Source organism: Pontibacter anaerobius, from assembly GCF_026241195.1.
Classification (GTDB): domain Bacteria; phylum Bacteroidota; class Bacteroidia; order Cytophagales; family Hymenobacteraceae; genus Pontibacter; species Pontibacter anaerobius.
This window is the reverse complement of sequence record NZ_JAPFQO010000010.1, coordinates 115344-230686: the sequence shown is the minus strand read 5'-3', so window position 1 is coordinate 230686 and position 115343 is coordinate 115344. Positions and strand designations below refer to the sequence as shown.

General features: G+C 50.8%; 107 protein-coding genes, 1 tRNA gene and 1 pseudogene (2 of these 109 cut by a window edge). 49 read left to right on the top strand and 60 right to left on the bottom strand.

Translation table 11 applies throughout. The annotated features are described in order from the left end of the window. Positions 1-960, top strand: partial view of a M61 family metallopeptidase gene (locus OO017_RS15855; RefSeq protein WP_266053632.1) — the 3' portion only. It extends 756 nt beyond the left edge of the window; only the last 960 of its 1716 coding nucleotides appear in the window; the start codon falls outside the window, past its left edge; the stop codon is at positions 958-960. A gap of 88 nt (positions 961-1048) precedes the next feature. Here OO017_RS15855 and OO017_RS15850 read toward each other — a convergent pair whose 3' ends face one another. From OO017_RS15850 to OO017_RS15820, 7 genes are all read right to left on the bottom strand, one after another. After that, positions 1049-2287, bottom strand: a complete 1239-nt coding sequence (locus OO017_RS15850; protein WP_266053630.1) for an NAD(P)/FAD-dependent oxidoreductase — start codon at positions 2285-2287, stop codon at positions 1049-1051. Between the two features lie 130 nt (positions 2288-2417). Then, the gene (locus OO017_RS15845) at positions 2418-2618 is read right to left on the bottom strand and encodes a hypothetical protein (RefSeq protein WP_266053628.1); all 201 of its coding nucleotides are present in this window, start codon (positions 2616-2618) and stop codon (positions 2418-2420) included. A 186-nt stretch (positions 2619-2804) separates the two neighbouring features. Beyond that, positions 2805-3728 (bottom strand): PfkB family carbohydrate kinase, encoded by a 924-nt coding sequence (locus tag OO017_RS15840; protein ID WP_266053626.1) that lies wholly within the window; start codon positions 3726-3728, stop codon positions 2805-2807. Between the two features lie 92 nt (positions 3729-3820). Beyond that, a tRNA-His gene (locus OO017_RS15835) sits at positions 3821-3897 on the bottom strand. Positions 3898-4235: 338 nt separating this feature from the next. Next, complete coding sequence (locus OO017_RS15830; protein ID WP_266053624.1) at positions 4236-4604, bottom strand: DUF6980 family protein; 369 nt, start codon at positions 4602-4604, stop codon at positions 4236-4238. 2 nt (positions 4605-4606) lie between these two features. Next, complete coding sequence (locus OO017_RS15825) at positions 4607-5941, bottom strand: dihydroorotase (RefSeq protein ID WP_266053622.1); 1335 nt, start codon at positions 5939-5941, stop codon at positions 4607-4609. Positions 5942-6044: 103 nt separating this feature from the next. Further along, positions 6045-7271 carry a serpin family protein gene (locus OO017_RS15820; RefSeq protein WP_266053620.1) on the bottom strand — a complete coding sequence of 409 codons (1227 nt, stop codon included), beginning with the start codon at positions 7269-7271 and terminating at the stop codon, positions 6045-6047. Positions 7272-7448: 177 nt separating this feature from the next. Here OO017_RS15820 and OO017_RS15815 point away from each other — a divergent pair, with 177 nt between their 5' ends. Then, positions 7449-8807: a DEAD/DEAH box helicase gene (locus tag OO017_RS15815; RefSeq protein ID WP_266053618.1), complete on the top strand. Its 1359-nt coding sequence runs from the start codon at positions 7449-7451 to the stop codon at positions 8805-8807. Between the two features lie 612 nt (positions 8808-9419). Here OO017_RS15815 and OO017_RS15810 read toward each other — a convergent pair. Together OO017_RS15810 and upp are read right to left on the bottom strand one after the other, a co-directional pair. Next, on the bottom strand, positions 9420-9890 hold the full coding sequence (locus tag OO017_RS15810) for a hypothetical protein (protein ID WP_266053616.1): 471 nt from the start codon (positions 9888-9890) through the stop codon (positions 9420-9422). Positions 9891-10068: 178 nt separating this feature from the next. Further along, positions 10069-10725, bottom strand: coding sequence for a uracil phosphoribosyltransferase (gene upp / locus OO017_RS15805; RefSeq protein WP_266053614.1), 657 nt, complete (start codon positions 10723-10725; stop codon positions 10069-10071). Positions 10726-10967: 242 nt separating this feature from the next. On the opposite strand from upp, the gene OO017_RS15800 reads away from it, so the two are divergent. The 9 genes from OO017_RS15800 to OO017_RS15760 all read left to right on the top strand — a co-directional run bounded on the left by OO017_RS15800 (position 10968) and on the right by OO017_RS15760 (position 20824). Continuing rightward, positions 10968-12629 carry a hypothetical protein gene (locus tag OO017_RS15800; RefSeq protein WP_266053613.1) on the top strand — a complete coding sequence of 554 codons (1662 nt, stop codon included), beginning with the start codon at positions 10968-10970 and terminating at the stop codon, positions 12627-12629. A gap of 236 nt (positions 12630-12865) precedes the next feature. Then, entirely contained in the window at positions 12866-14704 is a 1839-nt protein-coding gene (locus tag OO017_RS15795) for an ABC transporter ATP-binding protein (protein WP_266053612.1), read from the top strand. A gap of 128 nt (positions 14705-14832) precedes the next feature. After that, a complete protein-coding gene (locus OO017_RS15790; protein ID WP_266053611.1) occupies positions 14833-15174 on the top strand; it encodes a hypothetical protein in 342 nt (113 codons plus the stop codon). A gap of 8 nt (positions 15175-15182) precedes the next feature. After that, the gene (gene lpcA / locus OO017_RS15785; protein WP_266053610.1) at positions 15183-15758 is read left to right on the top strand and encodes a D-sedoheptulose 7-phosphate isomerase; all 576 of its coding nucleotides are present in this window, start codon (positions 15183-15185) and stop codon (positions 15756-15758) included. A gap of 156 nt (positions 15759-15914) precedes the next feature. Beyond that, a complete protein-coding gene (locus OO017_RS15780) occupies positions 15915-16568 on the top strand; it encodes a hypothetical protein (protein WP_266053609.1) in 654 nt (217 codons plus the stop codon). Between the two features lie 112 nt (positions 16569-16680). Beyond that, complete coding sequence (locus OO017_RS15775) at positions 16681-18219, top strand: YifB family Mg chelatase-like AAA ATPase (RefSeq protein WP_266053607.1); 1539 nt, start codon at positions 16681-16683, stop codon at positions 18217-18219. A gap of 243 nt (positions 18220-18462) precedes the next feature. Further along, positions 18463-19044: a porin family protein gene (locus OO017_RS15770; protein ID WP_266053606.1), complete on the top strand. Its 582-nt coding sequence runs from the start codon at positions 18463-18465 to the stop codon at positions 19042-19044. 323 nt (positions 19045-19367) lie between these two features. Next, the gene (locus OO017_RS15765) at positions 19368-20033 is read left to right on the top strand and encodes a porin family protein (RefSeq protein WP_266053604.1); all 666 of its coding nucleotides are present in this window, start codon (positions 19368-19370) and stop codon (positions 20031-20033) included. 128 nt (positions 20034-20161) lie between these two features. After that, on the top strand, positions 20162-20824 hold the full coding sequence (locus OO017_RS15760) for a porin family protein (protein ID WP_266053602.1): 663 nt from the start codon (positions 20162-20164) through the stop codon (positions 20822-20824). A 61-nt stretch (positions 20825-20885) separates the two neighbouring features. Here the strand turns inward: OO017_RS15760 and OO017_RS15755 are convergent, their stop codons facing one another. The 8 genes and pseudogenes from OO017_RS15755 to uvrA all read right to left on the bottom strand — a co-directional run bounded on the left by OO017_RS15755 (position 20886) and on the right by uvrA (position 34597). Next, positions 20886-22250, bottom strand: a complete 1365-nt coding sequence (locus tag OO017_RS15755; RefSeq protein ID WP_304608515.1) for a dipeptidase — start codon at positions 22248-22250, stop codon at positions 20886-20888. A gap of 102 nt (positions 22251-22352) precedes the next feature. Continuing rightward, entirely contained in the window at positions 22353-23000 is a 648-nt protein-coding gene (gene plsY / locus OO017_RS15750; RefSeq protein WP_266053600.1) for a glycerol-3-phosphate 1-O-acyltransferase PlsY, read from the bottom strand. A 170-nt stretch (positions 23001-23170) separates the two neighbouring features. Next, positions 23171-27952 carry a hypothetical protein gene (locus tag OO017_RS15745; RefSeq protein WP_266053598.1) on the bottom strand — a complete coding sequence of 1594 codons (4782 nt, stop codon included), beginning with the start codon at positions 27950-27952 and terminating at the stop codon, positions 23171-23173. Positions 27953-27991: 39 nt separating this feature from the next. Continuing rightward, on the bottom strand, positions 27992-28819 hold the full coding sequence (gene prmA, locus OO017_RS15740; RefSeq protein ID WP_266053596.1) for a 50S ribosomal protein L11 methyltransferase: 828 nt from the start codon (positions 28817-28819) through the stop codon (positions 27992-27994). Positions 28820-28827: 8 nt separating this feature from the next. Beyond that, entirely contained in the window at positions 28828-29181 is a 354-nt protein-coding gene (locus OO017_RS15735; protein WP_266053594.1) for a 7(1) septoil knot domain-containing protein, read from the bottom strand. 89 nt (positions 29182-29270) lie between these two features. Continuing rightward, positions 29271-30032: a triose-phosphate isomerase gene (tpiA, locus tag OO017_RS15730; RefSeq protein ID WP_266053592.1), complete on the bottom strand. Its 762-nt coding sequence runs from the start codon at positions 30030-30032 to the stop codon at positions 29271-29273. Positions 30033-30503: 471 nt separating this feature from the next. After that, positions 30504-31584: pseudogene (locus OO017_RS15725) on the bottom strand (ISAs1 family transposase). A gap of 205 nt (positions 31585-31789) precedes the next feature. Beyond that, complete coding sequence (gene uvrA / locus OO017_RS15720) at positions 31790-34597, bottom strand: excinuclease ABC subunit UvrA (RefSeq protein WP_266053590.1); 2808 nt, start codon at positions 34595-34597, stop codon at positions 31790-31792. A 417-nt stretch (positions 34598-35014) separates the two neighbouring features. Between uvrA and OO017_RS15715 the strand changes: the two genes are divergently transcribed. The 10 genes from OO017_RS15715 (at position 35015) to OO017_RS15670 (ending at position 41617) form a co-directional block, all read left to right on the top strand. After that, complete coding sequence (locus tag OO017_RS15715) at positions 35015-36028, top strand: T9SS type A sorting domain-containing protein (protein ID WP_266053589.1); 1014 nt, start codon at positions 35015-35017, stop codon at positions 36026-36028. Between the two features lie 102 nt (positions 36029-36130). Then, positions 36131-36256, top strand: a complete 126-nt coding sequence (locus OO017_RS15710) for a 30S ribosomal protein THX (protein ID WP_266053587.1) — start codon at positions 36131-36133, stop codon at positions 36254-36256. A gap of 497 nt (positions 36257-36753) precedes the next feature. After that, on the top strand, positions 36754-37092 hold the full coding sequence (locus tag OO017_RS15705) for a hypothetical protein (RefSeq protein ID WP_266053585.1): 339 nt from the start codon (positions 36754-36756) through the stop codon (positions 37090-37092). 190 nt (positions 37093-37282) lie between these two features. Beyond that, positions 37283-37603 carry a cupin domain-containing protein gene (locus OO017_RS15700; protein ID WP_266053583.1) on the top strand — a complete coding sequence of 107 codons (321 nt, stop codon included), beginning with the start codon at positions 37283-37285 and terminating at the stop codon, positions 37601-37603. A gap of 7 nt (positions 37604-37610) precedes the next feature. Then, positions 37611-38003: a group III truncated hemoglobin gene (locus OO017_RS15695; RefSeq protein ID WP_266053581.1), complete on the top strand. Its 393-nt coding sequence runs from the start codon at positions 37611-37613 to the stop codon at positions 38001-38003. 419 nt (positions 38004-38422) lie between these two features. Beyond that, a complete protein-coding gene (locus OO017_RS15690; protein WP_266053580.1) occupies positions 38423-39025 on the top strand; it encodes an RNA polymerase sigma factor in 603 nt (200 codons plus the stop codon). Then, positions 39000-39230, top strand: a complete 231-nt coding sequence (locus tag OO017_RS15685; protein WP_266053579.1) for a hypothetical protein — start codon at positions 39000-39002, stop codon at positions 39228-39230. Before OO017_RS15690 ends, OO017_RS15685 begins: the two co-directional genes overlap by 26 nt. Before the next feature lie 20 nt (positions 39231-39250). Beyond that, positions 39251-39934, top strand: a complete 684-nt coding sequence (nth, locus tag OO017_RS15680; protein ID WP_266053577.1) for an endonuclease III — start codon at positions 39251-39253, stop codon at positions 39932-39934. A gap of 173 nt (positions 39935-40107) precedes the next feature. Next, the gene (locus OO017_RS15675; RefSeq protein ID WP_266053576.1) at positions 40108-40734 is read left to right on the top strand and encodes a hypothetical protein; all 627 of its coding nucleotides are present in this window, start codon (positions 40108-40110) and stop codon (positions 40732-40734) included. A gap of 295 nt (positions 40735-41029) precedes the next feature. Next, positions 41030-41617 carry an LURP-one-related family protein gene (locus OO017_RS15670; protein WP_266053575.1) on the top strand — a complete coding sequence of 196 codons (588 nt, stop codon included), beginning with the start codon at positions 41030-41032 and terminating at the stop codon, positions 41615-41617. 69 nt (positions 41618-41686) lie between these two features. Here the strand turns inward: OO017_RS15670 and OO017_RS15665 are convergent, their stop codons facing one another. The 3 genes from OO017_RS15665 to gldB form a co-directional block, all read right to left on the bottom strand. After that, positions 41687-42166: a DUF4890 domain-containing protein gene (locus OO017_RS15665; protein WP_266053574.1), complete on the bottom strand. Its 480-nt coding sequence runs from the start codon at positions 42164-42166 to the stop codon at positions 41687-41689. Between the two features lie 172 nt (positions 42167-42338). Next, complete coding sequence (locus OO017_RS15660) at positions 42339-43547, bottom strand: glycosyltransferase family 4 protein (RefSeq protein WP_266053573.1); 1209 nt, start codon at positions 43545-43547, stop codon at positions 42339-42341. Between the two features lie 116 nt (positions 43548-43663). Next, positions 43664-44668 (bottom strand): gliding motility lipoprotein GldB, encoded by a 1005-nt coding sequence (gldB, locus tag OO017_RS15655; protein WP_266053571.1) that lies wholly within the window; start codon positions 44666-44668, stop codon positions 43664-43666. Between the two features lie 74 nt (positions 44669-44742). On the opposite strand from gldB, the gene OO017_RS15650 reads away from it, so the two are divergent. Continuing rightward, positions 44743-45402 carry a porin family protein gene (locus OO017_RS15650; protein ID WP_266053570.1) on the top strand — a complete coding sequence of 220 codons (660 nt, stop codon included), beginning with the start codon at positions 44743-44745 and terminating at the stop codon, positions 45400-45402. Positions 45403-45475: 73 nt separating this feature from the next. On the opposite strand, the gene OO017_RS15645 is transcribed toward OO017_RS15650, so the two are convergent. The 3 genes from OO017_RS15645 to OO017_RS15635 form a co-directional block, all read right to left on the bottom strand. Then, positions 45476-47074 (bottom strand): Rne/Rng family ribonuclease, encoded by a 1599-nt coding sequence (locus tag OO017_RS15645; RefSeq protein ID WP_266053569.1) that lies wholly within the window; start codon positions 47072-47074, stop codon positions 45476-45478. 218 nt (positions 47075-47292) lie between these two features. Beyond that, a complete protein-coding gene (locus OO017_RS15640; RefSeq protein ID WP_266053567.1) occupies positions 47293-48156 on the bottom strand; it encodes a tetratricopeptide repeat protein in 864 nt (287 codons plus the stop codon). 60 nt (positions 48157-48216) lie between these two features. Further along, entirely contained in the window at positions 48217-48522 is a 306-nt protein-coding gene (locus OO017_RS15635) for an HU family DNA-binding protein (protein WP_046309325.1), read from the bottom strand. Between the two features lie 327 nt (positions 48523-48849). On the opposite strand from OO017_RS15635, the gene mutY reads away from it, so the two are divergent. From mutY to OO017_RS15600, 7 genes are all read left to right on the top strand, one after another. Continuing rightward, positions 48850-49941: an A/G-specific adenine glycosylase gene (gene mutY, locus OO017_RS15630; RefSeq protein ID WP_266053560.1), complete on the top strand. Its 1092-nt coding sequence runs from the start codon at positions 48850-48852 to the stop codon at positions 49939-49941. Positions 49942-50056: 115 nt separating this feature from the next. Beyond that, positions 50057-50527: a single-stranded DNA-binding protein gene (locus OO017_RS15625; RefSeq protein ID WP_266053559.1), complete on the top strand. Its 471-nt coding sequence runs from the start codon at positions 50057-50059 to the stop codon at positions 50525-50527. A 26-nt stretch (positions 50528-50553) separates the two neighbouring features. Beyond that, entirely contained in the window at positions 50554-51924 is a 1371-nt protein-coding gene (gene gldE, locus OO017_RS15620) for a gliding motility-associated protein GldE (protein WP_266053558.1), read from the top strand. Then, positions 51884-52504 (top strand): gliding motility lipoprotein GldD, encoded by a 621-nt coding sequence (gldD, locus tag OO017_RS15615; protein WP_266053557.1) that lies wholly within the window; start codon positions 51884-51886, stop codon positions 52502-52504. The genes gldE and gldD overlap by 41 nt, the downstream gene beginning before the upstream one ends. Positions 52505-53223: 719 nt before the next feature. Beyond that, positions 53224-55323: an ATP-dependent DNA helicase RecG gene (gene recG, locus OO017_RS15610; protein WP_266053556.1), complete on the top strand. Its 2100-nt coding sequence runs from the start codon at positions 53224-53226 to the stop codon at positions 55321-55323. A 257-nt stretch (positions 55324-55580) separates the two neighbouring features. Beyond that, complete coding sequence (locus OO017_RS15605) at positions 55581-56285, top strand: hypothetical protein (RefSeq protein ID WP_266053555.1); 705 nt, start codon at positions 55581-55583, stop codon at positions 56283-56285. 120 nt (positions 56286-56405) lie between these two features. Beyond that, positions 56406-57851 carry a hypothetical protein gene (locus OO017_RS15600; protein ID WP_266053554.1) on the top strand — a complete coding sequence of 482 codons (1446 nt, stop codon included), beginning with the start codon at positions 56406-56408 and terminating at the stop codon, positions 57849-57851. 120 nt (positions 57852-57971) lie between these two features. Here the strand turns inward: OO017_RS15600 and OO017_RS15595 are convergent, their stop codons facing one another. The 6 genes from OO017_RS15595 to OO017_RS15570 all read right to left on the bottom strand — a co-directional run bounded on the left by OO017_RS15595 (position 57972) and on the right by OO017_RS15570 (position 66728). After that, on the bottom strand, positions 57972-59768 hold the full coding sequence (locus OO017_RS15595) for an acyl-CoA dehydrogenase FadE (protein WP_266053553.1): 1797 nt from the start codon (positions 59766-59768) through the stop codon (positions 57972-57974). Between the two features lie 176 nt (positions 59769-59944). Further along, positions 59945-61123 carry a thiolase family protein gene (locus OO017_RS15590; protein WP_266053552.1) on the bottom strand — a complete coding sequence of 393 codons (1179 nt, stop codon included), beginning with the start codon at positions 61121-61123 and terminating at the stop codon, positions 59945-59947. A gap of 30 nt (positions 61124-61153) precedes the next feature. After that, a complete protein-coding gene (locus OO017_RS15585) occupies positions 61154-63556 on the bottom strand; it encodes a 3-hydroxyacyl-CoA dehydrogenase/enoyl-CoA hydratase family protein (RefSeq protein ID WP_266053551.1) in 2403 nt (800 codons plus the stop codon). Positions 63557-63580: 24 nt separating this feature from the next. Continuing rightward, positions 63581-64015 carry a MarR family winged helix-turn-helix transcriptional regulator gene (locus OO017_RS15580; protein ID WP_266053645.1) on the bottom strand — a complete coding sequence of 145 codons (435 nt, stop codon included), beginning with the start codon at positions 64013-64015 and terminating at the stop codon, positions 63581-63583. A 222-nt stretch (positions 64016-64237) separates the two neighbouring features. After that, complete coding sequence (locus OO017_RS15575) at positions 64238-64810, bottom strand: hypothetical protein (protein WP_266053550.1); 573 nt, start codon at positions 64808-64810, stop codon at positions 64238-64240. 160 nt (positions 64811-64970) lie between these two features. Then, a complete protein-coding gene (locus OO017_RS15570; RefSeq protein WP_266053549.1) occupies positions 64971-66728 on the bottom strand; it encodes an AMP-dependent synthetase/ligase in 1758 nt (585 codons plus the stop codon). A gap of 245 nt (positions 66729-66973) precedes the next feature. On the opposite strand from OO017_RS15570, the gene OO017_RS15565 reads away from it, so the two are divergent. The 4 genes from OO017_RS15565 to murQ all read left to right on the top strand — a co-directional run bounded on the left by OO017_RS15565 (position 66974) and on the right by murQ (position 70409). Next, the gene (locus OO017_RS15565) at positions 66974-68140 is read left to right on the top strand and encodes a formimidoylglutamase (RefSeq protein ID WP_266053548.1); all 1167 of its coding nucleotides are present in this window, start codon (positions 66974-66976) and stop codon (positions 68138-68140) included. A gap of 159 nt (positions 68141-68299) precedes the next feature. Next, a complete protein-coding gene (locus OO017_RS15560) occupies positions 68300-68575 on the top strand; it encodes a cytochrome b5 domain-containing protein (protein WP_266053547.1) in 276 nt (91 codons plus the stop codon). Positions 68576-68630: 55 nt separating this feature from the next. After that, on the top strand, positions 68631-69503 hold the full coding sequence (locus OO017_RS15555) for a hypothetical protein (protein WP_266053546.1): 873 nt from the start codon (positions 68631-68633) through the stop codon (positions 69501-69503). Positions 69504-69593: 90 nt separating this feature from the next. Beyond that, positions 69594-70409, top strand: a complete 816-nt coding sequence (murQ, locus tag OO017_RS15550; protein ID WP_266053545.1) for an N-acetylmuramic acid 6-phosphate etherase — start codon at positions 69594-69596, stop codon at positions 70407-70409. A 492-nt stretch (positions 70410-70901) separates the two neighbouring features. Here the strand turns inward: murQ and OO017_RS15545 are convergent, their stop codons facing one another. Both OO017_RS15545 and OO017_RS15540 read right to left on the bottom strand, forming a co-directional pair. Next, on the bottom strand, positions 70902-71945 hold the full coding sequence (locus tag OO017_RS15545; RefSeq protein ID WP_266053544.1) for a hypothetical protein: 1044 nt from the start codon (positions 71943-71945) through the stop codon (positions 70902-70904). A gap of 52 nt (positions 71946-71997) precedes the next feature. Continuing rightward, a complete protein-coding gene (locus tag OO017_RS15540; protein WP_266053542.1) occupies positions 71998-72801 on the bottom strand; it encodes a SpoIIAA family protein in 804 nt (267 codons plus the stop codon). 191 nt (positions 72802-72992) lie between these two features. On the opposite strand from OO017_RS15540, the gene OO017_RS15535 reads away from it, so the two are divergent. Beyond that, complete coding sequence (locus OO017_RS15535) at positions 72993-73562, top strand: hypothetical protein (RefSeq protein WP_266053541.1); 570 nt, start codon at positions 72993-72995, stop codon at positions 73560-73562. A gap of 71 nt (positions 73563-73633) precedes the next feature. Here OO017_RS15535 and OO017_RS15530 read toward each other — a convergent pair whose 3' ends face one another. The 7 genes from OO017_RS15530 to OO017_RS15500 all read right to left on the bottom strand — a co-directional run bounded on the left by OO017_RS15530 (position 73634) and on the right by OO017_RS15500 (position 77541). After that, complete coding sequence (locus OO017_RS15530) at positions 73634-73807, bottom strand: hypothetical protein (protein ID WP_266053539.1); 174 nt, start codon at positions 73805-73807, stop codon at positions 73634-73636. A 22-nt stretch (positions 73808-73829) separates the two neighbouring features. After that, positions 73830-74063 carry a hypothetical protein gene (locus tag OO017_RS15525; protein ID WP_266053536.1) on the bottom strand — a complete coding sequence of 78 codons (234 nt, stop codon included), beginning with the start codon at positions 74061-74063 and terminating at the stop codon, positions 73830-73832. 316 nt (positions 74064-74379) lie between these two features. After that, positions 74380-74571: a hypothetical protein gene (locus OO017_RS15520; protein ID WP_266053535.1), complete on the bottom strand. Its 192-nt coding sequence runs from the start codon at positions 74569-74571 to the stop codon at positions 74380-74382. Between the two features lie 192 nt (positions 74572-74763). Beyond that, complete coding sequence (locus OO017_RS15515; RefSeq protein WP_266053534.1) at positions 74764-74961, bottom strand: hypothetical protein; 198 nt, start codon at positions 74959-74961, stop codon at positions 74764-74766. A gap of 72 nt (positions 74962-75033) precedes the next feature. Further along, positions 75034-76347: a ribosome biogenesis GTPase Der gene (gene der, locus OO017_RS15510; protein WP_266053532.1), complete on the bottom strand. Its 1314-nt coding sequence runs from the start codon at positions 76345-76347 to the stop codon at positions 75034-75036. Positions 76348-76409: 62 nt separating this feature from the next. Then, positions 76410-77300, bottom strand: a complete 891-nt coding sequence (era, locus tag OO017_RS15505; protein WP_266053530.1) for a GTPase Era — start codon at positions 77298-77300, stop codon at positions 76410-76412. Positions 77301-77343: 43 nt separating this feature from the next. Beyond that, entirely contained in the window at positions 77344-77541 is a 198-nt protein-coding gene (locus OO017_RS15500; RefSeq protein WP_266053529.1) for a hypothetical protein, read from the bottom strand. 588 nt (positions 77542-78129) lie between these two features. On the opposite strand from OO017_RS15500, the gene hemH reads away from it, so the two are divergent. Beyond that, positions 78130-79158, top strand: a complete 1029-nt coding sequence (gene hemH, locus OO017_RS15495; RefSeq protein WP_266053528.1) for a ferrochelatase — start codon at positions 78130-78132, stop codon at positions 79156-79158. 99 nt (positions 79159-79257) lie between these two features. Here hemH and OO017_RS15490 read toward each other — a convergent pair whose 3' ends face one another. The 5 genes from OO017_RS15490 to OO017_RS15470 form a co-directional block, all read right to left on the bottom strand. Continuing rightward, on the bottom strand, positions 79258-79761 hold the full coding sequence (locus tag OO017_RS15490) for a hypothetical protein (protein ID WP_266053527.1): 504 nt from the start codon (positions 79759-79761) through the stop codon (positions 79258-79260). A gap of 12 nt (positions 79762-79773) precedes the next feature. Continuing rightward, positions 79774-80355, bottom strand: coding sequence for an LOG family protein (locus OO017_RS15485; RefSeq protein ID WP_266053526.1), 582 nt, complete (start codon positions 80353-80355; stop codon positions 79774-79776). A gap of 94 nt (positions 80356-80449) precedes the next feature. Next, a complete protein-coding gene (locus OO017_RS15480; protein ID WP_266053524.1) occupies positions 80450-81592 on the bottom strand; it encodes a cysteine desulfurase family protein in 1143 nt (380 codons plus the stop codon). Positions 81593-81740: 148 nt separating this feature from the next. Beyond that, positions 81741-83132, bottom strand: coding sequence for a phosphoglucosamine mutase (gene glmM, locus OO017_RS15475; protein ID WP_266053522.1), 1392 nt, complete (start codon positions 83130-83132; stop codon positions 81741-81743). A 144-nt stretch (positions 83133-83276) separates the two neighbouring features. After that, positions 83277-83537 (bottom strand): hypothetical protein, encoded by a 261-nt coding sequence (locus OO017_RS15470; RefSeq protein ID WP_266053520.1) that lies wholly within the window; start codon positions 83535-83537, stop codon positions 83277-83279. 167 nt (positions 83538-83704) lie between these two features. Here OO017_RS15470 and mazG point away from each other — a divergent pair, with 167 nt between their 5' ends. The 8 genes from mazG (at position 83705) to OO017_RS15430 (ending at position 91909) form a co-directional block, all read left to right on the top strand. Further along, complete coding sequence (mazG, locus tag OO017_RS15465; RefSeq protein ID WP_266053519.1) at positions 83705-84514, top strand: nucleoside triphosphate pyrophosphohydrolase; 810 nt, start codon at positions 83705-83707, stop codon at positions 84512-84514. 513 nt (positions 84515-85027) lie between these two features. Then, positions 85028-85894: a MotA/TolQ/ExbB proton channel family protein gene (locus tag OO017_RS15460; RefSeq protein WP_266053518.1), complete on the top strand. Its 867-nt coding sequence runs from the start codon at positions 85028-85030 to the stop codon at positions 85892-85894. Between the two features lie 24 nt (positions 85895-85918). Next, positions 85919-86524, top strand: a complete 606-nt coding sequence (locus tag OO017_RS15455; protein WP_266053517.1) for an ExbD/TolR family protein — start codon at positions 85919-85921, stop codon at positions 86522-86524. A gap of 19 nt (positions 86525-86543) precedes the next feature. After that, positions 86544-87062, top strand: a complete 519-nt coding sequence (locus tag OO017_RS15450; protein ID WP_266053515.1) for an ExbD/TolR family protein — start codon at positions 86544-86546, stop codon at positions 87060-87062. Between the two features lie 3 nt (positions 87063-87065). Beyond that, a complete protein-coding gene (locus tag OO017_RS15445) occupies positions 87066-87896 on the top strand; it encodes an energy transducer TonB (RefSeq protein ID WP_266053514.1) in 831 nt (276 codons plus the stop codon). 192 nt (positions 87897-88088) lie between these two features. Further along, on the top strand, positions 88089-88931 hold the full coding sequence (locus tag OO017_RS15440) for an energy transducer TonB (RefSeq protein WP_266053512.1): 843 nt from the start codon (positions 88089-88091) through the stop codon (positions 88929-88931). Positions 88932-89289: 358 nt separating this feature from the next. Beyond that, the gene (locus tag OO017_RS15435) at positions 89290-90231 is read left to right on the top strand and encodes a PstS family phosphate ABC transporter substrate-binding protein (protein WP_266053511.1); all 942 of its coding nucleotides are present in this window, start codon (positions 89290-89292) and stop codon (positions 90229-90231) included. A 31-nt stretch (positions 90232-90262) separates the two neighbouring features. Then, a complete protein-coding gene (locus OO017_RS15430; RefSeq protein ID WP_266053510.1) occupies positions 90263-91909 on the top strand; it encodes a tetratricopeptide repeat protein in 1647 nt (548 codons plus the stop codon). A 176-nt stretch (positions 91910-92085) separates the two neighbouring features. On the opposite strand, the gene OO017_RS15425 is transcribed toward OO017_RS15430, so the two are convergent. From OO017_RS15425 to OO017_RS15360, 14 genes are all read right to left on the bottom strand, one after another. Continuing rightward, entirely contained in the window at positions 92086-93126 is a 1041-nt protein-coding gene (locus OO017_RS15425) for an RluA family pseudouridine synthase (RefSeq protein WP_266053508.1), read from the bottom strand. 75 nt (positions 93127-93201) lie between these two features. Continuing rightward, positions 93202-93807, bottom strand: coding sequence for an OmpH/Skp family outer membrane protein (locus tag OO017_RS15420; protein ID WP_266053507.1), 606 nt, complete (start codon positions 93805-93807; stop codon positions 93202-93204). Between the two features lie 30 nt (positions 93808-93837). After that, entirely contained in the window at positions 93838-94494 is a 657-nt protein-coding gene (locus tag OO017_RS15415) for an OmpH/Skp family outer membrane protein (RefSeq protein WP_266053506.1), read from the bottom strand. 18 nt (positions 94495-94512) lie between these two features. Continuing rightward, on the bottom strand, positions 94513-97026 hold the full coding sequence (gene bamA, locus OO017_RS15410; RefSeq protein WP_266053505.1) for an outer membrane protein assembly factor BamA: 2514 nt from the start codon (positions 97024-97026) through the stop codon (positions 94513-94515). Between the two features lie 11 nt (positions 97027-97037). Continuing rightward, positions 97038-97781, bottom strand: coding sequence for an undecaprenyl pyrophosphate synthase (gene uppS / locus OO017_RS15405; protein ID WP_266053504.1), 744 nt, complete (start codon positions 97779-97781; stop codon positions 97038-97040). A gap of 59 nt (positions 97782-97840) precedes the next feature. Then, the gene (gene porG, locus OO017_RS15400) at positions 97841-98620 is read right to left on the bottom strand and encodes a type IX secretion system protein PorG (RefSeq protein WP_266053503.1); all 780 of its coding nucleotides are present in this window, start codon (positions 98618-98620) and stop codon (positions 97841-97843) included. 47 nt (positions 98621-98667) lie between these two features. Further along, a complete protein-coding gene (locus OO017_RS15395; protein ID WP_266053501.1) occupies positions 98668-99672 on the bottom strand; it encodes a DUF6089 family protein in 1005 nt (334 codons plus the stop codon). Positions 99673-99790: 118 nt separating this feature from the next. Further along, positions 99791-100678: an NAD kinase gene (locus OO017_RS15390; protein ID WP_266053500.1), complete on the bottom strand. Its 888-nt coding sequence runs from the start codon at positions 100676-100678 to the stop codon at positions 99791-99793. 10 nt (positions 100679-100688) lie between these two features. Further along, entirely contained in the window at positions 100689-102077 is a 1389-nt protein-coding gene (locus tag OO017_RS15385; protein ID WP_266053499.1) for a BamA/TamA family outer membrane protein, read from the bottom strand. Positions 102078-102088: 11 nt separating this feature from the next. Then, the gene (locus tag OO017_RS15380) at positions 102089-102754 is read right to left on the bottom strand and encodes a cbs domain containing protein (RefSeq protein WP_266053498.1); all 666 of its coding nucleotides are present in this window, start codon (positions 102752-102754) and stop codon (positions 102089-102091) included. After that, on the bottom strand, positions 102751-103527 hold the full coding sequence (locus OO017_RS15375; protein WP_266053497.1) for an alpha/beta fold hydrolase: 777 nt from the start codon (positions 103525-103527) through the stop codon (positions 102751-102753). The genes OO017_RS15380 and OO017_RS15375 overlap by 4 nt, the downstream gene beginning before the upstream one ends. A gap of 152 nt (positions 103528-103679) precedes the next feature. Continuing rightward, a complete protein-coding gene (locus OO017_RS15370; RefSeq protein WP_266053496.1) occupies positions 103680-104261 on the bottom strand; it encodes an anthranilate synthase component II in 582 nt (193 codons plus the stop codon). Positions 104262-104440: 179 nt separating this feature from the next. Beyond that, the gene (locus tag OO017_RS15365; RefSeq protein ID WP_266053495.1) at positions 104441-104959 is read right to left on the bottom strand and encodes a CvpA family protein; all 519 of its coding nucleotides are present in this window, start codon (positions 104957-104959) and stop codon (positions 104441-104443) included. Between the two features lie 127 nt (positions 104960-105086). Beyond that, positions 105087-105548, bottom strand: a complete 462-nt coding sequence (locus OO017_RS15360; RefSeq protein WP_266053494.1) for a GatB/YqeY domain-containing protein — start codon at positions 105546-105548, stop codon at positions 105087-105089. 178 nt (positions 105549-105726) lie between these two features. Between OO017_RS15360 and OO017_RS15355 the strand changes: the two genes are divergently transcribed. The 6 genes from OO017_RS15355 to OO017_RS15330 all read left to right on the top strand — a co-directional run bounded on the left by OO017_RS15355 (position 105727) and on the right by OO017_RS15330 (position 110964). Beyond that, a complete protein-coding gene (locus OO017_RS15355; RefSeq protein ID WP_266053492.1) occupies positions 105727-106440 on the top strand; it encodes a pyridoxine 5'-phosphate synthase in 714 nt (237 codons plus the stop codon). Between the two features lie 3 nt (positions 106441-106443). Next, entirely contained in the window at positions 106444-107469 is a 1026-nt protein-coding gene (gene mnmH, locus OO017_RS15350; RefSeq protein WP_266053491.1) for a tRNA 2-selenouridine(34) synthase MnmH, read from the top strand. Position 107470: 1 nt separating this feature from the next. Next, on the top strand, positions 107471-108523 hold the full coding sequence (gene selD / locus OO017_RS15345) for a selenide, water dikinase SelD (RefSeq protein ID WP_266053490.1): 1053 nt from the start codon (positions 107471-107473) through the stop codon (positions 108521-108523). Between the two features lies 1 nt (position 108524). Next, complete coding sequence (locus tag OO017_RS15340) at positions 108525-109010, top strand: hypothetical protein (RefSeq protein WP_266053489.1); 486 nt, start codon at positions 108525-108527, stop codon at positions 109008-109010. 246 nt (positions 109011-109256) lie between these two features. After that, positions 109257-110027, top strand: a complete 771-nt coding sequence (locus tag OO017_RS15335) for an alpha/beta fold hydrolase (protein WP_266053487.1) — start codon at positions 109257-109259, stop codon at positions 110025-110027. 220 nt (positions 110028-110247) lie between these two features. Further along, positions 110248-110964, top strand: coding sequence for an SAM-dependent methyltransferase (locus tag OO017_RS15330; protein ID WP_266053486.1), 717 nt, complete (start codon positions 110248-110250; stop codon positions 110962-110964). A 3-nt stretch (positions 110965-110967) separates the two neighbouring features. On the opposite strand, the gene OO017_RS15325 is transcribed toward OO017_RS15330, so the two are convergent. The 3 genes from OO017_RS15325 to OO017_RS15315 form a co-directional block, all read right to left on the bottom strand. Next, on the bottom strand, positions 110968-112005 hold the full coding sequence (locus OO017_RS15325) for a DUF4249 domain-containing protein (protein ID WP_266053485.1): 1038 nt from the start codon (positions 112003-112005) through the stop codon (positions 110968-110970). 6 nt (positions 112006-112011) lie between these two features. Beyond that, entirely contained in the window at positions 112012-114267 is a 2256-nt protein-coding gene (locus OO017_RS15320; protein ID WP_266053484.1) for a TonB-dependent receptor, read from the bottom strand. A 313-nt stretch (positions 114268-114580) separates the two neighbouring features. Continuing rightward, positions 114581-115343, bottom strand: the 3' portion of a protein-coding gene (locus OO017_RS15315) for a SusD/RagB family nutrient-binding outer membrane lipoprotein (RefSeq protein ID WP_266053483.1). The gene runs 707 nt beyond the window's last position; the window shows 763 of its 1470 coding nt (coding positions 708-1470); its start codon lies beyond the right edge, outside the window; its stop codon occupies positions 114581-114583.

Below are 115343 nucleotides of genomic sequence, written 5' to 3'. Positions count from 1 at the left end.
AGCCTGTACAAGGAGTTTGTGGGCGTGAGTTCGCACGAGCTTTTCCATACCTGGAACATCAAGAAAATCCGGCCGAAGGAGATGCTGCCTTACAATTTTGCGCAGGAGAACTACTTTAAAACCGGATACGTGGCCGAGGGCATCACCACCTATTACGGCGATTACATGCTGGCCCGCAGCGGCTTCTTCACCGCCGAGGCATACTTCGAGGAGCTCAACACCAGCCTGCAGCGCTACTTTGCCGACTACAGCCGCGATAACCTCTCCGTGGCAGACTCCTCTTTTGACCTCTGGCTGGACGGCTACAAGCCGGGCATCCCTGACCGTAAGGTATCCATCTACATCAAAGGCGCCCTCACCGCCATGCTCCTGGACCTGCAGCTGCGCAAGGCCACCGGCAACAGGGTAAGTATGGACACGGTGATGCGGCAGCTGTGGGAACGTTTCGGCAAGAAAAACATCGGGTACACCGAGCAGGATTACGCGCAGCTGGTGGGTGAGGTTGCCGGACAGTCGTTCGAAGCATACTTTGCTAAGTACATTAACGGCACAGAAAGTATAGAACCGGCCCTGGATGAGGCACTGCGCCATGTGGGCTGCACCTTGGCCGAGCAGCAGAACCCACTTGCTTACGAAGGCAAGTATGGTTTCAAGATATCCTCGGAGGGAAGTATGAAAATAACCGCTATCGCCCCGGGCTCCCCGGCCAGCGAACTGCTAAGTATAGACGATGAACTGGTGGCCCTGAACGGGCGCAAACTGGAGAACAACCTGCAGCAATTGCTGGCACTGGAGCCAGAGGAGGTAGAACTGGCCCTGTTCCGGGAGAAGCAACTGCGCGTGGTAAGGCTGGAGGCGAACGATAAAAGCTTCTACAGCAAGTATACCGTGCAGAAACGCAAGGATGCCACAGCAGCAGAAAAGGAGAATTTCAGGCTGTGGCTGAAGCAGGAGTTTTAGCGAGGGCTTTTTCCATTGATGCCTCCGGCCTCATTTGAGTTACAAACTCGCGCCAGCTAAAAGTTTATACTTGCAGCCGATAAGTTCTTTAATTAAAAAGCAGCTTGGCGTAGAATGATGGCTGCCGTAGCCGCTCGCGCAGGTCCAGGTCGTTGAACATGCAGGAGATGGTTTCGGCCAGGGCCTGGTTCTTAGACGCTTTGCTGGCCACCTTATCGAAAAGCCAGGGGTAGTTGAGGAGCTTCTGCATCTGCCGGCTAAGTTTTAGCTCTTTCCAGAGGCGGTTGTATACCGCTTTATCGTAGCCCTGCATAAAGCGCGCGGAGAACTCCTGCTGCTGCAAACACTTTTCGGCCTGCTCCGCCGCCCAACGCCCGCTGATCATGGCGTTGCTGATGCCCTCGCCGGTAAAAGGGTCTATCAGCGCACCCGCATCGCCTAACAGCATGTAGTTATCCCCGGAGATTACCCGTTTGCGGGAGCCAAGCGGCAAGCCAAAGCCCCGAATGTCATCTACCAGCTCTGCCTTAGCAAAACGCTTCTGCAGCTCGGGGTGCGAGGCGATCATCAGCTGCATCTCCTTTTTCAGGTTCACCTTTTTGCGGCTCACGGCACTGCTCAGCATGCCCACGCCCACGTTGGCGTGCCCATCCGGCAGCGGAAAGATCCAGAAATAGCCTGGCAGGAAATCCTTGAAGAAATGAAGTTCGATAAAACCGTCGGCATCCATACCCTCCACTCCTTTGTAGTAAGCCCTAAGACCCGCGCAGTAGTGCTCCGGCTCCTGCTCCAGCCCTGCCACATGCCGCGTAAACCCCGACTGTGCCCCGTTGGCTACTAAAAGCAGTTTTGCCTGCACCAGCGGCTCCCCTTGCTTACCTGAAAGTATGAAGCCGCCCTCCGGCTCTCGCTCATACTTTGCCACGTCCACGTTCTCCCAAAGCGCAATCTCCGGCCTAAGCCGCACTTGCTCTATCAGAAAGTTATCGAAATGGATGCGTTTGGAGATGTAACCGGCAGGTATGTCCTGGCCGGGGTTATAATTATACTTAAACGGCACACTTAATTTATGGCCTCCGGGCGATATGAAATGGATGCCCCAGGATGGGAGTGCCTCCTGCTGCTGCCCCAGCTGCTCAGGTAGGTCGGGGGCAATGCGCCGCAGCTCATTTACCACTTTGCCGCTGAGGGCATCGCCGCATACTTTATCACGCGGGAAGGAGGCTTTATCTAACAATAGAGACGGAATGCCTTTGTTGGCAAGGTGCAGCGCGGCGGTGGCTCCGGCAGGCCCGGCGCCTAGAATACAGATATCGGTTTTATGCATGTCTGGTTGTAAGGCTCCCTAAAGATAGGAAGAACCCTCTTTAACCGCACTGCACGGGCATAAAAAAGAGAAAGCCCTTGTCAAGAACTTTCCCTCAGTAGTTTTCATAGCTTATTTTGTGTCGAACGCCTTACTTCTTATCATATGGCGTGTTGTTACCGCCCTTTGCCAGGTTGCGGTTTGGGTTTTGCACTTTAGTAGCGTCTTTGTTTAGTTTATTACGTACCGGGTTATCATCAATATTACCCATTGGTTTATTCTGATCCACCTGGTTTGGATTGTTTTTCTTCAACTCATCCAAACTCTTTTTATTTTCATTCTTGATGCTCATAGCTTGTTTTCCGAATAGTGTATATTATGTTTTACACCATCCGGCCGTACTTTGTTGCACTTAGATGCTGCGCCTTGTACTTTAGAAGCCGCCTGCAGAGCTTTCAAAAGCATTTTAGTTGCACTATATTTTAAACAAAAAAGGGAAGCCTAAGCCTCCCTTTTTATACTTTATACTTTGCGGTGCTTACTGCAGCACGGTATCAAACGCCACCAGGTTCACGAACTGCTGCACGCGGTTGTCTATCTCTTCCTGCGTCAGGTTTTTCAGACGCTCTGTTCCGAATTTCTCTACGCAGAACGAGGCCATCGCCGAACCGTGGATCACGGCGCGCTTCATGCTCTCGAAGCTGATGTCGCCGGAGTTGGCCAGGTAGCCGATGAAGCCGCCCGCAAAGGTGTCGCCGGCTCCGGTTGGGTCAAACACCTCTTCCAGCGGCAGGGCTGGGGCGAAGAACACCTTCTCCTCGTTAAACAACAGGGCGCCGTGCTCTCCTTTTTTGATGATCAGGAATTTCGGCCCCATCGCCATGATCTTTTTGGCAGCCTTCACCAGCGAATACTCGCCGCTCAGCTGGCGCGCCTCCTCATCGTTGATAGATAGCACATCCACCAGCGCCATTGTCTCTTTCAGTTCCTCCAGCGCGATATCCATCCAGAAGTTCATGGTGTCCATCACGATCAGCTTCGGCTTCTGCGTCAGGCGCCCGATCACGGTTTTCTGCACCTGTGGCGCCAGGTTGCCCAGCATCAAGAACTCACAGCCCTGGTAAGCATCCGGAATGATCGGGTCGAAGTCGCCCAGCACGTTCAGCTCCGTCACCAGCGTTTCGCGGCTGTTCATGTCGTTAAAATAGCGGCCAGACCAGAAGAAAGACTTCTCGTTCTCCTTTACCTGCACGCCTTCGGTGCTGATGCTGCGCGCGTGCATCAACTGGATGTGGTCCTGGTCGAAGTCGCCACCCACCACGGAAACCACGTTTACCGGCTTCACAAAGTATGAGGAAGACAGCGAAATGTATGTTGCCGCGCCACCCACGATCTTATCTGTTTTTCCGAAGGGAGTCTCCAGCGCATCAAACGCCATCGAACCTACTACTACTAAGCTCATATTTTAAATTTTGAATGAGTGATTTTTGAATGAGTGAATAGACGCTCATGCAATACAAACGAAAAAGCCCTTGAAGGTTTGCTTCAAGGGCTTGGGGTGGAAGATGGGGCTCGAACCCACGACCCCCAGAATCACAATCTGGTGCTCTAACCTACTGAGCTACAACCACCGTGTCTCAATTGAGAGTGCAAATATACGCACGAAATCACACAATGCAATACCCTAAGCGCATTTTTGCTGAAAAAATTCACCTATTGAAGCGTAAAAAAACTTAACCAATTAAAGCAAAGCGTGTTGCTATAGATTAAATTTCGGAGTTAAACCCACCCCTGCCCCTCCCAGGAGGCGATTTCTCTGTAGTACCTAACTCCCCTCCTCAGAGGATTCCGCTGGCGCGGGTTTGCAACCCGTGCCTTACTATATTGTCGGATTTGTAATCCGACTGGGCCAGAGGCCCACACTATAGCTGGTCACGAGCGTGGACGCTCGCGCCATACTTTTAGTCTTCTACCTACTCAGCTTGCTACCGCACCACGGGCAATAGTTGATCACCACCATCGATGCGCCGCCGTCATGTATAGGTATGCCGTACAGGCCTTCGTCCCATTTGTTGATGATCACCTCCGGGTCATCATACTTGGTTTCGCCTTCCTCATCCATGCTTTGAAAGACTTTATCGGCCATCATCATGCAACAGTAGCTTTCGTAGTCAAAGCCCTGGCTTTTTAGCTTTTCTGCGGTTGCCCAGTTGTAGCAGGCCTCGTCTTCGTGTATGGCATCGGCATACGCCTCATACGCTTCAGATTCCAAAACTTCTTCCGGCAGTTCCTTTCCGAAGAAGCGGGCATGCAGTTCTTTAAATCTCTCCAGCTCCATACTTACCTGTCGAACAGCATTCTCTCCCCTTTCTTGCTTTCATCGAAGCTGCCGTTGGCAAAGGCCAGGTGGCCGGAAACGATCGTATGGGTAATAGTGCTGCTGAACGTATGGCCCTCGAACGGCGACCAGCCGCATTTATAATAAGTATTCTCTTTGGTAACAGTGTAAGGCTTGTTCAAATCCACCAGCACCAGGTCGGCCCAGTAACCCTCGCGGATATAACCACGCTCACGCACGTTGAAAAGTATGGCCGGTGCGTGGCTCATCTTTTCCACCATCTTCTCCAGCGACAGCTTGCCCTGCTTCACGAACTCCAGCATCATCTGCAGCGAGTGCTGCACCAACGGCACCCCCGACGGCGCTTTTTTATACTTGCCCTGCTTCTCCTCCCAGGTATGCGGCGCGTGGTCAGTGGCAATCACATCCAGCTTGTCCTCCAACAGCCCTTTCAGCAAGCCTTCTTTATGGCGATGCTCCTTGATGGCCGGGTTACACTTTATCTGTGCGCCATACTTGTCGTAGTCCTCCTTATCAAACCATAGGTGATGCACACATACTTCTGCGGTGATGCGCTTCTGCTCCAGCGGAATGTCGTTTCTGAAAAGCTTTAGTTCCTCTTCGGTGGAGATGTGCAGAATGTGCAGGCGCGTGTTGTGCTTTTCAGCCAGTTTCACGGCCAGGTAAGATGATTTAAAGCAAGCCGCCTCGTTGCGGATTTCCGGGTGGCATTTTATCGGAATGTCCTCCCCATACTTCTCCTCGTAAATGGCCATGTTATCGCGGATGGTTTGCTCGTCCTCGCAATGCACCGCTATCGGCAGCTTGGCTTTGGCAAAGATCTCCTCCAGCGTTTCGGCGTTATCCACCAGCATGTTCCCCGTGGAAGAGCCCATGAAAATCTTGATGCCGCAAACCGTGTTCGGGTTGGTAAGCAGCACCTCGGCCAGGTTATCGTTGGTGGCCCCCATGTAGAAGGAGTAGTTGGCCAGCGAGGTTTCGGCGGCTATTTTATACTTGTCCTCGAGCAGTTCCTGCGTGGTGGCATTTGGCACGGTGTTGGGCATCTCCATAAAGGAGGTGGTTCCGCCTGCCACAGCCGCGCGAGCCTCTGTTTCGATGTTGGCTTTATGCGTCAGCCCCGGCTCGCGGAAGTGTACCTGGTCATCAATCACGCCTGGCAGCAGGTGCAGGCCGGAGGCATCGATGGTTTCGTCTGCCGCTGCGGTTATACTTTGCCCGATCTGCGCGATGCGCCCGTCTTGCACCAGCACATCGGCGGTGGTTATACTTCCTTCGTTTACGAGTTGTGCGTTCTTTATGAGGATAGATTTCATGCTGCTAAGATAAGTACTGAACAAATTTAACACATTATCTTGGTTTGCCCTGAAATCTATACCCTTTGTTGAACTGGCGGCGAAAAGCTGACGCTGCCTCTCCTTATTCTGGCTGCATCAGCTTGCCTATAAAAAGTATGGCGTTAGAAGATTTTTCCCTGATCATGAAAATAAAGGGCCTGTCTATACGATAAGGGGAAGGATTGGCCGATGTAACCTCAATGCCAACGGAGGTAACGGCTGCCGCTTCTGTTCCTTCTTCGTTCACTTCCACAAACGTTTTATGCATCACTTTAGAGATGGCCAAGCCTGGGTTACCTTCCACCATACGGCTGAAATCGGCATTTCCAGTAAAAGCTACGCCCATACCCAGCTGTGTCAGCATATCATTAAGTTTTTCCTTGTACTCCAGCTTAAATTTCGGCATAAGTAATTCATGTCCGGAGGTATCCGCAGATGCCAACCAGGTTTTTAAATTGACTGCGCTTAGCTCCTGCACCACATCCTGCACTTTATGCTGCCCGGTAGGAATAACAAGTGTCATGCTAAACTGCTCGTTGCCGTAAGGCAAGTCAATGATTCGCTTGCTGGCATCCTCGTAACTCAAGTATTTCCCTTTCTTCAGCCACATAAAATCGTGAGTAACCGTGCTGCCGTCTTCCAGGAAAAATGCACCGGGCTTGGTCAGGCTCTTATCGAACTTATAGGTCCAGGTGCCTTTGAAGTAGATGGCATTCAACAGGAACAGCACATCGTTGGCAGAAGTCTCCTCAATTATACTTGTGATCTTGCCGCTGGTCTTTTCCTTTACCCAGTTGTTCATCTGGTCCTTGGCAGCCGGAGAGGAGAAATTGAGCCCTTGCACCGTTGCATCAAAGTATGTTTTGTTCAGCTCTACAAACGGAGTCCGCAACGTATAATCTTTGTTGTGCCAGAGCGAGTTGGCTGAGGTAAAAACCACTTTCTTATCGATGCCCTTCAGCAGCGCAGCCAGTTCCTTGTAAGACTTGTTTATGTCTTCATCAGAAGCCAAATCAAAGCCCAGGGTCTGCCGCATGGCTTCTTTGGTTGTACCGTCCGCACCGTTGTAGGTCATAGTCAACGCCATGCTGATGCTCAGGGGAGAGATGAACACGTTATCGTCCTCTTCCTCGCTTAACTTGGCAAAGGAGCGAAACGCGAAATCATTGGAACTTTCTATTGTTTTCTGCTCCTGCACCGAGAGCGGCCGCACATTCGGCGTGTTATCCTCCACATCCTCTGGCTGGCAGGCGGAAAACAGAAGGGCCGCAGCGGCAGCTATACTTAGGAAGCGTAAATTTCTGTACATGGGCAGTAGGTTAGCTTAGGTTGTAGTCTTCTTTTCTTCATGACCCTTTTGTGAGGCAAACAGTTGCAATGGCATTCTAATATAGTACGTTGCCCTGCAGTAATTTAACCACTCAGCCCCGTTTGCGTTTTTTCCCGTACCTTTGCAGATCAACACAAAGTATAATTTACCATTGCCATGGCCGAAGAAGCAGAGAAAGAGATAAGCACGTTCGAGGATTTTAAGCTGAACAAACAGCTGCTGAACGCCATTGAGGAAGCCGGCTACGAAAAGCCTACGCCCATACAGCTGCAGGCCATCCCGATCATCATGGCCGGGCACGACATACTGGGCATCGCCCAAACGGGAACAGGCAAGACAGCTGCTTTCCTGCTGCCGCTGCTCATGAAGGTGAAGTATGCGCAGGGCCAGCACCCGCGCGCCCTCATCATCGCTCCTACCCGCGAGCTGGTGATGCAGATAGAGGAGAACATTACACTACTGGCCAAGTATACCGACCTGCGCCACATAGCCATCTACGGCGGACTCGGGCCTAAAACCCAGATCGAAAACATAAGCAAGGGCATCGATATACTGGTGGCTACGCCCAAGCGCCTGATGGAGCTTTACCTGAAAGGCGACCTTATCCTGAAAGACCTTAAAACGCTGATCCTGGACGAGGCTGACAAGATGATGGACATGGGCTTTATGCCACAGATCCGCCAGCTGCTGGAGGTGATACCGCGCAAGCGCCAGAACCTGCTTTTCTCGGCTACCATGCCGGATAAAGTGGTGGAGCTGTCGGAGGAGTTCCTGGAGTTCCCGACTCGCGTGGAGGTGACGCCACAGGCCACGCCCGTTGAAACAGTTACCCACGTGCTTTACCGCGTACCGAACCTGCGCACCAAAATAGAGTTGCTGGAGCACCTGATACAGGATGAAGAGTCGTTGAACCGCGTGATCATCTTTACCCGCAGCAAGAAAAATGCAGAGAGCGTGTCTAAGTTCCTGGAGCACCGCAACTACGGCGAGGTGCGCGCCATACATGGCAACAAGGGCCAGAACACGCGCATCAACTCGATGGAGGCTTTTAAAGGCGGCGACGTACGCTTTTTAGTGGCAACCGATGTGGCAGCCAGGGGCATCGACGTAAGTATGGTGAGCCACGTGATCAATTTTGATGTGCCGCTGATTTACGAAGATTACGTGCACCGCATTGGCCGTACGGGCCGCGCCGAGCAGGAAGGCGCCGCCATCACCTTTGCCACCGATGCCGAGATGTACCACGTGCATAAGATCGAGAAGATCATCCGGATGCAGATACCGCAGGTGCCGATGCCTGAGAGTGTGAAGGTGTTCGACACGCCGTTTGAGGAGCAGCAGGAGATGGCGATGGAAATAGACCGCCAGAAGCGCCGCGAGAACCCTGACTTTAAAGGCGCTTTCCATGAGAAGAAAGGCCGTCACAAATCAAACTTTGAGAAAGGCAAGAAGAAAGGCGACCCGAAGAACTCCTTCTGGCAGAAGACCAGGAAAAAAGGAAGCCGGAAGAAATAAGTTTGAACCAGCAGTCAGAAATGGCTGCTGGTTTTTTGTCTAGGTTATACTTTTTGGCTATACTGTCATACTTGCCTCTCCCGCTGTTCCGGACATCCCTGTCCGGAACCTCTCTGCCGCGGATTTCCTAATCCGCGCAATCCGTACTTTATACTTCCCTAGCCGCTGCTTTCTGCAATTTGAAACAAGCTATACTTGCTAGCAGCTGTTCATCCTCAGCCTTACGAGCGACTCGTTTCACCTCCTGCCTTGGCTCCCTCCAGCCCGGGAGGGCTCGTCTTCCCGCATCGCGCTGTGTTCCCTCCTGCGCCAGGGCGCTGCCGCATGCGCGGCACCGGATCTCACAAGGCGCTCAACGGAAAGACTGGGAACATTTTCCAATAGCCACCGCTGACGGAGCATGAGCAGAACTCCCCTCCTTGGACAAGGAGGGGCAGGGGTGGGTTTACACCTTCGCACACACAAGCCTCGACCTGTCCGCACAACAACACCAGCCATGAAACTTACACTTTCTCTCCCTGCTCAAGCTAAAAGCCTGCACAAAAAAAGCCGCAAGTATAACTTGCGGCAGCAGTTCATGATGGATGTTGGTCGCTCCTCCGAGCAGCTAACTTACCAGAGCTTTATACTTAGAAACAGCCCCTCAGCCAGCTGGCCAAACTCGAACACCATCAGGTTAAGCAGAGCACTCCAGAATACGGCGCTCCAGAGCATATGGAGGAAGATATTTTTACGGGGCGCCCCAAACAGGGCAACCACTATGGTCCCGAAGATCGGGGTAAGCAGAATTGGGGTCAGAAATGCAACACCTGGCACACCGAAACGCTGCCACACCTGCACAATGCGGCGGTTTTTCTTGTTAAACATCGGCTTCTTCATGGCCCGACGCCGCGCAGAAAACCATTTAGACACTGCCTGACCAATTATAGAGAAAATAACAACGCTGGTCATCATGCCTGCCACCGTCAGCAGTGCGGTCTCAATATAGCTCAACCCTAGCGACATACCGGTTAAGGGTCCTCCGAAGAATTTCACCATACTCACCAGGTACACCGAAAGGTACTTTACTATTTCTACAAACACAGTGTTCTACGTTAAGCGAATTGTACTATAATTATGCAAAGGTCGCAACAATAGTGTATACGAAACCAAAGTAAATAGAATGCATAAAAATCCTAACAAACTATTTACCCAAACCGCTAACTCATCCCCTTTTGCACAGGTGCAGGCATAACAGAAAAGTAATCCCCTGAAGTTGATGTTAAATCTTAGGCCCGAATGCAAGGTCGCCGGCATCGCCGAGGCCAGGCACAATGTATGATTTCTCGTTGAGGTGATCGTCTACGGCACCCAGCCATACTTGCGCCTCCGGCACCTGCTCCCGCACATACGCCAGCCCCTCGGGGGCGGCAATGGCTGCGGCAATGTGCACCTGCAGCGGTTTACCGTGGCGCAGCATGCCCTGGTAAGACTTCACCAGCGAGCGGCCGGTGGCCAGCATCGGGTCGGCCAGGATCAGGATCTTGTCGTGCAGGTTTACCGAGGCCAGGTACTCCATGTTTATCTGCAGCTGCGTATTCTCCTCCTCCACACGGTAGGCGCCCACAAAGGTGCTGTAGGCCTTATCAAAATAGTTGAGCATACCCTGGTACAACGGCAAGCCGGCCCGAAGTATAGTGGCCAGCACAGGTTGCTCGGCTAGCAACTGCATCTGCGTTTGGGCCAGCGGCGTAGTAATGGGAACCTCTTTATACGGCAGCGTTTTGGAAATCTCGTAGGCCAGCAGTTCGCCCAGGCGCTCCAGGTTACGACGGAAGCGCAGGCTATCGCCATGCACATGCACATCGCGCAGCTCAGCTATATAATGGTTCGCAAGCGATGGGGTCTGGGTAAGGATGTGTACGTTGTTATTTTCCATGATAACTGCCGGGTATAAGTTAAGAGCCTAAAGATACCAAGTAGCAGCCCTTGCTCCAAAGCCGATGGCAAATTTCGGTTATGGCCGGCGGAAGAACAGGCGCTGCAGAAATACCATTACCGCACCAGGCACGTTTAGTAAATCCTGCAACGTATAATTTAAACCTGCATTGCAGAACATTAAGCTCCAAAAACAGTACATTCGCATTTTATTATATTGATTTCCTTACTAATAAGCTATACATGAAACGCATACTTGGTGCCCTCACCCTCTCGCTTGCCGCCTTTGCCGCGCAGGCCCAGGATGTATACATGCCCTACGACCGCGACACCTACCACCTCGTGGACCGCTACCAGATAAAGTTTGGCAAGCAGGTGCCGGAGATGCACACGGCCGTTCGGCCTTATGGACGCGCCGAAGTGGCCGAACTCGCCGAGATCAGTGCCCGCAATACCATCTCCCGTGCCGATGAATTTAATGCCGCCTATCTGCTCAACGATAACTGGAACTACACCAACCTGGCCCAGAACGAGAGCCGTAAGCCTTTCCTGACGCACTTCTACCGCAACAAATCCGACCTGTACCATGTGGACACAGAGGATTTTGTGCTGCGCGTGAACCCGGTTATCCATTTTGAAGTTGGCATGGACAATGAATCTGATGGGGTGCGGTATATAAACTCCCGTGGCGTGCAGCTGGAGGGAAGTATAGACGAGCGCTTCGGGTTCTACGCATTTGTGGCCGAGAACCAGGCCCGCTACCCAGAGTACGTGAACCGCCGCATCCGCCGCGACGGGGTAGTGCCACACGAGGGCTTCTGGAAGGATTTTAAAAACGACGGAGCCGACTATATCACTGCCCGCGGTTACCTGAACTACGCCCTGAGCAAGCACGTGGAAGTACAGCTCGGCCACGACCGCCACTTCATCGGCGACGGCTACCGCTCCCTGGTCTACTCCGACTATGCGCCGCCGGCCTTCTTCCTCAAGCTCAACACCAAAGTATGGAAACTGCACTACATGAACCTCTTTCAGGAGCTGGTGCCGGTGTTTAACCGCCGCGACGAACTATACCCGAAGAAGTACATGGCCATGCACCGCCTGGGCGTTAACGTGACCGATAACTTTAACTTCGGCTTCTTCGAGGAGGTGATCTTTGCCCGTGGCAAAGGCCGTTTTGAGCTGCAGTACCTAAACCCGGTTATCTTCTACCGCAGCGTGGAGCACGGCCTCGGCAGCCCCGACAACGTGTTGCTGGGCGGCGACTTCCGCTGGAACCTCTGGAACCGCGTGCAGCTGTATGGCCAGGTAATGCTGGATGAGTTTGTGCTGGACCAGGTGAAGTCCGGCGACGGCTGGTGGGGCAATAAGTTCGGCGGGCAGATCGGGGCAAAGTACATCGATGCCTTCGGGGTGGCCAACCTGGACCTGCAGGGCGAGGTGAACGCCATCCGCCCCTATACTTACCAGTACGAGGATGAATTCTCGAACTTCCAGCACTACCGCCAGCCGCTGGCACACCCGATTGGGGCCAATCTCGTGGAGCTGGTGGGGATTGTACGCTACCAGCCCATCCCGCGCCTGAACCTGACCGCCAAAGCCATCGCCACACAGTATGGCCAGGATGTGGTAACGGCCACCGATACGCTGAATTACGGCAACAACGTGCTTCTCTCTTATCTTGATCGGGTGTCTACTTATGGCAACGAGATCGGGCAGGGCATCAAAACCAACCAGGTGCACCTTGACCTGACGGCATCGTTCCAGCTGCGCCACAACCTGTTCCTGGACCTGAAGCAGATCGTGCGCCGCACCGAGGCACAGGGCGAGGCTCCGGACTACAACACGTCCTTCACCTCCTTCGCCTTCCGCTGGAACATCCCGCAGCGGCTGCACGAGTTTTAAAATATACGTAGCATAAGCTGGTTGAAAGGTAGGGAGGGAACTTTCTACCTTTTTACTTTTCTGCCTTTCTACCTTTTATTAAGTATCTTTGCAGCGGCTACGGGATAAGCGCCTTAACAGCCATAGTATAAACATTTTAAACATTGCTTGGTGGCCACTGCCAAAACGGCCATACTTGCGGCTAACCCACACCAGAGGCTTGTGCAGATGAACCGGTTAGCGGCACCAGACATACCATGAAGACCTACCTTCGCATACTTCAGTTCGCCAAACCCTACAGCCGGTTTGTGCCGCTTTACACCATTTATACTTTCTTGGGTATTATTTTCGGCCTGTTTAACTTCACGCTGATCATCCCGCTGTTGAACGTGCTCTTTGGAGAGGTGGGTCAGGATGAGGCCGTGGCCATGGCTGCCACCAGGCCGGAGTTTGCGCTCAACATCGAGTTCTTTAAAGATTTCTTCAACTACTACTTCGGGCAGATCATCCTGCAGGAGGGGCGCGAGGGTGCCCTGCTGTTCGTGTGTATCATGGTGATCATCTCGGTGTTCCTGGCCAACCTGTTCCGCTACCTGGCCTTCCGAATTGTGGGGGCGCTGCGGGCGCACGTGGTACGCAACATGCGCCAGACGGTTTACAAGCGCGTAACGGAGCTGCACCTGGGCTACTTTAGCAACGAGCGCAAAGGCGACCTGATGACGCGCCTGACCGTGGATATACAGGAAGTGGAAAGCTCCGTGGTGAGTACCCTGACGGTGGTGGTGCGCGAGCCGATCTCCATCATCGCCTTTTTTATACTTCTGTTTAACATGTCGGTGGAGCTGACGCTGTTCTCGCTCATCCTTCTGCCTTTATCCGGAGGAATCATTGCGGGTATCTCTAAACGCTTGAAGCGCAAAGCCAAGGAAGGCCAGAACTCCCTCAGCTTTATACTTACTATTATTGATGAGACCCTGAGCGGCATGCGCGTGGTGAAGGCCTTTAACGCCGAGCCTTTTATACTTAGCAAGTTCCAGGACCAGAACAATCGCTACGCCCGCATCCAACGCTCCATCGCCAACAAGCGCGACCTGGCTTCTCCGCTGTCCGAATTCTTAGGCGTGTCGGTGGTGGCGGGCCTGCTGCTGTATGGCGGCACGTTGGTGCTCAACCAGGAGTCGGACCTGTCGGCCAGTGAGTTTATCACCTACATCATACTTTTCTCGCAGGTGCTGGTGCCGGCTAAGGCCATGTCGGCGGCGTTTAGTAACATCCAACGCGGCTTGGTGTCCGGCGACCGGGTGCTGCAGGTGATCGACACCAAGCCACAGATCGTGAACAAGCCCAACGCAAAGGTGCTGCCTGCTTTCAGAGAGGAGATCGAGTTCCGTGATGTGGCTTTTGCCTACGGCGATAAACCGGTGCTGCAGGATATCAACTTCCACATCCGGAAGGGCAGAACGGTGGCACTGGTAGGCCCATCGGGTGGCGGCAAGTCTACGCTGGCCGACCTGCTGCCGCGCTTCTACGACCCAACCGGCGGCGCCATACTTATCGACGGCCACGACATCCGCGACTATACCATCGAGTCGGTGCGGGCACAGATTGGCGTGGTAACGCAGGAGTCCATACTTTTTAACGACACCATCTTCAACAACATCGCCTTTAACAAGACCGATGCCACGGAGGAGGAGGTGATAGCCGCCGCCAGAATAGCCAACGCGCACGAGTTCATTATAAATTCGGAGAACGGCTACCAGACCGTGATCGGCGACCGGGGAGGCAAGCTTTCCGGTGGGCAGCGCCAGCGCTTGAGCATTGCCCGGGCCATACTTCAGAACCCGCCTATACTTATACTGGATGAGGCCACCTCGGCCTTGGACACTGAATCGGAGAAGCTGGTGCAGGAGGCGCTCACGAACCTGATGAGGAACAGAACTTCCGTTGTGATTGCACACCGCTTAAGTACTATTCAGCATGCGGACGAGATACTGGTGTTACAGCAGGGCAGGATAGTGGAAAGAGGCACGCACGAGGAGCTGCTGGAGCACTCTGGTTTGTACGCCAAACTGACGCAGATGCAGCTTACAACCTAGGCCAAATTTGCACTCCCACAATACTGGCACAGCCTAAAACGCAAATTTAGAGTTACATAGTATTTGTAAATAATATTTTTTTGTTAATTTTAGCCAAACAGTTGTTGTACTCAAATCGCTAAAGCAGCATGAAAGCTCTAAAAGCACTACTCGATGTACTTGTGTTTGGCTATATTATATTCACGGTACTGCTCCTGGCCGGAGCCATAGACGAAAATGCTATTTTGAATACCAATGCAGAAGACCAGGTCCTGACACTATACAAAGGACTAGTGGCTGCAGGGGGCGTGGTAATGCTGGCCCGGGTACTGATGAGCAGCGTGTATGTAGCCGACCTGAAGCACGACAGGTACCGTGCCGAACTGAAGATAAACAACCTGAAGGCCACACTTTATGAGAAGCGCCAGGCGTTTAGGAGCAACAGCTACAAAGAGACCTTTGCCGAGGAACAACAGGCCGAGGTTGCGTAAAAACCTACATGACATCTACTACCATACTTGCAGAACTAACGCAGGCACAGGAAGTGCTGAACGCATTTCTGTCTGATGCAAAAAACATTGCATCTATCGAACTGGCCGCCGACGCGATGGCCAACTCTATCAAAAACGGAGGCAAGATTCTGAGCTGCGGCAATGGCGGCTCTATGTGCGATGCTATGCACTTTGCCGAGGAACTGACCGGCCGCTACCGCAACGACCGCAAGGCTATCCCGGCCATCTCCATCTCCGACCCCAGCCACATGAGCTGCGTAGGCAACGACTACGGATACGAGTACGTTTTCTCCCGCTACCTGGAGGCACTGGGCAACAACGGCGATGTGCTGCTGGCCATCAGTACCAGCGGAAACTCCGGCAACGTGCTTAAAGCTGCAGAAACCGCCAAAGCCAAAGGCATGAAAGTAGTGGGCCTTACAGGCAAGGATGGGGGCAAGCTCGCTCCGCTTTGCGATGTGGAGGTACGCGTGCCGCACTTCGGCTATGCCGACCGCGTTCAGGAGATCCACATTAAAGTGATTCATATACTTATACTTCTGTTAGAGCAGAAGCTGGTGTAACACCCACAGGTATACATAGCATAAAGTATAAACCCCGGTTGGCAGAAAGTTTACTTTCGCTAACCGGGGTTCTCTTTTTGGGGTGCTGCTATACGGCCAGGGTGTTATAACCGTAAGAGAAAGTATGAACGCTATACTTACAGGCCTGCCTACGCTATGATGAAGCACGCGCTATACTTTATACTTATACTTTGCCTCCTCTCCTGCCAGAGCCAGGATGAAAACAGGCAGGCACCACCCGACCCAATGGCTACTGACACCGCAGCGACAGTACAGCCCCCGAAGCCCGCCACCCCCGATTCAGCTTACCTGATAATTCCCGGAGAAAGTATAGGCCACATTAAACTGGGTATGGCGGCCAAAACCGTAAGCTCCATACTTGGCAAGCCCGATAGCGGCGACGCAGCCATGGGCAAGGCACTCTCCTTCTGGGTAAGCAAACAGGCCAACGAGCCGCAGCACTACGTGGCCGTGTACACCGTAACCGACTTTGGCAGTGAAGACGAAACACCCCGTGTGCAGCAGGTACAGGTAACCTCGCCGCAGTTCCTGACGACAGACAGCATAGGCACCGGAAAATCACTTCCCGAGATCAGGCAGAAGTATAAAAAGCTAAAACCGCTGGCCTACTTCCGTAACGAGCAGCAGCAACAGGTTTATATTTATAATGACCGGGAGCAGGGCATTGCCTTTGAGATAACCACCTCCGACAGCCTCTGCACGGCCATCACCATACACCCAAAAGGCGAAAACGTAACCGATACCTACCTGCCCCTACACCCCGACATGACCCGGCTCGGACGACCGTAGCATGCTTTCCAGTTATTTCTGTAATATTAAAGTATAGTTCGGAATCAATTAATGGGTAGTATTGTTCCGCATCAAAACCCCCTGAATCCTATACTCCTTAACAGAAGGAAACATGCTTATTAAAACGTTTGGCAGCGCCGTACAGGGTGTTCATGCCTACACCATTACTGTAGAGGTTAGCGTTAGCGCTGGCACAAAATACTTTCTGGTAGGCCTGCCGGATAATGCCGTAAAGGAAAGCGAGCAGCGTATTGAATCGGCCCTGAAACAGTATGGCTACAAGATACCGCGGCAAAAGGTCGTGATCAACATGGCCCCTGCCGATATCCGTAAAGAAGGCTCCTCTTACGACCTCACCATCGCGATGGGCATCCTTGCCGCCTCCGGCCAGATTTCCGACGATAAGGTTTCGCAGTACATGATCATGGGGGAGCTGTCGCTGGACGGTTCACTCAGGCCGATAAAAGGTGTACTACCCATTGCCATACAAGCCCGCAAAGAAGGTTTCAAGGGATTTATACTTCCGGCCCAGAACGCACAGGAAGCCGCTATTGTTAACAACCTTGACGTGATCGGGGTTAATAATATTCTGGAGGCGATAGAGTTCCTGGACGGAGCCCGCGAGATTGAACCAATCGTGATAAACACCCGCGATCTCTTTAACAGCACCGCCGACCAGTACGCTGCCGATTTCTCGGATGTGCAGGGGCAGGAGAACATTAAACGTGCCCTTGAAATTGCCGCAGCCGGAGGCCATAACCTCATCATGATCGGCCCGCCGGGTGCCGGAAAGACCATGCTGGCCAAACGCCTGCCGTCCATACTTCCGCCGCTGTCGATGCACGAGGCGCTGGAGACAACCAAAATACACTCTGTGGCAGGCAAACTGGGCGAAGCTGCCTCGCTGCTTACCACGCGCCCTTACCGCTCGCCGCACCATACCATCTCGGATGTGGCCCTGGTGGGTGGCGGAGGTGTGCCACAGCCGGGCGAGATCTCGCTGTCGCATAACGGGGTGCTGTTTCTGGATGAGTTGCCGGAGTTTAAACGCACCGTGCTGGAGGTAATGCGCCAGCCGCTGGAGGAGCGCCGTGTCACTATATCCCGTGCCAAAACCTCTATAGATTTCCCGGCTAACTTTATGTTGGTGGCAAGTATGAATCCGTGTCCGTGCGGCTATTACAATGACCCTAGCAAAGAATGTGTGTGCGGCCCCGGCGTAGTCCAGCGTTACCTCAACAAGGTAAGCGGCCCTCTGCTGGACCGCATCGACCTGCATGTGGAGGTAACTCCCGTCACGTTTGATGAGATGACCGCCACCCGCAAGGCAGAGAAAAGTGCCTTGGTGCGCGAGCGTGTGATGCAGGCGCGCGATGTACAGACAGAGCGCTTTAAGGATATGCCACAGATCCACTCCAACGCCATGATGCCTTCGCAGATGGTAAAGGAAGTGTGCCAGATAAACGAGGCGGGCCGCACGCTGCTGAAAACGGCCATGGAGCGCCTGGGTCTGTCGGCACGCGCCTACGACCGCATCCTGAAAGTGAGCCGCACCATTGCCGATCTGGCTGGCAGCGACGACATTAAAATTGAACATTTAGCAGAAGCCATTCAGTACCGGAGCCTTGACCGCGAAGGGTGGGCTGGCTAAGACTGGCAGCAGCACAAGCCATTAATTAACAATTATTTAACAAAAGCGGCAACTATACCTGGTTGCCGCTTTTTCTTTGGCTCAACCCTTTTACCTCCTCCCTAAATTGTACTCCTCTGTCGCTAAAATCAGTTCAGGAAACTATACTTTTCTTGAGGCCGTGCGTAATAGCTTACGACTGTAAGGTGTTTAATCAGAAAACTGCCGGCAGTTTTGAGTGTTTTACTACTAACGATGAAGGCTATGAAAAAGACCCTATTACTTTTTGTGTTTATGCTGGCAACTGTGTTTGCAGCAAATGCCCAAGCGCAACTTGGTATCCGCGCGGGGGCTAACTATGCGGGCTTAACTGGCGACGAAACATCGGCATCAGACAGGATGTTTCGCTTCCACGCTGGCTTATTTTCTAAGTTTTACCTTTCAAGTGATGAGTTCTTCGCTATCCAACCAGAGTTGCTTTTCTCTCAAAAGGGAGGAGAGTCAGAGAACGATGATTTTAAGGTCAAGCTAAGTTACATTGATGTGCCGGTGCTGGCGAATATTAATGCTGGCCCTATTTTCTTTGAAGCAGGCCCGCAGGTCTCCTTCCGTGTGGGCGGCGACATCGAAGTGAACGGAACTAACGTAGACGATGATCTGGACCAGTTTAAACGCACTAGTTTGGGTTACGTAGCGGGTGTGGGCTTTGCCGCTCCTATGGGCCTTACCGTAGGCGTACGTTATAATGGCGATATCTCGCAATTAAATGACGACGACAATGCCCCTGAATACAGAAACAGCGTATTTATGCTAACGCTGGGCTATATGTTCTCCGGCAGCCGCTAAGATTGCATTAGTATAGAATTAAACTATGGGAAACTGAAAGTCCGGCTATGCGGCCGGACTTTTTTATTTACTTGTTTATCACCTTATAAACATAGAGCTACACCATATTTTACTCTCCTATATACTTACCTGCTATACTTTGGCCTGCTTGTTGATATTGACTTCTGCACTGGCAGCGCCGAAGAAAACTGGGGCAGCGTAACTTATACTTAAGTTCCAGAAGAACAGGCTGGCTGCTAGGGATATTATCCATTAACTGTAAACACAAATCTATGAACCAGTATGTGGCTGTAAACAGCTACATGCTATTAACTGACACAAGTATGAAGAAGCTATTTTTATCACTCACTGTGGCATTACTTTCTTTTGCTGCGGCACAGGCCCAGTCTGGTTTGGGCGTTAGGGCTGGCGCTAACTTCTCCAACCTCTCCGGCGACCTGAAAGACGAGTCGCGATACGAGAACAAAGTAGGTTTCCATGGCGGACTTACCTATAACATACCGGTGGCCGGCGAATTTTTCTCCGTACAGCCGGAGCTTCTTTACGCCAACAAAGGTTTTAAGTATGAAGACACGCAACTCGAACTGCCTACCGGAAGTTTCCGCCGCGAGGGCAACATGAACTATAACTATCTGGAGCTGCCGGTGCTGGCACACATAAAAGCGGGGCCTATTTACTTCGAGGCAGGTCCACAAGCCTCTTACCTCCTGAGCGTAAAGAACAATATTAAAGAGTATATAAACGATGAGCGCACCAGCTCGGCCACCACAGATATTGACAAAGGCGATATGAAGGACTTTGAGTTTGGGTACGCGGCAGGTGTAGGCATAACCAGCGGCATCCTGAGTGTTGGCCTCCGCTACAACGGCAGCCTCACAGACTTCATGGATAAATTATCCACAGAGTATTTTAATGACGAGAACTTTACGGATGCCCGCCACTCCACTATCATGCTGACGCTGGGCCTGAACTTCTCTGCCTCCAGATAAAGATTTTTTCTTTTCCTGTATTACCTAAGCCAGCCTCGCCATTTTGGTGGGGCTGGCTTTTTTGTAGCTCCCAACAAATTTATACTTGCGGCAGTAAACATCTATACACAGCCATTCCCTCCCGAACTATGAAAAAGATGCTACTACTTCCGTTACTTATACTTTTGCCGGTGCTGCTGGCGCAGGCGCAGTATACCCGCTTCGGGGCCAAGGTGGGCGGCAACCTCTCCAGTGTGCAGGGCTCCGACGGCTCCTCCAACACCACCAACAACCTGGCTGGCTTTAACGGCGGCCTTATCCTGAGCTATGAGTTTGTGTCACGGCTGGCGGTGCAGGGCGAGTTGCAGTACGAGCAGCGGGGCTTTGTGTACGATGAGTACCCGATAAGTGCGGATGAGGTACTGGCCGATGACCACCGCCTACACTACCTGATGCTACCTGTTATGCTGAAGCTGCAGAAAGGAGGGCTTTTTGTAGAGGGTGGCCCTTACCTGGGCTACCTGCTTGCCGAAGCCACCGAGGTGAAGCGCCTAGACCGCAATACCATTGATGATCCAAACCCAACGGAGTTGGGCAACTACCCTTTACACATAAAAGATTTTGAGCGCTGGGATTACGGCTACACAGTGGGCATCGGCATTGAAATGGACAACGGCTTTTTTCTGAGCGTGCACAACACCGGCGGCCTTACCTCCTTCTCCAAATCACTGGACCAGAAGAATTTTGCCTACAAACTAAGTATAGGCTACCTGCTGCGCCCACCTTCAACTGACGAGATGATGTTCCGCTAAAATAAAGGCCCGGCTGATTACCAGCCGGGCCTTTATCTATACTTTATACTTTGGCAGATGCTTATTTCTTAAGCTCTGCGAAGTGCTTGTAAAACTGCGGGATGGTTTCGATGCCTTTCATGTAGTTGAACAGGCCGTAGCTCTCGTTCGGCGAGTGAATGGCATCAGAATCCAAACCAAAGCCCATTAGTACGGAATCCAGGCCGAGCTCTGACTTGAACATGGCTACAATAGGGATAGAGCCGCCGCTGCGCACCGGAATCGGCTTCACGCCAAAGGTCTCCTCGTATGCCATGGCAGCCGCTTGGTAGGCAGCCGAATCGGTTGGCGTTACCACCGGTTCTCCGCCGTGGTGCGGCTTCACTACCACCTTCACGCTTTTCGGCGCTATACTTTCAAAATGCTTCTTAAATTTCTCGGTGATCTCTTCAGAAGTTTGGTGCGGCACCAGGCGCATCGAGATTTTGGCATAAGCCTTTGATGGGATCACGGTTTTAGCACCTTCGCCGGTGTAGCCCCCCCAGATGCCGTTCACGTCCAGCGTCGGGCGGATGGAGTTTCGCTCCATGGTTACGTAGCCTGCCTCGCCGTGCACATCGCCCAGGTCCAGCGCTTTTTTATACTTCTCCAGGTCAAACGGGGCACGGGCCATTTCGGCACGCTCCTCCTGGCTCAGCTCATCCACGTTATCGTAAAAGCCCGGTATGGTGATGTGGTTATTCTCGTCGTGCATCGAGGCGATCATCTGGCAAAGTATGTTGATCGGGTTGGCCACGGCACCGCCGTATAGGCCGGAATGCAGGTCGCGGTTCGGGCCTGTTACCTCTACCTCCACGTAGCTCAGGCCACGCAGGCCCGTGGTGATGGATGGCGTGTCGTTGCCCAGCATGCCTGTATCGGAGATCAGGATCACGTCGCCCTGCAGGCGGTCTTTGTTCTCGCGCACGAAAGTGCCTAGGTTTACCGAGCCTACTTCCTCCTCGCCTTCTATCATGAACTTCACGTTGCAGGCCAGTGTACCGGTCTTCACCATTGTTTCAAAAGCCTTCACGTGCATGTACATCTGCCCTTTGTCGTCGCAGGCGCCGCGGGCGTATATCTTTCCGTCCTTTATCACGGGCTCGAACGGCGGGGAGTTCCACAGCTCATAAGGGTCAGCGGGCTGCACATCGTAGTGGCCATACACCAGCACCGTTGGCAGGTTAGGGTCTATCATCTTCTCGCCGTACACCACCGGGTTGCCGGCCGTTTCCACCAGTTCCACTTTATCGGCGCCGGCCTCTATCAGGCGCTCTTTCAGAAACTCGGCATTTTGCATCACATCGGCCTTAAACTTTGGGTCGGCGCTAACAGACGGGATACGCAGCATGTCAAGCAGCTCGTTTACAAAACGGTCTTTGTTCTCGTTGATATATTGATTGATCATAGCGTAAGGTTTTTGCTCTGTTTTGACTTAAAGTTACAAAAAAAAGCCACCCTTGCTGTGCATGGTAGCCCTTATCGTATTTTTTATACTTGTCTTTACTTTTTAACGCTTGCGGCCCAGCTTAATGTTGGCCTTACTCTCCTCGCCGGCAATCAGGCGGTTAATGTTTTTACGGTGCGTCAGCACCACCACCGCGAAAAGTATAAACCCAAAGATAATCAGGATCGGGTTATCCGGGTGAAAGCGCGGAACCAGCAATAGCAGCATCGGGAAAGCCAGCGCCGCAATCATAGAACCCAGGGATACATACCTGGACGTAAACAGCACCACCACAAAGATGGCAATGCACATCAGGGCCACCACCGGCTCAATGGCCAGCATCATACCCAGCAGGGTTGCCACGCCTTTGCCTCCCTTAAACTTCTCGTAAACCGGAAAGATGTGGCCTAGCACGCCAATGGCTCCATAAATCAACTGTAAGACAATGAGTTGCTCAGGCTCGATGGCATTAAAGATCACCAGGAAGCCTGCCAGTGAGGTCGCTGTCCATCCCTTAAAGATATCAAGCAGCATTACCACTGCACCAGGTTTCTTGCCCAGCACCCGGAAAGTGTTTGTGGCACCGGAGTTGCCGCTGCCATGCTGCCGGACATCAATGCCATAGTACGCCTTGCCTATCCAGACAGCCGAACAGATAGAGCCGATTAGGTAAGCCAAAAGGCCAAATACAGCTATCAGTAATATATTCATAAGTATGAGATTTGAACCAGGAGGCCAGGTTTTCGCCAATTGCACCGGCAAGTATGCCAGGCACGTTTTAGTAGCAAAAACAAACCCAAATATAGGCAAAACTTAATTTCCCAACCAATATTTAAGCGCCTCCTTAACCCTATACGCTGTGTTTATGGTTCCTGGTTATATTAGAAAGTTCCTTCGCCCTCTTCTTCACGGTTCTTCTTTTTCTTCCTGCGGCCCTTTTTATCATCATCTTCTGAGATAAAATCGAAGTTGCCGGTTGGCTCGTTCACCACATTCTCCGTCACGGTTTTAAAGCCTTCCGCCCCACCCAGGTATGTCTTCTGGAAGTAGTTCAGGAACTCATTCTTCTCGATCGGCATGGCATCGTAAATGCCATAGCTACTGGTAGAGCCGCGACTGCCTTTCGACTTAGAGCGGATCGTTTTATTGAACTTCTCGTCTGAGGATACCATGGCCAGGCCGTTCTCAAAGAAGCTAAAGTAGTACCAGGTATACGGGTCGGCCTGCAAGTATAAATTCACCACCGGATCGCCGTACATGTCCTGCTTCATCTCCAGGTAGCCGTTCATTTGGGAGTTGATGTCCTCTTTCTGGCTGCTAGCCACTCCTATGCCGCCCACGCTGTACCATGCCTTCTGCTCGTTAGACCAGCGCAGGTCCACGTTGTTCAGCACCAGGCTGCGCTCCAGGCGCTTCGAGACTTTCGGTAGCGGCACATACCCTGCCAACGACATATCGCGGAACTTCCGTGCATCCTTGTCGCCAACAATGCCACCTAATTTATAAAGCAGTTCATCATCTACGTTACTAATGGCTGCTGCCCCTGTTGAATTGCCCCGCAGGTTGCCGGCCATGGCCTCCAGTGCTTGGTTTGGCATATCCAGATCGAAGGCAAGGAAGGTGTTCATGTTATAGCGGCTGCTGTCTACATTAGCGTTTCCGCTGCCGGATGCCTCTATGTTAAAGTTCTTCTTCGGCTTCACTAAGTTAAGCTTGCCCTCAAAATGCACCGTGTTGGTGGCTTGGTTATAGCGCAGCACATTACCCTCATAAGAATCGCCGTAGGCTCTTGCTTCGCGGCCTATCTTAAACTCCCCTCTCTCCTTGTCATAAGACAGCAGCCCATCTACCGTAAACAGGTCCAGGTCTTCTACGCCCTGCTTCCTGGACACAAAGGTGTTGTATACTTTACCTGACCCCGTAGCCACGTGCAGGCCTGTGTGCAGCGGCGACCCATCTGCCGCCTTCGGCTTCAGGATGGGGATACGCACATTGTTCGGGTCAAGCGTGTCTTTCTTGTAAGGGAACCAGTCGGAGTCAGCTGGGTTACCAGTAAAGTTCAGCTTCACCTCCCCATCAAAGTCCATCGACTCGTTAGGAGCTTTCATGATGGCTTTACCGCGGTACATAATTTTAGGGAAGATGTAGAACGGATGCGCCTCATCTTCCATGTAAGCCGTGGCAAAAGTATAAACCGGCTTCTTTTTCTGTTCCGGGTTGCCGTACACAAAATCACCGAAGCGCAACTGGAAAGAGTCGCCGGCTGCGTTAGAATAGTCGAGTATGGCATCGCCCTTAAACTCCTGCCGCGACAGCACATCAATGTTGCCACTGTATAGCTTGTGGTGCTGCTGCACAGAGTCGGCCAGCACTTTGGCGTTGCGCAGCGTTTGGATATTTGCCCCGGCCGCCACTGCTACCTTACCACTATCCGGCACCACATACGAGTCGGCCACCGCTATGTGCGGCACACCGGTTGCGTGCAGCGTGTTGTCTTGCAGGCTAAACTCTCCCCCCTCTGCCATAAACCGAAGACCTTCCTGCTCCTGGTGCTGTGAGTAGAACCAGTTCTTGCCACCGTTCTCGTCCGCTTTCAGGCTTACCTTCTTCTGGTTCATGTCCCAGCGGGCGCTGCTCATGGATGTTTTATACTGCGTTTTCGGGAACTCCATACTTGCTGCGCCTTTCTGCTCGCTCTCAAAATCCACGAAACCGGTGGTCATGTCGTAGGTAAAGGCCACATCCTGGGCTTTAATGGCCGGCCGGCCTTCTACGTCAGACTTCACGAGCATTTGTGCGTTATTGCCACTAAAGCTGCGCTGGCCGAACAGCATTTTAGCAGATGTAACATTGGCAAGTTTGTTATCCAGTTCACCGCTACCGTACAAGCCCCCCGGCGACAGCTTTGCCACACCTTTAAAAGTATAGCCTTCTTTGTACACCGTCATAGGTTGCTCGGTCGTTTGCAGGTACATGGTATCGGCCTGCGGCTGCCAGTTCATGTTAAAGTTTTTCAAGGATGCTACCGGGTACGCAGTGCCGTTCACAGTACTTTCGTTTATGACGGCTTCTGTGCCACCTTCGGCTACAGCGCCATTCCGGTAGAAAGTGTACACGGGTGCCTGTAACGTAGCCGACAGGTATTGCAGCTTGCCCTTGCTCTGAATACCCGCGGCACTCATCATGATGGTATCATACACCATACCCTTGCCGCCATAAGCCGCAAGGCCTTTAGCAGGCGGCTGGTAGTAGAAGCCCATTGTCTGGTCAGGCATCATCTGCAGCTTTGTCTTGATAGGCGGGAAAATCCCCCCGGAGTTAAACGTACCGTCAAAAGCAACCACACTCTTACTCGAGCTCAGGCTATCGAGCTTAAACGGAGGCATATCAAAGTATACGGTGCTGTCGTAAGCGCCACCTGCCACATCGGGGCGAGCAAAGGCCATCTGCGCACCGGCCACCGCGTCAAACTTCGGGTACTCCGGCATATACTTCTCCCCGGATTTATTGTCGGGTTTGTTGATGTACAGTTTGCCGGAGAGGTTACCACCGGAGTTGCTGGTCATCACCTGCTCCGATGCTTTCTTATCCCTTACCGTCCGGTTTCTGGTTACCAGCGCAATGGTGTCCAGCTTGGTCAGGTCAATAGCAAACTCATCATAGTTAAACTTAAACTCGGTGCCACGCAAGGCAAGGCCGCTGGCGTATACTTGCCCGTCAAACTCAATATCACGGTTCTTAAGCACATGAATCTCCTCGCGGCGCGGCAATATGTACACGCTGGCAGTGTCATTGTTAAAAGTGATCCTGTTTACCCCGCGCACCGTCAGTTTATTGTTCTCCAGGTTGAGGGTTGCGTTGCGCCCGGATGGCACCACTGACTTAATTACAATATGGTCGTAATCATTCTTATCGCGGGAGGCACCTACGTAGTGCCAGGCTTTGTCTTTTAGCTGTATGTAGCCGGAGGCAGGGTCATAGTCCAGATATCCCTGGTACGACATCACTTCTGCAGCCTCGCGCACGGCTTTTTCATCCAGGCGGGTGGCACGGGCTACATCGGCAGCGTAAAACGTACTGGATTTTGCCTTCGCTCCGTAGCCTACCAGCACCTGCAGCGGATGGAACGGCGCAATGCCTACCAGCTGCTGGTACCGCACATTAGAGTAATACTCTGCAGACTCCAGCTGCACTGGTATCAGTGTTTTGGTATTCAGAATGGAGAATTCTATTTCGGGCTTGTTCAGGTTCCAGTGCACACGCTCCGCAGTGATCTCCAGCTCGTGGTAGGTATCATAGAAAGGTGTGTGGGCATAAGGGCCTTTGTCTTTTGTCAGGGTAAGGTCCTGGTTTACGCGGGAGTAGCGCAGCTGCACTGCCGGGTGAATCAGGGAGTCCTGCCCTTGGTATACAGCTACAGAGGCGCGGTTTGCCAACACCAGCGAATCCTCGAACGTATAGTTGCGGGCCATGGTGCGGAAACGGCGCTTGCCCTGCTGCGACACCACCAACTGCGATAAACTGCCATCCAAAGGGCGGCTTCCGATAATGTTACCGGTCAGGGAGAAACCTCCTGTGTAGGCAATATCCCCGCCCAGGTTGTTCAGGCGGGCACTGCTGGTAAAAGAGGTGAACTTAGGGTAAGGGTAGTTTCCGTTTTTGCGCTTGCTGCTCATCCACTCCAGCGCCCCCTCTACCGGGGCAGCCAGCACCGCCGCATACGTCACTTTTGCATCGGGTGCCTTAAATCCGGCAAAACTGGTATTAAAGTTATACTTGCCCAGTTCTGCTTTGGCTGGCTCACCTTTCACCTCCCAGTTAAAATTACCACCTTCGCCTACAAACATGTTCTGTGTGAGCATAAGTTGCCCGGACGTGTTTTGTATGGCCACGGAATCCCAGGGGGTAACGAAACCAAGTGCCACCTTCTCCAGCTTCAGCACCGGCCCCGACACCTTTGGCATGGAGGGCACAAACTGGCGCTTCAGGCTTTCTAAACGCTTCTGTGCGCTTTTCTGCTTGTCTTCTTTTTCTTTTTTAGGCTTAGGCACTACTGTCCCCCATCCGTCATCCTCCCAGGTTTCTTCTGTTGCGCTTGCCTCATCATCCCATGACACGCCGCCCCAGGCATCAGCACCCTCCTCCTGCTCTGGGCTTACCTTGCTTGCTCCCTCGTAGGAGAAGCTAAAGCTGCCGCCGGTAGCACGCAGGCTGTAATACTGGTGCTGAAACAGCTTATTCTGGCTCATAAACAGGTTAGTAGTACGCAGGAACTGCTCCAGCCGCTTTGTATCCTCCTGTTGCACGGTTTTGGCGGTTACCTCCAGCAGGTTATCCAGCTGAGCGGGGCGCAGGTTCTGCTTTTTTACAGCAGCCGTAACGGTAGCAAAGAAGTCTGAGAAATGCGGATTGCTGCGCATGCGCTTGCGGTACATGAGTTGGGCAATGTCTATCACCTCCTTTTGTTGTTTGGAGGATAGCTTGCCGCTGCCCCATACTTCCTCCAGGTCGGCGGAGAGTGCCTCAGCGTTCTCGACTCTCCCCGCTACCAGCAGTGCTTTTACATCTCCTACAAACTTGTCGGGGTCGGTTGATAGCTTTGTCTGCTGCGCCTGCGCCGCCAGAACCGTAAAAAATAAGATGAAGGGTAAAAGTTGTTTCATAAGGGTGGGGGTTGGATGATTGGACGGTAAACTTTTATACTATGCTCTGAAGGTGGCAGAAACCCAATTATTTTTAACGCGGTGTGACACATACGTCAGGCCAAGCTCTTCGCAGCGCTCTTGTATCATGGGCAGGTCCTCGGTGTAGAAGCCGCTCAGCAGCAGCCAACCTTCCGGTTTCAGTACCGCTTTGTAGGCGGGCATATCTTCCAGTAAAACGTTTCGGTTGATGTTGGCAAGGATGATATCATAAGGCTTGTCTCCTTCAATGGTCTCGGCGCCTCCCAGCCGTACATCTATACTGGTGTAGCCATTGAGTTCGGCATTTTCGCGGGCATTCTCCACAGTCCAGTCCTCAATCTCCACCGCCACAATCTCTGAGGCGCCCAACTCTCCCGCCATAATGGCCAGAATACCGGTGCCGCAGCCCATATCCAGCACGCGCTTGCCCTGGTGGTCCAGCGTCAACTGGTTCTCGATCATGAGCGTGGTGGTTTCGTGGTGACCCGTGCCGAACGACATCTTCGGGTTGATGACAATATCATACCTGGCATCCGCAGGTTTCTCGTGAAACGAAGCACGCACAGATACCTCGCCGCCAATGAAAAGCGGCTCGAAATTGCGTTCCCACTCCTCGTTCCAGTTCTGGCGCTCGATCTTTTGGGTAGTATACTCCACCGGCACAAAGTCGGCGTAGCGGTTCAGGGTCTCCTCCAGCTCCTGCTGGCTATACTTATCTTCCTCGATGTAGGCGCTGAAGCCGTCTTCGGTTTCCACAAAGGCGTCAAAGCCCAACTCTCCCAGTTCAGCTGTCAGTATATCCGCAAAGTCTGCGTTTACTTTTAAGGTTACTTCTATAAAATCCATGGTAAATATTATTCTCGGCAAGTGGCAAAAGAACGCGCATCGGTAAAATGCACGGTAAAATCAGCTTCATGGCGTTGCTCGGTCACGTACAGCACATGGTCGGCAAAGGCCTTGTTTGGCGTTACGTACCAGACGGCGGGCGCATCGGCAAAGAGCTTGTTGCTCTCGCGGTATACCACCATATCGGCAAAAGCCTCCTCCTCCCCCAGGTACACCACATGCGAGGCGGTATTTTTATATATGGGGTTGCGCTCCAGGTACACACTGCCATACACCTGGCAGTGGTTACGCCCGACCTCTGAAGCAGAAGCAGGGCTCAGGTGCGGCAGCAGCGCCATCCAAAGTATGAGCAGTATCTGCATAAATTAGTTTGTTAAAATATAGGCAAGATACAAAAAAAGGTCGCTAACCCAGTAGATTAGCGACCTTTTTAACAATTTCTTATTGTATTTTATATGGATTTGATCACATCCGTAAAATCCCTTGATTTGAGCGACGCGCCCCCGATCAAACCGCCGTCTACATCGGCCTGCGAGAACAGCTCTTTGGCATTGCCTGGATTGCAGCTGCCACCGTAAAGTATGGACGTGTTGTAGGCCGCCTCGGCATCGAACATACGGGCAAGTTGCTCACGGATGTACTCGTGCATTTCCTGCGCCTGCTGGCTGCTGGCGGTGCGACCTGTGCCAATCGCCCAGATCGGCTCGTAGGCCACCACCACCTGGTCAAACTCCTCGTTGCTGAGGTATGACAGGCTGTCGTGGAGCTGCTTGCCCACATAATCGAAGTGGCGGTCGGCGTCGCGCTCCTCCAGCGGCTCGCCGCAGCAGAAAATCGGCTTCATGCCATGGGCAATGGTAACTTTCATTTTTTTGTACAGCGTCTGGGCATCTTCATGGTGGTACATGCGTCGCTCACTGTGCCCGATAATCACATACTCCACTCCTACTGATTTCAGCATAGCAGCCGACACCTCCCCGGTAAAGGCTCCACTCTCATGCTCGCTCACGTTCTGGGCGGCAAGGTGCATTTTATCGTTCCCTTGGGTTAGCCTGCCCACGCTCTGCAGGAACGGAAACGGAGGGGCTACAACCACAGTCACATCGCCGTTCACCTCGTCCTTCACCATGTTGTCGATCTCCGACACCAGCGAAAGTGCCTCCTCAGCGGTTTTATTCATTTTCCAGTTGCCTGCAACAATCTTCTTTCTCATGTTTTATACTTTGTTGATGATGGTTATACTTGGTCTAGCTTGTCCAGAAGCTTTACGGCAAGATAGGAAAATTTGGTATACCTGCCTTAGTTAAGTTAGTACGAGTTGAGTGCACCTATTTGAACCAAGTTATACTTTCTAACTGCTGTTGATTTACTGTTTATACTTTGGCTATACTTTCTGGCCATTGCTCCTTGCATCGAGAGCTGAGCTATACTTTCTAGCTACCGCTGATCCTCAGTCTTACAAGCGGCTCGTTGCATTTCTTGCTTTGGCTCCCTCAGCCCGGGAGGGCTCGTCTTCCCGCATCGCGCTGGGACCTTTTCCTGCCCTCGTGCCTCGGGCTGCCTCGCTCCCGCTCGGCACCGGAAAAACTCCAAAGGCGCTCAACGGAAAGACTGGGATCAGTTCGATAGCTACTGCCTTCGCTATGCAACTTATACCAAGTCCTCCTTCGAAGGCAGGGCCGTTTCATTCTAGCAATTGCGCTATTTTATCTGGTTTATTGGTTACCGTTCTCATAGTTTGCGTTATCGTGGTGCCCATTCTGGCCAGCAGGCTAATGGCAAAGCTTCTTAACAGCGAGAGAATGGCAGGCCCGTTCCCCCTTCTTGCCCTGCAGCTGTCTTCTTTGAAGACAGTATCCTTTACCCAGTGCAGGCCGTTCTCGATTGCCCAATGCAGCCGTATCCCCTTGGCGAACTCCTTTGCCTTCAGCCGCAGGTCGCTGATGTAGTAGCTGGTCCGCTCATAGGCTTTCCCCTCCCTGCTTCCCCAGCGGGTCACTTTGATGAAGGTGCGCAGCCCCCGCCACTGCTCCTTCTGCTCGCCCTGCGCCCGGAACGCCTCCACTTTTCTGTGTTCACGGCGCCCTTTCCCGTACTCGCTGCTGCTGTAACGCTGCCGCGTTTCTTGCGCGCATACTGCCTGCACCTGCGCAAAGAGCAGCTTGTGGTTCGCTTTCAACTTCAGCACGTAATGGCACTTGTTTTCCAGTATGGCCGCTACTGTTTTTTTGTGCGTGGAGGGCGTCGGCGGTGTACACGAGCCCTTTGGCGGTTTGCTTTTCAATCAGCTGCCGCACTGTCTTTATCTCGCTCTCCTCTTTGTTGCGAAAGCTGGCGGAGGCCACAACCCTTCTTTGCTGCCCGAAAAAAAGGCTCACCACATTCACGAAATCCTGACGGCTTTCCCCATAGCCTTCTACCGTGGCCTTTATGGCCTTGCCATCCAACTGGGCCCACTGCAGTACCTTGCCCTTCCCCTCAGCGGAGCTGTTCCAGTGCCCAAGCACATGAGAAAGCGCGTCCGTGGGTATGTGCATGATAACCCTGCGCGGGGTAGAGTAAGAGGGCAGGCGCTTTGCGTCGAGAAGCCTGAGCAGCTCCTGCTCGTTTGCCCGCACAAAGTCCCCCATGGCACGGTAAGAGCACATGCCACTCACAGTGGCCATGATGCTCAAAACAAGGACAACCCCTAGCGGGTGTCGTCTCCCGGCACCCCTTCTTTTATCTGGCAACTGGTTTAGCTGCTCTATCAGCTCACTTAGCATAACCCCTCCTTTCAAATTTCTTGCTCTGGTATTTTACGTGACTTAGTTAGAATGAAACGACCCTGCCTTCAAAGGGGGCAGGAGGATGTAATCGTTCATGGAAAAGTTCCCCTCCTCGGAGGGATTAGAGGTGGTTGGATTTGACACAACAAAAAAGCCGCTGCAGTTATACTTGCAGCGGCTTTATACTTATACTTTACTTCACTTAGAGCCTTTCCTTCAGGAACCTAGCCGTATGGTTATCCTCCAGCTTCGCCATCTCCTCTGGCGTACCTTCAAACAGCAAGTGCCCTCCGTTTATACCTCCCTCCGGGCCAAGGTCTATGATCCAGTCAGCGGATTTTATGATATCCATGTTGTGCTCGATGATCACCACGGTGTTGCCGTTCTCGATGAGCGCGTTAATGGAGGTGAGCAATTTGCTTATGTCGTGGAAGTGCAGGCCGGTGCTCGGCTCATCGAAGATAAAGAGGATGTCGCTTTGGTGTGGCTGCGCCCCCTTCGTCAGGAACGACGCCAGCTTCACCCGCTGCGCCTCCCCGCCAGAAAGCGTATTGCTCGACTGCCCCAGTCGGATATACCCCAGCCCCACCTCGTTCAGCGGCCTCAGCTTCTCAATGATCTTTGGTTGGTCGGCAAAGAAGTCGATACTGTCGGCAATGGTCATGTCCAGCACATCCGAGATGCTCTTATCCTTATACTTTACATCCAGCACATCCTGCTTGAAACGCTGCCCGTGACAGCTGTCGCAGGTCAGGTAGATATCGGCCATGAACTGCATCTCTATCTTCACCTGTCCTTCGCCCTGGCATACTTCGCAGCGGCCACCCTCTATGTTAAACGAGAAGTGCGATGGCTTAAACCCGCGCGCTTTGGCTACAGGCTGATCAGCATACAGGCTTCGTATGGCATCATACGCCTTCACGTATGTTACCGGGTTAGAGCGCGACGACTTGCCGATGGGATTCTGGTCCACAAACTCCACGTGCTCAATCTTGCTGTAGTCGCCGGCCAGCTTATCGAACTTTCCGGTTGCCTCGGCAGTAGCGCCGTGCAGCTTCTGCATAGCCGGAGCCAGAATCTTCTTGATCAGGGTAGATTTACCGGAGCCGCTCACGCCTGTTACCACCGTCATGATACCGAGCGGAATCTTCACACTCAGGCTTTTGAGGTTATTTTCCCGAGCCCCGATCAGCTCGATGGCATTGCGCCATTTACGGCGCTGCGTTGGCACCGGCACCTCCATCCTGCCACTCAGGTAGCGGCCGGTATAGGTATCCCCTGATTTCGCCATTTCTTCAAAAGAGCCCTGGAACATCAGGTTGCCGCCACCCGACCCAGCCTCCGGGCCGATATCTATTAATTGGTCTGCAGCGCGCATCATCTCCTCCTCGTGCTCCACCACAATTACGGTATTACCCAGCTGCTGCAGCGAGCGCAACACGCCAATCAGTTGCTCGGAATCCTTCGGGTGCAAGCCTATACTTGGCTCGTCTAGGATATACATGGAGCCCACCAGGGCACTACCCAACGAAGTAGCCAGGTTAATGCGCTGGCTCTCGCCGCCGGATAATGTATTGGAGAGGCGGTTCAGTGTCAGGTAGCCCAGCCCCACGCGCTCCAGGTAGCCTAAGCGGTTCGTCACCTCCGTTACTAGTCGCTCGGACACGTTTTGCTCATGCTCCGTCAGCTGAAGGTCGCGGAAAAACGGCAGCACCTGCGTAATCGGCATCAGCACAAGGTCGGTTATACTTTTGCCGCCCACTTTTACGTAACTGGCATCTTTGCGCAAACGCGAGCCCTTGCAGTCGGGGCAGGTGGTACGGCCACGGTAGCGCGACAGCATCACGCGGTACTGTATCTTGTGCGTCTGCGACTGTATCTCTTTAAAGAAGGCGTTGAGCCCGGAGAAATACTTGTTGCCTGTCCAGAGCAGCTCCTGCTCGGCCTCCGTCAGCTCGTTGTATGGCCTGTGGATCGGGAAATCGAAACGGATACCGTTCTTGAGCAGCGGCTGTAGCCATTCGTTCATCTTATCGCTTCGCCACGGGGCGATGGCTCCCTCGTACACCGTTAGGCTCTTGTCCGGGATCACCAGGTCCGGGTCGATGCCGAGCACGCTGCCGAAGCCCTCGCAGGTCTGGCAGGCGCCGTAGGGGTTGTTGAAGCTGAAGAAGTTAACCGACGGCTCCTCGAACACCATCCCGTCCAACTCAAACCTATCCGAAAACACCCGCTCTTCCTCGTTGCCATACTTTACGCGGCACTCGCCGTGGCCCTCAAAAAAGGCAGTCTGCACCGAGTCAGCAATACGAAACTGCAGATCCTCGTCATTTTTGTAGATCACGGCGCGGTCTACAAGTATAAAAATCTCTTTGCCCAGCTTCGGCTTCTTCTCCTCCAGCAGCTCCTCTATAAAGTATACCTGCCCATCAGCGTACAGGCGCGAATAACCTTTCTGCAGCAGCAGATCCAGTTCTTTGGCTAGTGTGCGCTCCTTGTGCTGGTGCAGCGGCGCCAGAATCATCACCCGGGCCTCATCCTCCAACGAGAAAATAAAGTCTACCACATCGGCCACAGAATCTTTCTGCACCACCTCCCCCGATACAGGCGAGTAGGTTTTGCCGATGCGGGCGTAAAGCAACTTCAGGTAATCGTAGATCTCGGTGCTGGTGCCAACGGTAGAGCGGTTGTTCTTTATACTTACCTTCTGCTCGATGGCGATGGCCGGGCTGATGCCTTTGATGTAGTCTACATCGGGCTTATCCATACGGCCCAGGAACTGGCGCGCGTAGGAGCTCAGGCTCTCCACGTACATGCGCTGCCCCTCGGCATACAGGGTATCAAAAGCCAACGACGATTTACCTGACCCTGACAGCCCCGTAATGACGATAAACTTGTTGCGGGGCAGCGCCACACTCAGGTTTTTGAGGTTATGTACCCGGGCACCCTTAATTATAATGTGCTGGCGCGCATCAAGTTCGTCCAGTTTATCTTCAGTTATGTTTACCATATATCAGTGAGCCTCTCCGGCAAGTATAAGTGGCCGTTTAGGAGGCTGTTTTAAGCGAAATTTCAATTTGTAAAGATACGAATAGATAACCGCTTTTTGAAGGCCTTTGTTACAGTTGAAGCTCAGGCGACTGCCCTCCCTGCAAGTTCACAGAAAACAGCGTTGCTCATACTTTAGTCTTTTGCCCCGTTTGCAGAGGTTCACAAGATTTTTTGGGGGCTTTACTAAAATTAGCTTTCTGGGCTACTCCCGCCCCTTGCTAACCCGTACATAACTATACAGAAATCACCCTTGGCGGCGCTGCCGCCAACAGGCCTGCTATGCCACCCTTCATGGCCGCTACAACTCTTCGTTTACCCCAAACATCGGGTACGTTTCCTGCTGAGCCAGATTCCTTAATTCAAATTACCCTCCGTCATGAAAAAATATTTTACTTCTATACTTTTCCTCTTCTGCCTGCTGGCTTTCGGCTTTATACCTTTTGCAACCTTAGCCCAAGATGATGAGCCTGTGGAGTGCAACTACACTGATGGTGACTGTATTTCTATTGGCTATGTGAATATTGAGTTTGTGGAAGGCAACCCAGACAAGTACTTTATCTCCGTAGACTACAACATTATACAAGGCGGCGAAAACAACTGCCCCGCTATAGAGCGCATCAGGTTCGAACCCTCTTTTGGCAACACAGGCATTATAGAAATAGGCGACGAAGAGGAAATATTCGGCTCTGCCGTTATTGAGGTGAACGCCAATAGCTTTGATGCACAAGGCGGGGTTTTGACAATGACTGTTGAATACGAAGAGCCTGGGCAGCAGAACTTACCAATTGACCTAGAGTTGCCGGAGGATGCCGAATGTGGTGAGATCACCCCGTTACCCGTGGAGCTATCCCGGTTTGAAGGCAAAGCGGCGCAAAGTGGCGTTAGCCTGGAGTGGGAAACTGCCAGTGAGCAGAACAACAGCCACTTTGAAGTAGAGCGCAGCACCGACGGCAAAGCTTTCGAACATCTAGGCAAAGTAGCAGGCAACGGCAATTCTTCTGTAGCCCTCTCCTATAAGTACTTCGATAAACACCCATTCCCGGGCCTGAACTATTACCGACTGAAGCAGGTAGATTTTGACGGCAGGTATGAATACTCCAAAGTAGTGGCTGTAACCGCCGCGGAGGCTAAACCGCTGCAAGTACAAATGCTGCCAAACCCATGCCTAAACGGCGACTGCCAGTTAAATATAACATCCACCGCCCCGGGCCAGCAGGTACGAGTGCAACTGCAGGACCTTACCGGACGTGTGGTATTTGAGCAAACCATGCGCGAAGATGACGAGCAACTACAGCTTACGCAGCAACAACTGAAGAACCTGCGCGGGATATTTATACTTTCGGCGGAGGTTGGCCAGGAGGTAGTGCGGCAGCGGGTGGTGCTGGAGTAACGGGGCTGCACCCAACGCATTCAAAGCTGCAGGGCAACCTTTGCCTGCGGCCGGCACGTAGGGTTTTATACTTTCATACTGAACTTAAAAATTCGTTGTACTATGGGAAAAGGCGATAAAAAATCGAGGAAAGGAAAGATTACCAAGGGCACTTACGGCAAGAAACGGACCCGCAAAGGCTATAACCTTAAAATGAAGCCAACCGGCAAAGAGGCCGCCTCTGCGTAAGCGCGCCGGCATTGTGCAAAATCGCCCTGCCATGGTTGAGAGAAAACCGGGCAGGGCGATTTTGCACTTTTACACCCACCACCCCTTTACCAGCTACCGCCTTATACTTATTTAACCGCTACTGCGGGGGTTACCATCCCTTCCCGGCTTTTAATTTTCAAGCATTGGCACCTCCCAGAATCCGCTTTCTCCCTATAAATCAATAACATCCAAAATATTTACTAAATATCCTTCTGTTTCTGCAACTATGCTTTGTTTATCGTAGTATAAACATTTACCTATTTTTAGTTTTGGGCATTACGCACCTAGAGGCGCCGCTGCGTGGCATATTAGCCCATATGTAACAAAATTACCACCACTCTGTTAAAAGAGAGGCTCTGGTATTATGAAATTGTAAACTATACTTTTCCAAGCCAACGCTTGCCCTACAGGTTCGTACCTTTAGGCTTATAAGACGTTCTTAAAATTATTTTTTCATCTTTTAAAGACACTATTCCATGCAAGTACTGGACATCAGAAATTTGTTGGAGAACATTGAGCGGAAGGTGTACCAGCAGGAACTCACAACCGATGACGCAGTAACGAAATATATTAACTCAGAAATCGCCAAGGCCATCAACCTGAAGTATAAAAAGGAGAATGAGGCGGAGGAAGAAATGCTGCAAAATATTTCCTGCACCACGTTGGAGTGCTACCTGGACCACCTGAAGGCCGTAGAGGCCAAGCTCAAAAAACCATGCGATATCTCTGCGCAATGCCACCCTATAGAAGAGCGCGAGATTAACCGCCGCCTGCTACTCATCCTGAACCGCCTGAAGGGCTACAGCAGAAAGTAGTATTCGGCATAAAACTGTTTTTAAGACTATCCTTCGCAAGATTCCTCAGCTCTTCCGAAGGATTTTTTATGCCCATACCCCCAGCCGGCACACCTATTTTTGCCTGAGCTGTCTATACATGACGGATGTCATTTTTTTGAAGCTCCTGCCTCCGTAAACTTGTATTTTAGAACAGATTGCAGGAGAAGGCATGCCAGATACACCACCATCTTTTCAGGAGTTTACAGAACTGGGGAACCAGCTTACTTATAGCCACACAGGCTTTCAGAGTAAAGTGCTTCTTGAGCGGGAGAAACTCAAAGCCATACTTTTTGCCTTTGAGCAGGGGCAGCAGCTAAAAGAGCATAAAACTACCCAAGACGTGCTGCTACTTATTCTGGAAGGGGAATGCACTTTCGATATTCACCAGTCGCAGCGCCACCTGAAGGCCGGGGAAGTATACCGCATACCTGCCAACGTACCGCACGCCCTGCAGGCACTAACTGATTTTAAGATGGTGCTGCTAAAGTAATACCCCCATGAAGAAAGATATCACAACTGAGGATGACGTAAAGCTGCTCGTAGATACTTTTTACGGCCACGTAAACCAGGACGAGCTGCTTTCGCCAGTTTTTAACGGCTTTGCCCAAATTAACTGGCAGCACCACCTGCCTATTATGTACAGTTTCTGGAGCTCGCTGCTGTTCGGAAGTATGGCCTACAAAGGCCAGCCATTTCCGAAGCACATACGCCTGCCCATCCAGCAGGAGCACTTTGAGCGCTGGGTAGTGTTGTTTATCCAGACAATCGCAGAGCTTTTTGAAGGTACCAAGGCAGAAGAGGCAAAACACAAGGCCAAAAGTATAGCCCGCATTTTCCAGATGAGAATGGGCCTACTAAGTATACTGGACCAGGAACCTGAAAGCAAATAATAGCCCTATACCCTATACCCAAAGAAAGGCAGTAGCACCACCAGCTACTGCCTTTTCTGTTTTTACACTTGCACCAGCCCTTCCTTAGCTATTTTTTCAAAAGCATAAATCACACGCCTACAATCAATTGCATAAAAAAAGATAGTCTTTTTCTATATGTGGAAAACTAAATTTAACACATCGCATTATAACTTTCATTTTGCTTACGTATATACCATTTTACGCACCTGCAGCGCAACGTTTTGAGGCGGCAGCAAGTATAAGGCCAACTTCTTTTTTTGAATAATACCGGCGTCTATGCTTGCACATCCAAAAGGCGTTCTATATATTTGATTTACATTTCTGATAAAAACTGTTTTTTAACAAGTAAACGCAACAATATGATATAAAGCTCTACGTTAACTTAATGTAGCTTTAAGATGAATACAACTACCCAGATGAGCGACTCTGCATTGGTGTCACTCTACATCGCAGGTAATGAAGGTGCGTTTGAACAGCTTGTAAACAGGCACAAAAACAAAGTCTACACCACTATTTTATTGATTGTAAAGGACTCGTACACGGCCGAGGACCTCATGCAGGATGCTTTTATAAAGGCCATCCACACCATGAAGGGCGGACGCTATAACGAGGAAGGCAAGTTTTCTTCGTGGATATGCCGTATTGCACATAACCTGGCAATCGACCATTTCCGTAAAGAGAAAAGGAGCCCGGTGATCACGCTGGAAGACGGCAGCAACGTGTTTAACAACATGTCTTTCTCTGAGGACTCGGCTGAGTCGCTGCAGATAAAAGAGGACACGCATGCCCGTTTACGCGAGCTTATCCAAACGCTGCCGCAGTCGCAGCGGGAAGTGCTTATGATGCGCCACTACGCAGAAATGAGCTTCCAGGAGATAGCAGACGCTACCGGCGTGAGCATCAACACAGCCCTGGGTCGTATGCGCTATGCACTGATCAACCTCAGGAAAAAGATGCTAAAAAGTAATATTGCGTATGATACAAACCTCTACTCAGAATGAACTGATCCAGTATGTATATGACGAGTTGGCCGACGACGCCTGCGTGCAACTGGAATCAGCGTTATTGCAAGACAACGAGTTAGCCGAAGGCTGCTCCGACCTGCTTTTGCTGCAGCAACTCCTCGACGGGGCTGCCAAAGCGCCCAGCGCACGCTCGGTACAAAACATATTAAATTACTCAAAAAGCTTAAGTTTGCAGTCCTAACCAGATTGCAAGCTTTTTTTATGCAGAAAAAGGAACGCTACAAGCTCCTGATTGAGTACTTTACCCAACACTTTCCGGAGCCGGAGACAGAGCTGGCTTACAGCAACCCCTATGAGCTTATTTTGGCTGTGGTGCTAAGCGCCCAGTGCACCGACAAGCGCGTGAACATGGTAACGCCCGCCCTTTTTGAGGCTTACCCTACCGCCGAAGCGCTTGCCACCGCTACGCCTGAGGATATTTTCCCGCTGATCAAAAGCATTTCCTACCCAAACAACAAAGCCAAACATTTGGCAGGATTGGGCAAGATGCTGGTGGAGCAGTTTAACGGGGAGGTGCCCAGCACCGTGGAGGAACTGGTGAAACTGCCAGGCGTGGGCCGTAAAACCGCCAACGTGATCGTATCGGTTATCTGGAACCAGCCAGCCATGGCCGTAGATACGCACGTGTTCCGGGTAAGCAAGCGCCTGGGGCTGGTAACGAAAACAGCCAAAACACCGCTGGAGGTAGAGAAACAACTGGTGGCCAACATTCCGAATGAGCTTATCTCCAAAGCGCACCACTGGCTTATACTTCATGGCCGCTACATCTGCCTGGCCCGCCGGCCTAAGTGCGAGGAATGCCCCCTCACCCACTTCTGCGCCTTCTTCCAGAAGAACTTCCCTAACATCCCCGATGACCCCGAGAATAAGTTGGGTGGGATGTGATGAAAATAATCCTCTAAAGTATAAAAGCCTGTTGCAACCATAGTTGCGGCAGGCTTTTATAGTTATTGCTGTAGATGGAAGTTTATACTATATTGAATTGCAATTCGGCTTATTTGTTAAAAATACCTGATAAGCAGAATAGACTTCCGTTAGTACACAATTTGGCAGTAACTATGAACCATCTAACACGACTTGTATTGGTAGTTGTTGTGTCGCTATTCAGCCACAACTCCTTTGCATGCGAGTGTATACCATATCTTGGCGATAACTGGAAAGCAGAAAGAGTTTATAAAAACATTGCAGCGAACTCTTTGGTGTTTATTGGTGACGTTTTAAGCCATAATGATAGTACCTATACAATCAAAGTTCTTGATGTTATTAAGGGTGAAGCAGTAGCAGACACTATATTTGGATATAATCACCTTACCAGTTCCTGTACTAAGTATGTTACTGAAGGCATGTGGGTTATCTACACTAAACTGGATAAGGAAGGGCGTATACCTGAAATTGACGGCTGTAGCATATCCAGAAATCTCTCTAATCCAGAATTTAGCTATGTGCCGCCTCTCCCAGGTGAGCATCTTGATTCTCTACAATTAGAAGAACTGGTAGAGAGCCAAGAGCAAGAACAACTTCCTCTGCACCTGAAAAGTTGGATGAACGAGTACGCTATACTTGCTGCCTATAGGAATCAGGCTAAAGCATCAGAAACAGAAGAAGAAAGCGGTAATAATCTATTAAGTTATGTGGCGTTAGGTGTGGCGCTAATTGCTCTACTCGTAGCGCTACTGAAAAAATAACTAAGTGCCAACCACGTGTATACTCTATGCTGCGGCTGAATACTTCGCACATCGTTTACACCAGTATGTTATCGATCCACACTTCCCAAAGATTAACATTTAACCTTAAGCTTTACACGTCATTGTAACATTAGCCCCTTTCCTCCCAAACCCACTTCAGACCTACATTTTTTTAGCCCAGCAACTTTAAGTATAGGGCGCCAAAAACATTTTATTTATATTATATTTAAAGTTTCTCGCCTGTGGTGAGTTAAAAAAACACCTTAAATCAATTATCGGCATATTACTTTATCCCATGCACCCTATACTTAACCAAAATACATTCTTTGTAAAAGAGCACACCGGCGTATTTAAAGCCTCAAACAACTACGACATTTATAACCCGCAAACGCAGGAACTGGCCCTTACCTGCCGTGAGGAGAACCTGGGGATTTTCACCAGGCTATTGCGCTTTACCGACTACAAGCGGATGACGCCCTTCCGTATCGAGGTAAGGTCGGCTGATGGCGAGAAGGTGCTGACGGTGCGCAGAGGCGTTTCGTTCTTCCTTTCTAAAGTAGAGGTGCTGGACCATGACGATGAAGTGGTGGGCAAACTCAAGCAGAAATTCTTCTCGATAGGTGGCAAATTCAATGTGGTTGATACCGCCGACAATTACCTTTTCTCGCTGAAGGGCAAGTGGACCAGCTGGGATTTTAAGTTCGTAAAAGACAACCTGGAGTTTGCGCACATCAATAAAAAGTGGGCGGGCATGGGCAAAGAGCTCTTCACCTCCGCCGATAATTACATGCTCACCATGACGGACCAGGTGCCTGAGAATAACAACATCAGGTTACTCATACTTGGCGCCGTTATGTGCATCGATATGGTGCTGAAAGAGTAAGTTTATACTTTACTGAAAAGAAAAAGAGGGAGGCCAACTGTGGCCTCCCCCTTCTGCATTCTCTTATCTTTAGCTTCTGTGCTGTCTTTCTCCTTTATGGGATTTGCGGGAATCGCGTTGCTGCTCATGCTTAGCCCGCTTCTTCGCCTGTATCTCCTCATACTTGGCATACTGCTTTTTATTGAGGATGTCTTTCATCTCCTCGTTGTGGCGCTGGTGGGCGGCCATCATTTCCGCACGCATCTGCTCGCGGGCGGCCGCATCTTTCTTGTCGCCTTTCTTAAAATGCGCTCTCTTTTCCTTATGCTCCTTTGCCTCTTTCAGGTAAAGAGCCTTCACCTTCTTTGCCTGTGATTTGCTCAGGTCCAGTTCCTTGTCCATGCGCTCTGTTTTGGCTTGGGCCCTTTCTTCCGGAGACTTACGCTCGCCTTTGTGTTTCTGCATTCTTGCCTCCTGGCGAGGCTTTGTAGTATCTTGTGCTACTGCGGGTGCTACAGCGCTGCCCATAACCAGCACACCTAGTGCCAGGGCTAACAGGTTCTTTTTCATCTTCTTTTGCTTTTAGGTCGGTTAGATAGATTGGCACCAGCGCCCAGGCTTGGGAGTTAGTGCGGTTACGGTTGCATATCCAAACCACATGCCAGCTTTTATCAGAGGCATAGAATCACCTAAAAGCTATTAAGAGAAGATATTAGGAAAAACTGAGAGGAAAAGTATAAAATCAGCGGGAGAACTGACTCACCACATGCAGCAACACCTCTTCCACCTGCCGTATCAGCTGCTTGCGGTCGAATAGCTGTCGGGCGACGGCTGCTCCGCTGGCTGACGCAGCCTGGAGCTTATCTGGTTGCGCCAGTATCCCGCGCAGGATCTGGGCCAAGGCCTCCGGCTGCTCGGCAGGGGTATACCAGCCACAGCCATACTTCTCCACAACAGCCTTTGTCCAGCCGGGGTTGGTAACGATGGTCGGGGTGCCGCAGGCAAGGCTATCATAAAACTTGGCGGGAGAGTTGCTGGCTAATACCGGCAGGTCATTGAAAGGCACCAGGGATACATCGGCCAGTTTAAAGAGCTTAAACACATCCGGGCGTGGCTGCGGCGGCAGCAACAGCAGGTTTGGCACCCGCTGCGCCAGTTCCTTCAGCTGTGGATCGTAGTATCCGTTGCCGGTAAAGACGAACATTATACTTTGGTCTGCGGCCATACTTTGGATAGTCTGCATCAGCGTGGGCATGCTGTTGGCACGGCCGTAGGTACCTGCGTAAAGCACCACCCGCTTGCCCTGCAGCTTATACTTGCTCCGCATCTCCTCCACCTCCTGCTCCGGCACAGCATCTACCATGTCCAGATCTGTCCCGTTGTAATTGGTCGTGATTTTCTCCCTCGGGATGCCAAGGCCTGCGATGTAATCCGTCATATCCGGGGAGAGGGTGATGATGTGGCTGGCGCTCTCGTACAGGCGGCGCTCCATGTTGTAGAGGCGCTGCTGCAGCCAGCTGTTTGGCACCGCGCCCATCTGTATCGGGAAACTCGGCCAAAGATCCTGCACCTCAAATACCCACGGCACACCCCGCAGCTTTGCCACCTGCGAGGCTACCCACGGCGTACTCAGCGGCGTAGACACCGCCCACAGCACATCCGGCTTCTGCAGCTGCATGGTGCGCTTAAAGGCACTTCCGGCAAAGCCTGCAAAGGACTTCAGGCGTTTGCGCACACCCATTTTGTTTGAGTATGGCGCGGTAATCTCGTGTAGCTCCACTCCCTCCGGCACCCAGCTATACTTGTGCGTGATACGGGTCTTTCGCCAGCCGTCGCTTGTCACCAGGCTTACCCTATGCCTTTGCACCAACTCCTCCATAAAAGTATAGTGGCGGCACGTGGCAGGGCAGTCCGGGTTGTGGTGATGCTGGTTAAGGAGGGCAATATGCATTCTAAATTGTTGAGTTGTTGGATCGCAAAATTATTGATCAGAAGTCAAGCGAACCTGTTGAGCGGGCTTTTTCCCCGAAAACAATTTAACAGTGAAGCCGTGCGGCCATTATCATGTTATCGTTTCTTCTCCGGCTTATACTTTGACTCCTCGAAAATTTTGCGGTAGTCTGTTTCGGCCATTAGCTCTGGCAAGGTTACCTCCGGGTTTCGCTCCATGTACTTGCGCACAATCTGCCAGCCTACCCAGGTACCTACACGGCCGGGAGCCGTAGCATCTATTTCAGGTGTATTGGGCCGCTCGCCAATATATTTGTTTACCACGAAAGGGGTTTTATCAAACAGCAGCTCTTTTTCAATAAAGTGTGCCCATATTCGGCCTTCGTTATGGAATACATCCGCTATCTGCTTGTCAGAGTAAGAGATGATCAGGGAATCCGGCACGCAAGGTAGCACCGATTTCACAAAATAGTATGCCTTACCCATTCCGATCATCTCGGCCAGCAGGGTGCGGTCTGCAAAATTGGTCTTGTTAAAACGATTGGAGAGCAACAGCATGGCTGCCGGCACCATTTTGTTCGGCTCGTAGCGGTTCAGAATGTAATCATACGCCTGCGGACGATACTTCGCCTCCGGCCCGATAAAGTAGTCTATCCCAAACACAATCAGGCTATCCGATACATACAGGTCGTTACCCAAGGTACCCAGGCCTGTTACAAAGGTTTTCACCTGCGGCACCTCAAACTCCGGGTAATTATACTTTAGCACCTTAAAAGCTCCCTCCAGCTGCCCCTCCTGCTCCTGCATATTGGCAAACGTACTCATGGCCTGCTGCGCCAGCGAGTCCAGGGCTTTGTTGGTGGCCAGGGAATGCAGCGGATTAATGAAAGCAGAATCGGAAGGGTATTCGCCCTGCTGCAGGTACTGCTGGGCAAAGTATGGATTGTCTTTGATAAACCCGGCAATGTCGGCTTTGGTTTCTGCCTCAAAGAAAGGTTTCTCCAGCCGCTCTATCTCCACATCCACCGGAATATTAGCTATTTCTTTGGGCAGTTCGCAGCCTTTTTCGCCGCAACCAAAGGTGAATACAAGTATGGCAAGTATAAGGAATCTGTAATACATGTTTCGTATCTTTGTACAAAAATAGGGGGTTACTTCGTAATAGGGTAACGCAAAGTATAATAAAAGCTAAGCTAATGAAGAAAATTACACTCTTATTGCTGTTTTTGTGCGCCGGGTTCACATCGATGGCCCAGGTTGAGATCGGATTACAGTTGTCTCCAACCATTTCCGGGAACCGCTTCGTGGCCGAGGACAGGTATAACTTTGAGAAGGAAAGCAACAAGCTGCGCCTGGGCGTAGGCGTGGTGGTGGATTATTTTTTCGCCCAGAACTACGCCTTCAGCACCGGCCTGATGTACCGCAGCAAAGGCTCTGAGATTACCTACACAGAAACAGATGATAGCGGCACATCCCGCCAGATGAAAGATGACATTGCCGTGCAGTATGTGCAGTTACCGATAAGCCTGAAGCTATTTACGAACGAGGTGGCCCCGGGCACGTTACTATACTTCCAGGTAGGCGGCTCGCTTAACACCAAGGTGGCAGCCCAGGTAAACGACAAGAAGGTCATTAACAGCGAGAAGGTGATCAAGCGCTTCAATATTTTTGAGGCGGATGCACTGCTTGGCGGCGGCGTGGAGTTCCAGATGGGCGAGAGCACCAAAGTGTTCGGCGGCCTTACCTACCACCGCGGCCTCACCGATATCGACGACTTTTACGAGAAGAAGTTCGGCGACAAGAATATCTCTGTGAAAAACAACGGCGTTTCGCTTGATTTCGGCCTCAAGTTCTAAGAGCCATACTTATAAAACGAAGAAAGCCGCTGCTATTAGTTTAGCAGCGGCTTTTTTGTAAGGTAAGCCAGGCCTACTCCTCTTCTTTATTCTGCACGCCATTCATGTCGCTGAAGGCGGATCGCAATTCTATTTCCTCGCCCCTACTGTCCATCACTTTAAACTCCATGATGCCGAGGGAGGTATCTTTGATTAAACTCACCCATCTGAAGTACTTAAAGAACCACTTCACCTGCCGTGAGATCAGGCCTTTGGTGTAGTAGGCATGCACAAACGGGTGTAAGTATACTTCCAGACTCTTGTGGTTGTGGCTTGTCAGCAAGTCGTCTACTGCTGCGTCAATTTCGTCTGTTACCAGAATACTGGCAGATGTTTTACCGGTGCCGCCACATGTAGGGCAAACCTCGCCGGTTACAATATTTTGCTCAGGCCTTACACGCTGTCTGGTGATCTGCATCAGGCCGAATTTCGAGATCGGAAGAATGGTAGACTTAGAGCGGTCTCGCTTCATCTCCTCCTTCACCACCTCGTATACTTTCTGGCGGTTTTCTGGCGACTTCATATCAATGAAGTCTACTACGATGATACCACCTATATCCCGGAGGCGCAACTGGCGGGCCACTTCTTTGGCGGCCATCATGTTTACGTGCAGTGCGGTTGCCTCCTGATCGGTTTCGGTATTGGATTTGTTCCCACTATTCACATCAACTACATGCAGCGCCTCGGTGTGCTCAATCACCAGGTATCCGCCACCTGGTATCGTCACAGTCTTTCCGAAGGCAGCTTTCAGCTGTTTCTCGATGTGGAAGTGTTCAAAGGTCTTGGTTTTGCCAGTATAGTGCTTCAGGATCTTGATCCTTTCCGGCGCTATACTTTGCACGTATGCCTTGATCTCGTCATAGAGTTGCGTGTTGTCAACCACTATGTTGTCAAAGCTCTCGTTTAATAAATCCCTCAAGATGGAGGAAGAACGATTGAGCTCGCCAATGATTTTGTCGTTTGGCTTTGCTATTCTGAGGGTTTTAAAGCCCTCTTCCCAATTTGCTAGCATGTTGCGCAGGTCTCTGTCGAGCTCTGCCACATCGCGGCCTTCTGCCACTGTCCGGATAATCACGCCGAAGTTCTCCGGCTTTATACTTGTGATCAGGCGTTTCAGTCGGGTCCGCTCCTCTTTGCTTACGATCTTCTTGGATACGCTTACCGTGTTTGAAAACGGCACGAGCACCAGGTATCGCCCGGCAAGAGAGAGCTCGCAGGATAAGCGTGGGCCTTTAGTTGAGATAGGCTCTTTAACGATCTGCACCAACAGCTGCTGCCCCTTCTTGAGCACGTCAGCTATCTTGCCGAGTTTGTCTATCTCAGGCTCATACTTAGCCTGGTTCAGCTTGGGTGTTGCGTTCTTCTGTGTTTGCGCCGCTTTAACATACCTGTTAAGTGTTTTGATATTAGCGCCCAGATCATGGTAATGCAGAAACGCATCCTTCTGGTAGCCAATATCAATAAAGGCGGCGTTCAGTCCAGGCATTACTTTTTTTACAGTACCCAGGAAAATATCGCCTACAATGTAGTCCGTATCTTTCGACTCGAAGTGATACTCAACTAAGCGTTTGTCCTGTAAAAGCGCAATGCGATCCCCATCCTGAGTAGAATTGATGATTAGCTCGTTGCTCAATTTCTCTCAAATGGTTATGTTGGATGTATAAGACCAAAGCCCACTTTAGCTTATGCAAAGTGGGCCCTCGTGAACGCGGAAGAATTACTTCTTCTTATGTCTGTTTTTTCTAAGGCGCTTCTTTCTCTTGTGTGTAGCGATCTTATGTCTTTTTCTTTTCTTTCCGCAAGGCATAATCTTGTAGTTTTTGTTTTATGGATAATTTCTTTAATGCTTCACTATAGTCTTGCCAGGTACTCGTCTACCGATGAATTAAGGGCCGGATCCGTGCTCATGCTCTTCACCTTGTTAAATAAAGCCTTCGCCTCTTCCGTCTGCCCCGTCTCAGCCAACGCTACAGCCAGGTAGAAGGTTCCTTCTACGTGCTCCGGGTTAACCGACACCAGTTTCTGAAAATGCCCTACGGCCTTATCGTACTGGTTAGACTGAATGGATAGGATACCGAGGTTAAACAGCGCCTTCTGGTGATTTGGGTCTGAGGCCAGCACTTCGCGCAGCATGGTAATGCCCTGCATCGGATTGGAGGTCGCGATGTAGGTCATGGCTACGTTGGTTTTGGCATCATGGTCAGAAGGGTTGTTCTTCAGCACCTGCTCATACATGCTGCGGGCTTTCTGGCCCAACTCGCTGGCGCGCTCCTGCGTGGCAGCAAACGTAAAGGCCTCATAGTAGGCGTCTCCGGCTCTTTTAAAGCTTTTCTCGCCACCACGGGCCTTAGCGGCAATTTCGTAGTAGTAACCAGCGCTGTCATACTTGGCGGCGTTGGCGTAGGCCTCGGCAAGCTCCACAGCCACACGGCTGCGGCTTTGCTCATCGGTAGCCTTGTTATACTTGGCGCGGGCGGTTGTCAGCGCCATCAGCTGCTCTGGTGTGGCAGTTCTGTGGGCTTCGGCCGCTGCCCCCTCCTCTGCTCCGTGGTCATGCCCATCATCTTCTGAGTGGCCTTCCGGCACGGCGGCAGTGGTCTGGTTTCCGGCAAGGTTGTCTTTATCCTCATTGTTCACAACAACCTTAGGCAAAAAGAATAGAACGGCCACCAAAGCGATGGCTGCTACAACTATCAGTATTTGAGACCGTTTCATTCTTTCTGCCTAATTGGTTGCAATGTTTATTCAATTCGGATTCAGCAAAGATACAAAAAATTAAGAATGCGTAAGCTCCTGAATCTTTTTGCTGTTCTTGATCTTCTGGATGAAGGTCTTAGACGGTTTGAAGCTTGGGATAAAGTGCTCGTCGATAATGATAGATGTGTTTTTAGAAATGTTACGAGCTACTTTCTTCGCACGCTTCTTATTCACAAAGCTACCAAAACCTCTCACGTAGATGTTGTTACCATCAGCCATAGAGTCCTTCACCACTTTGAAGAAAGCCTCGATTGTAGACTGTACATCTGCTTTATCAATCCCTGTCTTATCAGCAATCTCTGATATTACTTCTGCTTTAGTCACTTTCTTAGATTTTTAGGATATTAATAATATGTTAACTTTCTAATCTTTGGAAATCAGCATGTTCCGTATGAACTGTGAAATTCGGGGCACAAAGGTAGTTTTACTTTTCGAATAGTAAAAGCTTTAGTGCTAAATTATTAGACTTAAAACTACGGCCTTTTTCAAGTGCCTCACCCCGCCTTGTGCAACAGCCGTGCCACGCTCACCACCCCTTAACGCGGCTTCGCACTTTATATTTCAATGTTTACCCATCTGTTTTATACTTGCGCTTGCCCTGAACAAAGCCGTAACTTGCCTGTTCTGCACATCTTAACGCTAAAAAAATTAATGCAAACCGCCGCACACCAACACTTTGCCCAAACGCTCCTGGGCTGGTATGGCCGCCACAAACGCTCCCTGCCCTGGCGCGATACTACAAATCCATACTTTATCTGGCTCTCTGAAGTGATCCTGCAACAGACACGCGTGGCGCAGGGCCTACCCTACTACGAACGGTTTGTAGCGGCCTACCCTACCGTGCAGGACCTGGCCGCAGCCCCGCAGGATGAGGTGCTGCGGCTGTGGCAGGGGCTCGGTTACTACTCCAGGGCCCGCAACATGCACCACACAGCTCAGCTGGTGGTAGAGAAGTATGGCGGGCAATTCCCGGATAAGTATGAGGAGTTGCTAAAGCTGAAGGGTGTAGGCAGCTACACGGCAGCGGCCATTGCGGCTTTTGCTTTTAAGGAGCAGGTGGCCGTGCTCGATGGCAATGTGTTCCGGGTGCTGGCCCGTGTGTTTGGCATCTCGGATGATATCGCCGCGCCATCCTCCCGGAAAATATTCCAGAAACTGGCTGATGAGCTGGTGCCCGCCGGTGAGCCCGACACCTACAACCAGGCCATTATGGAGTTTGGCGCTATACAGTGCACGCCCCTCATGCCTGACTGCCTGTTCTGCCCGCTGCAGCAGAGCTGCTTTGCCTTTAACCACGGCATGGTGCAGGAGCTCCCTGTAAAATCGAAGGCTAAGGCGGCGCGGCCACGTTTCTTCCATTACATAGTTTTTGAACTGGACGGCGCTTTCTACCTACGCAAACGCCTGGAGGGAGACATCTGGCAAGGTCTTTATGATTTTTACCTCTACGAAAGCGACATTAAAGACCTGCCCGAAGAGCAGCTGCTGCTAGAGCTACAGGAGGCTGGGATACCCGTACAAAAGGCACTGCTGCAGCCGCCGGCCAAAGACTATAAACACATTCTCAGCCACCAGAAAATAAACGCGCGTTTTTACCGTATTAAGCTAAAAACACCGTTGAAAGATGAGGTGCTTCAAGAAACAAGGTTAGCCCCTTATAACGTTAAAAAAATAGAGGCTTTACCCAAACCAGTTTTGATAAGCAGCTATTTGAAAGATGCTAAGATTTTAGTATATTTATAGGCTGAAACTAATCTTGAAAGAAAAGCATTCTAGTAGTTTCAGTAAAAGCCATATTTGCCTCCAGCTTGGTTGTTGGAGTAGCCCAATTAAACTTTATTTTTAGACAAAAAAAGACATGGCAAGTGTAAACAAAGTAATTCTGATCGGAAACCTGGGCAAAGACCCGGAAGTACGTCACCTGGAAGGCGGTGTGGCTGTTGCCCGCTTCCCGATCGCAACGTCCGAATCCTTCAAGGATAAGAGCGGGCAGAAGCAGGAGCGCACCGAATGGCATAACATTGTGGTGTGGAGAGGCCTTGCCGAAGTAGCGGAGAAATACCTGCGCAAAGGCAACTCGGTATTCATCGAGGGCAAAATCCGCAGCAACAATTACACCGATAAAGACGGTATCCAGCGTTACAGCACCGAGATCGTGGCCGATAACATGACCATGCTCGGCGGGCGCAGCGACAACGGCGGCAGCGGCGACTACCAGGAGTCCTCTGCGGCAAGCGGCGGTAACTACGCCGGCAACGCAGCAGCCAGCAAAGGCGCCAGTCCGGCTGGTGGCTTCCAGAACGACGAACCCGACGACCTGCCGTTCTAACCTATGTGTCATTAAACTGAACAATCTTGGAAAGTACAGATCCCGGAGACCCCCTGAGTTATAGTTTACTTCAACTTTTACAGAGTTCGTTAACGCAACTCAGGTTAGAATACCTGGTCGCCATTGCTGGCGGCCTGATCCTATTGCTGCTCTCGGCCCTGACCTCAGGCGCCGAGGCAGCCTTTTTCTCTCTTTCGGAGCAGGAGCTGGAGAAATGCAAAACCAGCCCACACACTGCTGAGCAACGTGTGTACCGCCTCCTGCAGAACCCGCGTAAGCTTCTCACTACCATACTTATACTTAACAATGGCATCAATGTAGCCATTATCACGCTGTTTGCCTACGTGGCCTGGCAGTTGTTCGGCACCATGACCTTGTCGGCAGGTGCTTTGGCGCTTTGCATGCTGTTTGCCACCTTCTTTATAGTTTTTTGTGGGGAGGTGCTGCCAAAAGTGTACGTGCAAAAACGCCGCATGCCACTGGTGCGCCGCATGGCCGGCGTGCTCGACAGCTTGCAGCTGCTTATGCGGCCAATCTCATGGCTGCTTATTTCTATCAATGAGCACATCGAGCGCAAGTATATCATTCGGGGGTACACCCATACCATCGAGGAGCTGCACCATAGCCTGGATGTGGCCCTGATCAATGCCGACACCTCACCGGAGGAACGCAAGATTCTGCGTGGCGTGGTAAACTTCGGCGCCATTTCGGTAAAGCAGATCATGCGCCCGCGCATGGATATTGTGGCCTTTAACACAGCCATGACGCTGCCGGAGTTAATGCCGGAAATCGTGAAATGGGGTTACTCGCGCATACCGGTATACTCTGAGAGCACCGACCATATAGAAGGTATACTTTATGTAAAGGACCTGCTGCCGCATCTGGGCCGGGGAGCTGATTTTAACTGGCAGCAACTCGTGCGTCCGCCGTTCTTTGTGCCCGAAACCAAGCGTATCGCCGATCTTTTCCAGGATTTTAAGGAAAAGCACGTGCACATGGCCATTGTAATAAACGAATACGGCGGTACGGTAGGCCTGCTTACCCTGGAGGATATTGTGGAGGAGATTGTAGGTGAGATCAACGATGAGTTTGACGACGACGATGATATAATCTACTCCCAACTCGACGAAAATACCTTTATCTTTGATGGCAAGACCTCGCTGCACGATTTCTGCAAAATTACCGAGGTGCCTTTTGATGCCTTTGACGAGGTGAAGGGCGAAAACGAGACGGTGGCCGGACTGATGCTGGCGCTGTTCTCCAGAATTCCGAGAGTGGGCGAGAACACAGATTTCGGTCGCTTCCACTTCACCGTTGAGTCGGCGGACACGAAGCGCGTAAAACGAGTAAAAATCAATGTCGCAAGCAAAAAAGAACAGTATTATAAAGTTGGGTAGCCTGAAGGCGCTTTTGTGGTTTGGACTGGGCGCCGGCGTGGCAGCCTGCGGAGCTGAGGAGTATACCCCAAAACCCAAAGGCTATAACCGCATCGACCTGCCGACGCAGGCTTACCAGCAACTGCAGGAACAGCACCCATATACTTTTGAGTACTCGGCCCACGCCAAAATCCGACCTGACTCCTCCGGCATCGCGCAGCCGCACTGGATCAACATCATCTATCCAAGCCTGGGTGCCAACGTGCAGCTGACATATAAAAAGCTCGAAAATAACGAAAAGATGCTCAACAATCTGGTGGAGGACGCCCGCAAGCTAACCTCCAAGCACCAGATAAAGGCCTATGCCATTGAGGAGTCTGAAATAAAGATACCTACCGGGGATGTGGCAGCTGTGTTTGAGCTGGAGGGCGAGGTACCGAGCCAGTTCCAGTTCTACGTAACCGACTCTAGTACCCACTTTTTAAGAGGCGCTTTATACTTCAGAACAGCCACCCAGAACGACTCCCTGGCCCCAGTGATCGAGTTCGTGAAAAAGGACATCGTGCATCTGCTGAACACGCTGGAGTGGAAGGAGAAGTAGGTGTTGTTAATTGTTGATTGTTTGATCGGAAAGTGTACGTATGACCTCGCAGCGTGCGCAGCTCCAATGCGGGCATCTGGATCGGAGCCAACCACCCCTACCCCTCCTTGTCTAAGGAGGGAAGTTTTTCGCAGATGTAAACCCACCCCCCAACCCCTCCGAGGAGGGGTATTTCAACTCTTCATCCCATCGCTGTCATCTCGACCGCTAGGGAGAGATCTGAATCAGGATTTACAGGATTTTTCACCGTTGTACAACTCCAGATTTCTCCCGAAGGTCGAAATGACAGTATAGCCACAGCTATCGAAAAATGATCCCAGCCTTTGCGTTGAGCGCCTTGTGAGATTCCGGTGCCCGGAGGGCATTGCGACCGCAGGGTAGCAAAGGAAGGGAACACAGCGCGATGCGAAAAGGCGAGGCCTCCCGGCCTTGAGGGAGCCAAAGCCAGAGGTGAAACGATAGGTTCGTAAGACTGAGCATGAATGGAAGACAGAACAGATAGCTTAGCTCAAGTTGATGGAAGCAGTGGTTAATGTAAGAGGGCCAAGCGGACGTTTGCCCTAAATGAGATCCGGAACAGCTGGAGTAACAGGAAACACAAGTATAAAACCAAAGCTAAAGTATAAAGCTCCTCCATCACTAACACCTGTCCCGTCTTTTGCTTATTTTTGTACTTTGTACTACTTGCCAATCCTTCACCCGAAAGCAAGCCAAAGACCGTGAGTAACTTCTTCAACACCAAAATAGAATTCCTGAAGGGCGTGGGGCCGATGCGGGCGGAGCTGTTGCAGAAAGAACTCGGCATCTTCACCTACGGCGACCTTATCCAGCATTACCCCTTCCGCTACCTCGACCGCACCCAGTTTTACAAAGTGGCCGAGCTGGACGAGAGCATGCCTTACGTACAGGTGCGCGGCCGGATCCGGGGCAAAGAGCTGATCGGTGAGGGCCGCAAGCAGCGCCTGGCAGCCACCTTGGTGGACGAAAATGGCGACCAGCTGGAGCTGGTGTGGTTTAAGGGCGTGAAGTGGATGGAGAAGACGCTGAAGAACCACACCGACTACATCGTTTTCGGCAAACCGACCTCGTTTAACGGCAGGTTTAACATGGCGCACCCGGAGCTGGAAGAACTGGCCGAAGAGCGCCAGACTACCTCCTTCCTGCAGCCTGTTTACAACACCACCGAAAAACTCAAAGCCCATCGCATCGACAGCAAGGTGATCAGCAAGATGATGGAGATGCTCCTGAAAGTGGCGCTGCCGCAGGTGCAGGAGTCGCTGTCGCCGGAGCTGATCGATACCTACAAGCTGATGGACAAGCGCAGCGCCTATGCCAACATCCACTTCCCGGAAACGGCAGATAAGTATAACAAGGCCAAGTTTCGGCTCAAGTTCGAGGAACTGTTTTACATTCAGCTGCGCCTGTTCCGCCAGAAGGTGGTGCGCAAAGCCGACCTGAAGGGGCAGGTCTTCAAGCATGTTCCTACCCTCAACGACTTTTATAAAAACCACCTCACCTTCGACCTGACCAACGCGCAGAAGCGGGTGGTGAAAGAGATATACGCCGATTTAACAGCGGGCAAGCAGATGAACCGCCTGCTGCAGGGCGACGTGGGCTCCGGCAAAACCATCGTGGCCTTTATCACCATGCTGATCGCCGCCGACAACGGGGCGCAGTCGGTGCTGATGGCCCCTACCGAGATCCTGGCCGACCAGCATTATGTAGGCCTGAAGCAATTCGCCGACCGCCTGGGTATAAACCTGGGCAAACTGACCGGCTCCACCAAAGCCAAAGACCGCAAGGTGCTGCACGAGCAGCTGCGCTCCGGCGAGATGAAAATGATTGTGGGTACGCATGCCTTGCTGGAGGACGTGGTGCAGTTCCAGAACCTGGGCCTCTGCATCGTGGACGAGCAGCACCGCTTTGGCGTGGAGCAGCGCTCCAAGTTGTGGCGCAAGAACCCGCGCATCATCCCGCATGTGCTCGTGATGACGGCCACCCCTATCCCCCGCACGCTGGCCATGACCTTGTACGGCGACCTGGACGTGTCGGTGATTGACGAACTGCCGGCCGGCCGAAAAGAGATCATCACCACCCATCGTTTTGATTCGCACCGCCTGCGCGTGTTCCAGTTCCTCCGCGACCAGATACAGCTGGGCCGACAGGTGTACATTGTGTACCCGCTTATTGAGGAATCGGAGCAGATGGAGAATTACAAAGACCTGATGGACGGTTTCGAGAGCGTGCGGCGGGCTTTCCCGGAGTATAAGGTAAGTATGGTGCACGGCAAGATGAAGGCGCAGGATAAGGACTACGAGATGCAGCGCTTCGTGAAGAACGAGACGCAGATCATGGTGGCCACTACCGTGATCGAGGTGGGTGTGAACGTGCCGAATGCCTCGGTGATGATCATCGAGAGTGCCGAGCGCTTTGGCTTGTCGCAGTTGCACCAGCTGCGCGGGCGCGTGGGCCGTGGTGCAGAGCAGAGTTACTGTATACTTATGACAGGATACAAGTTGAGCAAAGACAGCAAGACCCGCCTCGAGACGATGGTGCGCACCAACAACGGCTTCGAGATTGCCGACATCGACCTGAAATTGCGCGGCCCCGGTGACCTGATGGGCACGCAGCAAAGCGGTGTGCTGGATCTGCTGATCTCCGACTTGGCCAAAGATGCGCCTATACTTCAGGAGGCACGCGCCGCCGCCCAGCGCGTGCTGCACCAGGACCCGCAGTTGGAGCAGCCTGAAAACGCCAACATCCGCCGCCACATCCAGTCACTGAGCGCCAACACGGTTAACTGGAGCAGGATTAGCTGAGTTAAAAAGTTAGGGCAGTTTGCACTTTGGTTCCACGCGAAACAATAGCTGTGGGTTAATATTGCGGCTGGTTATACTTTGAGTAAAATCCAGTATATTAGGTAGCACAATTATATTTATCCGCCTACCATTGATTGACTAACGTGATAATTACTTACATACACTAGTTATGGGCAAGTTTTAAATCCACAGTTGTGAAAGTTCTCATTTATATATTATCGTTTTTCCTCTTGAGCTGCACAGCGCAAGAAAAACCAGTGTTCCAAACATTAAAAATAAAGCACACCTTTGGCGATGAGAGTTATACTGTTAGGGAAATGTCCTTTAATCTGGAAGGCAATGCTGTTGTCGGAAGGATTACAATTCCTAATAAGGATAAACTTGCTTCATCCAGAACTGTACTAAGCGAAAAATCAATATCAAATTTAAACTCTTTCGTGAAGTTAGCGGAAACCTATTCCGAGGATTGCGAGGAAACCATGCATAGTTCTTATGTTCAATATTACGAAGTTGAAATAGACGACAGAGAATTGAAAATATTTAAATTCTGCGATTGGAAATCCTTAACATTTGAGAATTTAGAAACCCAAATTTTTGAAAGCTATTTCAAGGAACTTCAATTTGAGAGAAAGAACTTTAATGTTTTGCTTGCAAAAAGATTGGCTGGTAAATGGGTGGAAAACGAAAAACTTGAAAACCTAAAGTTAGAATCAGAATGGAAATTGGAAAAAATTCCTGATAACTCGCCAATGGATGAATATCTTGAATTTATTCAACCTCAAAAAGCGATATTATACCGCAAAAAGAGAAAAATATATTATGATTACCAATTTGAAATTATAAATGGTATTACCTATTTGTTTATGAATGGTGATGATGAAAAAAATGGTGAAGGATTAATCTATGGGCAAAGATTTAAGGTTATTGAATTTACGAACAGCCAAATCAAATTAGTTCATTAATAGCAACCCTACCCATAACCACACCTAAACTTTAGCTACTCCTCAGCCTAGCCTTAGCAACTGCCCACAATCAATACTCAAAACCACCGTTTTACCTACACCATAAACCCTTTACAACCCGTGAATAAGCCTTTTATACTCTTTATACTCCTCTGCCTGCTTTGCCAGCAGCAGGTTATACTTGCCCAGTCCAAAACCAGGGCAGCCGTAGACTTTAGTTACCAGCCTAACCCGGAGGAAGACCACTATAACGAGCGCCTGCCGCACAAATCCATACCTGTGGGCCAGAGCGAGTTCATACTTTTAAACCGCCAAGGTGATGGTAAGTACACCGTGGAGAAGTATAACGCCGACCTGAAAAAGCAGTGGGCAGCGGAGATTCCGATGGCCGCAGGCGAGGAAGTGGATAAATTTACAGCCAGCCAGGAGGCGGCATTGGTAGTAACGCACCGGCAGGAAGGTAAAAACCAGCTGTTGCACGCGCACCGCATCAGCCTGAAAAACGGCAAAGCGGAGAAGTCGGAACAACTGCTGGAGGCTCCTTCCAAAGGCCGTCGGGCAGGTGTGGCCGTGTCTGCCGACGGCTCGCAGGTGCTGGCCTACCGCTTCCATACCGATAACAGTTTCCAGATACAGAGCATCAGCGGCACACTTTACGACGGCAACTTGAAAAAGCAGCAGGACGTGAAGTATGACCTGAGCGATTTGCGCGGCATCCTGACGGCCGACATCAAGGTGGGCAATGGCGGCGAGCAGTATGTGAACCTGATCTCCGACCAGATGAACCGCCTGAGCGTACGCCAGTACAAGCCGGGAAGCAAAAAAGCGCAGGTGATGTCGGTACTGGTGGGCGGCGTGTTTGATGGCAAGAAAGTATACATCCGCGACACGCGCTTCGAGCTGATGCCGGATGGGCAAATGTACGGCGCCGTGCTGACGGCCGATGAGAAGACCGGCAGCTACTACAGCCTCAAAGCCGTGCAGTATGACTTTGAGAATGAAGACATGCGCTTTGCCGAGGAGCTTAAATTCACGCCGGATTATGTGCAGAAGGTAAATGCGCTGGACAAGGCCAATAAAAGCAACAAACTGCAGGACATCTACCTGACCGACCTCTTTCTGACACCGGAAAAGCAGCTGCTTATACTTGCCGAGAAAAAGTATACCGAGGGCGGCGAGGATGCGCCATACTTCGCCAAGGAGCTGCACCTGTTCGCCTACGACGAGTACATGACCTTCGACTGGAACTCGGTGTTGATGAAGCAGCAGCAGGCGCCGGCCTCTGAGGGATTCACTGGCATCTCTTACAGCCCATTCCTGGAGGGCAACACCTTGAACCTGCTCACGCTGGAGAACCTCAACAACAAGTATGATTTATACTTGCGCCAGATTAACGCCAGCAACGGCAACTCATCTGCCCCACAAGCCCTGCGCCTTAGCATACCAGCCGACGGCAAGCAGGCTTACATTAAAGACTATACTACCTGGCTAGGCCCGAAAAACCTGGTAACGGTGCTGCGCAGCGGCAAAAAAGACCTGCAGTTGATGCGCGTAGAAATTAAGTAAAGTATAAGTTACACTGTAAAAGAAAAGCGCAGTAGCCTAGGCCGCTGCGCTTTTCTTTTGTGTTTTAATAAAAGGCTACAGCCAAAAGCAGCAACCTTTCGAACTATAAATGGTCAGAAATTAATAAACAAATTCGTTTGCCTCGATCAGGGCGGCTGCGATGCGGCGACGGGCCTCTTTGGTATTGTAAAGGTCTTTCTTCGTGAAACGCTTCAGACCCATGAACAACAGACGCTGCTCATCACCCTCAGCCATCGAAGCGATCGCCTCTTTTCCAGCTTTAAAGGAAGTGTCCACGGCATCATTCACCACCACGCGCACCATGTCGATCTGGTTTGCCACAGCCTCTTCGCCTTTCACGCCCACTAGTTTCTCCACGCGCAGCAGCGTAGACTCCGCCACATAGGTCTTAATGGCCATGTCGGCGATGTTCATCAGTATTTCCTGCTCCTTGGCCAGCGAGTTCATGTACTTCTGCACGGCTGTACCGGCTACCATCAGAATAGCTTTCTTCAGGTTCTTGATCGCCTTGTGCTCGGCAGAGAACAGGGTTTCTTCCTCTGTACTGAAATCCGGAATAGCCATCAGCTCCTGCTGCACCGCCTGGGCAGGGCCCATCAAATCCAGCTCGCCTTTCAGGGCTTTCTTCAGGATCATATCCACGGTAAGCATGCGGTTGATCTCGTTGGTGCCCTCAAAGATGCGGTTAATGCGCGAATCGCGGTAAGCGCGGTCCATCGGGTAGTCGGCAGAGAAGCCGTAACCACCATAAATCTGCACACCTTCGTCCACCACGTAGTCCAGCACCTCAGAGCCCTCTACTTTCAACATGGCGGCCTCCACGGCAAACTCGCGGGCAGCACCCAGCAGCGCCTCGTTTTCGTTGGCACCACCGGCCATCAGCTCCTGCTCCTTGCGGTAAATATCCATACCACAGCGGTATAAGGCCGACTCTACGGCGTAAATGCGGATGGCCTGCTCCGCCAGTTTATACTTGATAGCGCCGAACTTAGAGATTGGCAGCTTGAACTGGTGGCGCTCGTTAGCATACTTCACCGACAGGTCGGCTACTTTTTTAGCAGCACCCAGGGTAGCGGCACCCAGTTTAATACGGCCAATGTTCAGGATGTTGAAGGCAATCAGGTGGCCTTTGCCAATCTCGCCCAGCACATTCTCCTTCGGCACTTCGCAGTCTTCGAAGAAAACCTGGCGGGTGGATGAGCCCTTGATACCCATCTTGTGCTCTTCGTTGCCCAAGCTTAGGCCTTTCGAGCCCTTATCTACAATAAAGCCCGTGAACTTGTCGCCGTCTACCTGCGCGAACACCACAAACACATCGGCAAAGCCCGCGTTGGTGATCCACATTTTCTGGCCGTTCAGGATGTAGTGTGTGCCTGCCTCGTTCAGCTCGGCTTTGGTTTTGGCTGCCAGCGCGTCAGAACCGGAGCCCGGCTCGGTTAAGCAGTAAGCCGACATCCATTCGCCGCTCACCAGCTTCGGGATATACTTGTTCTTCTGCTCCTCGGTGCCAAAGTATAAAATTGGCAGCGTACCGATACCGGTGTGCGCCGCGAAGGCAACCGGGAACGAGTGCCCACCACCTACTGACTCTGTTACCAGCAGCGATGTATTAAAGTCCATGTTCAGGCCGCCGTACTGCTCCGGAATCGACACCGCGAACAGGCCAAGCTCACCTGCTTTTTTCATCAGGTCTTCCATCAGGCCTTCCTCGTGGTTATCCAGTCGGTCCAGCAGCGGGTATACTTCGTCGCGCACGAAATCGCGGCAGGTTTGCGCCATCATACGTTGCTCCTCGTTAAAATCGGCAGGTATAAATACGTCCTGCGGGTTAGTCTCCTTTATCAGGAACTCCCCGCCCTGGATGGCAGCGTTTTTTTTATCTGTTATATTTTCCATGGCAGATTATTTTAGATGTTTTAGATACAGTTTTAGTTCGTTTGTATTAAGCTGATGCTGGCGCGAGCGTCCTCGCTCGTGTCTAACTATAGTTTGGGACTCTGGCCCAGTTGAGTTACAAACTCAACATCATAGTAAGGCACGAGTTGCAAACTCGCGCCAGCAAACCAGCTTGTTTACTTCAGCAGCTCATAAATACCGGCTACCCCCTGGCCGCCGCCAACGCAGGCAGTTACCAACCCATGCTTGCCGCCTGTGCGGCGCAGGTCGCTGAAGAGTTGCACCGACAGTTTAGCACCAGAGCAGCCCAGCGGGTGACCAAGGGCAATGGCGCCGCCGTTGATGTTCAGTTTATCGGGGTCCATGTCTAGGTGGCGCATGACGGCGATAGACTGTGCAGCAAAGGCTTCGTTCATCTCTATCAGGTCTATGTCATTCAGTGTCATGCCAGCCATTTTCAGGGCTTTCGGCACCGCTGCGATCGGCCCCATACCCATGATGCGCGGATCCACACCGCCGGTGCCGTAGCTTATCAGGCGCGCGATCGGCTCCAGGTTCAGCTCTTTCACCATGCGCTCGCTCATCACAATCACAAAGGCAGCCCCATCGGATGTCTGAGAAGAGTTACCGGCCGTTACTGTACCACCTGCGGCAAAAACTGGTTTTAGGCGCGCCAGTGCCTCCATGGAGGTATCGGCACGCGGACCTTCGTCGGTATCTACCACATAGGTGCGGGTCTTCTTTTTATTGTTCTCGTCCAGGTAGGTTTCCTCCACGGTTACCGGCACGATCTGATCTTTAAAGTAGCCGTTTTTGATGGCGTTGATCGCTTTCTGGTGCGACTTGAAGGCAAACTCGTCCTGGTCTTCACGTGAAACATTGTAGTCGTTGGCTACCGCTTCGGCTGTTAAGCCCATGCTCAGGTACCAATCCGGGTTCTTGCTGGCGATTTTATAGTTCGGAACCGTTTTCCAGCCAGCCGTTGGCACCATCGACATAGATTCCGTTCCACCTGCCACGATGCAATCAGCCATACCTGCCTGAATGCGGTTAGCGGCAATGGCTATGGTTTCCAGGCCGGAGCCGCAGTAGCGGTTCACCGTCATACCACTCACCGACATCGGCAGCGCCAGCAGCGAGATCATGCGTCCGATCTGCAGGCCCTGTTCCGCTTCCGGCACGGCGTTCCCCACAATCAGGTCGTCCACGCGCTCCGGGTCCAAAGCGGGCACAGAGGCCATTACTTGTTTGATGACATCAGCGGCCAGGTCATCAGGTCTGGTGAACCGAAATCCGCCACGGCCCGCTTTACCCACGGCGCTTCGAAATCCGGTTACGATATATGCATTATTCATTTTGATGCTTTTTTAGATTATACTATAGACTTAGTTTCTCAGCGGCTTGCCTGTGGTCAGGATGCTCTGGATACGCTCCAGCGTTTTGCGCTCACCTGTCAACGACAGGAAGGCCTCACGCTCCAGGTCCAGCAGGTACTGCTCGCTTACCTCTGTTGGTGCCGACAAGTCGCCACCGCACATTACATAAGCCAGTTTCTCCGAAATCTTTTTATCATGCTCTGAGATATAGCGGCCGGTATACATGGCATTCGCGCCTGTCAGGAACATGCCCAACGCGCCTTTGCCCTGTACTTTAACATTAGTGCGCTGCACCGGTTTTGTATAACCCGCTTCAGCCATAAGTATAGCCTGCGCCTTGGCATCAGCAATCAGGCGGTTGCTGTTGATGGTGATGTCATCAGACTTGCGCATATAGCCTAAATCTATCGCCTCCTTAGCTGAAGTTGATACTTTGGCCATACCTATCGTCAGGAACACGTTCTTCAGGTCGTTGTACTCAATGTCGCCGTCGGCATACATATCGGCTGCACGTAGCGTCATCTCTTTTGTACCGCCACCGCCTGGTATCAGGCCAACACCAAACTCCACTAAGCCCATGTAGGTCTCAGCGGCAGCTTGCACGTGGTCGCAGTGCAGGTTAAGCTCGCAGCCACCGCCCAGCGTCAGGCCGTGCGGGGCACCCACTACAGGTATAGCCGAGTATCGCATGCGCATCATGGCATCCTGGAACTGCTTGATCATGAAGTTGATCTCGTCGTACTCCTGCTCCAGCGCGTACATATACACCAGACCCAGGTTAGCACCCGCCGAGAAGTTAGCTCCCTGGTTACCAACCACCATGCCTCTGAAGTCTTTTTCTGCCAGCTCCACGCCTTTCATCAGGCCCTGAATTACATCGCCGCCCAAGGTGTTCATCTTTGAGTGGAATTCTACGTTCAGGATACCATCGCCTAGGTCAAGTACAGTTGCGCAGCTGTTCTTCCAGATCACGTTGTTGCCGCGCAGGTTATCCAGTATGATAAAGTTCTCAGCGCCGGGTATGGCCTTATACTCTTTGCTTTGGATGTCGTAGTAGCGGCGGGTCCCGTTTTCCACGATGTAGAAGGATTCCTTGCCATGTTCCAACATTTCCTCTACCCAACGGGCCGGCTGGTAGCCGTTCTCGATCATACGCTGCACGCCTTCGCGGGCACCAATGGCATCCCAGTACTCGAACGGACCAAGTTCCCAGCCAAAGCCGGCTCGCATGGCGTCGTCTATCCTATAAAGCTCATCAGAAATTTCCGGGATGCGGTTGCTCACGTACTGGAACAATCCGAACAGCGACTCATTAAAGAATTGCGCGGCTTTATCTGTTTGCTTAGAGAAAGTTTTGATACGCTTCTTCAGGTCATCTATCGGCTTCAGTACCTCCAGGCTCTGGAACTTAGGGCGCTGCTTTGGCCCATACTCCATGGTGTTCAGGTCCAGCGTCAGGATCTCTGTTTTACCCTTTGCGTCTTTTGTCTTTTTGTAGAAACCCTGCCCGGTTTTGTCTCCCAGCCACTTGTTCTCTACCATCTTCTGCAGGTAATCCGGCAGCTTAAACAACTCCCTGGATTCGTCCTTCTCGCCAGTCTGGTACAAGCCGTTAGCCACATTCGCCAGCGTATCCAAACCAACCACATCCAGCGTGCGGAACGTAGCTGACTTCGGACGGCCGATGATCGGGCCGGAGATCCTATCAACCTCATCCACGTTCAGGCCAAGCTTGTTCATCACCTGCAGGCCTTGCATGATGGCGTAGATACCCACACGGTTCGCAATGAAGGCTGGTGTATCTTTAGCTAGTACCGTAGTCTTGCCCAAGTATAGATCGCCGTAGTGCATCAGGAAATCCACCACCCTCTGGTCTGTTTCCGGAGTAGGGATGATCTCGAGAAGCTTCAGGTAACGCGGTGGGTTAAAGAAGTGGGTGCCGCAGAAGTGTTTCTTAAAGTCATCAGAACGGCCGTCCAGCATCATGTGGATCGGGATGCCCGATGTATTCGAGGAAACAAGCGTACCCGGCTTGCGGTGCTGCTCCACCTGGTCGTACACCAGCTTCTTTATCTTCAGGTTCTCCACCACTACCTCAATGGTCCAATCGGCGGTGGCGATGTCCTTCATGTTATCTTCGAAGTTACCTGTGTTTATCAGGCTGGCATCTGACTTGCGGTAAAGCGGCGACGGGTTAGAATTGATAGCCGCTTTGAGCGAACTATCCACAATGCGATTGCGCACGGCTTTGTTTTCCAAAGTCAGGCCTTTTTTCTCCTCTTCCGGCGTCAGCTCTTTTGGTACGATGTCGAGCAGCAGCACCTGCACCCCGATGTTGGCGAAGTGGCAGGCAATACGGGAGCCCATCACCCCGGAGCCAAGCACGGCTACTTTCTTAATTATTCTTTTCATAGAATAGCGATAGTTGTCTATGGTTTAAAAGATTTCTTTATTCTCGATCATGCCTAGGATGCGGCCACACACTTTAAAGAACACATCCAGGTCCTCCTGCGGTATCTCCTCGCGCACCTTATTATTAAATTGCTTTACCGTTAGCCGCGACACCTCTTTTTTCTCGAGCCCCTTCTCCGTCAGGAAAATGCGCACCAGGCGCTTGTCGTTTGGGTCCGATACTTTATAAATGAGGTTTTTCTCCTCCATACTTTTGAGGATGCGGGTGAGGCTGCGTGCCTCCAGACCGAGCAAGGGAGCAATTTTGGTGGCGGGTGTGCCCTGCTCCTGGTCAATGTTGAGCAGCACAAAGCCAATGGACGTGGTAATATCGTTCTGCACCGCCTCAGCATTATACATCCGCGAGATGGCGTGCCAACATACTTTAAAGTTATAGTCTACTGTTTCTTCTGGCTTCATCATTCGTAATGGTGTATACCAAATATAGGTAAATATGTTATGCTTGCATACCTTTTTTGGAAAATATTTTATCTCCCCTTCAGGTGCAGCAGCTGGAGGTAATTTTATAAAGGTTGCCGGTATAGTTATACTCTAAACTAACAGATGGGATTTGCTATAGTTTGAGAAAGTATGAATGGGGTAAGAAAAAAGCCCTTTCCGGGGTGGAAAGGGCTTTATAGTTTATAAAGTATCGACCTGCATATTAAATTTATCAGACACTCGAACAGGAGGAGATGACCTTACCTCATTTTCTGTAGTAAAACTGCGGTTATCGCTAACTACCATTTTATAACTGTCTAGAAAGCGAAGAAACATATGAACGCCTAAAGCACCTTTATTATCCAGATTTCCTCTCATTTGCACTTTGCCATCCGGCAATTCAACGTATATTGAATGGTCGGCAGCACCTTGCGCTTCAGGGAAGCCGGACTTGAGGCTGTTAAAGTCAAGTGATTTGAGCAAAGCATACACCTGTGCCATTGCAACAGAATCCAGTTGCCCATTATAGTTCTTACCAACTATTTCATAATCTCTTAATCTATAATAAATAGTACCATCCTTATAAACCTCCACGTCTTTGGTATTCCATCCAGGGCAAGCACAAACCATTGTAAGAATAATTTTCTCAAACTCTATCTTCTCTGTCTCTTGATGCTTTTCTGCCATTTCTTCCGCAACTATTGTCTCAGGCTGCATCTCAGCTTGGCAAGAGAAGCAAAACATGATCATAAATAAAAATGTAAAACGAATCATAGAATGCTATTTGAACAGACACATCTATAAACAAAATCATCCTGAAAGAACCTTAGCAGAGGCTTAACCTCCCTCCGACTAAGATTTTTTCAGGATGACAAACTAAGTTAATGAAGTATGGCTGCGAACCCAACTACGAGCATCAGCCACACTTTATACTTTAATACATACTCTCGATCACGTCGTGGTAATTGGTTGTGATGGCTTTGCGCTTCACCTTCAGGGTTGGGGTTAGCTCGCCGCTCTCCACAGTCCATAGGGTTGGGATCAGCGTGAACTTCTTCACGGTTTCGTACTGCGCCAGTCCTTCGTTGGCCTTATCTACCTCACGCTTGAACTTATCGATTACTTCCGGGTGCTTGATCATCTCCTCATCAGAAGTATACTTTATACCTTTGTGCACAGCCCAATCCTGCAGCCCCAGAAACGATGGCACGATGAGCGCGGAGGCATACTTGCGGCCATCGCCCACAATCATCACCTGCTCTATCACCACCGACTCCTTCAGTTTGTTCTCGATTGGCTGCGGCGCCACATACTTGCCACCGGAGGTCTTGAACATCTCTTTCTTGCGGTCTGTTATCTTCAGGTACTTGCCCTGGATCATCTCCCCAATGTCGCCGGTATGGAACCAGTTATCCTGATCGATCACCTCGGCAGTAAGGTCCGGCTTTTTGTAGTAGCCCTTCATTACGTGCGGTCCACGGGTCAAAATCTCACCGTCTTCGGCAATCTTAATCTCCACCCCGTCAATGGCCATACCTACCGTGCCGATCATGTTGTTCTCCGGCTCGTAGCGGTTCACCGAAATCACCGGCGAGGTTTCGGTTAGGCCATAGCCCTCCATAACGCGGATGTTGGCCGACCAGAACACGCGCGCCAGACGCGGCTGCAGCGCAGCGCCACCCGACACAATCACCCTCACGTTGCCACCCAGGGCCTCGCGCCACTTGCTGAAGATAATCTTGTTCGCCAGCTCCAGCTGCTTGTTGTACCACCAGCCATGGTCTACCTGCGGGTCATACTTCAGGCCAAGCTCCAGCGCCCAGAAAAACAGCTTGCGCTTTACGCCCGTCAGCTCCATGCCGGTGGCCACAATCTTGTCGTACACCTTCTCCAGCAGGCGCGGCACCGTGGTAAACAGGTGCGGTTTCACCTCTTTCAGGTTATCGGCTACTTTCTCTATACTTTCGGCATAGTAAATAGACACCCCAATGCGGAAGTACAGGTACAACAGCATGCGCTCGAACACATGGCAAAGGGGCAGGAAGCTCAGCGCACGGTGATTATGATCTACGGGCACATAAGGCACGGTACCCTGCACGTTGCTCATCAGGTTATTGTGCGTCAGCATCACGCCCTTCGGGTTTCCGGTGGTACCGGAAGTATAAATAATGGTCAGGATATCGTCTGGCTTAACAGCGGCCTTCAGTGGCTCCAGTTGCTCTGCGTTCTCCTTTTCACCCATCTCCAGCACCTCTTTCCAGTTCTTGGCGCCGTGTATCTCATCAAATGTATAAATCTCTTTTATACCTTCCATGCCCTCGGTGGCAGCCGCTACTTTGTTGTAAAGCGTAGCATCCGCCACGAAAATGGCCTTTACCTCGGCATCGTTAAAGATGTAGCGGTAATCCTCCTCCGTGATGGTTGGGTACATCGGCACGCTGATGGCACCGATCTGCTGGATACCAAAATCCACCAGCACCCACTCCGGGCGGTTAAAGGAGATGATCGCAACTTTATCCTCTTTCCGGATGCCCAGCTGCAGTAGGCCAAGGCTCACCTTGTTGGCGTACTCCTGCACATCGCTGGTGGTATACTTTTGCCAGTTGCCATTCACCTTAGCCGCCAAACAATCGGGCTTTGGGTAACTCTGCATCTGGTGTGGCAAAAGGTCGAAGGTCCTTGTTAGGTTCATATAGTGTCTGCGTTATACAACAGTGTTTTGATTAGTTAGCTTGCAACAAGGCTAAATGCAGGGCAAAATAGCCTGTTATTGATGCATTTTAATTATTTTTTTCGAATTCTGCCACGGCAGGCCATATAAATATTTCCCATGTGTTATATTTATACTTTTAGAAGTATAACTCTGCTTCCAAATTAGACAGTGCCTGTTACCTATACTTTTCAGGAACCTTTCAGAGACAACACCAAAAGCCACTTATGAACCTGTCGATATTTTTTGAGCCTTTAAGCGAGGACACCTTTGCCACCCTGACCAAGCCGCGCACGCTGGGCTCTTACATCAGCCGCTTCGTGGGCAAGTTCCCTGACTGGCGCTCTGCCGACATAGCCATACTTGGCGTAAACGAAACGCGTGGCCGAAACACGGAGCAGGAGGATGCGCCCGAGCTTACCGTTGCCCCGGCCCGGTTGGTGCGCCAGAAACTCTACGGCCTGAACAAGGGCACCGGCCGCTGCCAGATAGTAGACCTGGGCAACCTGCGCCCCGGCATTACGCTGGAAGACACGCACCTTCGCCTGAAGGAAATCGTGGAGGTACTGATCTCCCATAACACCATTCCGGTTATCATCGGCGGCTCCCACGACCTGGAGTATGGCCAGTACATGGGCTACGAGCACCTGGACCGCGTGGTGAACATGGTAACCGTAGACAGCAGCGTGGACATGACCGAGGACACAGACGCCGCACCCAATAAAAAGCAGCTGCGCCAGATACTCATGCACGAGCCGAACTACCTTTTCAGCCTGAGCCAGATCGGGTATCAATCATACTTTGTGGAGCCGGAGGTGATGGCCACGTTTGAGAAAATGCACTTTGAGTCTTACCGCGTGGGCGAAGTGCACCGCAGCGTGCAGGAGATGGAGCCTGTGGTGCGCGTGGCTGATCTGCTAACCTTTGATATATCGGCCATACGCCACCAGGACGCTCCGGCTACCGAGCCTGCCAACCCTTTCGGGCTTACCGGCGAGGAGGCCTGCCAGATATGCTGGTACGCCGGCCTGAACGATAACCTGACCTCGCTGGGCATTTACGAGTACGACCCTACTCTGGATGACAGGGGGTTAACTGCCATGACTGTGGCCACCATGATCTGGTATTTTGTAGAGGGCTACTACCACCGCAAAAACGAGACGAACTTTAACAGCCGCAACTTTACCAAGTATGCCGTGGCCTTCACTGACGATAACCCCGATCGCATGATCTTCTACAAGAGCAGGAGCAGCGAAAAATGGTGGCTGGAGGTGGAGCCCCTCAGCTCAGAAAAAGGCAGCCGCATTGTACCCTGCAGCTACGAAGACTACCTGCAGGCCACCAAAGGCGAAGTACCCAACCGCTGGATTCTGACGCAGGCACGCATCGGTTAAGCTGAGGTTTTGTAAATTTGGGGATGTATAGCAGGAAAGTATAAAAACCGCTCCCATCATCAACCTGCCACACCTGCAGGGGAAGCCCTCCTTTGCAAGTTGCAGGGAGATGAACGGACGTTGTAGCTGCTGCTTATACTTTCAAACCTAAAAACAAGTATGGCTTTACCAGAATACACGCTGCAGCAACTGGCGCTGCGAAACGGGCAGGACCGCGAGGAAGTATGGGTAGCGTATCACGGCGTAATCTATGATGTAAAAAAATCGAGGCTGTGGCGCAACGGAAGGCATTATGAGCATTGGGCCGGGCAGGATTTAACAGAAGAACTGGCAGATGCACCGCATAATGCCAATGTTTTTGATAAATTTGAGGCTGTGGGCTTTGTCAAGAATTCTGCTTACAGACTTTCGCAGAACCAACAGAGCTCAAAATAAAACCGTATATTGGGGTTACGACCTGTTTAAACACAATTAATTCAAATTTATACAAATGATATTTATAGCTGATAGCGGCTCAACAAAAACAGACTGGCGCATCGTATCGAGCGACACCGAGCTGGGCCAGGCACAGACTGCCGGATTTAACCCGATGTACCAGGAAGCTGACGAGATTTACCAGGAGATACACGATGTACTGCTGCCACAGCTAAGCGATAAGAACCCCGATGCCATCTACTACTACGGTGCAGGCTGCAGCTCACCGGAGCGTAACAAGCGCGTGGAGGACGCCCTCCTCAGAATTTTCCCAAATGCCTTTATCTCAGTAGACCACGACCTGCTGGCAGCAGCGCGCGCGCTGTGCGGCCGCAATCCGGGTATTGCCTGCATTCTGGGAACCGGCTCCAACACCTGCCTTTACGATGGCACCAACATCATCGACAACGTGCCGTCGCTGGGCTTCCTGCTCGGCGACGAGGGCAGCGGTGCCTTTATGGGCAAACTGCTGATTAAGGCGTACCTGTACCGCGAACTGCCGGAGGACCTGGCAACCTCGCTGAAGAACACGTATAACCTGACCAAAGACGGCATCCTGGACACGCTGTACAGCGCAGCCATTCCGAGCCGCTACATGGCTACGTTTGCCAAGTTCATGTACGACAAACAGAAGCACCCCGTAATTCACGGTATGATATACGAGAACTTCTCGGAGTTCTTTGAGCGCCACGTGGTGAAGTATAAGGGGCACGAAACCCTGCCGGTAAACTTTGTGGGCTCTATCGCCTACCACTTCGGCGACATCCTGAAGCAGGTGGCCAAGAAGTATGGCCTGCACGTGGAAACCATCCTGAAAAGCCCAAGCGAAGGCCTGATTAAGTACCACCAGGAGTTGCTGCAGACATTCGGCACCCCGAAGAAAGCATAAGTATAAATCAACAAGTAAAGTATAAAGAGATGGCTCCGACTATCTCTTTATGCTTTTACCCATTCATCATACCCTAAAACACCACACACAGTGTCTACTACCGAAACATCGTCTAATTACGACGGATTGGAGAAAATGAGCGTGCATGAGCTGCTCGTAAACATTAATCGCGAAGACAAGACCGTACCCCTTACCGTTGAGAAAGCCATTCCTCAGATCGAGGCCTTGGTAAACGTTACCGTAGAGCGCCTGCAGCAGGGCGGCCGCCTGTTCTACATCGGGGCCGGCACCAGTGGGCGCCTGGGCGTAGTGGATGCCTCGGAGTGCCCTCCTACCTATGGCGTGCCACACGGCATGGTGGTTGGCATTATGGCCGGCGGCGACACAGCTATCCGCAAGGCAGTGGAGTTTGCCGAAGACGACGAGCAGCAAGCCTGGAAAGACCTGCAGGAGCATAACATTTCTGATAAGGACATTGTGGTGGGTATTGCCGCCTCGGGCCGCACCCCTTATGTAATCGGTGGCCTGAACGCCTGCCGTGAGCGCGGTATTGCCACCGGATGTGTGGTGTGCAACGCAGGTAGCGCCGTAGCCGCCGCCGCTGAGTTTCCGGTGGAGGTTGTTACAGGGCCTGAGTTTGTAACAGGCAGCACCCGCATGAAAGCAGGCACCGCCCAGAAGTTGGTGCTCAACATGCTTACCACCTCTACCATGATCAAACTGGGCCGCGTAAAGGGCAACAAAATGGTAGACATGCAACTTTCTAACCTGAAACTGGTAGACCGCGGCATACGCATGGTGATGGAGGAACTGAGTATAGGCCGGGCAGAGGCAGGCGCCCTGCTGAAGAAGTATGGCAGCGTTCGCGCCGCAGTAGAAGCCTACCGCAACGGAAACGGACACTAGGCTTTATAAGTCTCCTTAATACAGTAACAGAAATAGCCGGGGCAAAATAATACCCCGGCTATTTTTTTATACTTCCGTTTATACTTATAACAGGCCCGAGCAGTAGTATAAAGACAATTGCCCCTGAACAAACTGGACCGCCAAGCCGGCACTTGTAACACACAAACCCGAAATAAGCTATAGAGCCCCATGAAAACAGGAGTCATCTCTCTTCTTATAGGTGTGATAGGGTTGGTAACAGTTACCTTGCTCTACTACCAAACTACGCAAGAATATCAGGAACCCGGAGCGCTGCACAACTTGATAACGCTATTTACTACAAGCTACACCGCAAGGTATGGTTTGATTATACTTGAAGTTGTGGGTGCCGTATCTGGTTTTCTGTCTTATAAAAAGTGGAAGGCGAAACTTGGGCTGCTGGGGCTAGGCTTGTGCACCCTTAGCCTTATCCTCTTACTCTATTACCCATTTTAAGTCAAACGGACCAAAACGCTACTTCATTGTAAGCCCCTCCAGCAGTACCCTGGCGGCCTCTTTGCTTGGCACCACATAGTGCATCACAGACCAGGTGTAGTTCAGCTTAAACCTTTTGTCGTTTGCGCTGTGCCGTACTTTATACTTGTACTGTTCTAACGGCTCCAAACCTATTTTCTCCCGGCGCTTATCAATCTGCTCCTGCTCCTCCTCGCTTATTTTCATCACCATGTAATCGCCTAGCTTGCCTAGTTCCTCATCATCGGCGCACTTGGTGCAGTTTACTTTTACATAGGCCCGGGAGCCATACTTGTTGCGCCCGGCCTGCTGGTCAAGCAGGTAAGCGGCAGGTTGCGGGGCAATGCGCCCTTGTTGCACGGCCTGCGTCAGTACTTCGGTAAAGTCATGCCCTTTGCGGGCCTTGGTCTGCCGCGAAATGACAATGCTGAAGCGGGGAAGCTGCTCCAGCGTGTCGGCCACACCGATCAAATCCTCGCCCGGGTAGCCGTATTCCTCTACCCACCCAAGTAGTTTTTGCACATTGGCCTTCTCTATCTGGCGGATCGTGTCGCCGTGTACGCGCCAGCCGCCCTTGGCCTGCCGAAAATACTGGTCGCGGGCATAGAGTTCGTCTAAATCGGCACGAAGTTCCTGGTTAAGCTTCTCGTCATACTTTCGCCGGCGCTTAGGGTACTTTTTGGCAAACTTGCGCCAGTGCCTGGTAGCCCGCAGCGAGTCCAGCACCGGCTGCCGCTCCAGGTACTCCAGGCTTACGCCTTTCTGCACCAGCTCTTCGAGGTAGTTAAAGGTTTTCTTGCGCTCCTGCAGCAGAAGGGCGCAGATGGCTGCGTTATAGTAGTCGCGGGCGAACGGTGAGGGCACCGCTTCAAAGGCTTCGTGGTAGGCCTGCAGAGCCTCTTCATACTTACCATCTACTATAAGCAGCTCTGCCTGGTTAATAACCGGGTGGTACACCTGCGTGTAATCGGGCGCCTCCTGGGCCACCGCATGCTGCTGCAGCAGTACCAGCAAAATAAAATACAGAAATAATTTTTTGAGCATCTTTTTAGAGCTGATGGCGCGGCAGGTGCGGCGGCAGCTCTGTTCCGGGCTGCTACCGTAGCCAGTCTATGGCTGTGTCGCGCTCATCTAATTTAAAGAATCTTACATTACCGCCGGGCGCATACGCCCCTGACCGTTGCAGCCACTCCTCATGTCCGGCAATGGCCACTTTACTAAACTTTTCATAATACTGCACCCCGTGCTTCAGATCCTCGCACATAGCATCAGGCGCGGCTCCGTTGGGCTGCAGCACCTCCAGGTACAAGCGCAGGTCAGGGCTGTGCTGCTCCTCCACAAGGTGGTTAATTGTGCTGTAGTCGCTGGAGGAGAGCCCACCGAGGGTAGCCAACCCCACTACATGCTGTGGCATGGCCTCCAAAACCGACACGCCCTGCTCCGGCTTACCCGGCACAGGTTGCCGCAGCCACGCCAGCGCCTGCTCCCTATCGGCCAGGCTAAAGGCCTTTACCTCAAAGTGGGGCGTCAGGAAGTTCGCCAGCCTCGACTGCTTTTTCACCCAGTCCTTGTCTGTAACAATAGCGTAGCGGGCTATTTTGTTCCAGCTATGGAACATTAGCTTTAACGTATCGAAGAACGACTGCACACTGTCCCAGTCTCCAAAGCTTACGAACTCAAAGTATAAATGAACTTTGTCATGTAGGCTGGCCTTTTCCTCCATCTCGTGCACGATCATCCTCAGCCCAGATTCATCAATATAGTGTTGCACGTGAAAACCTGCAAGGTTATCCTCGTCAAAGTGTATAATCGAAACCATAGTCGCCAGTAAGTTAGAGTTGATGTTGCGTATCTCTTTGCGTGCAGGCGCCTTCCGGAAGGAACGCCTATACCTTAGCATACCGCAGGAGCTGCAAAACTGTTTCCTGTTACAGGCCTATACTTTACATACTTTTCAGAGTGACACTTTTTTATGTGTTACTTTTGTTATGCAACAACCTTGAGAGGTGCGAAACAGGGCCGCAAAGGCCAACTTTGTTAGAGCTGCGGCAGTAAATCATGCTACAGCGGCCACACCCGTAAACACTGCTTATGCACACCATAGAACCATACTATAACTGGATCGAGAAGTACACTGCCTCCGAAGACCCGCGCTCGCCGCTCTTCGGGGCCGAGAACAGCCTCTCTCAGTTTACCCACACCATTTATGGATACTACATACACCCGCAGTGGGACGACATTAACTCTGAAACGCTTTTCCTGAAAATTCTTTATGCCGATTACGAATTAAATTTTGCTATCATTGAGTTTATAGGCGAGTGGAACGATGCCCTGCACAACGATATCATGCAGCTGAAGCGTAACATCATCGACCCAATGGTGGAGGAAGGCATCAAGCACTTTATACTTATCGGAGAGAACGTGTTCAACTTCCACGGCTCCGACGACTCTTACTACGAGGAGTGGTTTGAGGATGTGGAGGAAGGCTGGATAGCGGCCCTCGGCTTCCAGGAGTTTGTGCTGAGCGAGATGAAGAACTATAACCTGGACTACTACCTTAACTATGGCGGCAACTTAGACGATATCCACTGGCGCACGTTTACCCCTAAGCGGCTGTTTGGCCTTGTAAACAGCCTCATCCAAAAGCGCCTGGGCCCTTAACCAACGCAAAGCAAAAGGCCAGCCCGGTAGTCCGGGCTGGCCTTTTGTGTAAAGCTAAAATGCTTCAATTATTATTCATCGATTTCATCTTCTACCTCATCGGCAGCCTCTTCTACTTCCTCGCCTACTTCCTCAGCGGCGTTTTCTACCTCATCGGCTCCCTCTTCCACAGTGTTCTCAGTAGAGGCGCATGCTCCCAGGCTTAGCAGCCCTACGGCGGCCAAGGTGTAAATCATTTTTCTCATAACTTTAGATATAAAGTATATCTTACTCAATTACGGTGGTATCCATTTCTTCGGCCACCTCTTCGTTGTACTCTTGCACTTCCTCACTCAGTTCCTCTCTCTCTTCGGCAATATCCTCTACATCACCTTCTGCGCGCTCATCGGCCAAATCTTCTGCCTCCTCCACTACGTCTTCCCGTTCTTCTGCCGGAGAATTGCAGGATGCTACAAAGGTTAGAGTGCTTGCTGCGAAAAGTAGGAATACCAATTTCTTCATAGTTCTAGTGTTGTTAATTTTAAAACTCATTTATATGCTTTAAATACAGGCCGCGCCCTTGATATGGTTTGGTGCACTGCCTAATTTACTTCAACGCATCAAATTATAAACAGGTTAGCCCAATCGCGTTTAGTTTTACTTTGCCAGGCGAATATACCATGCAGTTTCTTCTTTTTCCCAGCAAACAAAGCCTAAGCTACCTTAGCCTAGTAAGTGTTCAAGAAGACAAGCATAAACCTGGTGCTGCCCGCTAAAACAACGGAGGGGTAAGCCTAAGCCTACCCCTCCGGTTCAATAAGTATAAAAGTGCGGTGCTCTATTCGATCACAGCAGTTGTGTCGTCCATTTCATCAGCTGCATCTTCCATGTCATCAGCCGCGTCCTCGGCATCATCTTCCATTTCTTCTACGGCTTCTTCTCTCTCTTCAGCTCTTTCTTCGGCTGGAGAATCACATGAGGCAAAGCCAAACAGGCCTGCCAGGGCAAATACATACAATACTTTTTTCATGATGTTATAGTGTTTAGTATGAGTACTTAATTCATGGTTAAAGGGCGCAACAACTGTTTGCGCCTGAAACATGACAAGCAATACGCACTTACCGATATATAGTTTTTATAAATATATAAAATGCAGAAAGGCACCCTTTTGAGGTGCCTTTCTGTTTCCCGGCCATAGGCCAGGTGGTTTTCTGGTTGCTGATTACTGAGCAGCAGAAGCAGAGTCAACTGGAGTGGCAGTAGTGTCAGCGTCAACAGCAGTAGTGTCTTCTACTACAGGAGCCTCTTCAACTACAGTTTCTTCTACAGTCTCAACCTCAGTAGCTGTTTCTTCAGTGTTGTTGCAAGATGCGAAAGCGAACAGGCCAGCAACGAAAAGTAAACCAAATACTTTTTTCATGGTGTTTGTGATTTTTTAAATGAGGCGCAAATATACTACTATATATGAACCTCCAAACATCCACCCGAAAAATTATTTCTTCTTAAATAAAATCCTGATTGGCACTCCTTTAAAGTCGAAGTGCTCGCGCATCCTGTTCTCCAGGTAGCGCATGTATGGCTCCTTTATGTACTGCGGCAGGTTACAGAAAAACGCAAACGTAGGGTTGTGCGTCGGCAGCTGCGTTATATACTTGATCTTGATAAACTTGCCTTTGTTTGACGGTGGCGGGTAACGCTCAATGTCCGGCAGCAACAGGTCGTTCAGCTTAGAGGTAGGGATCTTACGCGTCTTGTTGTCGTACACCTCCATGGCCACCTCTATGGCTTTGTGAATACGCTGTTTCGTTACCACCGATGTAAAGATGATCGGAACGTAAGAAATAGGCGCGATACGGCTGTAGATCTCCTCCTCAAACTGCTTGGTGGTATGGGTGTCCTTCTCCACCAGGTCCCACTTGTTCACAAGTATAACGATGCCTTTGCGGTTCTTCTCGGCCAGGGCAATAATGTTCACGTCCTGGGCCTCGATACCGCGTGTGGCATCCAGCATCACAATGCACACGTCTGAATCTTCCAGGGCACGCACGGAGCGCAGCACCGAGTAAAACTCAATATCCTCGCTCACCTTGCTCTTACGGCGCAAACCGGCCGTATCCACGATAATGAACTCCTTGCCGAACGCATTGTAGCGGGCATGGATGGCATCGCGGGTGGTACCGGCTCTATCGGTTACGATATTGCGCTCCTGCCCCAGCAGCAGGTTCACGAACGAGGACTTGCCTACGTTCGGGCGGCCAAACACGCCAATTTTCGGAATGCCGGCATCCGGATCCTCTATGCCTTCGTCTTTAAAGTGCTTTACTACCTCGTCCAGCAGCTCGCCGGTGCCGGAGCCGCTCTGCGAGGAGATCGGGAAAATATCTATACCCACACCGAGTGAGTAAAACTCACCCATCTGGTGCATACGGGCGTTGGTGTCGGCTTTGTTAGCTACTACGTATACCGGCTTATCGGTGCGGCGCAGCACGTTGGCAAACTCCTCGTCCAGGCCTGTTAGGCCGGCATCCACGTCCACCATAAAAAGGATCACGTCGGCCTCGTTCATGGCCAGCTCTACCTGGCGGTTGATCTCAGCTTCGAAAATATCATCGGAGCCGTGCACGTAGCCACCTGTGTCTATCACGGTGAAGTACTTGCCGGTCCAGTCGCCGTGGCCGTAGCTGCGGTCGCGGGTTACGCCGCTCACGTTGTCCATAATGGCTTTGCGCTGGCCTATCAGGCGATTAAAAAGGGTAGACTTGCCCACGTTCGGGCGGCCTACAATGGCAATGATGTTGGTTGACATCGAAATAAAATAAAAATGTTAAAGTGCCCCCGGAGCACCGTGCCCCGAAGCTTTATGGTGCGCTACTCTTCGCGGTAGCCGAAGCGCCGAAGCAGCTTCTGGTCTGTCCGCCAGTTCTCGTTCACGCGCACGTATAAATCAAGAAATATCTTTTTCTGGAAGAAGTTCTCCATATCGAGGCGGGCCTGCGTGCCCACTTTTTTTAGCGCCTCGCCTTTGTTGCCGATCACGATGCCCTTCTGGCTGCGGCGCTCCACGCTGATCTCCGCGCGGATGCGGATAATGTCTTCCTCCTCTTTGAACTCCTCTACCACCACCTCGCAACTGTAGGGAATCTCCTTTTTATAGTTGAGAAAAATCTTCTCCCGGATCATCTCCGACACGAAGAAACGCTCCGGCTTGTCAGTCAGTTCATCTTTCGGGAAGTATGGCGGGTGCTCCGGCAGGTAATGCAACAAGCGGGCAAACAGCTGGTCCAGTCCGAAATTATGCAGGGCAGAAATCGGATGGATTTCGGTCGGGTTCATGTGCTCCTGCCAGTAAGCCACCTTCTCGTTCACTTCCTCCTCGGTAGCCTGGTCGATCTTATTTATAAGCAGAAGTATGGGTACCTTGGCATGCTGCAGACGCTTGATCACGTCATCCTCGTCGTGCTTCTCGTAAATATCCGTCACGAACAGGATCACGTCGGCATCCTCCAGGGAGGTGCGCACAAAGCCCATCATCGACTCGTGCAGCGCATACTGCGGCTTGATGATGCCGGGCGTGTCGGAGTAAACGATCTGGAACTCGTCTGAGTTCAGAATGCCCATGATGCGGTGCCGTGTGGTTTGTGCCTTGGAGGTGATGATGGAGAGTTTCTCGCCCACCAGCGCGTTCATCAGCGTTGATTTACCCACGTTCGGTTTGCCCACTATACTTACAAAACCGGCTTTGTGCGGTGTTTCGGCCATACTTCTAAATTTGAGGTTGCAAAATTACTCCTTTTTTACGAGACTAAGGCCGGATGTATAAATATTTGTAAATGAATGGGAAGGATTGGGCGTTGAGGATTTTGGGGTTCAGGGATTCTTCTGAAACGCTGCCATACTTATTAGCTGCTGTTTCACTTTTATACTTTGAGTATACTTTCATAGTCCCCTGGCGCAAGTCTTCAGACTTGTGTCCTTTTATGATGTTGAGTTTGTAACTCAACTGTAGCCATACTTTATACTTGGGCTATACTTTCATCGCCCCGGCTTCCTTCAACTGGACATAAGCTATCCTATTCTGCTACTGTTCATCCTCAGTCTTACATACCTATTGTTTTATTTCCGGCTTTGGCTCCCTCCAGCCCGGGAGGGCTCGTCTTCCCGCATCGCGCTGTGTTCCCTCCTGCGCCAGGGCGCTGCCACTATCGTGGCACCGGATCTCACAAGGCGCTCAACGGAAAGACTGGGAACAGTTTTCGATAGCCTCAGCTGACGGAGCTTGAGCCGGGCTCCCTCTCCTGTTCTTAGGAGAGGGTTGGGGAGAGATGAAACTCCCCTCCTTAGAATACCAAGAACGCGAGTTTGAAGGTAGCGAGCGTAGCTCTGAGGGGCAGGGGTGGTTGACCCCACCCCTGTTTATAAAAACACTTTAGGTATGGGAGACGCTGTGAGGTCATGTCTTGCTCCCCCAAACCTTTTTCATACTTATAGCTTTACTCTCCACTGAACCTCTTACAGACACTGACAATTATCATCAAACAGAAAGAATTATACTTAGTATCTTTGCAACCGATAAGCACTTATACTTTACATGAGCAAAAAGAACACCGGTAAGATCGGTGTGCTGCTGGTAAACCTCGGCACGCCTGACACACCTGAAACGCCTGATGTTAGAAAGTACCTGCGCGAGTTCCTGCTGGACAAACGCGTGATCGACATAAATCCTGTGGGTCGCTTCTTCCTGATCAACGGGGTGATCGCTCCCTTCCGTGCGCCGAAGTCTGCGGTAGTTTACAAGCAGCTGTGGACGGAGCGCGGCTCTCCCCTGCTCTACCACGGCATCGACCTGAAGGAAAAACTGCAGGCAAGTCTCGGGGACGACTACTTTGTTTCTTTTGGCATGCGCTACCAGAAACCAAGTATAAAAAGCGCTCTGGAAGAGCTGCGTGAGCAAAGCGTGGACCGTATCATCGTGTTCCCGCTGTTCCCGCAGTATGCCTCCGCCAGCACCGGTTCCGCCCACGACAAGATCATGGAGATCATCAAGGACTGGTGGATCATCCCGAGCATCAACTTCATCTCTAACTTCTGCAACGACCCGGGCTTTATAGAGTCGTTTGCGGAGCTGGGCAGGAAGCACATGCAGGAGGAGGAGTATGACCATGTGATGTTCAGCTACCACGGCTTGCCGGAGCGCCATATACTGAAAGGCAGCGACCACGGCTATTGCAAGCTCGGCTCCTGCTGCAACAGCTACAACAAGCGCAACCAGTACTGCTACCGCGCGTCCTGCTTCGAAACCTCGCGCCAGCTGGCTGCGGCGCTCGGCCTGCGCGAAGACCAGTACTCTGTGGCTTTCCAGTCGCGACTGGGCAAAGACCCGTGGCTGCAACCTTACACCGACGAGGTGCTGAAGACATTCCCGGAAAAAGGTATCAAGAAGGTGCTGGCCTTCAGCCCCGCCTTTGTGGCTGACTGCCTGGAGACGACCATAGAGGTAGGCGAGGAGTTTAAGGAGATGTTTGAGCACGCCGGCGGCGAGAAATGGCAGCTGGTAGAGAGCCTCAACTCCAACGACACGTGGGTAGAGGCCGTGAAGCAGATCATTCTAAAGAACTAACCCTACAAAACTTGGGTTGCCAGGTTCGCCTCTGCGCAAGTATAATATAAAAGGGAGGGGCGCTGCAGATCTGCAGCGCCCCTCCCTTTTATATTTTGGCTAGTCACAGTCCCAATCCCAGTCGTCCTCTTCCCCATTCTCGTCATCAAGGCCATAAGATAGAGGAGCCTTTACGTAAACGCCCAATGCTTTCTGCCTGCCCTCTCCGCTATACCTTACTCTGTAGTTGAGGCCGGCAAAGTAGTTTACCCAGTAATCGGTTTGCAGCCCCAGCACGGGCGCATCCTCTTTCCTCAGCTCCAGGTATGGCCCTGCAGATATACCAGCGATGCCGATGCCCGTTTGGGCCTGCATGTATAAAACGGTGCTGCCTTTCCTGCGGTCGAAGCCCAGGTTGCCGCTTACCGGAAACTGATCCTCAAACCACCACAATGAGGCCTCCACACCCCAACTTACCTTTGGCTTTTTATCACCGAAGTTAAAGTGCAGGGCCGGGCCAACCGAGAATACGTCCTGCGCCTGTGCTGAAGTGAACGTCAGCAGCGTTAGGAGCAAAAGCAGTTTATACTTTACAACCGCCTTTATACTTTGAGAGGACAGCATGCGTCTCAGAAACTAAATACGCTCCGAGTCCACCCAATCCTCCGACTCAGCATCGGCATACGTTGTGAGTTTCTGCAGCAGCATCTCCGCATCGCTCTCCACGATCAGCTTATTCACGAACTCCTGCTTCACCAAACCCTCCCGCACACTGTCGGAAATGAACTCCAGGAACTTGTTGTAGAAGCCGTTTACGTTGTAAAAGGCCACGGGCTTTTTGATGATGGCTAGCTGGTTCCAGGTGATGATCTCGTTGATCTCATCGAGGGTGCCGAAGCCGCCGGGCATGGCGATGAACGCATCCGATTTGGAGGCCATCAAGGCTTTGCGCTCGTGCATGGTTTTTACCACGTGCTGCTCTGTCAGTCCGGTGTGGGCTACCTCGCGGTCTATCAGGCTCTGCGGAATTACGCCGATGGCCTCACCTCCTTTGGCAAGTATGGCGTCTGCAATCGTGCCCATCAACCCGACTTTTCCTCCCCCGAACACCAGTCTTATACTTTGCGCGGCCATCAGCTGGCCCAGCTTTGTGGCTGCCGCTGCATACGCCGGGTTATTGCCGGCATTGGCGCCACAGAAAACGGCTATACTTTTCATGCTTTATACGTTGGCTTGTTTTTGATTTCTAATAAAGAAAGGCCCCGGCGTACTGCCAGGGCCTTTTTATACTTGCAACTGCCACAGTTTATACTTAGGCCAGCTGTTTTTTATACATTTTAGCCACTGTTTCGGCCACGTAGTCGATCTCCTCCGGCGTATTATACTTGCTGAATGAGAAGCGCACAGAGCCGCGGCTAGGGTCGCAATCCAGCGCGCGCAGTACATGTGAGCCCGTGTTGGCACCGCTGCTGCAGGCACTTCCGCCCGATGCCGAGATCTTGGCAATGTCCAGGCTGAAGAGCAGCATCTCGTTTATATCTGAGGCGGGCAGGCTCACGTTCAGCACCGTGTACAGGCTCTTGTCGCCAAACTCCGACATGCCGTTGAAGCTCACATCGTCCATCTGCTCGCGCAGCTTGTAGATCATGCGGTCTTTCAGGCCCTGTATGTGTCTCTGGTGCTCGCCCATATCGCGGCAGGCAATCTCCAGCGCCTTGGCCAGGCCAATGATGCCATACACGTTCTCGGTGCCGCCACGCATGTTGCGCTCCTGCGCCCCACCCTGTATTAGCGGCTGAATCTTCGTCTCCGCATCGCAGAACAGGAAGCCCACGCCTTTCGGGCCATGGAATTTATGCGCCGAGCCTACAATAAAGTTAGCCTTCAGCTGCTGCAGGTCGTGCTTGTAGTGGCCCATGGTCTGCACGGTATCCGAGTGGAAGATAGCGTTATGCTTCTTGCAGATCTCCCCGATCGCTTCGATATCGTTCAGGTTGCCGATCTCGTTGTTGGCGTGCATGATGGATACCAGCGTCTGCGGCTGGCGGGCCAGCAGTTCCTCCAGGTGCTCCAGGTCCAGGTCGCCGCGCTCGTCGTGTCGCAGGTAGCTCAGTTGCACCCCCTCCTGCTTCTCCAGCAGTTCCATGGTGTGCAGCACCGCGTGGTGCTCAAGTTTCGTGGTAATGGCGTGCTTAATGCCCAACGAGCGGCAGGTACAGATAATGGCGGAGTTATCAGCCTCGGTGCCACCGGAGGTAAAGAAAATCTCTGCCGGAGACGTGTTCAGCAATCCGGCCACTGTTTTACGCGCCCGCTCAATAGCCGCCCTTACCTCGCGCCCATGCGAGTGGATGGAGGAAGGGTTACCGAAGTGCTCCAGCATAAAAGGGGCCATGGCGTCAAAGACCTCTTTATCCAGAGGGGTGGTGGCAGCATTATCTAAATAAACACGCATACTTGTAAGGTATATTTTCTGGTTCTGTTCTTTATTCAACCACTAAAGTATAAAAAAAAGTTGCGCCAACGGCAGGAACGATCCCATACCAGTGGCGCAACACGGTTTGTTACTCTCGCTTTCTATGGCAGCAGCAACAGCACATACTCTATGCTTTATTAGAGATGATCTCTTTGATATCGGCAATGATTTTATTGGCCAGGTGCTCTGCCGTGGCGTTGCTGTCGCTCTCGGCATAGATGCGGATGATCGGCTCGGTGTTAGACTTGCGCAGGTGCACCCACTCCTTGTCGAACTCTATCTTCACGCCATCTATGGTGTTGATTGGCTGCTTGGCGTAGCGCTCCTGCATCTGGCGCAGCACCTCGTCCACGTTCACCTCCGGCGTAAGCTCTATCTTGTTTTTAGAGATGTAGTAGTTCGGATAGCTGGCACGCAGGCGCGTCATGCTCATACCTGATTTGGCCAGGTGCGTCAGGAACAGGGCAATGCCAGCCAGCGCGTCGCGGCCGTAGTGCAGTTCCGGGTAGATGATACCGCCGTTGCCCTCGCCCCCGATGATGGCGTTCTGCTCCTTCATCATGTTCACCACGTTCACCTCGCCTACGGCAGCGGCAAAGTATGAACCTCCGGCTTTTTCCGTTACATCGCGCAGCGCACGGGTGGAGGAAAGGTTAGACACGGTGTTACCCACCTGATTCTTTAATATATAATCGGCCACGGCTACCAGCGTATACTCCTCGCCGAACATGCTGCCGTCCTCGTTTACCAGCGCCAGGCGATCCACATCCGGGTCCACCACTATGCCCAGGTCAAATTTACCCTTTTCGATCACTTTTGAGATCTCGCGCAGGTTCTCTGGCAGCGGCTCCGGGTTATGGGCAAAGTTTCCGTCCGGCTCGCAGTAAAGTTTCTCTATTTTGTTTACGCCAAGCGCTTCCAGCAGCATCGGCACGGCAAAGCCCCCGCTGGAGTTCACGGCATCCACCGCCACGCTGAAGTTTTTGGCTTTGATCGCCTCCACATCCACCAACGGCAGGTCAAGTATGGCTTTTATATGTTTCTGCAGGGCATCTTCGGCCTGGGTATACTTTCCCAACTCGTTTACCTGCGCAAACTCGAAAGCTTCTTTCTCAGCAATCTCCAGCACTAGTTTACCCTCAGCATCTGAGATAAACTCACCTTTGTGGTTGAGCAGCTTCAGGGCATTCCACTGCTTCGGGTTATGGCTGGCTGTAAGTATAATACCACCTCCTGCTTGCTGCTCCGGCACCTCCATCTCCACGGTAGGTGTGGTGGAGAGCCCCACATCAATCACATCTATACCTAAGCCTTGCAGCGTGGCACATACCAGTTTGTTCACCATGTCGCCGGAAAGGCGGGCATCGCGGCCTACTACTATTGTCTTTTTGTCGGTGTTCTGAAGCACCCAGGCTCCGAAAGCGGCGGAAAACTTAACTACATCCACAGGGGTAAGTCCTTCACCAGCCTGTCCGCCTATCGTACCACGTATTCCTGAAATCGATTTTATTAAAGCCACTGTTCGTCTATTAATTGCTCTGGCAAAAGTAGCAATTTTACTTATACTTCCAGTGGATTATGTGGTATTGTACCCTCAGAAAATCCGACACCCGCCTGTCGGCCGCCGCAGCAGCGGCACAGAAGCCAATGCAAGCCGCCTTACCTATAGTTTGTTCTCCGTTATCAGCTCTCTCACTTTTAGCCGGCCCACTTCCAGGTCTTTTATCCGGAGGCTGTCTATCTCGCCGCTTTTCATCGCCAGCCTTTTAATAGCCAGGTGCCCGATGGCCAGTGCACCTACTGCCATCGCCCCTACACTTACCACAGCCAGTGCCGTGGCTATTCGCGCAAACGCCACCTGCGACTGCACCGCTGCAACAGAGGTGGCAATCTTCCTGATCTCTTTCTTCTTCTTGTTCTTCATAAGTATAAATGTCTTCGTTACGGATACAGCATGAGCACTCAAAAGCCTGCTCCTTATATGTATGCTTACGGGCAGAAATGCCTTTAAAGCCTGTGGATACATTATTACAATGTTAAGCCTTTCTCACACTGGGCCATAAACGCTAATTATTTAGTATCTTTGCCTTTATGACTACTTTACAATCCGGTAATAACGCACGCCAACGCCAGCTCGAGGCCTTTAGCCGCCTGTTGGATGTGATGGACGACCTGCGCGAGAAATGCCCCTGGGACCGCAAGCAAACTATGGAAAGCCTGCGCCACCTCACCATAGAAGAAACCTACGAACTTTCTGACGCCATACTGAAGGGAGAGGTACAGGAGGTTAAGAAGGAGATCGGCGACATCATGCTGCACCTGGTGTTTTACGCTAAGATAGCCGCTGAGCAAGGCGCTTTTGACATTGCCGACGTGCTGAACGCCCAGTGCGACAAACTTATCTTCCGGCACCCGCACATCTACGGCGATACCAAAGCCGACAGCGAGGAGGAGGTAAAGCAGAACTGGGAGAAGCTAAAACTGAAGGAAGGCAACAAATCTGTGCTTGGAGGAGTACCACAATCGCTGCCTGCCCTGGTAAAAGCCATGCGCATACAGGAGAAAGCCCGCGGGGCTGGCTTCGACTGGGACGACAAATCTCAGGTATGGGCGAAGGTACAGGAGGAACTAAACGAGTTCGCAAGTGAGTTTAATGTAGAAGATACCGCTGCCATAGACCAGCAAAAAGCCACAGCCGAGTTCGGCGACTTACTGTTCTCGCTCATCAACTTTGCCCGCTTTGCAGGCATTAACCCGGAGGAGGCGCTGGAACGCACCAATCTGAAGTTCATATCACGCTTCCAATATATAGAGACGGAGGCCGCCAAGGATGGCAAGAAGCTACAGGACATGACCTTGCAAGAAATGGATTTTTACTGGAACCAGGCAAAAAAGCTATAGTCAGGCATACCGTCTAAGAAATTTATTCTTTATATTTAATGCGCTTTTATGTTTAGACAGGGAAAGCACATTGTAGTAGCCACCTGGCAAGATTGTTTTTTTGCGGAGCGCTTGACACAACTATGAAGCGGGAAAAAGCCAGCACACAGCCCCGGCTCACCCCTTCCACCCTGGCACCCATCTGTCGCGTAAAATTTGCATACGAAACGGGACTGAAAGGCAAAGCCCGCAAGAGCCGGTGTTTATACTTTGAAACAAACTTTTTAATTAATAATTTGCGATATTGCTGTACCGCGAATTTGGAATCCTGAAAGATAAAAGCTTAAATTTATGCAGCTATAGTAACAGCTATAGGCTTTTAACTAAATTTTTCGGGCCAGTATAGTGTGAAAAATTCAGAAAAATCTGAAATTGCAAATTCAATAAAGAACTAAAAGCGAGTCAATTACATTTTATACTTACACAAACATTTTTATTACAACACAAACAGCTAAACTTTAAACTTTAATCAAAATGGAAAAAAAGACTGCAGTAGTGAGCAAGAATGCTAATGTAGAGAAAAAGCCAAGCGCAGTAGGCTCTCTATTTGCGACTATCGTTATCCCGATCGCCCTGATAGCATGTGTGCTTATCTATATGTTCGTTCTTGGCAATCCTGCCAACTTCGAAGGTAACGATCCGGCTAACCACCCGCTTCCGGGCAACTATCTTGGCATTGTTTACAAAGGTGGTTGGGTAGTACCAGTGTTGATGTCTCTTAACCTGATGGTATTCATCTTCGCTATCGAGCGTGCCCTGACAATCGGTAAAGCAAAAGGTACTAAGAGCGTTGCTGACTTCGTACGTAACATCTCTGCTAAACTGAACCAGCGTGACATCAACGGCGCTATCGCTGCCTGCGACGTGCAGAAAGGTTCTGTAGCAAACGTAGTAAAAGCCGGCCTGCTGAAATACAAAGAAATGCAGAACGAGCCAGAACTGCTGAAAGCTGAGAAAGTAGCCGCTATCCAGAAAGAGATCGAAGAGTCTACTTCTCTTGAGCTGCCAATGCTGGAGAAAAACCTGGTGGTTATTTCAACTATCGCCTCTATCTCTACACTAGTAGGTCTGATCGGTACAGTACTTGGTATGATCAAAGCCTTCTCGGCTCTTGCAACTTCAGGTGCTCCTGACTCAGTAGCCCTTGCAAACGGTATCTCTGAGGCCTTGATTAACACTGCCCTTGGTATTACTGGTTCAACAATCGCGATCATCGCTTACAACTACTTTACAAGCAAAATCGACGAGCTTACTTACAGCATCGATGAGGCCGGTTTCAGCATGGTGTCTACTTTCACGGCACAGCACGAAACTCCAACTACAAGACATCAAACTGTTTAAGTTAAACCGTTTTAACCAGATAAAATGCCTAAAGTAAAAGTAAAAAGGAAAAACCCTTCATTGGACATGACGCCAATGGTGGACTTATTCTTCTTGCTGGTTACTTTCTTTATGCTGACTGCAACCGCTCGTCCTGACGAGGCTGTTGTAGTAGATACACCTTCATCGGTGTCAGAGATCAAAATCCCGGATACAAACGTAATTACTATTACAGTAGACAAGGACAGTAGAGTGTTCTTTGGCGTAGACGGGCAGCAAACAAAGGAAGCACTACTTGACAAGATAGCAGGCAAGTATGGCGTCGGATTCACCGCAGAAGAGAAGCGTACATTCTCTCTTCTGAGCAACTTCGGAGTTCCGATCAACCAACTGAAGTCTTTCCTGTCTATGGAATCAAGTGCACGCAAGGAGGTAAACCAGCCAGGTATTCCGATCGACTCCGTTCACAACGAACTGGGTGACTGGGTACTGCAGACACGCCTGACCAACCCTAAGGTAGTGATCGCTATCAAGGGAGACCAGGATGCAGATTACCCTACCGTTCAGCGAGTGATCGATATCCTGCAGGACAGAAAGGTAAACAGGTTTAACCTGATCACCGACATGGAAAGTAAGCCGACGAACCTATAATTAGAAAGGAGAAAAGAAAATGGCAGAAATTCAAGAAAAAGGCGACTCCGGCAAAGGTGGTAAAAAACGCGCCAAACGCTCGTCGACCAAGATTGACATGACTCCGCTGGTAGACCTTGCCGCCCTTCTGATTACGTTCTTCATGTTGACCACTACGTTCAACAAGCCGCAGACCATGGAGATCAACATGCCTGTGGACCCAGAGAACAAAGAAGAGCAAATAGCATTGAAAGCCAGTAACGCATTGACAATCATACTTGGCGATGATGATGAGATTTACTACTACTTTGGCTTGGCTGATGATAACCCTGAACTGTTAGAATCAAGCTATGCAGCCGACGGTATCAGAAAAGTTCTGATTTCACCACGCGTGAAGTCAAACGATAAGATGACGGTAATGGTGAAGCCAATGGAAGGATCCCGCTACAAGAACATGGTGGACATCCTGGATGAATTAAAGATAACAGATACCAAGAAGTTTGCGCTGGTAGACATTGCCGATGCAGACAAGAAACTGGTAGAAGAACAAATTAAATAAGATATGGACGCAAGTAAGTTAGCAAAAGCATCGCTTGATGATATCGTCTTTGAAGGACGTAACAGAGCGTACGGTGCCTACCTACTTCGCAGACTTTACAATAAGCATATCACAATTGCCGCAATTGTAGCAATTATCCTGTTTTTCCTTTTCCTAAGCATTCCACTCATTTCAAAAATGATCGGGGGCGATGAAGAGGATGCAGAAGTGGTAGAGCGAATTGTAACAGAAGTAGACCTGGCTCCACCACCACCACTGGATGAGGCAACGCCGCCACCGCCGCCGCCGCCGCCACCAGATCTTCCGCCACCACCACCACCAGTGCGTGCTACTGTAAAGTATACACCGCCGGTTGTAAAGCGTGACGAAGAGGTTGCGGAAGAAGAAGAGATTCCGGATGTGGAGGTACTAGAGGAGATTGATGCAGGTATTGAAACCGTAGAAGGTGATAAAGATGCACCACTCGACCTAGGCGAAATAGACGGTACAAGTAATGTAGTAGCAGAAGTAGTTGAGGAGAAGCCTTATACTTACGTTGAACAGATGCCAACCTTCCCAGGTGGTGAGATGGAGATGATGAAGTATCTAGGTAAAAACATCCGCTACCCAGCAGCTGCACAGCGTGCCGGCGTGGAAGGCCTTGTAGTACTTTCATTCGTGGTAAGCAAGACAGGAGAGATCTCCGAGATCCAGGTTGTTAAAAACCTTGGAGCTGGTACTGATGAGGAAGCTGTACGCGTTGTAAAAACAATGCCGAAGTGGACTCCTGGTAAGCAGAACGGTAGAGCAGTACCTGTACGCTACACACTTCCAGTACGATTTACGATCAAATAAGCAGTTTACATGCTGTAAAGCCCAGCCCTAACAGGCTGGGCTTTTTTTTGTGCCTGCCACTAAAAAATAAATAGTCAGCATGCATACTACTTATAGAAAAAACCGTATATTAATAAAACCATACATAAACCATAAGAAAAGTATCAGAGCAATGCATTTTAGATGATTTACTAACCATAAAACCCAAAGCCCATGGAAGAGAGCTATTTCTTAAGCATGACCTTCAACAACATTGTGTTTAGAGGGCGCAACAAAGCGTACGGTGCTTATTACCTGCGACGGAAGTATAGCAAACACATGCTTTTGGCAGCAACGCTTGCCACGGCAACTTTTTCCGGGGCACTGGTCGGTCCGTTGGTAGATACTATCTTTTTCTCTGACCCAGTGAAGTATGTGAAACCGACTTACACAGTGGTGGAGCCATACACATTTATACTTCCCGAACCACCAAAACCGGAGCCGGAACCAGCAAAGGCAGCAATTCCCCCTCCTGCCCCAAAACCGGAGAAGCAGGAGGCAACGGAAAAGTTCACGAAAATAAAGGTGGTGGACAATGGGACCCGGGATACAGAAACAGTGCCAGACCAAAGCGCCCTATCTGAAGCAAACATCGGCACAAAGAAAGTTGAGGGGATTGTACCTGAGATTCCGTCCGTGACCTTACCGGAAGAGCCACCAACAGGGATAGCAGATGGGACTGGGGAGGCCCCTCTGAAAAACGAGCCATTTGTGCACGTAGACCAGATGCCCCAGTTTAAAAATGGCGATGGCGCACTGATGGAGTACTTAAGTAAAAAGCTGCGCTACCCCAAAGCAGCCCAAAGCAATGATGTAGAAGGTATTGTAGTAGTGACTTTTGTTGTTGCGGCCAATGGTGAAATTTCTGACGTTGAGATTCTGAAAGGCCTTGGCTACGGCACCGAAGAAGAAGCGGCTCGCGTGATAAAAGGCATGCCAAAATGGGAGCCGGGCAGGCAAAACGGCCATGCCGTACCAGTGCGGTATACCCTTCCCATCAGGTTCAGAATGCATTAAAGGAGTATAATAAAATAGAAGTGCAGAAGCCGCAAACCAGTTTTGTCGGCTTCTGCTTTCTTTTTATAAGCAATAGGTTTATTTTTAAGGGTTAATCGAGAAACAGCACACATGCTACGACCAAAAAGAGAAAACGAAAGACCATCCCAAAGCATGTACGCAAAGTTTGCCCGCATATTCGGCATCTTCATGACACTGCTTTATGTGGCCATGGGCATCTTCATTATGTTTGCCAGCGAGCGCCTCAGCCTAGACATTCCGGATTCAATGAGGTATGCCTTAGGTGGAATTCTAATATTATATGGAATTGTTAGATTTGTAAGAGTTTACAACACCACGCGTTCCAACAGAAACAGGTATGAAGATTAGAAACATAAGTATTGCGGCCTTAGCAGGAATAATCGCTCTGTCAGGCTGCGGTGGAGACCCTGCCAATAAGTTAGATACTCCCACCTCCGGCAACATCAATATCAGCGTTGATGAGTCTTTTCAACCTATAATTGAGTCCGAGATAAGCACATTTGAGGGTATTTATAAGTATGCCGACATCGAGGCTGCCTATAAGTCCGAGGGCCAGGTAATAAAAGACCTGCTTAACGACAGCACTAAGATTGCTATACTTTCCAGAGAGCTCACGCCCGAGGAAAAGGCCGTGTTTGATAAGCAGAACCGCATACCCCGTGTCACGAAAATCGCCATCGATGCCGTTGCCCTGATCACAAATAAAGAGAACAAGGACACGCTGCTGACAATGGATGAGTTGAGAAAGATATTTAATGGAGAGGTAAAGAGCTGGAAAGAGCTAGATGAAGACTCCAACCTGGGTGACATCACGATAGTTTTTGACAACAACAACTCGAGCACTGCCCGTTACGTACGAGACTCTTTAATTACAGGCAATAATCTTCCGGCTAACACGTTTGCTTCAAACTCGCATAAGGCCCTGGTGGATTATGTGGAGGAGAATAAAAATGCCTTAGGCGTGATTGGCGTGAACTGGGTAAGTGACTTCGACGACTCAACTGCTGTAGGGTTCCTGAAAAGGATAAAGGTACTCGGCATTAGCGAAGAGGCTGCTCCTGTTACGACAGAGAGCTTTTACCAGCCGTACCAGGCCTACATTGCGCAGCAGGCTTACCCGCTACGCCGCTTTCTCTATATTATTAGCACAGAGGGGCGTGCAGGACTTGGCACAGGTTTTGCATCTTATGTTGCAAGTGACAAAGGCCAACGCCTTATCCTAAAGTCCGGGCTTGTGCCGGCAACTATGCCAGTGCGGGTTATCAGCCTGGGTAATTAACAAACAGAAACAACAACTAAACTTTTATACAATGACAAATAACTGGAAGTACATCGCTTTGATGGCGGCTGCTTTCCCTGCTACTGCAGCATTTGCGCAAACAGGTGACGCAGGCAGAAAAGCCGTAGATCTGGAGCGCTATGAAGAAGCTAAATCTATTTATAAGTCTCAGCTGGGTAACAAAAACGCTGCTGACAATGCTTATTTCGCGCTAGGCGATATTTACCTTCGTACAGAGAAGTTGGACTCAGCTGCCTACTACTTTAACCAGGGTATTGCCAATAACAAAAAGTCTTACATTAACCATGTAGGCCTTGGCAAAATTGCCATGCAGCAGGGAGACCAGGCTAAAGCTGAGCAGCATTTTAATAATGCTCTGAGCGGCCGTGGCAAAAAAGATGCTTATGTACTTGCCATGATCGGTGAGGCGTACGTAAACGCCCCTAACGCAACAGAGGCGCAGCTTAACAAAGGCGTTGAGTACCTGAAGCAGTCGCTGGAGCGTGATAACAAGAATGCACTAGCTAACGTGATCCTAGGTGACGCTTACCTGTCCCTGAAAAAAGGCGGTGAGGCGATGTCTAGCTACGACAGAGCCATCCAGTTGGATGACCGGTATGCTACTGCTTACCTGAAGCGCGGACAGCTTTACACCAGCTCACGTAACTATAACGAGGCTGAGCAGGCTTTCCTGAAAGCAATTGAAATCGACCCTAACTTTGCCCCGGCGTACCGCGACCTTGGCGAGCTTTACTACTTCGCCGGACAGTATGACAAAGCTTTGTCTACGTTCCAGAAGTATGTAGATATGGCAGAAGATACTCCGGACACAAAAGCGAAGTACGCTTCTTTCCTGTTCCTGACTAAAAACTACGACCAGGCTCTGAAAACGGCCGAGGCAGTACTACAGAAACAGCCAGACAACATGGTAATGAACCGTCTGAGAGCTTACTCATACTTAGAACTGGGCCAGCCAGACAAAGCCCTGCAGGCAATAGAAACCTATATGCAGAAGGCTGACAAGAACAAGCTGATCGCTGAGGACTACGAGTACTATGGCCGTATCCTGTCTAAGAACAACCAGCCACAGAAAGCTGTTGAGAACCTGGAGAAGGCGCTGCAGATGAACAATGCCAATGTTGAGCTTTATGCTGAACTTGCGAATGCATATGCCCGCAACAACCAGTACGACAAGGCTATTGAAGTATACGAGCGTAAGCGTGAGAACGTGGAGCCAAGCAATGCGGACTACTATTACATGGGTAACATCTACATGATGGCCGGTGAGGAGAATGCAGCAAGCGGCAACCAGGCTAAAGCAAATGAGTTCTTCGCTCAGGCAGACAGCACTTATGCAAAGGTAGTTGAGACCAACCCTGACTATGCCTATGGCCACCTGTGGAGAGCACGCGCTAACGCCAGCCAGGACCCTGAAACGGAGAAAGGTCTTGCCAAGCCATACTATGAGGAGTTCATCAAAAAGGCTGGTACTGACAAGGAGAAGTATAAGAAAGACCTGATTGAGGCTAACTCATACTTAGGTTACTACTATTACCTGAAAGGCGAGAGAGACAACGCTGTGAAATACTGGACTGAGGTTAAAACCCTTGACCCAAGCAACCCACAAGCTGAAGCCGCTCTTAAGGAGATTGCTAAAACACCAAGAAAGAAGAAGTAATAACTCTTCCAACATAAAGCAGAAAGCCCGCTACAAATGTAGTGGGCTTTCTGCTTTTATAACGCTTTTGTATTTACACTATACTTCTATGGAAGGCAAGTTTAAGTTTATTTATACTTTCCAGCCCTGTTTAATCGATAAGCCAAGTATACTTATACATCGGGCAAAGTATGAATTTATACTTCAAGCGGCTCCTCATACAGCTCCCACTTCTCAAGCACAGCTATAAAGTCTTCAGGAAGATCAGAGTTAAACTGTAGAAACTCTTTTGTGGCAGGGTGCAGAAAGCCCAACGATTTTGCATGCAGTGCCTGTCGCGGTATCAGCTTAAATGCATTCTCCACAAATGATTTATAGGTACCGTTAGGCATGCCATACAAAATCTTATCTCCACCATAGGTGGCGTCTGAGAAAAGCGGGTGACCAATGTGCTTCATGTGCGCCCGGATCTGGTGGGTGCGCCCCGTCTCCAGGTTACACTGCACCAGCGACACATACTTAAAGCTTCGCAGCACCTTATAATGCGTCACGGCATGTTTCCCGTAGTCTCTGGCAGGGTATACGGCCATAACTTTTCTATCCTTGGCACTGCGCCCTACGTGGCCAGTAATCGTGCCCTGACGCTCCTTTGGCACGCCCCACACCAAGGCATAGTAGGTGCGTTCAATGCTGTGGTCAAAGAACTGCTTGGCCAGGTAAGCCATGCTGTAATCAGACTTGGCAATTACAAGTAAGCCTGAAGTGTCTTTATCAATACGGTGCACCAGCCCAGGGCGTCCTTCCCCATTGCGATGCGTAGGCAGGTTCTGCAGGTGGTAGGTAAGCGCATTAACCAAAGTGCCGTTCCAGTTGTTATAAGCGGGATGCACCACCATACCCGCCGGCTTGTTCACGAGCAACAGTTCCTCATCCTCATAAAGTATGTTGAGGGGGATGTTCTCCGGCACAATGTCGGTATCGCGGGGAGGCTCGGCAAGCGTAACGGTTATCACGTCTAACGGCTTCACCTTATAGCTCACCTTCACAGGCTTCTGGTTCACCTGCACCGACTCGGAGCGGATAGCGCTCTGCAGCTTGTTTCGCGTTACATTTGGCAGGCGGTCCATCAGGAACTTATCTACGCGCAGCTGCGCCTGCCCCTTGTCCACCACAATGCGGTGGTGCTCATACAGCTCGTCGGAGTCTTCTGTGCTTTCTGTTTCTGTATATTCTACCACGGTTATGCTTACAGGTATAAAAAAAGAAAGCCGAAGTATACACAACGGCTTTCCCAAACTATAGAAAAATCTTACTTAGTTCTTCTTCTTGTTATTCTTAGCTGGTGTAGCCGGTTTTGCAGCTGGTTTAGCGGCAGCTGGCTCAGGAGTCTGCTGTGCCTTTGCCGGGTCTACGCCAAGCTTCTTAAGCACCAGCGGAGAAATGTCTCCGTCCTCAGGTCCTGCAAGCAGCGCCTGGTTGCTGATCACGTAAGTATAGCCGTTCTCTTTCGCTACGTCTTTAATAGCCTTATCGATCTTAGAGATGATCGGGTCTACCAAAGACTTTTCTTTCTGCTGCAAGGACATCTGGGCGTTGCGCTGGAACTCCTGGATAGAGTTGTTCAGTCCCATCAGTTCTTTCTCCTTGTCTTCACGGATAGTAGCATCCATGGTAGCTGCTCCTTTCTCGTAAGCCTGCAGCTTAGTTTCGTACTCAGCGTACTTACCTTTCAGCTGGTTCTCCAACTGTGTACTGTGGTCTTTCAACTGAGACTCTATTTGCTTGCTCTCTGGCATTTGCAGTAGAATGTACTCTACGTTAGTATAACCAATCTTAAGCGGCTGGTCGTTGCTCTGGGCAAAAGACGCAAAGCTGATCAGAAAGAACGCTGCTACTAATAGTTTAATCTTGTTCATCATTGTTGGGTTGGTTAATAAGTATTTAGACGTTTAGTTGTTAGACTTCTTTTTTGTGGGTTTTCGGGCAGGTTGCTCCTGCTGCTGTTCCTGCTCCCCCTCTCCAACTTCGGGCAAGTTCTCAGGGTCATCCACTATGGCATCAGCCGGCCGTTCGCCAGGAGTGTTTTTCCTGTCAGAGGCTAAGCCAAGCTCCTCCAGCACATACTCCGTGTAATCATGCACCGGGTTGGTGTAGATCATCACCAGGTCACCGGACTTATCAAACATGATCTGAACGCCTTTTGACTTTGACACTTTCTCAACAGCGGTAAAAACCTCATCCTGTATCGGGCGCATCAATTCTTGCCGGCGTTTAAACATCATGCCCTCATAGCCGAAAACCTTACGCTGGTAATCGCGCAGTTCGTTCTCTTTTTTAGCTATCTCGGCCTGGCGCTTCTGCTTCATCTGCTCCGTTAGCAGCACTTCCTCGGCTTTATAATCTTGTTTCAGCTTATCAGCCTGCTGCTGTAGCTGCTCAATTTCGCGTTGCCAGGCTTCCGCATACTTGTCCATCTCCTGCTGTACCTGGTTAAAAGCGGGCATCTTGCTCAGGATGAAGTTGGAGTCAATATACCCAATCTTCTGAGCCTGCGAAACAGACGCCAGCAAAAAGCCTGCTAAAAAGATGAACAAAAACTTTTTCATACTAATTCAATTCTGGGTTTAGCGTATCTGCTGGCCAATAATGAAGTGGAACATGCCACGCTTATCATTAGCGCCACCAGGCAGGTCATCCAGTCTCCAGGCATAGTCGAAGCCAAGCAAACCAAATGCAGCCATAAAGATCCTGGCACCCACACCCGCTGAGCGGTACAGCTTAAACGGATTATAGTTCTTGTAACTACCAAAGTTATTACCAGCCTCTACAAAAGCCAGGCCATAAATGGTTGCCGCCGGGTTAGGCGAAATTAATTGGCGCGCCTCGAACACAAATTTGTTGTAAGCAATACCTCCGGAGCTGATCAGGTCAGTATCACTGATGTTGTTAACAACGCTCTCATCATCATAACCACGAAGGCCGATGTACTCCGTACCAACAAACACATTACCGCCACCCAGGCCGGAACCGCCTACTCTAAAGCGCTCAAACGGCCCGACATCACCGGAACCATACGTTCCAAGGAAACCGAAGTGTGCTCTTGTGTTGAATACCAAATCTCCTGTCACGTTTATAAAGTAAGAGGCATCGAACATCCATTTATTGAATTCGATAAACTCATAATCGTCATCATCACGTTCTGAGAACAGCGAATACGGCGGTGTCACGTTTAGGCTCAGTGTAAAGCTGGAGCCACGTCTCGGGAAGGTCGGGTTATCTATACTTGAGCGGCCTAGCGTGTTTACAATGGAGATACTGTTCGAAATACCATTGGTAAAGCCTGGTGCTAAGTAATAATCTTTCAGATTATAGCGGTTGTAAGACAACGAGTGGTTCATGTAGAAGTAGTTGTCCGGCCAGTTAAGGCGGCGTCCCAGGCTGATAGCTGCACCATCCACATTCAGGCGGCTCAGTTCGCTATCATCTACATCCTCGTTTAAGTAGCTATAATACCCTCCTGTACCTCTCCTATAAATTGTCTTGAATAAGCTTACAGAAAGTGAGTTTGGCTTACGGCCTCCCAGCCACGGCTCCGTGAACGAGAACGAGTACGACTGGTAGTACTTACCATTGGCTTGCACGTTCAGCGACAGGCGTTGGCCATCACCGGTTGGTATTGGCTTCCACTCCGACAGATCCAGCATTTTGCGTGTAGAGAAGTTGTTCAGAGACAGACCTACCGTACCCACGGCACCGATCGGGCCACCCCAACCGCCGGATAAGCTAATCTGGTCGTTAGGTCGCTCTGTTACGCTGTAGGCAATATCAACAGTACCGTCCGCAGGGTTCGGGATCGGGTTCAGACCAATCGTCTCCGGGTCAAAGTATCCAAGAGCTGCCAGTTCGTTTCTGGTTCTGATCAAATCGTCGCGACTATACTTCTGGCCCGGCAACGTACGTATCTCGCGCAGAATCACGTGGTCGCTGGTCTTGTCGTTACCTGAAATGAGAATCTTATTGATCGTAGCCTGCGGGCCTTCCTGCACGCGCATCTCCAGGTCAATCGAGTCACCTTCCACGCGAACCTCCACAGGGTTAATGCTCGAGAACAGGTAACCATCGTTCTGGTAAAGCGCAGATACGTCCACACCGGTAGGGTTATAGGTCAGGCGCTTCTCCAGCTCTACCTGGTCATAAATATCACCTTTGCTTATGCCCAGCACCCGAGCCAGATAGGCATCATCGTACAGGTAGTTACCACTCCAGGTAATGTTTCGGTAGAAGTACTGCTGCCCTTCATCCACAGTAATCTGTATACCTAAACGGTCATCGCTTATGCGATACACAGAGTCCGACACGATAGTAGCATCGCGGTAGCCCTGGCTATTGTAGAACGTAATGAGCGCCTCCTTATCTTCCTCAAACTTGGTGCGGTTAAACTTAGAAGAGGTAAAGATCTTGTAGAAGCGCTTCTCTTTGGTGTTCTTCAGCTGGCGCTGTAGTTTCTTGTCCTTGAAAGCCTCGTTACCAATAAATTCAATATCGCCTACTTTTACCTTATCGCCTTTATCTACATGTATGTTCAGCACCACACTGTTCGGAAGTATAGAATCCGGCTTTTGTGTGATATTTACCTTCACGTTCAGGAAGCTTTTATCAACGTAGTACTCACGCACCACATTGCGGGTACTGTTCAGTACAGCATCCGTTACGATACGGCCTTTCTGCAAGGGCACTTTCTCTCTCAGGGTCTCGCCCTGAGACTTGCTGATACCAGAGAAGCGGAAGTTGGAGAGGCGGGGACGCTCTGTCAGGTTAAAGGTCAGGTAGATGACATCACCCTCCGTACGGGCCGACACATCCACGTCTCCCAAAATACCTTGATCCCACAGGTTCTGAATCGCACGACTGATGTCTTCACCTGGCACAGTGATCATATCTCCCTCCTTTAAACCTGTAAGGGAAGTAAGCGCTATCGGATCCAGAAACTTGTAACCACTAACCGAGAGTCCGCCTATACGGTACTGGCGGGGCTGCTGGTAATCTACCGGAGACGACTGGGCAGGTCTGTTTAGTACTTGGGAAGAGGCCGTGCCTGCCATTAGCAGAAACACTAGCACCCAGATGCATCTTGTCATTCGTGTGTCTATCACTTGGTTATTTGTTCACTTGTCTTACCAAAGCGCCGCTCGCGGCTTTGGTAAGCTACTATTGCCTCGTATAGGTGCTCTTTCCTGAAATCAGGCCAAAGCAACTCTGTAATGTATAACTCAGTATAAGCTAATTGCCAAAGCAGAAAATTGCTGATCCGCTGCTCTCCGCTGGTTCTGATCAGCAACTCAGGGTCTGGCATACCTGCAGTAGAAAGGTAACCGGCAATCGAAGCTTCGTTTATTTCTTCAGGCTTTATATTACCATGACCCACCTCGCTGGCAAGGCGTTGCACCGCCTGCGTAATGTCCCAGCGGCCGCTGTAGCTAAGTGCCAGCACCAGTGTCATGCGGGTATTTTGCTTCGTCAGTTCAATGGCCTCCATCAGTTCACGCTGGCAGGCCTTCGGCAGGCTGGCAGTGTTTCCAATTGTCTGCAGACGAATGTTATTTTTGTTGAGGGAAGCGGTTTCTTTGCGGATAGTGGAAACCAGCAGCGTCATCAGTGCCGATACCTCCTCTGCTGGCCTCGACCAGTTTTCCGTAGAGAAGGCATACAGCGTCAGGTATTCCACGCCCATTTCAGCTGCGGCCTCTACTGTGTCGCGCACAGCTTTTATGGCATTCTGATGCCCGAAGATACGCAATCCGCCTCTTTTCTTTGCCCAACGCCCATTACCGTCCATGATAACGGCTATGTGCTTTGGTAAATTGCCTAAGTCTACTTTCTCCTTCAGATTCATTAAAACACAATTTCCTTGCAAGTTACAAAAAGCAAGAGAAATTCATGAATGATTACTGTTTAATCTAATAGGCCAGGCCGGTTCTTGTAGATTGCGGGGCAATTATAGCGGTAAAAAGTATAGGAAATACTGACACCATTGTAGAAATACCAGTCTTTGTCGTGTGGATTTACCAAGTTCTCAGGATACAAACCTGAATCAGGATAAAGGTAGTCGAGCTTATCTGAAAAGGTTTTTCTAGCTCCAAACTCCAGCCCCAGGTTCCAGTGTGTGCTTAAGGCAAATTTTAGCCCCACTCCAAAAGGTACAGCTACCGTTATACTTGTTTCGAAAGGCTCTTGCATGGCCTCTACATTAGTAGAAGCAAGTTTGTTATTGTAAAGGAGGCCGGCTACTCCCACAAAAAGATAAGGCGACAGGCGTGGGCTTTGGCTACGATCATAATAATCCAGGAAATTATACTCCAAGATGCCTGACAACTCCAGCAGGCTTAGCTTCAGTTCGCCTTGGCGATAAGCGTGAAACGGACGGTCATCAAAAGCCTCATCACTAAAAGTGTTGTCATCTACAATACGGTGGCTGCCCATTAAGCCCCCACGTAGCGTTATAGCATTAGACATGTCGCGACGGTAGAAAAGGGTTAATGCCGGCTGGTTATTCAAGAAGCGATAGTTGGGTGCTATCTCGCCCTTGTAATTGGCACCTCCTATACCAACACCAATTTCAGAGGTGGTGACAGGCTGCGACACTTGGGCCTTTACATAAGGGGTAAAAAAAACACTCCCTATTTGCATAAATAGACAAATAAGGAGTGCCTGTTTTAAGGTATTTAATGTCATGTATCTGAGCAAAGTTTAGTTGAACAACGCAGCCGCTGCCCGTTCTATTATCTAAACTTCGGACTTCTGACGCGTGGAGTTAATATATAGTTGATAGTTAAGCCTGTAGTGATGTACCAGTCATCGTCTGATTTCTCGCCTCTTTGCCTTCCTGGGTCACCATAGCCTTTCACAACAGAGTAAGGAGTACCACTAACATCATCCTTAATAGTAAATCCTGAGCCAGCACTTCTGTCAGCTAGTATTGCTGCCGCAGTAGGGTTTTCGCCTCCCCCAGCAAGTATATCCGCTTTAGAAGCATAAGAGGTACTTACATCATCCAGGTAATCTGTAAAGGTTTTTCTCCAGCCCACCTCTAAGCTCAGGTCCCAGTATCTGTCGATCTTGTAACGCACGCCCAAGCCAAATGGAATAGCAATTTGCACTCTTTTGTATGGATCTGGATAATCGCCCCCAGAAGCATACTGCCCTTCAGTACCCAAAGGTTGCAATTCATACCACCCAGAAGAAATATTGTTTGCATCTGCTAGTTGTCTGCCATGGCTAGCATCGTAATAGTTGCCATCGTAGTAAGCCTTTGGGTTATGGTGCATCACAGCCACACCCAGGAAACCGTAAGGCACAAAATCAGGTCGGCGCTGGAAAGTACTGCGGTTCTCAAAGAGGTCTACAATAGCTACGGCACTCAGCTCTTTAATATCGCTCCTGAATGAAAGGTTTCTACCAAAGCGGCCTCTGTTCTCGCCTTCGTTCTGAGAAGCACTCAGAGCATCATCACCGGTAATACGCCCCCAGGTAAGCCCTACGCGATAAGAGAAACGCGGTGCAAAACGATATGTGTAGCTTACAGCTACGCTTGGCCTTGTAGACTTAAAGCGGAAACTGGTAAAGTCTGGCTGAGGCACGATATCGCCGAAGTAGTTCATGGCCCCCAGCGTTACGCCTAAGGTTGCATACTGTTTACGCTTCGTCCATCGCTGCGCTTCAGCATCGGGCGTGAAAATCGTAAACATCAAACCGAGCATCAAAACAAGAGTACAAAGTTTCTTCATAACAGAGAATTATCTAAAGGTAGCGTATCAGCGAGACTTGTATTTTCCCTAAATTAATAGAAGCCAAAAATAACCAGAATACCTGACTTATAAAATAATATAACACATATATTTAATATTATTTTATAAGCGTATTGCGTTTGTCAAGCCCCCAGTTAAGCTTGCTGCGGAGTGTCGACAGGAAATTAACATGGTGAAGCTTTACCAGCCTGGCCACAAAAGCCTCTCTCCGCACCGCCAACTGCACGCTCATATCCACTGATGTAGACCTGGAATCCAGGGCAGCAAGATAACTGCTGCTGCGGCCTTCTACCTCAAATGAGATAACGCTGCGGTCAGACACAATCATTGGCCGCACGTTAAGGTTATGCGGACATACGGGCGAAATGACAAAATTGTTAGTCTGTGGCAGCACCAGTGGCCCCCCGCAGCTAAGCGAGTACCCCGTTGATCCAGTAGGCGTGGCTACTACGAGGCCATCACCCCAGTATGAGTTCAAATATTCACCATCTATATACGTGTGCACGACTATCATGGATGAGGTATCACGCTTTAGTACGCTAAACTCATTCAGGCCGAAGTTAATGCCGCTAAAAACCTCCTGATCAGAATCTACCCGAATGAGCGCACGATCATCCAACGTATAATGGCCTTTGTACAATGCATCTATGGCGAGGTTTATACTATCATAAGGTATGGTAGCCAGAAAACCGAGGCGGCCGGTATTGATACCAAGTATAGGCACCTGCTGTGCCCCCACGTAGGTAACCGTATCCAGCAGCGTACCATCGCCGCCAACACTCAGCACTACATCCACACCATCCAATTTATCGCCGCGCCTGAAAGTCTCTATGCCCGTAGGCAGGTTTATAGTATTTTTAAGGTATAGTTCAAAATGCTCCACCAGGCACAGCTGCGCCTTTCGCCGCTGTAGCTCATCGAAGAGCGCCTGAATAAATGGCGCAATATCGTCGGTAAAGGGTTTACCAAGTATGGCTATCTTCATCGTGATCGTATTAAAAAGGAATTCTTGCGCTAAAGTACAATCCTTTGTCTCCCTCCCGGTTTAAAGTATACTCCAGCCGCAGCACAATATCGTAGAAAGTCACCGCATGCAATCCAAGGCCGGTACCCAGCAGCAGGCGGTTTGTGAGCGGATTCTGTTTCTCAAAAACGTCATCCACCACATACCCGGCGTCTGTAAAAGCATTGAGGTACATCGCCAGCGGGATACTATTGAACTTCGGATTATCTATAAATGTAAGCTTTATACTTTGAATATCCAGCACTTGCCGCGTCAGTCCTTGTTTAAAAAGCCCGTAATGCTGCCCACCCACCACGTATAGCTCGTAGCCCCGCACGTAAGACCTATAGCCCAACGCAACATTGTCGGCAAAGGCATGCTCTCCCGCCAGCCGCAGCTGCCCTTCAGCCCCTGCCATATAAGTATACTTTGCACTGAGCGGCACATACTGCACATACTTGGCCCTCATGGTGGTGAAGGGTGAGCCAGAGTTCTCTAGGAACAGCGTCTGTGACACCCCTGCCTCAAAATAGCTCCCCGCCGTGGGGTAAGCAAAGTTATTACGGAGGTTGATGACCTTATACAACTCCAGCCGCAGATACTGCCGCTCCTGCTGTGCATCGCGGTAATACTCCGGATTAAGAAAAGTTACAGAGTCGGAAACGTCTTCATTAAAGTAGGAGAGCCTAAAGCCCGCCTGCCGCTGCACGTTTTGCCGGTGCACCAGCGACGCCGACACAGCACTTCTTTTGATGGGCATCCCGTTTTCCTGCTCAAAAAAGCGCTGCTTGTTGTTTAGGTTAGTATAACTGATGGTACGGCTGCGGTAATCAGCCACCGAGAAATCGGCCCCCAAATTATACTTGCGCCATATATACGGAATGCGGTACGCCAGCTCCAGCCGCTTGTTAAAGCCCCGTTGCACCCGCACGCGCACCTCCTCATTTCGGCCCCTGAAGTTGCGCCGAATCAGGTTAAGCCCATAGTCTATGCGGCTCCAATCCTTCTTTTCCAACCAGGCGTTAAAATTACGGTCGGCAAAATCAAAGATGGGAATGGGATATAGGTAGAAGCGTTCCTGTACCTCATACTTTACCAGCACCTGTCCATCGGCACAAGTATAAGTATAGTTTACATGGTGGAACAGGCGGAGGTTAAACAGACGTTTCTGGTTCTCCTGCAGCAGTGGCTCCAGGTCTTCGGCAAGTATGGTATCGCCGGGGGCAAAAGTGAGTTCCCGCAGCATTACCTGGCTTTTGGTGGTTTCGTTGCCCGTTAGGCTGATATCGGACACAACCACGGCAGGCACAGCGCAAGGATTGGCAAACGTTGCGGCTCCGGTTAAAAGTATAAGTATGAGTAGGAAAGCTCGCAGCGGCATTGGCGCAAGCATTAAATATCGAGGTACTTAAAGAGCATATCGAGGCGATCGCGGCCCACGTCGTACTCGGTATTGTCGTTAAACTGGGCGGTGATGCGGTACTCGAAGCGCTCCAGCGTGGCAATGATGCGGCTGAGGTCGGTGGTGTTCAGCTTCAGCGTGAGTTTGATCTTGTAAGGGTCCAGCTCGTCCGGCGACACGTAGGCGCTCAGTATCTTGGTGTTCTCCTCCTCTATCAAACGGCTGATCTGGGCCAAAGAGTAGTCGCGCTCGGGCATGGAGAGCACCAGTATACTTCCCGAGCCCTGCAAGGCCGACATCTGCCCAAAGGCTGCCAAGGTATCGTTTATAGTGATCACGCCCATGTAATCCTGCTCCTCGTCTAGCACGGCCACTACCTGTATCTTGTTTTTGATGGCGGCCTCCATCACATCGTAGAAGTGCTGATTTCCCTGCACGTGCACATCCTGAAACTCCAGCTCCAGGTCCTTGAGTTGGCGGGTGCGGTCAGGCAGCTCGATCAGGCTCAGCTCGGTAGCCAGGCCCATGTACTTGCGGTTGCTTACCACCGGCAGCTCGTTTACGCGGAACTCATCCATCCATCGCAGCGCCTTGTCTACAGTGTCGTAGAGCTTCAGCGGCGGAATCATTTGGTTGATGAGTTCTTCTGCGATCATACGGATGAGGCGGTTATGGGTGTTCTTTCTAAATATTTCTCTAAGATACTGTTAAACTTCTCCGGATGTTCCATCATAGGGGCGTGCCCACACTTATCTATAAAGTATAAATCGGAGTTATCGATGAGCCTGTTAAACTCATAGGCCACCAGCGGCGGGGTGATCGTGTCGTTCAGTCCCCAGATTAACAACGTAGGCACCTTAATGTTTGTGATATCCTTGGCCATATTATGCCGCTGCGCCGATTTGGCGATGGCGATAATACGCAGACACTTGGCATTGCTGTTCGTGATGGCGAACACCTCGTCTACCAGCTCTTTGGTGGCCGTTTTGGGGTTGTAGAACGTATAGCCTACACGCTCCTCCACATACTCGTAGTTACCGCGCTTCGGGAACGAGCCGCCCATAGAGTCCTCGAAAAGGCCGGAGCTGCCCGTTAGCACCAGGCGCTTTACCATTGTCGGGTTGTTCAGGGTATACACCAGCCCCACGTGGCCACCCAGGGAATTACCCAGTAATGTAAGGTTATTGAGCTTCTTAAACTTCACGAAGCCTTCCACAAAATTTACCAGCCCCGGCACGCCAGCCTTGTGCAGTGCCATTTCGTAGATGGGCATCAGTGGAATTACAACGCGATAGTTTTTCGAGAAATGGTCTACAACGCCGTTCCAGTTGCTGAGCGCCCCGAAAAGCCCGTGCAGCAGCAGCAGTACTTCTCCTTCTCCCTCATCAATATACTGATATTCTCCTTCTTGTCTGACTTGTAAATCCATGAATCGAAAACTTTATAAAAGAAACCTGTATTCAGCACTTGTTTATACTTTCTGCAGCAGAAGCCGGTTTCCGGAACCTGTACCTGCTTTAACCAGCAACAGAACCCTGTCTGCCTTGCCGCCTTTGCCCAAGTATAAACAAGCTCTAAGCCTTAATGGCCTGATGCATGCGCAATATTAGCAATACTAACCCAATTTTGGAGCATCTGCAAGCCATAAGTAGTGAGCGCAGCCTCCGGGTGGAACTGCAGCGCGTACAGCGGCAGCTCTTTGTGCCGGAATGCCATCAGCTCGCCCTCCTGCGTGTGCGCCAGTGGTTTTATACTTTCGGGGGTGTGGCGCAGCACCAGCGAGTGATAGCGCACCACGGGCATACTTGCCGGCAAGCCTTCAAAGATCGGATCTTCTTCACAAGTGATCTCTGATATTTTGCCGTGCATCGGCCGCAGCCCCTTCTCCAACTTCGCCCCGAAAAACTCGCCCAGCGCCTGGTGCCCCAGGCAAATTCCCAGCATGGGCACGCGGCTATGGTAATGGCTGATCACGTCCATCATACTGCCGGCACTTTGCGGCGCCCCCGGCCCCGGCGACAGCACCACTGCCTCTATGGGCAGTTGCTGCAGCTCCTGCAGCGGCACATTGTTGCGCACCACCTGCACCTCCACCCCCAACCTACCGAAGTAGTCCACCAGGTTGTAGGTAAAGGAGTCGAAGTTATCGAGCAGGAGAAGCATGGGAAGTTATAGACTTATAGAGTTAGAGAGTTTGGGAAGTGGGGAATCGGGATTACTTAGTATGGTGGTCATACTTTGCTGCAGTGGCTCCCAAAACTCATTTACCGGTAAGTTGAAACAAACACTTATACTTTACATGGTTAACTCCCAAATGCTCTAACGCCCCAACTCCTAAACTCCTAAAAGTGTTGCCTGAGCGATGTGATGAGCGCTTTGATGAACGGGAGCACGTAGCTTAGGATGTCGAGGGCGTAGGGCGTTGTTTTGAGCACCACCGGGTACACCATCGAGGCATCGGCTGTATCTTTGGATACGCTAATGCCTGCCATATCCGACACGTAGAGCAGCAGGCTCAGGGCCAGGCACCACTTCAGAGCACCCAGTATACTTCCCAGCACATTATCAAACAGGCCAAAGGGCGTAAAGTCGATCACCTTCTTGAGCAGCAGGCCGCCCAGGTGAATCAGCAGGATAATGCCCACGAACACCACCAGGAAGGTAACATAGGGCAGCAGCCCATGCGCATCGCCGATAAAGCCCGCCATCAGGGGCAGGGCTGTGTCCAGCAATTTAAGGCCACCAAGTATGGCCAGCACCAGCGCCACCAACGACACCAGCTCCAGCAGCAGCCCTTTCCGGAAGCCCATAAAGGCACCATAGGCAATCGGGATAGCCAGGAAAAAATCAAACGTACTCATAATCTATAAAAAGGGTGGAAGTAGCAGCACTTTATACTTCTCAAGTATAGCAAAGCCATACTTTGCACGCAAGCTACAGCTGTTGCCGCCGCGGAAAAATCAGCGGCAACAGCTGCAAATTTATACTTTAAAAATCAGTATTGCTCAGCAAGTCGCCCACGGTCTGCGAAATGGCACGGCCGTCGGCCTGGCCAGCCAGCTCTTTCGTAGCCACGCCCATTACCTTGCCCATGTCTGATGGTCCGGTGGCGCCCACACGCTGAATGATCTCCACCAGGCGGGTGCGCAGGTCGCCCTCGTCCAGCTGCTTTGGCAGGTACTCCTCTATCACGGATAGCTCCGCCAACTCAATCTGCTCCAGGTCAGTGCGGCCCTGCTTGGCATACAGTTCCGCAGACTCGCGGCGCTGCTTGGCCGCTTTGGTCAGGAGCTTCATTTCAGTATCCTGGCCGATACCTTCAGTACCGCCCTTTTCCGTTTCGGCCAGCATGATCAGCGATTTTATACTTCTGAGTGCCTGCAAACGGCCCTTATCTTTGGCCAACATGGCTTGTTTAATGTCGGCATCAATGCGTTGTTTTAGAGTCATAGTTTTCAGTCTTTATGCTTTTATATGGTTGAGGTGCTATTGCTTACGTGGCTTGCGCTTTTTTATACGCGCCTATGGCTGCTGCAAGTGGCTGTCATCTTAAACAAAATTCCACTAATTTAGTCATTCTATTTACGTAAGATGACCATAGGGCTACTACGGCCCGAAAACCAGAGCCATGACGAAACTGAGTGTAAATATAAACAAAATAGCCACGCTGCGGAACGCCCGCGGCGGCGACAGGCCAAATGTTGTGCAGGCGGCCAAAGACTGCGAGCGTTTCGGTGCGGAGGGCATTACCGTGCACCCGCGCCCCGACGAGCGCCACATCCGCTATCAGGATGTGTATGACCTGAAGGAGATCGTAACCACGGAGTTCAACATCGAGGGCAATCCTACGCCGGAGTTCCTGAAGCTGGTAAAAGAGGTGCGCCCCGAGCAGGCTACCCTGGTACCAGACGCCCCCGATGCCATCACCTCCAACGCCGGCTGGGACACCATCCGACACAAAGATTTTCTGACGGATGTGATTGCGGAGCTGAAGGAACTGGGCATCCGAACGTCCATCTTTGTTGATCCTGACGAGAGAATGATAGAAGGCGCAGCCCTGGTGGGCACAGACCGCGTGGAGCTGTATACCGAGGCCTATGCCAGCGGCTATCACCAGAACCGGGAGCAGGCCATCGCGCCATACTTAGCCGCCGCAAAAAAAGCGCAGAAATACGGCATCGGCCTGAACGCCGGCCACGACCTGGACCTGGACAACCTGAAGTACCTGCACGACACCCTGCCGGGATTACTGGAAGTAAGTATCGGCCACGCCCTGATCTGCGACGCGCTGTACTTTGGCCTGGAAAACACCATACAGCTCTACCTGCGCCAGCTAAAGTAAGCCATGAACAGCATTACCATAGAAGAATTTCTGCGGAAAGCGGAACAGTTGCCCGTGCTGGATGTGCGCGCACCCAAAGAGTACGAGGTGGGCCATATTCCATCGGCACAGTCTTTTCCTATTTTTGATGATGCCGAACGCGCCGTGGTAGGCACAGCCTACAAGCAGCAGGGCCACGACCCGGCTGTGCTGCTGGGCCTCGACCTGTTCGGGCCTAAAATGTCACGGTTTGTAAAGGAGGCGGAGAAGTATGCAAAGAATAAGGAACTGCTGGTGCACTGCTGGCGCGGCGGTATGCGCAGCGGAGCCATGGCCTGGCTGCTGAGCTTCTCGGGCTATAAGGTACACCTGCTGAAGGGCGGCTACAAAGCCTACCGCCGCCTGATGCACACACAGTTCGAAAAGCCACGCAAGCTGCTTGTACTTGGCGGCCTGACCGGCAGCGGCAAAACCGACATCCTGCCTTACCTGCAACAGTTAGGCCAGCAAGCCATAGACCTGGAGGGCCTGGCCAACCACAAAGGATCGGCCTTCGGAAGTATAGGCATGCCGCCGCAACCGAGCACCGAGCATTTTGAGAACCTGCTGGGCACAGAACTGCTAAAACAGAACGAGGAGCAACCGCTGTGGCTAGAGGATGAAAGTATAAGTATAGGCAGAGTGCAGATGCCTAAACCACTCTTCGACCAGATGCAGACCGCAACAACCATTGTCTTGCATATGCCCAAACACCTGCGCGTGCAGAAGCTGGCGCACGAGTACTGCCGCACCGACAAAAGTATACTGGAGGCGTCTATCCTGAGAATAAAAAAACGCTTGGGCGGGCTTGCCACCAAAGAAGCGCTGGCCGCCATTGAGGCCGGCGACATGGAAAAGATGGTAGAGATCGCCCTCACTTACTACGACAAAGCCTACTCCTACGAACTGGCCCGCAAGCAGCAGGTGCTGCCGCTGGAGCTGACAAGTATAAACCCTGAAGAAAACGCTGCGCAGGTGCTGCAGCTTGCCAAACAATATAACTTGCTTTAACATGGACGCGACATCCACCGAAAGTATAAAACTTACCCAATACAGCCACGGCGCCGGCTGCGGCTGCAAGATTTCCCCTAAGGTGCTCGATTCTATCCTGCACTCTGATATCACTTACCCTGAAGACAAGAACCTGCTGGTGGGCAACAGCTCTCGCGACGATGCCGCCGTGTACGACATTGGCAATGGCCGCGCCGTGATCAGCACCACCGACTTTTTTATGCCGATTGTGGATGACGCCTACGACTTTGGCAGAATCGCCTCGGCCAACGCCATTTCGGATGTGTACGCCATGGGCGGCACCCCCATGATGGCGATAGCCGTGCTGGGCTGGCCCATAGATAAACTGGCCCCGGAAGTAGCCAAGCGCGTGATCGAGGGTAGCCGCAGCATCTGCCACGAAGCGGGCATACCTTTGGCCGGCGGCCACAGCATCGACAGCCCCGAGCCGATCTTCGGACTTGCCGTAACGGGCATGGTAGATATTAAGAACCTGAAGCAGAACAACACCGCCACCGCCGGCTGCGAGCTATACTTAACCAAGCCGCTGGGCGTGGGCATACTTTCCACGGCGCAGAAAAAGGCCATACTTAAACCCGAGCACGCGCACCTGGCGCCGCAGCAGATGATGCAGCTGAATAAGATCGGTGCTGAGCTGGGACAACTACCGCAGGTAAAAGCCATGACCGACGTAACCGGTTTCGGGTTGATGGGCCACCTATCTGAGATGTGCGAGGGCAGCAACCTGAGCGCAGAAGTATACTTTGATAAAGTCCCGCTTTTGCCGGAGGCGCTGGAGTACCTGGCGCAGAAAGCCGTACCGGGCGGCACACTCCGTAACTTCGACAGCTACGGCCACAAACTCGCCGACCTCACCCCGGACCAGAAACACCTGCTCTGCGACCCGCAAACCAGCGGCGGCCTGCTTGTAGCCGTTGACCCGGCTGGCAGCGAGGAAGTGCTGGCGATCTTTGAGAAGTATAACCTGCAGCTGGAGCCGCTGGGCGTGCTGAAGGAACGGGAGAATGGGGAGAAGCTGATAAAGGTGGTGTAACATGGACTCGAAGTATACTTTCCAAACCGAGCTGTTTGGGGTTAATGATAGTGGAATACACTTACTTAGAAGCGGATACAACTATAAATCCTTCCCTTACACAGAGATTGAGTCTGTAGAGTTTAGAAGAGGCAAGGTAATTAAGAACTGGCTTTTCCTACTTTTATTTGGGGTGGGTTGCATTCTGTTTTCTGGCTATTACGCTTTTGTAATCTTTGATTTTTTTACTTCTGAGGAAGGCGGAAAAATTTATATCGAAGAAATTGTGGTTCCCCTATTCCCAGCACTTGCTGGTGTAGCTTCGCTTTGGATGGCTTTGAAAACTGCTGAAGTAACAATTGTAAGAACTGTTAAGAAGAAGTTATTGCTTGATTTAACTGATTTGGTAAAAAAGGATGAGGCTAAGGCTTTTTCTGTTTATTTCATCCAGCATGTCGGAAATGAAAAGATTGTTTATAGTACCGATTTAAATTTCAAGACTGCCTAAATCTCGCTGTTGCAGGTTTGTAACCCGACTGGGCCAGAGGCCCAAGCTATAGCCAGTCATAAGGATAGAGTTTTCCAGAGTGGTTGAGGCGGGTGTAGCAACACTTAACCTCCCCCCTACCAAGAGCTTTACAAGATGACAAATGGAAGGGACGTATAGTTATTACTTTCTGTCTTTAGCCTGAGTTAACCAACTTAACTCATACTTCCGTAAGCTTAACCTAATAATCGTTAACTGATAATTGACATGAAACTACACTATAAGGAAATGGGCCATGGCCAGCCGCTGCTGATTCTGCACGGTTTGTTTGGCACATTGGATAACTGGGCCACGCTGGCCAAACGATTGGCCGAGCACTACAACGTGTTCCTGGTGGACCTGCGCAACCACGGCCGCTCCCCGCACAGCGAGCAGCACGACTACGACGCCATGGCCGACGATGTGCTGCGCCTGGTGGATGACCTGCAGATACCGACTCCGGCCATTATGGGCCACTCGATGGGCGGTAAAGTTGCCATGAAGTATGCGCTGAAGTACCCGACCCGCCTTACCAGGCTGATTGTGGTAGATATCGCTCCAAAGGCCTACCCGCCGCACCACGACGAGATCATAGACGCGCTGCAGTCCGTTGACCTGAACACGGCCACCAGCCGCAGCGAGATAGATGCGCAGCTGGCCAAAAGCATCAGCGACGAGGATGTGCGCCTGTTCCTGATGAAGAACCTGTACCGCAAGGAAAACAACACCTTTGGCTGGCGCATGAACCTGGATGCACTGGAGAAGAATTACGACAAGATTGCTGCTGCCATCACCGCAGACGTGCCTTTCAAGAAGCACGCCCTGTTCATTAAAGGCGGCAGATCCGGCTACATCAAGCAAGAGGACATCTACAGCAACATAGAGCACCTCTTTACCTTGGTGGAGGTAGAAACCATACCAGAGGCAGGCCACTGGGTACACGCCGAAGCCCCGAACAAAGTATACGACCTGGTTACCACCTTTCTGGAAGTCGACTAAGAATCAGGATTTGCAGGAATACAGGATTTACATAATAGGTATGAAATACCTAAAACCCATATCAAAGTCTTCGCCCTGATTATACTTTAGAAGCTCATCCTGTCAATCCCTTAATCCTGTAAATCCTGATTCTGACAAACTGCCACCGCCCTAAGCCGTGGCAGTTTTCGTTTATACTTTGCAGGCATGGTTCCATTGATTAAACAGTTAACTTTGCAGCATGAAGAAAACCGGCACTTTATACTTGATCCCCACTGTTCTGGCAGAAAATACACAAGACCAGGTTATCTCGCCGCAGGTAAAGGAAACGGTGCAGCACCTGACCTACTTTATAGTGGAGAACCTACGCACGGCCCGCCGCTACGTGAAGAGCATTTGCCCGGAGCTGGTGATTGAGCAACTGAAGTTTGTGCAGGTGGATAAGGATGCCTCCCCGGCGCAGGTACAGGCTTCCCTTAAGCCGCTGCTGGAGCAAGGCATCGATGCCGGCATTATCTCGGAAGCGGGCTGCCCCGGCGTGGCCGACCCCGGCGCGGAGGTGGTAAAGTATGCCCACCAGAAAAATATAAAAGTGGTTCCTTTCGCGGGCCCATCGGCCATACTGCTGAGCCTGATGGCCAGCGGCTTTAACGGGCAGCAGTTCTGCTTCCACGGCTATCTCCCCATCGAGAAGCGCGACAGGCTGCAGGCGCTGCGCCAGCTCGAGAAGGAGATGCAGCAACGCAACCAGACGCAGATCTTCATGGAGACGCCCTACCGCAACAACAAGCTGCTCGAAGACCTGCTCGCCACTCTGCACCCCGACACCAGGCTCTGCATCGCCGCCAACATCACCTCGCCGGAGCACGAGTTCATCCAGACCAAAAGTATAAGCCAGTGGCGCGGCAAGCTGCCCGATATCCACAAGCAGCCGGCGGTGTTTCTGATTTACAAGTAAGTTTTACCAGTCTGACGGAAAAGAAGCGGTTGAACCTGTCAATTCCCGACAATCATCCGGGAACTGCCAGGGCAGAAAACCATGGTTTACCTCCTCTCGGAGCACAGTGATCTCTTTTTCCGTAACAGCCGAGACACCAAAAAAGCCGAGGACCTGTTCATTCTCATTGCGTGCGTTATACATGTTGCCAACTACCTGAGCCGGTGGCGGATCAAAAACGGTACCGGTAGATTCTTTCTGCTGCTCCAAAATGCGGTAGAAGTTATACGCCTCTTCGGTCACAGCGTACTGGAACACCTTCAGCTTATGCTTTACCCCAAAATACCTGTGAAAGGGCATAAACAGCACCTCCTGGTTATTAACCTTGTTGCCATCTGTTAACCGGTCATCTACTACTTTAAACTTGTCCAGCTTTTCAGTAATCAGGCACTTGGCGCAACAGTCTTTGGGAGCAGGCTTACCATCATCGTTAATATAATACCAAGGCTGTGTGGATACTTCGTAATTTACCACAAAAGACCATCTCATAAAATTTCGCTCGCCCGCAGGATCCTGGTAATCAACCAGCACTCTATATCCTGGGTAGCGCACCTTCTCCTTGTCTCCTTTAAAAGCAAACATCTGTTCATCCATCTCCAGGTTTATCTTCTCTACAGGAATGGGTTGTGGCATAGTTATCCACGGAGACAGATATAAAGAGTCACCGATGGCTACATGGAGCATGTACTTCTTGCCCGGCTCCCCGAATGCAGCGGCACCAGCAACAGGGTAGTAGCGCGATGTAACAGAATCGTATAAAAAATCATACTTGGCAGCTCCATCACCGCTAGTGATATACACTGTGGCTAATGTATCATACTCCATATAAGCATCGCCATACGGCTTAGAGTATGACAGCTTTACATAATTGTGTTCCGGGTTGTTTGTAAAGCTGCCTTCTATTACCAGGTGCTTTTGCTGATTCTTGTGCTCAAAATCTAATGGGTCTATACAGCTTGCCAACAGGAGCAGGAGCAGAAAGGGGATAATTACTTTCAGCATATTCAATTAAAACTTTGCATTGAAGTTAACAGAAGGGATAGGCACACCAATTACCGATAGCTTATATGCGCCCGGAGGAGCGCCGTAGAAATGCTGGTACAAAGTGGAGTAGGCATTTTTTCTGGCGTACAGGTTGTAGATGGAAAAGCCCCAGGTATACTCTACCTTCTCCCTCACTAACGGCTCTCGGTTAAAAGATAAATCCAGGCGGTGGTAATCCGGCATACGACTTTGGTTGCGCCCAACATAGTTAGCAAATATCTGGTCATAGTACCTGTACCAGGTATCTGACGCGGTTATTGGCCGGCCGGTGCTATAGGTAAAGTTTGCGGAAACGTTCCAATTGAGCCAGGTCTTATGATTTACAAACACGGTAAGGCTGACCGGCTTATCATAATTAGATGGATACCATTGCCCATTGTTGATTGTTTCTTCCGCAGTTGCACCAACTATCTTCCTGAGGGCTTGTGAACCTGTCATACTTATCCATCCCGTTAAACGGCCATGATTTTTCTTTAAAAACCACTCAGAACCATAAGCATATCCTTCTCCAAACAACAAATCAGCATTCAGGTTGGGATTGAGCAACAAAACAGCCCCATCCTTATAGTCTATCTGGTTATAAAGATTTTTAAAGTATACCTCCCAACTAAACTCGTAGAGATTATCTGGATGCAGGTAAAAGTACCCAAAGGACACCTGGTCAGCTATCTGTGGTTTTATGTACCTGTTCGACAGCTTCCAGATGTCTACCGGAGTAATAGCGGCTGTATTGGATATCAGCTGTATATACTGCCTGGCACGGCTAAGCCCAGCTTTTAAAGATGCATTTTCTGAAACAGAGTATTTAACGGACAAGCGTGGTTCAACTCCCTGGTAAGTTTGCTCTATACTGCCTTCACTAACATATACAGTATCCTGAATATTCTTTTCGGTTTTTGGCAAGTCTTTCCTATAAAGGTAAATCTCGGAAGGGCCTACCTTGGTGAAGTGGGAGTAACGCAGCCCAACTGAAAAGGAGAACTTATTATTAACCTTGATCTCGTCGTTTACAAATGCGGCGGCTTCATACCCTTTATCGACATTCATGGTGCGCCTGCTTAGGCTGGAGGTTCCATAGGGCACCAAGTCTCCCGGCTGAATAGCGTATGCAGATGCCTCGCCCCCGAAGTCCAGCTGGTGGTTCTTATTCCCGAAATATCCAAAACTCACTTTCAACTGCGTCAGGTCAATATCTGAGTTCAGCTTAAACTCCTCCCCGGTTGCAATGCCTTCTACGGTGTTTTTATAGATACTTTTTACCAGCGTGGCCGTTCCTGTGAAATTATTGTTAAACAGATGGTTCCACCGTAGGGTGCCCAAGGTATTTGTCCAGCTGTAAGTAGTGTCGTAGGGGAATTTAAACCCGTCTTCGCTTCGGTACCCCGAGAAGCTCATGCTGTTTTTCTCGTTCAGCTGATATTTCAGCTTAAGGTTTCCGTCATAAAAAAAACCAGAGCTTTTATTGACGTTTTCGCTCCGGAAGAGCTTCATTATATAATCGGGGTATGCTCCCCGGAAAGCTACAAGCATAGTGACTTTGTCAGACAGCGGGCCATCCATACTTAGCTTGGCCGTAACAGGCGTTATGCCTACCTCATACTTCATGCTATCCGTGTTGCCATCCCGCAGGTTTACATCAAGTATAGAAGAGATTCTTCCGCCGTAAGTAGCGGAAGTTCCGCTGCGGTGCAAGGCAAAACTTTTCAAAATATCTGGGTTGTAAACCGAATAGAAACCGAAAAGGTGGTTGGAATTAAACAGGGGTGCCCCATCCATCAAAACCAAATTCTGATCGGTACTGCCGCCGCGCACATAAAAGCCTGATGTACCCTCCCCCGCGTTCACTACTCCCGGAAGCGCCGATACAGCCCTAACAACATCAGCCTCTCCTAGCAGTTTGGGCATACGCGTAAGTAGCTTCTGGTCCATGTGGCTGCTCCCCATGTGCACAGAGTTAATATCAATAACGGAGTTGGTGGAAATTTCTACCTGTTTTAAGCTAACATTCTGCTGACCAAGTCTTAACACAATATCTTTGTTACTATCCAGCACCACGGTTTCTTGTAAGGGAGCCATGCCTATATATTGACAAACTATCTTATAAGTCCCTTTATCCAGCTTAGTACTGAAGCGTCCCTGTTTATTAGTTAGTACGCCTATTTCTCCTGGAGAAATAACCACGAAAGCACCCTCTAGCTTTTCGCCTGAAGCATTAACCACAATACCCGACAGCTTATACTGCTTGTTTTCAGTTTTTTGTGCAAATGCAAACTGAGTGAACAATAAAAGAAATATAAAAAGCTTATAGGAGACTTGTAACACAGGATACGATGTTTGTTATATATTTTCTTTTAAATATATAAATTAAAGTTTGTTTTAGAAGCATTTCCTTGAAGCTTTCAGGCAATGGCTTAGCTTACTAACTGTATTGATAAAAACAAAAAGCCCCCGGAAACCGGGGGCTTTTGCTGATTGAAGAAGACTATTTTTTTATAGTTTCTCACTTTAACACAATCTTTTTAATAAGCTGCTGCTATTCCACATCCCACCATATTCTGCTGTAGTTATCATCCGGGCCTTGGCGCGAGATTACAGCATCATAATTTTCCTCGTTAAGGGCACGTGCGTTAGATGGATAGCCCATACGGCGTGGTATACCCCGTGTATCAACAGCATCAGGAGCAGGCGACAGATTCGGATAACCTGTTCTTCTCCAGTCAGTCCATGACTCAAAGCCATTCAGGTACTGGTGCACCCACTTCTGTGTGATAATTTTCTCCAGACCGGCATCACCTGGCACATATACAATAGCTGGGTCAGTGATAAACTGAAGGTACTCAGCATCATCATATACACCCCAGAATTCCCAGGAAGCCTTGATCGCGTCATAATAATGATCGGCCGCCGCTGTAGCACCTGGTATCGCAATGCCTCTGTTTACGGCTTCAGCTTTAGCAAACTGTACCTGAGCGTAAGTAAAGATAGGAATCTCTGTGCCTGCAGCCTGCAGCGCAGGGCCTATACGGCTGTAGATACCCGGAATGTTCTTTGCAGCGGAGCTACCATATGGCAGGGTTTTAATGTCGGTTCCGTTCAACGTCTCTGCGTATACAAATACGCGAGGATCCTCGGTTTCTAACATGTAGTCACCAAGCGTGGTGCTTATGGCATAGTCATTCCGGTTGTCGTTGGAGTAGTTTTCGTACCATGGGTTCCAGTTATTTGGGTCACCGCCGATAAACTTAAACGTAACGTCCTGGCTAGTATTCTCAATAACACCATCGTTTATAGCAGAG

Bases quoted from the DNA above. Each gene is read 5' to 3' on its own strand.
- OO017_RS15850 (WP_266053630.1), bottom strand. From the start codon at position 2,287: ATGCATAAAACCGATATCTGTATTCTAGGCGCCGGGCCTGCCGGAGCC.
- OO017_RS15845 (WP_266053628.1), bottom strand. From the start codon at position 2,618: ATGAGCATCAAGAATGAAAATAAAAAGAGTTTGGATGAGTTGAAGAAA.
- OO017_RS15840 (WP_266053626.1), bottom strand. From the start codon at position 3,728: ATGAGCTTAGTAGTAGTAGGTTCGATGGCGTTTGATGCGCTGGAGACT.
- OO017_RS15830 (WP_266053624.1), bottom strand. From the start codon at position 4,604: ATGGAGCTGGAGAGATTTAAAGAACTGCATGCCCGCTTCTTCGGAAAG.
- OO017_RS15825 (WP_266053622.1), bottom strand. From the start codon at position 5,941: ATGAAATCTATCCTCATAAAGAACGCACAACTCGTAAACGAAGGAAGT.
- OO017_RS15820 (WP_266053620.1), bottom strand. From the start codon at position 7,271: ATGTACAGAAATTTACGCTTCCTAAGTATAGCTGCCGCTGCGGCCCTT.
- OO017_RS15815 (WP_266053618.1), top strand. From the start codon at position 7,449: ATGGCCGAAGAAGCAGAGAAAGAGATAAGCACGTTCGAGGATTTTAAG.
- upp (WP_266053614.1), bottom strand. From the start codon at position 10,725: ATGGAAAATAACAACGTACACATCCTTACCCAGACCCCATCGCTTGCG.
- OO017_RS15800 (WP_266053613.1), top strand. From the start codon at position 10,968: ATGAAACGCATACTTGGTGCCCTCACCCTCTCGCTTGCCGCCTTTGCC.
- OO017_RS15795 (WP_266053612.1), top strand. From the start codon at position 12,866: ATGAAGACCTACCTTCGCATACTTCAGTTCGCCAAACCCTACAGCCGG.
- OO017_RS15790 (WP_266053611.1), top strand. From the start codon at position 14,833: ATGAAAGCTCTAAAAGCACTACTCGATGTACTTGTGTTTGGCTATATT.
- lpcA (WP_266053610.1), top strand. From the start codon at position 15,183: ATGACATCTACTACCATACTTGCAGAACTAACGCAGGCACAGGAAGTG.
- OO017_RS15780 (WP_266053609.1), top strand. From the start codon at position 15,915: ATGATGAAGCACGCGCTATACTTTATACTTATACTTTGCCTCCTCTCC.
- OO017_RS15775 (WP_266053607.1), top strand. From the start codon at position 16,681: ATGCTTATTAAAACGTTTGGCAGCGCCGTACAGGGTGTTCATGCCTAC.
- OO017_RS15770 (WP_266053606.1), top strand. From the start codon at position 18,463: ATGAAAAAGACCCTATTACTTTTTGTGTTTATGCTGGCAACTGTGTTT.
- OO017_RS15765 (WP_266053604.1), top strand. From the start codon at position 19,368: ATGAAGAAGCTATTTTTATCACTCACTGTGGCATTACTTTCTTTTGCT.
- OO017_RS15760 (WP_266053602.1), top strand. From the start codon at position 20,162: ATGAAAAAGATGCTACTACTTCCGTTACTTATACTTTTGCCGGTGCTG.
- OO017_RS15755 (WP_304608515.1), bottom strand. From the start codon at position 22,250: ATGATCAATCAATATATCAACGAGAACAAAGACCGTTTTGTAAACGAG.
- plsY (WP_266053600.1), bottom strand. From the start codon at position 23,000: ATGAATATATTACTGATAGCTGTATTTGGCCTTTTGGCTTACCTAATC.
- OO017_RS15745 (WP_266053598.1), bottom strand. From the start codon at position 27,952: ATGAAACAACTTTTACCCTTCATCTTATTTTTTACGGTTCTGGCGGCG.
- prmA (WP_266053596.1), bottom strand. From the start codon at position 28,819: ATGGATTTTATAGAAGTAACCTTAAAAGTAAACGCAGACTTTGCGGAT.
- OO017_RS15735 (WP_266053594.1), bottom strand. From the start codon at position 29,181: ATGCAGATACTGCTCATACTTTGGATGGCGCTGCTGCCGCACCTGAGC.
- tpiA (WP_266053592.1), bottom strand. From the start codon at position 30,032: ATGAGAAAGAAGATTGTTGCAGGCAACTGGAAAATGAATAAAACCGCT.
- uvrA (WP_266053590.1), bottom strand. From the start codon at position 34,597: ATGGTAAACATAACTGAAGATAAACTGGACGAACTTGATGCGCGCCAG.
- OO017_RS15715 (WP_266053589.1), top strand. From the start codon at position 35,015: ATGAAAAAATATTTTACTTCTATACTTTTCCTCTTCTGCCTGCTGGCT.
- OO017_RS15710 (WP_266053587.1), top strand. From the start codon at position 36,131: ATGGGAAAAGGCGATAAAAAATCGAGGAAAGGAAAGATTACCAAGGGC.
- OO017_RS15705 (WP_266053585.1), top strand. From the start codon at position 36,754: ATGCAAGTACTGGACATCAGAAATTTGTTGGAGAACATTGAGCGGAAG.
- OO017_RS15700 (WP_266053583.1), top strand. From the start codon at position 37,283: ATGCCAGATACACCACCATCTTTTCAGGAGTTTACAGAACTGGGGAAC.
- OO017_RS15695 (WP_266053581.1), top strand. From the start codon at position 37,611: ATGAAGAAAGATATCACAACTGAGGATGACGTAAAGCTGCTCGTAGAT.
- OO017_RS15690 (WP_266053580.1), top strand. From the start codon at position 38,423: ATGAATACAACTACCCAGATGAGCGACTCTGCATTGGTGTCACTCTAC.
- OO017_RS15685 (WP_266053579.1), top strand. From the start codon at position 39,000: ATGATACAAACCTCTACTCAGAATGAACTGATCCAGTATGTATATGAC.
- nth (WP_266053577.1), top strand. From the start codon at position 39,251: ATGCAGAAAAAGGAACGCTACAAGCTCCTGATTGAGTACTTTACCCAA.
- OO017_RS15675 (WP_266053576.1), top strand. From the start codon at position 40,108: ATGAACCATCTAACACGACTTGTATTGGTAGTTGTTGTGTCGCTATTC.
- OO017_RS15670 (WP_266053575.1), top strand. From the start codon at position 41,030: ATGCACCCTATACTTAACCAAAATACATTCTTTGTAAAAGAGCACACC.
- OO017_RS15665 (WP_266053574.1), bottom strand. From the start codon at position 42,166: ATGAAAAAGAACCTGTTAGCCCTGGCACTAGGTGTGCTGGTTATGGGC.
- OO017_RS15660 (WP_266053573.1), bottom strand. From the start codon at position 43,547: ATGCATATTGCCCTCCTTAACCAGCATCACCACAACCCGGACTGCCCT.
- gldB (WP_266053571.1), bottom strand. From the start codon at position 44,668: ATGTATTACAGATTCCTTATACTTGCCATACTTGTATTCACCTTTGGT.
- OO017_RS15650 (WP_266053570.1), top strand. From the start codon at position 44,743: ATGAAGAAAATTACACTCTTATTGCTGTTTTTGTGCGCCGGGTTCACA.
- OO017_RS15640 (WP_266053567.1), bottom strand. From the start codon at position 48,156: ATGAAACGGTCTCAAATACTGATAGTTGTAGCAGCCATCGCTTTGGTG.
- mutY (WP_266053560.1), top strand. From the start codon at position 48,850: ATGCAAACCGCCGCACACCAACACTTTGCCCAAACGCTCCTGGGCTGG.
- OO017_RS15625 (WP_266053559.1), top strand. From the start codon at position 50,057: ATGGCAAGTGTAAACAAAGTAATTCTGATCGGAAACCTGGGCAAAGAC.
- gldD (WP_266053557.1), top strand. From the start codon at position 51,884: ATGTCGCAAGCAAAAAAGAACAGTATTATAAAGTTGGGTAGCCTGAAG.
- OO017_RS15595 (WP_266053553.1), bottom strand. From the start codon at position 59,768: ATGGAAAATATAACAGATAAAAAAAACGCTGCCATCCAGGGCGGGGAG.
- OO017_RS15590 (WP_266053552.1), bottom strand. From the start codon at position 61,123: ATGAATAATGCATATATCGTAACCGGATTTCGAAGCGCCGTGGGTAAA.
- OO017_RS15585 (WP_266053551.1), bottom strand. From the start codon at position 63,556: ATGAAAAGAATAATTAAGAAAGTAGCCGTGCTTGGCTCCGGGGTGATG.
- OO017_RS15580 (WP_266053645.1), bottom strand. From the start codon at position 64,015: ATGAAGCCAGAAGAAACAGTAGACTATAACTTTAAAGTATGTTGGCAC.
- OO017_RS15575 (WP_266053550.1), bottom strand. From the start codon at position 64,810: ATGATTCGTTTTACATTTTTATTTATGATCATGTTTTGCTTCTCTTGC.
- OO017_RS15570 (WP_266053549.1), bottom strand. From the start codon at position 66,728: ATGAACCTAACAAGGACCTTCGACCTTTTGCCACACCAGATGCAGAGT.
- OO017_RS15565 (WP_266053548.1), top strand. From the start codon at position 66,974: ATGAACCTGTCGATATTTTTTGAGCCTTTAAGCGAGGACACCTTTGCC.
- OO017_RS15560 (WP_266053547.1), top strand. From the start codon at position 68,300: ATGGCTTTACCAGAATACACGCTGCAGCAACTGGCGCTGCGAAACGGG.
- OO017_RS15555 (WP_266053546.1), top strand. From the start codon at position 68,631: ATGATATTTATAGCTGATAGCGGCTCAACAAAAACAGACTGGCGCATC.
- OO017_RS15545 (WP_266053544.1), bottom strand. From the start codon at position 71,945: ATGCTCAAAAAATTATTTCTGTATTTTATTTTGCTGGTACTGCTGCAG.
- OO017_RS15540 (WP_266053542.1), bottom strand. From the start codon at position 72,801: ATGCTAAGGTATAGGCGTTCCTTCCGGAAGGCGCCTGCACGCAAAGAG.
- OO017_RS15535 (WP_266053541.1), top strand. From the start codon at position 72,993: ATGCACACCATAGAACCATACTATAACTGGATCGAGAAGTACACTGCC.
- OO017_RS15530 (WP_266053539.1), bottom strand. From the start codon at position 73,807: ATGAGAAAAATGATTTACACCTTGGCCGCCGTAGGGCTGCTAAGCCTG.
- OO017_RS15525 (WP_266053536.1), bottom strand. From the start codon at position 74,063: ATGAAGAAATTGGTATTCCTACTTTTCGCAGCAAGCACTCTAACCTTT.
- OO017_RS15520 (WP_266053535.1), bottom strand. From the start codon at position 74,571: ATGAAAAAAGTATTGTATGTATTTGCCCTGGCAGGCCTGTTTGGCTTT.
- OO017_RS15515 (WP_266053534.1), bottom strand. From the start codon at position 74,961: ATGAAAAAAGTATTTGGTTTACTTTTCGTTGCTGGCCTGTTCGCTTTC.
- der (WP_266053532.1), bottom strand. From the start codon at position 76,347: ATGTCAACCAACATCATTGCCATTGTAGGCCGCCCGAACGTGGGCAAG.
- era (WP_266053530.1), bottom strand. From the start codon at position 77,300: ATGGCCGAAACACCGCACAAAGCCGGTTTTGTAAGTATAGTGGGCAAA.
- hemH (WP_266053528.1), top strand. From the start codon at position 78,130: ATGAGCAAAAAGAACACCGGTAAGATCGGTGTGCTGCTGGTAAACCTC.
- OO017_RS15490 (WP_266053527.1), bottom strand. From the start codon at position 79,761: ATGCTGTCCTCTCAAAGTATAAAGGCGGTTGTAAAGTATAAACTGCTT.
- OO017_RS15485 (WP_266053526.1), bottom strand. From the start codon at position 80,355: ATGAAAAGTATAGCCGTTTTCTGTGGCGCCAATGCCGGCAATAACCCG.
- OO017_RS15480 (WP_266053524.1), bottom strand. From the start codon at position 81,592: ATGCGTGTTTATTTAGATAATGCTGCCACCACCCCTCTGGATAAAGAG.
- OO017_RS15470 (WP_266053520.1), bottom strand. From the start codon at position 83,537: ATGAAGAACAAGAAGAAGAAAGAGATCAGGAAGATTGCCACCTCTGTT.
- mazG (WP_266053519.1), top strand. From the start codon at position 83,705: ATGACTACTTTACAATCCGGTAATAACGCACGCCAACGCCAGCTCGAG.
- OO017_RS15460 (WP_266053518.1), top strand. From the start codon at position 85,028: ATGGAAAAAAAGACTGCAGTAGTGAGCAAGAATGCTAATGTAGAGAAA.
- OO017_RS15455 (WP_266053517.1), top strand. From the start codon at position 85,919: ATGCCTAAAGTAAAAGTAAAAAGGAAAAACCCTTCATTGGACATGACG.
- OO017_RS15450 (WP_266053515.1), top strand. From the start codon at position 86,544: ATGGCAGAAATTCAAGAAAAAGGCGACTCCGGCAAAGGTGGTAAAAAA.
- OO017_RS15445 (WP_266053514.1), top strand. From the start codon at position 87,066: ATGGACGCAAGTAAGTTAGCAAAAGCATCGCTTGATGATATCGTCTTT.
- OO017_RS15440 (WP_266053512.1), top strand. From the start codon at position 88,089: ATGGAAGAGAGCTATTTCTTAAGCATGACCTTCAACAACATTGTGTTT.
- OO017_RS15435 (WP_266053511.1), top strand. From the start codon at position 89,290: ATGAAGATTAGAAACATAAGTATTGCGGCCTTAGCAGGAATAATCGCT.
- OO017_RS15430 (WP_266053510.1), top strand. From the start codon at position 90,263: ATGACAAATAACTGGAAGTACATCGCTTTGATGGCGGCTGCTTTCCCT.
- OO017_RS15420 (WP_266053507.1), bottom strand. From the start codon at position 93,807: ATGATGAACAAGATTAAACTATTAGTAGCAGCGTTCTTTCTGATCAGC.
- OO017_RS15415 (WP_266053506.1), bottom strand. From the start codon at position 94,494: ATGAAAAAGTTTTTGTTCATCTTTTTAGCAGGCTTTTTGCTGGCGTCT.
- bamA (WP_266053505.1), bottom strand. From the start codon at position 97,026: ATGACAAGATGCATCTGGGTGCTAGTGTTTCTGCTAATGGCAGGCACG.
- uppS (WP_266053504.1), bottom strand. From the start codon at position 97,781: ATGAATCTGAAGGAGAAAGTAGACTTAGGCAATTTACCAAAGCACATA.
- porG (WP_266053503.1), bottom strand. From the start codon at position 98,620: ATGACATTAAATACCTTAAAACAGGCACTCCTTATTTGTCTATTTATG.
- OO017_RS15395 (WP_266053501.1), bottom strand. From the start codon at position 99,672: ATGAAGAAACTTTGTACTCTTGTTTTGATGCTCGGTTTGATGTTTACG.
- OO017_RS15390 (WP_266053500.1), bottom strand. From the start codon at position 100,678: ATGAAGATAGCCATACTTGGTAAACCCTTTACCGACGATATTGCGCCA.
- OO017_RS15385 (WP_266053499.1), bottom strand. From the start codon at position 102,077: ATGCCGCTGCGAGCTTTCCTACTCATACTTATACTTTTAACCGGAGCC.
- OO017_RS15380 (WP_266053498.1), bottom strand. From the start codon at position 102,754: ATGATCGCAGAAGAACTCATCAACCAAATGATTCCGCCGCTGAAGCTC.
- OO017_RS15375 (WP_266053497.1), bottom strand. From the start codon at position 103,527: ATGGATTTACAAGTCAGACAAGAAGGAGAATATCAGTATATTGATGAG.
- OO017_RS15370 (WP_266053496.1), bottom strand. From the start codon at position 104,261: ATGCTTCTCCTGCTCGATAACTTCGACTCCTTTACCTACAACCTGGTG.
- OO017_RS15365 (WP_266053495.1), bottom strand. From the start codon at position 104,959: ATGAGTACGTTTGATTTTTTCCTGGCTATCCCGATTGCCTATGGTGCC.
- OO017_RS15360 (WP_266053494.1), bottom strand. From the start codon at position 105,548: ATGACTCTAAAACAACGCATTGATGCCGACATTAAACAAGCCATGTTG.
- OO017_RS15355 (WP_266053492.1), top strand. From the start codon at position 105,727: ATGACGAAACTGAGTGTAAATATAAACAAAATAGCCACGCTGCGGAAC.
- mnmH (WP_266053491.1), top strand. From the start codon at position 106,444: ATGAACAGCATTACCATAGAAGAATTTCTGCGGAAAGCGGAACAGTTG.
- selD (WP_266053490.1), top strand. From the start codon at position 107,471: ATGGACGCGACATCCACCGAAAGTATAAAACTTACCCAATACAGCCAC.
- OO017_RS15340 (WP_266053489.1), top strand. From the start codon at position 108,525: ATGGACTCGAAGTATACTTTCCAAACCGAGCTGTTTGGGGTTAATGAT.
- OO017_RS15335 (WP_266053487.1), top strand. From the start codon at position 109,257: ATGAAACTACACTATAAGGAAATGGGCCATGGCCAGCCGCTGCTGATT.
- OO017_RS15330 (WP_266053486.1), top strand. From the start codon at position 110,248: ATGAAGAAAACCGGCACTTTATACTTGATCCCCACTGTTCTGGCAGAA.
- OO017_RS15325 (WP_266053485.1), bottom strand. From the start codon at position 112,005: ATGCTGAAAGTAATTATCCCCTTTCTGCTCCTGCTCCTGTTGGCAAGC.